The organism is Pseudomonas sp. IAC-BECa141 (assembly GCF_020544405.1).
In the GTDB taxonomy this organism is placed as follows: Bacteria; Pseudomonadota; Gammaproteobacteria; order Pseudomonadales; family Pseudomonadaceae; genus Aquipseudomonas.
The window spans coordinates 2,520,331-2,635,673 of sequence record NZ_CP065410.1; the positions used below are offsets into that span (position 1 = coordinate 2,520,331).

General features: G+C 61.2%; 84 protein-coding genes, 2 tRNA genes, 3 rRNA genes and 4 pseudogenes (1 of these 93 running past the window's edge). 52 read left to right on the forward strand and 41 right to left on the reverse strand.

Annotated elements, in window-relative coordinates:
- Positions 1–27: 27 nt before the first annotated feature.
- From I5961_RS11485 to I5961_RS11525, 9 genes are all read left to right on the forward strand, one after another.
- Positions 28–984, forward strand: a complete 957-nt coding sequence (locus I5961_RS11485; protein WP_085704335.1) for a threonine dehydratase — start codon at positions 28–30, stop codon at positions 982–984.
- 627 nt (positions 985–1,611) lie between these two features.
- A 16S ribosomal RNA gene (locus I5961_RS11490) occupies positions 1,612–3,148 on the forward strand.
- Positions 3,149–3,271: 123 nt separating this feature from the next.
- A tRNA-Ile gene (locus I5961_RS11495) sits at positions 3,272–3,348 on the forward strand.
- Between the two features lie 10 nt (positions 3,349–3,358).
- Positions 3,359–3,434, forward strand: a tRNA-Ala gene (locus tag I5961_RS11500).
- Positions 3,435–3,671: 237 nt separating this feature from the next.
- Positions 3,672–6,562, forward strand: a 23S ribosomal RNA gene (locus I5961_RS11505).
- A gap of 156 nt (positions 6,563–6,718) precedes the next feature.
- Positions 6,719–6,834, forward strand: a 5S ribosomal RNA gene (gene rrf / locus I5961_RS11510).
- Together the 16S, 23S and 5S rRNA genes with 2 tRNA genes alongside form the textbook arrangement of a ribosomal RNA operon.
- 124 nt (positions 6,835–6,958) lie before the next feature.
- Positions 6,959–7,414, forward strand: coding sequence for a VOC family protein (locus I5961_RS11515; protein WP_085700413.1), 456 nt, complete (start codon positions 6,959–6,961; stop codon positions 7,412–7,414).
- Positions 7,415–7,493: 79 nt separating this feature from the next.
- Positions 7,494–9,038, forward strand: coding sequence for a class I SAM-dependent methyltransferase (locus tag I5961_RS11520; RefSeq protein WP_227235284.1), 1,545 nt, complete (start codon positions 7,494–7,496; stop codon positions 9,036–9,038).
- A 129-nt stretch (positions 9,039–9,167) separates the two neighbouring features.
- Positions 9,168–10,301 carry a sensor domain-containing diguanylate cyclase gene (locus I5961_RS11525; RefSeq protein WP_085700411.1) on the forward strand — a complete coding sequence of 378 codons (1,134 nt, stop codon included), beginning with the start codon at positions 9,168–9,170 and terminating at the stop codon, positions 10,299–10,301.
- A gap of 22 nt (positions 10,302–10,323) precedes the next feature.
- Here the strand turns inward: I5961_RS11525 and I5961_RS11530 are convergent, their stop codons facing one another.
- The 3 genes from I5961_RS11530 to I5961_RS11540 all read right to left on the reverse strand — a co-directional run bounded on the left by I5961_RS11530 (position 10,324) and on the right by I5961_RS11540 (position 14,124).
- Entirely contained in the window at positions 10,324–11,262 is a 939-nt protein-coding gene (locus I5961_RS11530; RefSeq protein WP_227235285.1) for an AraC family transcriptional regulator, read from the reverse strand.
- Between the two features lie 21 nt (positions 11,263–11,283).
- Positions 11,284–12,117, reverse strand: coding sequence for an oxidoreductase (locus I5961_RS11535; protein ID WP_227235286.1), 834 nt, complete (start codon positions 12,115–12,117; stop codon positions 11,284–11,286).
- A gap of 147 nt (positions 12,118–12,264) precedes the next feature.
- Positions 12,265–14,124 carry an ABC transporter ATP-binding protein gene (locus I5961_RS11540; RefSeq protein WP_085700408.1) on the reverse strand — a complete coding sequence of 620 codons (1,860 nt, stop codon included), beginning with the start codon at positions 14,122–14,124 and terminating at the stop codon, positions 12,265–12,267.
- A 168-nt stretch (positions 14,125–14,292) separates the two neighbouring features.
- Between I5961_RS11540 and hchA the strand changes: the two genes are divergently transcribed.
- From hchA to I5961_RS11555, 3 genes and pseudogenes are all read left to right on the forward strand, one after another.
- Complete coding sequence (hchA, locus tag I5961_RS11545; protein WP_227235287.1) at positions 14,293–15,171, forward strand: glyoxalase III HchA; 879 nt, start codon at positions 14,293–14,295, stop codon at positions 15,169–15,171.
- On the forward strand, positions 15,168–15,887 hold the full coding sequence (locus I5961_RS11550; protein WP_227235288.1) for a PA1136 family autoinducer-binding transcriptional regulator: 720 nt from the start codon (positions 15,168–15,170) through the stop codon (positions 15,885–15,887). The genes hchA and I5961_RS11550 overlap by 4 nt, the downstream gene beginning before the upstream one ends.
- Before the next feature lie 120 nt (positions 15,888–16,007).
- Positions 16,008–18,889 (forward strand): annotated as a pseudogene (locus I5961_RS11555) (ATP-binding protein).
- On the opposite strand, the gene I5961_RS11560 reads toward I5961_RS11555, so the two are convergent.
- The 3 genes from I5961_RS11560 to I5961_RS11570 all read right to left on the reverse strand — a co-directional run bounded on the left by I5961_RS11560 (position 18,876) and on the right by I5961_RS11570 (position 21,901).
- A complete protein-coding gene (locus tag I5961_RS11560; RefSeq protein ID WP_085700404.1) occupies positions 18,876–19,490 on the reverse strand; it encodes a response regulator transcription factor in 615 nt (204 codons plus the stop codon). The pseudogene I5961_RS11555 and the gene I5961_RS11560 sit on opposite strands and share 14 nt — an antisense overlap.
- 78 nt (positions 19,491–19,568) lie before the next feature.
- Entirely contained in the window at positions 19,569–19,940 is a 372-nt protein-coding gene (locus I5961_RS11565; protein WP_085700403.1) for a response regulator transcription factor, read from the reverse strand.
- Positions 19,940–21,901, reverse strand: coding sequence for a PAS domain-containing sensor histidine kinase (locus I5961_RS11570; protein ID WP_085703675.1), 1,962 nt, complete (start codon positions 21,899–21,901; stop codon positions 19,940–19,942). Before I5961_RS11570 ends, I5961_RS11565 begins: the two co-directional genes overlap by 1 nt.
- A gap of 339 nt (positions 21,902–22,240) precedes the next feature.
- On the opposite strand from I5961_RS11570, the gene I5961_RS11575 reads away from it, so the two are divergent.
- Entirely contained in the window at positions 22,241–23,206 is a 966-nt protein-coding gene (locus tag I5961_RS11575) for a quinone oxidoreductase family protein (protein WP_176247752.1), read from the forward strand.
- Here I5961_RS11575 and I5961_RS11580 read toward each other — a convergent pair.
- Positions 23,193–24,422 (reverse strand): MFS transporter, encoded by a 1,230-nt coding sequence (locus I5961_RS11580; RefSeq protein WP_227235289.1) that lies wholly within the window; start codon positions 24,420–24,422, stop codon positions 23,193–23,195. The genes I5961_RS11575 and I5961_RS11580 overlap by 14 nt on opposite strands.
- Before the next feature lie 216 nt (positions 24,423–24,638).
- Here I5961_RS11580 and I5961_RS11585 point away from each other — a divergent pair, with 216 nt between their 5' ends.
- The 4 genes from I5961_RS11585 to I5961_RS11600 all read left to right on the forward strand — a co-directional run bounded on the left by I5961_RS11585 (position 24,639) and on the right by I5961_RS11600 (position 28,435).
- Positions 24,639–25,985: an epoxide hydrolase family protein gene (locus I5961_RS11585; RefSeq protein WP_085703678.1), complete on the forward strand. Its 1,347-nt coding sequence runs from the start codon at positions 24,639–24,641 to the stop codon at positions 25,983–25,985.
- Between the two features lie 71 nt (positions 25,986–26,056).
- Positions 26,057–27,100, forward strand: coding sequence for an alpha/beta fold hydrolase (locus I5961_RS11590; protein ID WP_085703679.1), 1,044 nt, complete (start codon positions 26,057–26,059; stop codon positions 27,098–27,100).
- Positions 27,101–27,124: 24 nt separating this feature from the next.
- Positions 27,125–27,634 carry a cytochrome P460 family protein gene (locus I5961_RS11595; protein WP_085703680.1) on the forward strand — a complete coding sequence of 170 codons (510 nt, stop codon included), beginning with the start codon at positions 27,125–27,127 and terminating at the stop codon, positions 27,632–27,634.
- Between the two features lie 24 nt (positions 27,635–27,658).
- Positions 27,659–28,435 (forward strand): alpha/beta fold hydrolase, encoded by a 777-nt coding sequence (locus tag I5961_RS11600; protein WP_227235290.1) that lies wholly within the window; start codon positions 27,659–27,661, stop codon positions 28,433–28,435.
- Between the two features lie 46 nt (positions 28,436–28,481).
- Here the strand turns inward: I5961_RS11600 and I5961_RS11605 are convergent, their stop codons facing one another.
- Complete coding sequence (locus I5961_RS11605) at positions 28,482–29,696, reverse strand: CynX/NimT family MFS transporter (protein ID WP_227235291.1); 1,215 nt, start codon at positions 29,694–29,696, stop codon at positions 28,482–28,484.
- 134 nt (positions 29,697–29,830) lie between these two features.
- Between I5961_RS11605 and I5961_RS11610 the strand changes: the two genes are divergently transcribed.
- From I5961_RS11610 to I5961_RS11620, 3 genes are all read left to right on the forward strand, one after another.
- Positions 29,831–30,646, forward strand: a complete 816-nt coding sequence (locus I5961_RS11610; protein ID WP_085700394.1) for an AraC family transcriptional regulator — start codon at positions 29,831–29,833, stop codon at positions 30,644–30,646.
- A 134-nt stretch (positions 30,647–30,780) separates the two neighbouring features.
- Positions 30,781–31,530 carry a creatininase family protein gene (locus I5961_RS11615; protein ID WP_227235292.1) on the forward strand — a complete coding sequence of 250 codons (750 nt, stop codon included), beginning with the start codon at positions 30,781–30,783 and terminating at the stop codon, positions 31,528–31,530.
- Positions 31,531–31,596: 66 nt separating this feature from the next.
- Entirely contained in the window at positions 31,597–32,058 is a 462-nt protein-coding gene (locus I5961_RS11620) for an aldehyde dehydrogenase family protein (protein WP_227235293.1), read from the forward strand.
- A 57-nt stretch (positions 32,059–32,115) separates the two neighbouring features.
- On the opposite strand, the gene I5961_RS11625 is transcribed toward I5961_RS11620, so the two are convergent.
- The 3 genes from I5961_RS11625 to I5961_RS11635 form a co-directional block, all read right to left on the reverse strand.
- Entirely contained in the window at positions 32,116–33,549 is a 1,434-nt protein-coding gene (locus I5961_RS11625; RefSeq protein ID WP_227235294.1) for a catalase, read from the reverse strand.
- Between the two features lie 136 nt (positions 33,550–33,685).
- Entirely contained in the window at positions 33,686–34,102 is a 417-nt protein-coding gene (locus I5961_RS11630) for an organic hydroperoxide resistance protein (protein ID WP_227235295.1), read from the reverse strand.
- A 40-nt stretch (positions 34,103–34,142) separates the two neighbouring features.
- Positions 34,143–34,547: a hypothetical protein gene (locus tag I5961_RS11635; protein ID WP_085703685.1), complete on the reverse strand. Its 405-nt coding sequence runs from the start codon at positions 34,545–34,547 to the stop codon at positions 34,143–34,145.
- A gap of 811 nt (positions 34,548–35,358) precedes the next feature.
- Between I5961_RS11635 and I5961_RS11640 the strand changes: the two genes are divergently transcribed.
- The 6 genes from I5961_RS11640 to I5961_RS11665 are packed head-to-tail and all read left to right on the forward strand — an operon-like array spanning position 35,359 to position 59,338.
- On the forward strand, positions 35,359–44,367 hold the full coding sequence (locus I5961_RS11640; protein ID WP_227235296.1) for a non-ribosomal peptide synthetase: 9,009 nt from the start codon (positions 35,359–35,361) through the stop codon (positions 44,365–44,367).
- The gene (locus I5961_RS11645; RefSeq protein WP_227235297.1) at positions 44,364–48,476 is read left to right on the forward strand and encodes a non-ribosomal peptide synthetase; all 4,113 of its coding nucleotides are present in this window, start codon (positions 44,364–44,366) and stop codon (positions 48,474–48,476) included. Before I5961_RS11640 ends, I5961_RS11645 begins: the two co-directional genes overlap by 4 nt.
- Complete coding sequence (locus I5961_RS11650) at positions 48,476–57,568, forward strand: amino acid adenylation domain-containing protein (protein ID WP_413541593.1); 9,093 nt, start codon at positions 48,476–48,478, stop codon at positions 57,566–57,568. Before I5961_RS11645 ends, I5961_RS11650 begins: the two co-directional genes overlap by 1 nt.
- A complete protein-coding gene (locus I5961_RS11655) occupies positions 57,565–58,254 on the forward strand; it encodes a hypothetical protein (RefSeq protein ID WP_227235299.1) in 690 nt (229 codons plus the stop codon). The genes I5961_RS11650 and I5961_RS11655 overlap by 4 nt, the downstream gene beginning before the upstream one ends.
- A complete protein-coding gene (locus I5961_RS11660; RefSeq protein WP_085700385.1) occupies positions 58,247–58,453 on the forward strand; it encodes an MbtH family protein in 207 nt (68 codons plus the stop codon). The genes I5961_RS11655 and I5961_RS11660 overlap by 8 nt, the downstream gene beginning before the upstream one ends.
- Positions 58,454–58,468: 15 nt before the next feature.
- On the forward strand, positions 58,469–59,338 hold the full coding sequence (locus tag I5961_RS11665; protein ID WP_227235300.1) for a TauD/TfdA dioxygenase family protein: 870 nt from the start codon (positions 58,469–58,471) through the stop codon (positions 59,336–59,338).
- Positions 59,339–59,383: 45 nt separating this feature from the next.
- Here the strand turns inward: I5961_RS11665 and I5961_RS11670 are convergent, their stop codons facing one another.
- From I5961_RS11670 to I5961_RS11700, 7 genes are all read right to left on the reverse strand, one after another.
- On the reverse strand, positions 59,384–60,073 hold the full coding sequence (locus tag I5961_RS11670) for a hypothetical protein (protein WP_227235301.1): 690 nt from the start codon (positions 60,071–60,073) through the stop codon (positions 59,384–59,386).
- The gene (locus I5961_RS11675; protein WP_227235302.1) at positions 60,042–61,082 is read right to left on the reverse strand and encodes a GSCFA domain-containing protein; all 1,041 of its coding nucleotides are present in this window, start codon (positions 61,080–61,082) and stop codon (positions 60,042–60,044) included. The genes I5961_RS11670 and I5961_RS11675 overlap by 32 nt, the downstream gene beginning before the upstream one ends.
- A 37-nt stretch (positions 61,083–61,119) precedes the next feature.
- Entirely contained in the window at positions 61,120–61,635 is a 516-nt protein-coding gene (locus I5961_RS11680) for a GNAT family N-acetyltransferase (protein ID WP_085700382.1), read from the reverse strand.
- A 61-nt stretch (positions 61,636–61,696) separates the two neighbouring features.
- Positions 61,697–63,250: an MFS transporter gene (locus I5961_RS11685; protein ID WP_227235303.1), complete on the reverse strand. Its 1,554-nt coding sequence runs from the start codon at positions 63,248–63,250 to the stop codon at positions 61,697–61,699.
- On the reverse strand, positions 63,247–64,338 hold the full coding sequence (locus I5961_RS11690) for an HlyD family secretion protein (protein WP_227235304.1): 1,092 nt from the start codon (positions 64,336–64,338) through the stop codon (positions 63,247–63,249). Before I5961_RS11690 ends, I5961_RS11685 begins: the two co-directional genes overlap by 4 nt.
- Positions 64,339–64,409: 71 nt before the next feature.
- A complete protein-coding gene (locus tag I5961_RS11695; protein WP_227235305.1) occupies positions 64,410–64,823 on the reverse strand; it encodes a cupin domain-containing protein in 414 nt (137 codons plus the stop codon).
- Positions 64,824–64,853: 30 nt separating this feature from the next.
- On the reverse strand, positions 64,854–65,609 hold the full coding sequence (locus I5961_RS11700; RefSeq protein ID WP_085700378.1) for an SDR family oxidoreductase: 756 nt from the start codon (positions 65,607–65,609) through the stop codon (positions 64,854–64,856).
- 250 nt (positions 65,610–65,859) lie between these two features.
- Between I5961_RS11700 and I5961_RS11705 the strand changes: the two genes are divergently transcribed.
- On the forward strand, positions 65,860–67,428 hold the full coding sequence (locus I5961_RS11705) for a winged helix-turn-helix domain-containing tetratricopeptide repeat protein (RefSeq protein WP_227235306.1): 1,569 nt from the start codon (positions 65,860–65,862) through the stop codon (positions 67,426–67,428).
- Between the two features lie 16 nt (positions 67,429–67,444).
- Here the strand turns inward: I5961_RS11705 and I5961_RS11710 are convergent, their stop codons facing one another.
- From I5961_RS11710 to I5961_RS11725, 4 genes are all read right to left on the reverse strand, one after another.
- On the reverse strand, positions 67,445–67,960 hold the full coding sequence (locus I5961_RS11710; protein WP_256574764.1) for a phage infection protein: 516 nt from the start codon (positions 67,958–67,960) through the stop codon (positions 67,445–67,447).
- 83 nt (positions 67,961–68,043) lie between these two features.
- The gene (locus I5961_RS11715) at positions 68,044–68,298 is read right to left on the reverse strand and encodes a transmembrane sensor/regulator PpyR (protein WP_227235308.1); all 255 of its coding nucleotides are present in this window, start codon (positions 68,296–68,298) and stop codon (positions 68,044–68,046) included.
- A gap of 227 nt (positions 68,299–68,525) precedes the next feature.
- Positions 68,526–69,164 carry a response regulator transcription factor gene (locus I5961_RS11720; protein ID WP_085700374.1) on the reverse strand — a complete coding sequence of 213 codons (639 nt, stop codon included), beginning with the start codon at positions 69,162–69,164 and terminating at the stop codon, positions 68,526–68,528.
- A 153-nt stretch (positions 69,165–69,317) separates the two neighbouring features.
- On the reverse strand, positions 69,318–71,285 hold the full coding sequence (locus I5961_RS11725) for an alkyl/aryl-sulfatase (protein ID WP_227235309.1): 1,968 nt from the start codon (positions 71,283–71,285) through the stop codon (positions 69,318–69,320).
- 105 nt (positions 71,286–71,390) lie between these two features.
- Here I5961_RS11725 and I5961_RS11730 point away from each other — a divergent pair, with 105 nt between their 5' ends.
- The 3 genes from I5961_RS11730 to I5961_RS11740 all read left to right on the forward strand — a co-directional run bounded on the left by I5961_RS11730 (position 71,391) and on the right by I5961_RS11740 (position 73,888).
- Positions 71,391–72,314 carry a LysR family transcriptional regulator gene (locus tag I5961_RS11730; protein ID WP_227235310.1) on the forward strand — a complete coding sequence of 308 codons (924 nt, stop codon included), beginning with the start codon at positions 71,391–71,393 and terminating at the stop codon, positions 72,312–72,314.
- A gap of 91 nt (positions 72,315–72,405) precedes the next feature.
- On the forward strand, positions 72,406–73,626 hold the full coding sequence (locus tag I5961_RS11735; RefSeq protein ID WP_227235311.1) for a colicin E3/pyocin S6 family cytotoxin: 1,221 nt from the start codon (positions 72,406–72,408) through the stop codon (positions 73,624–73,626).
- Between the two features lie 7 nt (positions 73,627–73,633).
- Positions 73,634–73,888 carry a colicin E3-like toxin immunity protein gene (locus I5961_RS11740; RefSeq protein WP_227235312.1) on the forward strand — a complete coding sequence of 85 codons (255 nt, stop codon included), beginning with the start codon at positions 73,634–73,636 and terminating at the stop codon, positions 73,886–73,888.
- A 54-nt stretch (positions 73,889–73,942) separates the two neighbouring features.
- On the opposite strand, the gene I5961_RS11745 is transcribed toward I5961_RS11740, so the two are convergent.
- On the reverse strand, positions 73,943–75,286 hold the full coding sequence (locus I5961_RS11745) for an amidohydrolase (RefSeq protein ID WP_227235313.1): 1,344 nt from the start codon (positions 75,284–75,286) through the stop codon (positions 73,943–73,945).
- 193 nt (positions 75,287–75,479) lie between these two features.
- Here I5961_RS11745 and solA point away from each other — a divergent pair, with 193 nt between their 5' ends.
- The 3 genes from solA (at position 75,480) to I5961_RS11760 (ending at position 78,731) form a co-directional block, all read left to right on the forward strand.
- Positions 75,480–76,643, forward strand: a complete 1,164-nt coding sequence (gene solA / locus I5961_RS11750; protein WP_227235314.1) for an N-methyl-L-tryptophan oxidase — start codon at positions 75,480–75,482, stop codon at positions 76,641–76,643.
- A 93-nt stretch (positions 76,644–76,736) separates the two neighbouring features.
- Positions 76,737–77,204 carry a hypothetical protein gene (locus I5961_RS11755; RefSeq protein ID WP_227235315.1) on the forward strand — a complete coding sequence of 156 codons (468 nt, stop codon included), beginning with the start codon at positions 76,737–76,739 and terminating at the stop codon, positions 77,202–77,204.
- 555 nt (positions 77,205–77,759) lie between these two features.
- Positions 77,760–78,731, forward strand: a complete 972-nt coding sequence (locus I5961_RS11760) for a LysR family transcriptional regulator (protein WP_227235581.1) — start codon at positions 77,760–77,762, stop codon at positions 78,729–78,731.
- Here I5961_RS11760 and I5961_RS11765 read toward each other — a convergent pair.
- Entirely contained in the window at positions 78,728–79,189 is a 462-nt protein-coding gene (locus tag I5961_RS11765) for a Rid family hydrolase (RefSeq protein ID WP_074690968.1), read from the reverse strand. The two genes, I5961_RS11760 and I5961_RS11765, sit on opposite strands and share 4 nt — an antisense overlap.
- A gap of 85 nt (positions 79,190–79,274) precedes the next feature.
- Here I5961_RS11765 and I5961_RS11770 point away from each other — a divergent pair, with 85 nt between their 5' ends.
- Positions 79,275–79,796, forward strand: a complete 522-nt coding sequence (locus I5961_RS11770) for an AraC family transcriptional regulator (protein WP_319633934.1) — start codon at positions 79,275–79,277, stop codon at positions 79,794–79,796.
- 237 nt (positions 79,797–80,033) lie between these two features.
- Here I5961_RS11770 and I5961_RS11775 read toward each other — a convergent pair whose 3' ends face one another.
- Entirely contained in the window at positions 80,034–80,396 is a 363-nt protein-coding gene (locus tag I5961_RS11775; protein WP_085700369.1) for a DUF6124 family protein, read from the reverse strand.
- Between the two features lie 547 nt (positions 80,397–80,943).
- On the opposite strand from I5961_RS11775, the gene I5961_RS11780 reads away from it, so the two are divergent.
- A complete protein-coding gene (locus I5961_RS11780) occupies positions 80,944–82,158 on the forward strand; it encodes an aldose 1-epimerase family protein (protein WP_227235316.1) in 1,215 nt (404 codons plus the stop codon).
- A 13-nt stretch (positions 82,159–82,171) separates the two neighbouring features.
- On the opposite strand, the gene alaE is transcribed toward I5961_RS11780, so the two are convergent.
- Together alaE and I5961_RS11790 are read right to left on the reverse strand one after the other, a co-directional pair.
- Positions 82,172–82,633: an L-alanine exporter AlaE gene (alaE, locus tag I5961_RS11785; protein ID WP_085700367.1), complete on the reverse strand. Its 462-nt coding sequence runs from the start codon at positions 82,631–82,633 to the stop codon at positions 82,172–82,174.
- A gap of 20 nt (positions 82,634–82,653) precedes the next feature.
- Positions 82,654–82,911, reverse strand: a pseudogene (locus tag I5961_RS11790) (LysR family transcriptional regulator); the annotation flags it as partial.
- 2 nt (positions 82,912–82,913) lie between these two features.
- Here I5961_RS11790 and I5961_RS11795 point away from each other — a divergent pair.
- Positions 82,914–83,084: pseudogene (locus tag I5961_RS11795) on the forward strand (GABA permease); the annotation flags it as partial.
- A gap of 171 nt (positions 83,085–83,255) precedes the next feature.
- Here I5961_RS11795 and I5961_RS11800 read toward each other — a convergent pair.
- Together I5961_RS11800 and msrA are read right to left on the reverse strand one after the other, a co-directional pair.
- A complete protein-coding gene (locus I5961_RS11800; RefSeq protein WP_227235317.1) occupies positions 83,256–84,767 on the reverse strand; it encodes a sensor domain-containing diguanylate cyclase in 1,512 nt (503 codons plus the stop codon).
- A 149-nt stretch (positions 84,768–84,916) separates the two neighbouring features.
- Positions 84,917–85,423 carry a peptide-methionine (S)-S-oxide reductase MsrA gene (gene msrA, locus I5961_RS11805; RefSeq protein ID WP_085700365.1) on the reverse strand — a complete coding sequence of 169 codons (507 nt, stop codon included), beginning with the start codon at positions 85,421–85,423 and terminating at the stop codon, positions 84,917–84,919.
- Positions 85,424–85,797: 374 nt separating this feature from the next.
- Between msrA and ycaC the strand changes: the two genes are divergently transcribed.
- Positions 85,798–86,430 carry an isochorismate family cysteine hydrolase YcaC gene (ycaC, locus tag I5961_RS11810; protein WP_007958138.1) on the forward strand — a complete coding sequence of 211 codons (633 nt, stop codon included), beginning with the start codon at positions 85,798–85,800 and terminating at the stop codon, positions 86,428–86,430.
- Positions 86,431–86,517: 87 nt separating this feature from the next.
- On the opposite strand, the gene I5961_RS11815 is transcribed toward ycaC, so the two are convergent.
- Positions 86,518–87,507 (reverse strand): zinc-dependent alcohol dehydrogenase family protein, encoded by a 990-nt coding sequence (locus I5961_RS11815; protein WP_227235318.1) that lies wholly within the window; start codon positions 87,505–87,507, stop codon positions 86,518–86,520.
- A 126-nt stretch (positions 87,508–87,633) separates the two neighbouring features.
- Between I5961_RS11815 and I5961_RS11820 the strand changes: the two genes are divergently transcribed.
- A complete protein-coding gene (locus tag I5961_RS11820; RefSeq protein WP_227235319.1) occupies positions 87,634–88,515 on the forward strand; it encodes a LysR family transcriptional regulator in 882 nt (293 codons plus the stop codon).
- 11 nt (positions 88,516–88,526) lie between these two features.
- Here I5961_RS11820 and I5961_RS11825 read toward each other — a convergent pair whose 3' ends face one another.
- The 4 genes from I5961_RS11825 to xylA form a co-directional block, all read right to left on the reverse strand.
- Positions 88,527–89,663 carry a sugar ABC transporter permease gene (locus I5961_RS11825; protein ID WP_227235320.1) on the reverse strand — a complete coding sequence of 379 codons (1,137 nt, stop codon included), beginning with the start codon at positions 89,661–89,663 and terminating at the stop codon, positions 88,527–88,529.
- Positions 89,664–91,220 carry a D-xylose ABC transporter ATP-binding protein gene (xylG, locus tag I5961_RS11830; protein ID WP_227235321.1) on the reverse strand — a complete coding sequence of 519 codons (1,557 nt, stop codon included), beginning with the start codon at positions 91,218–91,220 and terminating at the stop codon, positions 89,664–89,666.
- Between the two features lie 74 nt (positions 91,221–91,294).
- On the reverse strand, positions 91,295–92,296 hold the full coding sequence (xylF, locus tag I5961_RS11835) for a D-xylose ABC transporter substrate-binding protein (RefSeq protein ID WP_085700359.1): 1,002 nt from the start codon (positions 92,294–92,296) through the stop codon (positions 91,295–91,297).
- A gap of 142 nt (positions 92,297–92,438) precedes the next feature.
- Positions 92,439–93,755 carry a xylose isomerase gene (xylA, locus tag I5961_RS11840; RefSeq protein ID WP_227235322.1) on the reverse strand — a complete coding sequence of 439 codons (1,317 nt, stop codon included), beginning with the start codon at positions 93,753–93,755 and terminating at the stop codon, positions 92,439–92,441.
- Positions 93,756–93,958: 203 nt separating this feature from the next.
- Here xylA and I5961_RS11845 point away from each other — a divergent pair, with 203 nt between their 5' ends.
- Positions 93,959–95,134, forward strand: a complete 1,176-nt coding sequence (locus tag I5961_RS11845; RefSeq protein WP_227235323.1) for a XylR family transcriptional regulator — start codon at positions 93,959–93,961, stop codon at positions 95,132–95,134.
- Positions 95,135–95,142: 8 nt separating this feature from the next.
- Here I5961_RS11845 and I5961_RS11850 read toward each other — a convergent pair whose 3' ends face one another.
- The 5 genes from I5961_RS11850 to I5961_RS11870 form a co-directional block, all read right to left on the reverse strand.
- A complete protein-coding gene (locus tag I5961_RS11850) occupies positions 95,143–96,405 on the reverse strand; it encodes an NAD(P)/FAD-dependent oxidoreductase (protein WP_227235324.1) in 1,263 nt (420 codons plus the stop codon).
- Complete coding sequence (locus I5961_RS11855; protein ID WP_227235325.1) at positions 96,395–97,987, reverse strand: aldehyde dehydrogenase (NADP(+)); 1,593 nt, start codon at positions 97,985–97,987, stop codon at positions 96,395–96,397. Before I5961_RS11855 ends, I5961_RS11850 begins: the two co-directional genes overlap by 11 nt.
- An 80-nt stretch (positions 97,988–98,067) precedes the next feature.
- Positions 98,068–99,015 carry a dihydrodipicolinate synthase family protein gene (locus tag I5961_RS11860; RefSeq protein WP_227235326.1) on the reverse strand — a complete coding sequence of 316 codons (948 nt, stop codon included), beginning with the start codon at positions 99,013–99,015 and terminating at the stop codon, positions 98,068–98,070.
- A gap of 55 nt (positions 99,016–99,070) precedes the next feature.
- Positions 99,071–99,997: a 4-hydroxyproline epimerase gene (locus I5961_RS11865; protein ID WP_085700353.1), complete on the reverse strand. Its 927-nt coding sequence runs from the start codon at positions 99,995–99,997 to the stop codon at positions 99,071–99,073.
- Positions 99,998–100,019: 22 nt separating this feature from the next.
- Positions 100,020–101,651 carry an APC family permease gene (locus I5961_RS11870; RefSeq protein ID WP_227235327.1) on the reverse strand — a complete coding sequence of 544 codons (1,632 nt, stop codon included), beginning with the start codon at positions 101,649–101,651 and terminating at the stop codon, positions 100,020–100,022.
- A 224-nt stretch (positions 101,652–101,875) separates the two neighbouring features.
- On the opposite strand from I5961_RS11870, the gene I5961_RS11875 reads away from it, so the two are divergent.
- The 11 genes and pseudogenes from I5961_RS11875 (at position 101,876) to catA (ending at position 112,636) form a co-directional block, all read left to right on the forward strand.
- The gene (locus I5961_RS11875) at positions 101,876–102,646 is read left to right on the forward strand and encodes an AraC family transcriptional regulator (RefSeq protein WP_085700351.1); all 771 of its coding nucleotides are present in this window, start codon (positions 101,876–101,878) and stop codon (positions 102,644–102,646) included.
- 58 nt (positions 102,647–102,704) lie between these two features.
- Complete coding sequence (locus I5961_RS11880; RefSeq protein ID WP_085703715.1) at positions 102,705–102,986, forward strand: hypothetical protein; 282 nt, start codon at positions 102,705–102,707, stop codon at positions 102,984–102,986.
- 142 nt (positions 102,987–103,128) lie between these two features.
- A complete protein-coding gene (locus I5961_RS11885; RefSeq protein WP_227235328.1) occupies positions 103,129–105,255 on the forward strand; it encodes a TonB-dependent receptor family protein in 2,127 nt (708 codons plus the stop codon).
- Between the two features lie 148 nt (positions 105,256–105,403).
- On the forward strand, positions 105,404–106,360 hold the full coding sequence (locus I5961_RS11890; protein ID WP_227235329.1) for an AraC family transcriptional regulator: 957 nt from the start codon (positions 105,404–105,406) through the stop codon (positions 106,358–106,360).
- Positions 106,361–106,501: 141 nt separating this feature from the next.
- Positions 106,502–107,855, forward strand: a pseudogene (benA, locus tag I5961_RS11895) (benzoate 1,2-dioxygenase large subunit).
- Positions 107,855–108,343: a benzoate 1,2-dioxygenase small subunit gene (gene benB / locus I5961_RS11900; RefSeq protein ID WP_227235330.1), complete on the forward strand. Its 489-nt coding sequence runs from the start codon at positions 107,855–107,857 to the stop codon at positions 108,341–108,343. Before benA ends, benB begins: the two are co-directional and overlap by 1 nt.
- 45 nt (positions 108,344–108,388) lie before the next feature.
- Complete coding sequence (gene benC / locus I5961_RS11905) at positions 108,389–109,396, forward strand: benzoate 1,2-dioxygenase electron transfer component BenC (protein ID WP_227235331.1); 1,008 nt, start codon at positions 108,389–108,391, stop codon at positions 109,394–109,396.
- Between the two features lie 27 nt (positions 109,397–109,423).
- Complete coding sequence (locus I5961_RS11910; protein ID WP_085703719.1) at positions 109,424–110,185, forward strand: 1,6-dihydroxycyclohexa-2,4-diene-1-carboxylate dehydrogenase; 762 nt, start codon at positions 109,424–109,426, stop codon at positions 110,183–110,185.
- 22 nt (positions 110,186–110,207) lie between these two features.
- The gene (locus I5961_RS11915; RefSeq protein ID WP_227235332.1) at positions 110,208–111,329 is read left to right on the forward strand and encodes a muconate cycloisomerase family protein; all 1,122 of its coding nucleotides are present in this window, start codon (positions 110,208–110,210) and stop codon (positions 111,327–111,329) included.
- A gap of 18 nt (positions 111,330–111,347) precedes the next feature.
- Positions 111,348–111,638, forward strand: a complete 291-nt coding sequence (gene catC, locus I5961_RS11920) for a muconolactone Delta-isomerase (RefSeq protein ID WP_085700343.1) — start codon at positions 111,348–111,350, stop codon at positions 111,636–111,638.
- A gap of 83 nt (positions 111,639–111,721) precedes the next feature.
- The gene (gene catA, locus I5961_RS11925; RefSeq protein WP_227235333.1) at positions 111,722–112,636 is read left to right on the forward strand and encodes a catechol 1,2-dioxygenase; all 915 of its coding nucleotides are present in this window, start codon (positions 111,722–111,724) and stop codon (positions 112,634–112,636) included.
- A gap of 165 nt (positions 112,637–112,801) precedes the next feature.
- Here the strand turns inward: catA and ahr are convergent, their stop codons facing one another.
- Positions 112,802–113,833: an NADPH-dependent aldehyde reductase Ahr gene (gene ahr / locus I5961_RS11930; protein WP_085703722.1), complete on the reverse strand. Its 1,032-nt coding sequence runs from the start codon at positions 113,831–113,833 to the stop codon at positions 112,802–112,804.
- Positions 113,834–113,884: 51 nt separating this feature from the next.
- Positions 113,885–114,130 (reverse strand): hypothetical protein, encoded by a 246-nt coding sequence (locus I5961_RS11935; RefSeq protein WP_085700340.1) that lies wholly within the window; start codon positions 114,128–114,130, stop codon positions 113,885–113,887.
- Between the two features lie 164 nt (positions 114,131–114,294).
- Between I5961_RS11935 and I5961_RS11940 the strand changes: the two genes are divergently transcribed.
- Positions 114,295–114,942, forward strand: coding sequence for an ATPase (locus I5961_RS11940; protein ID WP_085700339.1), 648 nt, complete (start codon positions 114,295–114,297; stop codon positions 114,940–114,942).
- A gap of 86 nt (positions 114,943–115,028) precedes the next feature.
- On the forward strand, positions 115,029–115,343 hold the 5' portion of the coding sequence (locus I5961_RS11945) for a hypothetical protein (RefSeq protein WP_085700338.1). 27 nt of this gene lie beyond the right edge of the window; only the first 315 of its 342 coding nucleotides appear in the window; its start codon is at positions 115,029–115,031; its stop codon lies off the right edge, out of view.

Genomic DNA, 115,343 nt, shown 5'->3' on the forward strand with positions numbered 1-115,343 from the left:
TGGGCCAAAGTCCAAGGAGCCACTTATATGCACGCACTCACTCGCGACGACATCGAGAACGCTGCCCGCCAGGTTTATCAAGTGATGCCGGCTACCGCCCAATACCGTTGGCCGCTGCTGGCAGAACGGCTGGGCTGCACAGTTTGGGTCAAGCATGAAAACCACACGCCGACCGGTGCCTTTAAGGTGCGTGGCGGTATCACGTTCATGCACTGGCTGCGTCGCGAACATCCCACTGTCAAAGGCATTGTCTCTGCGACGCGTGGCAATCACGGTCAGAGCCTGGCGCTGGCAGCGCAGGCGGTGGGCCTGAAAGCATTGATCGTGGTGCCGCAGGGCAATTCGCTGGAAAAGAACAATGCCATGCGCGGCTTCGGTGGTGAAGTGGTCGAGTACGGGCGCGATTTCGACGAGGCGCGTGAAGAGGCGGCGCGTTTGGCGCAGGAACATGACCTTTTTCTGGTGCCGCCTTTTCACGTTGAACTGGTCAAGGGCGTGGCGACTTATGCGCTGGAGCTGTTTGGTGCTGCATCGGATCTGGATACGATTTACGTGCCCATTGGTTGCGGATCGGGGATCTGTGGTGTGATCGCTGCCCGTGACGCGCTGGGACTGAATACTGAAGTGGTGGGGGTTGTATCGACAGAGGCCGCGGCCGCCAAGCTGTCGTTCGACGCGAACATGATCTGCGAAACCGCTTCGGCGAATACGTTCGCGGATGGCCTGGCTGTGCGCAAGCCGATTGCCCAGGCGTTCGACATCTATAAGGAAGGAGCGGCGAGGATCGTTTCGGTCAGCGAAGGCGAGATCGCCGAGGCCATGCGCGTGTATTACACCGAGACTCACAACCTTGCAGAGGGCGCGGGTGCCTCAGCGCTGGCAGCGTTGATGCAGGAGCGTGGAAGGATGCAGGGGAAAAAGGTCGGGGTGATTCTGTCCGGGGGGAATATTGACCGATCGGTGTATGCGAGGGTTATTGGTTGAGTGCTGACTTGCCGGTGGATGCACTCATCGCGTTCGCGTCTATATAGAAGCGGCGTTTTCCTAAGGTTGATAGAAAACTCAAATTAAGTGTTGACGGCAGATTCTGAGTCTCTATAATTCGCCCCACTTCCGGCGCAGTCGAAACGGAAAACTCCTTTAAATTCAATGAGTTAGTAAGTTTCGAAGGCGGGCCGCTTCAGTTCATCGAAGCCTGGAAGGCGTTGGAAATGCCGGTTTGTTGGGCGCTTTCAGCGATTTGATCTTCTCGGTCGAAAGCGAAGAAAAAGAGGTGTTGACAGCAGCGTGTAACGCTGTAGAATTCGCCTCCCGCTAACGAGAGATCGGAAGCGCAAGTGGTTGAAGTTGTTGAAGAAATCTTCAAAAACTTCTGTAAATAATCACTTGACAGTAAATGAGGCTGCTGTAGAATGCGCGCCTCGGTTGAGACGAAAGATCTTAACCAGCCGCTCTTTAACAACTGAATCAAGCAATTCGTGTGGGTGCTTGTGGAGTCAGACTGATAGTCAACAAGATTATCAGCATCACAAGTTACTCCGCGAGAAATCAAAGATGTAACCAACGATTGCTGAGCCAAGTTTAGGGTTTCTTAAAAACCCAAAGATGTTTGAACTGAAGAGTTTGATCATGGCTCAGATTGAACGCTGGCGGCAGGCCTAACACATGCAAGTCGAGCGGATGAAGGGAGCTTGCTCCTTGATTCAGCGGCGGACGGGTGAGTAATGCCTAGGAATCTGCCTGGTAGTGGGGGACAACGTTTCGAAAGGAACGCTAATACCGCATACGTCCTACGGGAGAAAGCAGGGGACCTTCGGGCCTTGCGCTATCAGATGAGCCTAGGTCGGATTAGCTAGTTGGTGAGGTAATGGCTCACCAAGGCGACGATCCGTAACTGGTCTGAGAGGATGATCAGTCACACTGGAACTGAGACACGGTCCAGACTCCTACGGGAGGCAGCAGTGGGGAATATTGGACAATGGGCGAAAGCCTGATCCAGCCATGCCGCGTGTGTGAAGAAGGTCTTCGGATTGTAAAGCACTTTAAGTTGGGAGGAAGGGTTGTAGATTAATACTCTGCAATTTTGACGTTACCGACAGAATAAGCACCGGCTAACTCTGTGCCAGCAGCCGCGGTAATACAGAGGGTGCAAGCGTTAATCGGAATTACTGGGCGTAAAGCGCGCGTAGGTGGTTCGTTAAGTTGGATGTGAAATCCCCGGGCTCAACCTGGGAACTGCATCCAAAACTGGCGAGCTAGAGTATGGTAGAGGGTGGTGGAATTTCCTGTGTAGCGGTGAAATGCGTAGATATAGGAAGGAACACCAGTGGCGAAGGCGACCACCTGGACTGATACTGACACTGAGGTGCGAAAGCGTGGGGAGCAAACAGGATTAGATACCCTGGTAGTCCACGCCGTAAACGATGTCAACTAGCCGTTGGGAGCCTTGAGCTCTTAGTGGCGCAGCTAACGCATTAAGTTGACCGCCTGGGGAGTACGGCCGCAAGGTTAAAACTCAAATGAATTGACGGGGGCCCGCACAAGCGGTGGAGCATGTGGTTTAATTCGAAGCAACGCGAAGAACCTTACCAGGCCTTGACATCCAATGAACTTTCCAGAGATGGATTGGTGCCTTCGGGAACATTGAGACAGGTGCTGCATGGCTGTCGTCAGCTCGTGTCGTGAGATGTTGGGTTAAGTCCCGTAACGAGCGCAACCCTTGTCCTTAGTTACCAGCACGTTATGGTGGGCACTCTAAGGAGACTGCCGGTGACAAACCGGAGGAAGGTGGGGATGACGTCAAGTCATCATGGCCCTTACGGCCTGGGCTACACACGTGCTACAATGGTCGGTACAAAGGGTTGCCAAGCCGCGAGGTGGAGCTAATCCCATAAAACCGATCGTAGTCCGGATCGCAGTCTGCAACTCGACTGCGTGAAGTCGGAATCGCTAGTAATCGCGAATCAGAATGTCGCGGTGAATACGTTCCCGGGCCTTGTACACACCGCCCGTCACACCATGGGAGTGGGTTGCACCAGAAGTAGCTAGTCTAACCTTCGGGAGGACGGTTACCACGGTGTGATTCATGACTGGGGTGAAGTCGTAACAAGGTAGCCGTAGGGGAACCTGCGGCTGGATCACCTCCTTAATCGACGACATCAGCTGCTTCATAAGCTCCCACACGAATTGCTTGATTCATTGAAGAAGACGATAGAAGCAGCTTTAAGCTCCAAGCTGATAGCTCTGAGCTAACAGTTACAAGCTCGAAATTGGGTCTGTAGCTCAGTTGGTTAGAGCGCACCCCTGATAAGGGTGAGGTCGGCAGTTCGAATCTGCCCAGACCCACCAATTTTGTTATGGGGCCATAGCTCAGCTGGGAGAGCGCCTGCCTTGCACGCAGGAGGTCAGCGGTTCGATCCCGCTTGGCTCCACCATAAACTGCTTCGAAGTTTGAGAGTTTAGAAATGAATATTCGATTTGAATATTGATTTCTAGTCTTTTGATTAGATCGTTCTTTAAAAATTTGGGTATGTGATAGAAAGATAGACTGAGATCCACTTTCACTGGTGGTGATCAGGCTAAGGTAAAATTTGTGAGTTCTCTTAGTTGAGAAATTCGAATTTTCGGCGAATGTCGTCTTCACAGTATAACCAGATTGCTTGGGGTTATATGGTCAAGTGAAGAAGCGCATACGGTGGATGCCTTGGCAGTCAGAGGCGATGAAAGACGTGGTAGCCTGCGAAAAGCTTCGGGGAGTCGGCAAACAGACTTTGATCCGGAGATGTCTGAATGGGGGAACCCAGCCATCATAAGATGGTTATCTTGTACTGAATGCATAGGTGCAAGAAGCGAACCAGGGGAACTGAAACATCTAAGTACCCTGAGGAAAAGAAATCAACCGAGATTCCCTTAGTAGTGGCGAGCGAACGGGGACTAGCCCTTAAGTGGCTTTGAGATTAGCGGAACGCTCTGGAAAGTGCGGCCATAGTGGGTGATAGCCCTGTACGCGAAAGTCTCTTAGTCATGAAATCGAGTAGGACGGAGCACGAGAAACTTTGTCTGAATATGGGGGGACCATCCTCCAAGGCTAAATACTACTGACTGACCGATAGTGAACTAGTACCGTGAGGGAAAGGCGAAAAGAACCCCGGAGAGGGGAGTGAAATAGATCCTGAAACCGTATGCGTACAAGCAGTGGGAGCAGACATTGTTCTGTGACTGCGTACCTTTTGTATAATGGGTCAGCGACTTATTTTCAGTGGCGAGCTTAACCGAATAGGGGAGGCGTAGCGAAAGCGAGTCTTAATAGGGCGTCTAGTCGCTGGGAATAGACCCGAAACCGGGCGATCTATCCATGGGCAGGTTGAAGGTTAGGTAACACTGACTGGAGGACCGAACCGACTACCGTTGAAAAGTTAGCGGATGACCTGTGGATCGGAGTGAAAGGCTAATCAAGCTCGGAGATAGCTGGTTCTCCTCGAAAGCTATTTAGGTAGCGCCTCATGTATCACTGTAGGGGGTAGAGCACTGTTTCGGCTAGGGGGTCATCCCGACTTACCAAACCGATGCAAACTCCGAATACCTACAAGTGCCGAGCATGGGAGACACACGGCGGGTGCTAACGTCCGTCGTGAAAAGGGAAACAACCCAGACCGTCAGCTAAGGTCCCAAAGTTATGGTTAAGTGGGAAACGATGTGGGAAGGCTTAGACAGCTAGGAGGTTGGCTTAGAAGCAGCCACCCTTTAAAGAAAGCGTAATAGCTCACTAGTCGAGTCGGCCTGCGCGGAAGATGTAACGGGGCTCAAACCATACACCGAAGCTACGGGTATCACGCAAGTGATGCGGTAGAGGAGCGTTCTGTAAGCCTGTGAAGGTGAGTTGAGAAGCTTGCTGGAGGTATCAGAAGTGCGAATGCTGACATGAGTAACGACAATGGGTGTGAAAAACACCCACGCCGAAAGACCAAGGTTTCCTGCGCAACGTTAATCGACGCAGGGTTAGTCGGTCCCTAAGGCGAGGCTGAAAAGCGTAGTCGATGGAAAACAGGTTAATATTCCTGTACTTCTGGTTATTGCGATGGAGGGACGGAGAAGGCTAGGCCAGCTTGGCGTTGGTTGTCCAAGTTTAAGGTGGTAGGCTGAAATCTTAGGTAAATCCGGGGTTTCAAGGCCGAGAGCTGATGACGAGTTGCCTTTAGGCGACGAAGTGGTTGATGCCATGCTTCCAAGAAAAGCTTCTAAGCTTCAGATAACCAGGAACCGTACCCCAAACCGACACAGGTGGTTGGGTAGAGAATACCAAGGCGCTTGAGAGAACTCGGGTGAAGGAACTAGGCAAAATGGCACCGTAACTTCGGGAGAAGGTGCGCCGGTGAGGGTGAAGCACTTGCTGCGTAAGCCCACGCCGGTCGAAGATACCAGGCCGCTGCGACTGTTTATTAAAAACACAGCACTCTGCAAACACGAAAGTGGACGTATAGGGTGTGACGCCTGCCCGGTGCCGGAAGGTTAATTGATGGGGTTAGCTAACGCGAAGCTCTTGATCGAAGCCCCGGTAAACGGCGGCCGTAACTATAACGGTCCTAAGGTAGCGAAATTCCTTGTCGGGTAAGTTCCGACCTGCACGAATGGCGTAACGATGGCGGCGCTGTCTCCACCCGAGACTCAGTGAAATTGAAATCGCTGTGAAGATGCAGTGTATCCGCGGCTAGACGGAAAGACCCCGTGAACCTTTACTATAGCTTTGCACTGGACTTTGAATTTGCTTGTGTAGGATAGGTGGGAGGCTTTGAAGCGTGGACGCCAGTTCGCGTGGAGCCATCCTTGAAATACCACCCTGGCAACTTTGAGGTTCTAACTCAGGTCCGTTATCCGGATCGAGGACAGTGTATGGTGGGTAGTTTGACTGGGGCGGTCTCCTCCTAAAGAGTAACGGAGGAGTACGAAGGTGCGCTCAGACCGGTCGGAAATCGGTCGTAGAGTATAAAGGCAAAAGCGCGCTTGACTGCGAGACAGACACGTCGAGCAGGTACGAAAGTAGGTCTTAGTGATCCGGTGGTTCTGTATGGAAGGGCCATCGCTCAACGGATAAAAGGTACTCCGGGGATAACAGGCTGATACCGCCCAAGAGTTCATATCGACGGCGGTGTTTGGCACCTCGATGTCGGCTCATCACATCCTGGGGCTGAAGCCGGTCCCAAGGGTATGGCTGTTCGCCATTTAAAGTGGTACGCGAGCTGGGTTTAGAACGTCGTGAGACAGTTCGGTCCCTATCTGCCGTGGACGTTTGAGATTTGAGAGGGGCTGCTCCTAGTACGAGAGGACCGGAGTGGACGAACCTCTGGTGTTCCGGTTGTCACGCCAGTGGCATTGCCGGGTAGCTATGTTCGGGAAAGATAACCGCTGAAAGCATCTAAGCGGGAAACTTGCCTCAAGATGAGATCTCACTGGAACCTTGAGTTCCCTGAAGGGCCGTCGAAGACTACGACGTTGATAGGTTGGGTGTGTAAGCGCTGTGAGGCGTTGAGCTAACCAATACTAATTGCCCGTGAGGCTTGACCATATAACACCCAAGCAATCTGCAGACTCGAAAGAGACCAGATTGCGGTGTGTGAAGACGCAATGAACCGAAAGTTCGACGCTCACAAAACACCGAAAGCTGTCACATACCCAATTTGCTGAAGCGAGGCCATCTGGTCACGAGTCAGTACCCGAATTTCTTGACGACCATAGAGCGTTGGAACCACCTGATCCCATCCCGAACTCAGAAGTGAAACGATGCATCGCCGATGGTAGTGTGGGGTTTCCCCATGTGAGAGTAGGTCATCGTCAAGATTAAATTCCGAAACCCCAATTGCGAAAGCAGTTGGGGTTTTGTTTTGCCTGCAGGAAAGTTTTTGCTCGCGTCAGCGAGCACGTTGACGGTTACCATGAGCGTCCGTTTTCCAGGAGGCAGGCAATGCAACTCCAGTTCAGTCACGTCGATGTACTCGTCAATAACCTCGAAGAAGCCTGTGCGTACTACGCTCGGATATTGAAGGCGAGAATCTCCAGGACACTGGTGTGGGAGCGGGGCGGCTTGCATGTGCGATATGCGATTGCGTTGATCGGGCAGGAGCGTTTCATGCTGGTCCAGCCATTGGCCGGGAATCTGCGAAAGCTCCTGGATAGCGCGGGCGAGGGCATGATCTACCGCCACTGCTATTCGACTCCCGACATCGAAAAAGCCTACGACGAACTGGTCGCCGATGGGGTACAGCCAGAAGATGAAAACGGTAACCCGCTGGCTCGCGAACACCTGCAATCGCCGGCAGGGGCACGCATCATCTGGCTGCCCAAACGCTTTGGCCACTTCTCGATTGAAATTCTGGAGGAGGCGACGTTGGAAGCGTTTATCAAGGACGCGTTTGCCTGACGTTTTTCCTCTTGTGATACGCCACGACTACCCCGTATAAGAGCGACTTTCACTTCCGATATAAGAAAAGGGTGCACGCATGAGCAATGCCTGGAACGAAGGATATTTCACGGACGAAGGCTACACCTACGGGTATAGCCGGGAAATCAATCCGGTTTTCCAGCGTTATTGCCTGCTGTTGCGCGGTTTCGCCACGCTGGAAAGCACGGACGGTTACCACTGTGAGCTCGGCTTCGGTCAGGGCGTTTCGATCAACATCCATGCTGCGGGCAATCCGGGCTCCTATGTCGGCACCGACTTTCACCCCGGGCAGGCGTCCCATGCCATCGCTCTGGCCAGAGACTGGGGCAGCGATGCGCGACTGTATGACGATAGCTTCGAGCAATTGCTGGCCCGTCATGACTTACCTCAGTTCGACAGCATCAGCCTGCATGGCATCTGGACCTGGGTCAGTCGAGACAACCACAAGCTGATCGTGGAGTTCGTCCGCCGTCATCTCAAGCCAGGTGGAATGCTCTACGTCAGCTACAACTGTTTCCCGGGCTGGTCGCCTCAGGCACCCTTGCGCCAACTGTTCAGTTTGCACGACCGGTTCGCCAGTCCGGCCTCTGTACGTCCTGATCAACGTATCGACGCTGCGCTGCAGTTTTCCGAAGCGCTGCTGGCTGCAAACCCCAAATATGCCAACTCGGCGCCTGGGCTGGATGCCAAGCTTCAGAGCATTAAAGGCCAGGATCGCCAGTACGTCGCCCATGAGTATTTCAATCGCGACTGGAACTGCATGTATTTCACCGACGTGGTTGATGCCCTGGCGCCCGCCAAGCTCGATTACGCCACGACAGCCGTGCCGTTGGACTCCGTCGACCCGCTCAACCTGAGCGCCGAAGGCATGGACTTTCTGGAAGGTATCGAGCATCCCGTCATGCGTGAGCAGGCGCGTGACTACTTTGTGAACCAGAGTTTCCGGCGCGACCTTTATGTGCGGGGCGCCAACAGACTGTCCGCCTCCGAGCACCGCGAGCGTATGCTCAGCACGCGCTTCGTCCTGTTGCAGGTAGCCGAGAGCGTACCGGTCAACGTCACCGGTCCGGCAGGCGCAGCCACTTTGCAGGCAGAAATCTATGGTCCGGTACTCTCTGCACTGGCGGATGACGCTTATGTGCCGAAGACCCTGCGGCATTTGCTGGATCTCGTGCCCTCATTGGGCTATGGCGATGTGGAGCAGGCGCTCAACGTGTTGATCGGCATGGGAGCCGTGGCGCCCTGTCAGAGCGAGGCAGCCGAAAAACTGGTGCAGGCCCGCTGCAATACCCTCAATCTGCAGCTGTGCAAGCGTTCGTTGTATGGCAGCAAAATTCAGACTCTGGCGAGTCCAGTGACGGGGGGAGGTGTGACGGTCAGTCGCTTCCAGCAGTTGTTCCTGATATCGATCAAGCAGGGCAAAAAGCACCCGGCTGAATGGGCGCAACTGGCATGGGGCATCATTGGCGGCCAGGGCGAAGGTCTGCTGAAGGATGGCAGGGCCCTGACCACCGCCGAAGAAAATCTTGCCGAACTGACCGGTCAGGCCCAAGTGTTTGCCGACAGTACGCTGGTCATTCTCAAGGCGTTGCACATCGTTTAGGCACGAGAATTGATGGAGGACAGGCGCTAGAACGAGATTCTGGCGCCTTTGTATCAAAGGCGTCGTCACGGGCGGTGCCGAAATGGGCTTATGTCGGTTTTATGTAGCAGTCAGGCGTGGGTGGATCGAATGGAGTTATCAGATCTTCGGCGTGAGCACGGCGCTTCGATCGACGAGCAGGTCAACACTGATCGATTGCATCAGTTGTTTCGCCAATCCGTTTCAGCCGTTATCGGCAGCTACCTGGCCGCGCTCATGCTCTGTGGGCTGTGTTGGGATCGTTTTGAACAAGCCTGTATTTTCGTGTGGCTCGGCCTGCTGACGGTGTCCACGTTGTTGCGTATATCGATGTTCGTCGCCTGGTTTCGCAGCGATGAGAGCGAGCGAACACCCAAGCGCTGGGAGCGCAAATACTGGGCAACCCTGGTGCTGTCCGCCGGCATATGGGGCGCAGGTGCGTTGATCATCATGCCGGCCGACGACCTGTTGGCGCAGGCATTGGTCATGCTCTTCACGGTCGGGATGTCGGTCAGCGCGGTGTCCTGTTATTCGGCTTATCGATACATGACGCTGGTCTCCGTGGCTCTGGTGCTGCTGCCGTGTACGTTCTGGCTGCTGTTTCAACCGTCCACGCTTCAAGTGGGCATGGCGCTGGCGGTCCTTGTCTTTGCGTCGTTCGTCGCCCGTGCTACGCGCAAAATGACTGAAGCGCTGGAGGCGGCCTTTCGCCTGACCCGGGAAATGGAGCGCGCGCACAACATCTCCAGGCTCGCCGCACGAACCGACGAGCTGACTGGCCTGAACAACCGGCGGGCGTTTTTCGAACGGGCACAGCAACTGTTCGATGAGTGCCGGCGACGCCAGTCGAACCTGTGTGCCGTCATGCTGGACATGGATCATTTCAAACACATCAATGACACCTACGGCCACCAGGTCGGGGATCGTGTTTTGCAGCAGATGGGGAGCATCATCTGTACATATTTTCGGGACACCGATGTGCATGGTCGATTAGGCGGCGAAGAGTTCGCGATCCTGCTTCCGGATACCTCGATCGAGAAGGCGCTGGAGCTGCTGGAAAACCTGATTGTGACCATGCCCAGGATCATGACCGGCCCGGTTCATCGCATCACCGCCAGCCTGGGCGTTGCTTCGATGCAGAACGAAGACTCGGATCTTCACAGTTTGATGAACAACGCCGACAAAGCCTTGTATCGGGCCAAAGCCCTTGGACGTAATCAGATCGTGGTGGCTGAAACGGTTTAATCAAGCGCGCCCGAGCACGGCGTCAATGCGAAGACACATAAACAGACGGCGACGTCGGTGCAGGCAGCGCATACGTTGCCTTCATCCATTCAATCTCCGCCTGCGGCGTTCGCCCGAAAAAACGTTTGAACTCGCGGCTGAACTGCGAGGCGCTTTCATAGCCGACACTGAACGCCGCCGCTGATGCCGTCATTGCGTGGCGCAACATCAAAAGTCGCGCTTGATGCAGGCGCGTCGACTTCAGGTACTGCATGGGCGAGGCATCCGTCACGCTGCGAAAGTGCAGGTGAAAACTGGGCACGCTCATGCTTGCTTCGCGGGCCAGTTGCTCGACGTCCAGGCGCTCCTGATAGCTGCTGTGGATCTTGCGGATCGCCCGCGTCACCTTGCCGAAGTGTCCCTGTCGATTGAGTGCGGCACGCATCGAACCGCCTTGTTCACCGGTCAGGATGCGGTAATAGATCTCGCGCAACAGCGACGGTCCCAATATCTGCGCCTCACCCGGAGTGCTCATGGCTTGGAGAAAACGCAGCGTCGAAGCGCGCAGGCGGTCGTCCATCGGTGAGGCAAACATGCCCTTGGGTGGCGCGCTGCTCGGACCGTGAACGTCATCCACTTGCTGCATCAACTCGCTGGCCACCTGGAAATCGAGTTGCATATAGATCGCGAGCATTGGCTCGTCTTCAGAGGCATCGGTCTCCATGGTGAAGGGGATCGGAACCGACACCACCAGATAATGCTGAGCGTCATAGACGTAGACGTCATTGCCCAGATACCCGCGCTTCTGCCCCTGACAGAGAATCACGATGCCCGGATCGTACAGCACCGGCGTGCGAGTCAGTGGCCGGTTCGAGCGCAGGAAGCGCACGCCCTCCAGTGCACTGAGGTTGTAGCCCTCCACCGGTGCGAGCGCTTCCATCAGCTGCACCATGCGAGAAATACTTGAGTCGGCCTGTTTCATTGCGTTCTCTCTGTGGGCCGTTCAATGGTCGGTGGAGCGCGTCAGCGTTTCCCATTGATCGATCTCGCTGGCGGCGCGTTTCAGCTTGTCGCGCACCAGGCTCAATGCATCGCTGCCCAGCAACAGATGCGCTGGTGGAGCAGCACTGGCGATGATCTGCAACATCGCTTGCGCGGCTTTCTGCGGATCGCCGAGCTGCTTGCCGCTTTTGTCTTCGCGCGCCTTGCGTACGGGGTCGAAGCTGGCGTCATAGTCAGCGATGCTGCGGGGTGTACGCTGCATCGAACGACCTGCCCAGTCGGTTCGAAATGAACCCGGCGCGACGGCGGTCACGAAGATATTGAATGGCGCCAGTTCCTTGCTCAGCGTATCGGAGATGCCCTCAAGCGCAAACTTGCTGCCGCAGTAGTACGCAATGCCCGGCATGGTGATTGTGCCGCCCATCGACGTGATATTGAGAATATGGCCCGCCCGCCGCCGGCGAAAGAACGGCACAAACGCCTTGGTCACGGCAACCGCGCCGAACACGTTCACGTCGAACTGGCGGCGCATCTCCTCCAGCGGCGATTCTTCGAAAATGCCTTCGTGGCCGTAGCCGGCGTTGTTGACCAGCACATCGACCGGGCCGTGTGTCGCTTCGACGGTCGCCACGACGCTATCGATCCGGTCGAAGTCCGTGACATCCAGCAGCACGCCGTATGCCTTATCGATGGACAGCGCCTGAAAGGCTTGCAGGTCGGCTTCGCTGCGCACGCTGCCGATGACGCGGTGACCGGCAGCCAGCGCTTCCTTGGCCAGCGCCTGGCCGAAGCCGCTGCTGACGCCGGTGATGAAGAGGGTTTTGGTGTCAGGCATGACGTTCTCCGCAAATCAGGTGTGCCGTCATGGTAGCCAGCGATAAATGGTTCACCTATGCCGGTTTGTCTTCGAGCCTTGCCTAATCCTCTCAGCGGCGATCAGCCCCACAGTGGTCATCGCGGGGCTGATCAACGTGACCCGGATTTATGCCTGATCCAGCGTCTCGGCCACGCCCTGATCTTCACCCAGAAACCCGCCGCTCTGATGCTGCCACAGCCGCGCATAGGTGCCGTTTTTAGCCAGCAGTTCAGTGTGAGTGCCTTGCTCGATGATGCGCCCTTCATCCATGACAATCAGTCGATCCATCGCCGCAATCGTCGACAGACGATGGGCGATGGCGATCACGGTCTTGCCTTGCATCATTTCATCGAGACTTTCCTGAATGGCGACTTCGACTTCGGAATCCAGCGCACTGGTGGCCTCGTCAAGTAGAAGGATTGGCGCGTTCTTGAGCATCACCCGTGCAATGGCGATACGTTGGCGCTGGCCACCGGAAAGCTTGATGCCGCGCTCGCCCACCAGCGTGTCGTAGCCGGTGTGGCCCTGACGGTCGCTCAACTGGTTGATGAAACCGTCGGCCTGGGCGTTCGCCGCAGCGCGCTGGATTTGCGCGTCGGTCGCGTCCGGTCGGCCGTAGGCGATGTTGTCGCGAATGGAGCGGTGCAGCAGGGACGTGTCCTGCGTGACCATGCCGATCGCGCTGCGCAGACTGTCCTGTGTCACCTGTGCGATGTTTTGCCCGTCAATGCGAATCTCGCCGCGATCGACGTCATAGAAGCGCAGCAGCAGGTTGATCAGCGTGGACTTGCCGGCACCAGAGCGGCCCACCAGACCGATTTTCTCCCCCGGCTGAATGCTCAGGCTCAAGCCGTCGAGCACCTGGCGTTCGCCGTTGTAGTTGAAGCTCACGTTGTCGAAAGTCACTGCACCGCCGGAAGGCACCAGTACGCCGGCGTCCGGTGCATCCTGCACTTTGGGGCCTCGGGTCAGGGTGCCCATGCCGTCCTGCACGGTGCCGATGTTTTCGAACAGCGACGTCATCTGCCACATGATCCAGTGCGACATGCCATTGATGCGCAACGCCATGGCCGTGATCGCCGCCACGGCGCCGGTACCGACTTCGCCCTGATGCCACAGCCACAAGGCGTAACCGCCGGCACCCATGATCAGCCCGACCACCAGCGCCTGATTGACGATCTCGAACTGGCTGACCAGACGCATCTGGCGAAAACCGGTCTGTTTGAAGTCCTCCATCGCCGCCCGCGCAAAGTGCGCCTCACGTTTGGAATGGGAGAACAGTTTCACCGTGGTGATGTTGGTGTAGGCATCCGAAACCCGCCCCGTCATCGATGACCGCGCATGAGCCTGCTCTTGTCCAACCTGGCCCAGGCGTGGCACGAAATACAGCATCGCCAGCCCGAACAGCACGACCCAGGCAATGAACGGCAGCATGAGTTTCAGGGCGAAACCGCCGGCCAGGGCGATGATCGCGATGAAGTAAACGCCGATGCCGGGGGCGATTTCGATGACGGTGAACAACACCTCGCGCACGGCCAGTGCGGTCTGCATCACTTTGGTCGTGACCCGGCCGGAAAACTCGTCGGAAAAGAACGAAAGGCTCTGCCGCAACATCAGTCGATGGAAATCCCAGCGCAGGCGCAGCGGCAGATTGATCGCCAACACCTGATGCTGAACCATCGTGCGCAACGCCACCAGCCCGACGCTAGTCAGCAGCACGATGCCGATGCCCCACAGCACGCGGCTCTCTTGGCCGTTCACATCGCCGCCGGCCTGCCAGCTCGAGAGCAGGTCCACGACCTGGCCCAGAAAGGAAAACAACCAGGCTTCGTAGATCGACACACCGGCACTGAGCAGCGCCAGCGCGAGGATATAACCACGAGCACCGCGGGTGCAGGCCCACAGAAACCGCGCCAGACCGACCGGCGGTGGCGGCGCTTCGTCGGGCGGGAAGGGGTCGAGCCGTTGTTCAAACAGGCGAAGCATTGTGGGTCTCCGAAACGATCAATTGCGGGGATTCTGCCATCTAACGACGCTCTTGAGGGTTTGCAGGTTCCCGGACATGTCCTCGTTGAGGGAAAACCCTCATTGCCGGAATACCGTCGCGTTACTAGCATGAGGGCTCGGCAATCGACCCTTTCGATGGAGAGCACCATGGCTACCACGCAGACTGACGACAAGCGCCCAACCCCCGATCCGGCTGAGGACAACGCTTTTTTCCCCTCGCCGTATTCCCTCAGCCAGTTCACCTCGCCCAAATCCGATCTCAGTGATGCCGAGTACCCTAATCGCTACAAGGGCGGGCGCTGGAAGATCCTGATGATCGGCGCGGACGAACGCTATCTGTTGACCGACAACGGCACCATGTTCTCCACGGGCAATCATCCGGTTGAAACCTTGCTGCCGATGTATCACCTGGACAAGGCCGGTTTTGGCTTCGACGTCGCGACGCTGTCGGGCAATCCGGTCAAGTTCGAATTCTGGGCCATGCCCTCCGAAGACGCCGAAGTGAAAGGCTTCTACGAGCACTATCGCGATCAGTTCAAGCGTCCGCTCAAACTGTCCCAGGTGATCGAAGACGCGCTGGGCGAGGACTCGGATTACATCGGCGTGTTCATCCCTGGCGGGCACGGTGCGCTGATCGGCCTGCCGGAAAGCGAGGACGTGAAAAAGGTCCTGCAATGGGCCGTCGCCAAGGACAAATTCGTCATCACCCTGTGCCACGGCCCGGCGGCGCTGCTGGCGGCCGGCCTCGGTGAAACAAAAGACTCGTGCATCTTCAACGGTTACCGGATTTGCGCGTTTCCCGATGCCCTGGATGCGACAACCCCTGACATCGGTTACATGCCGGGCCACCTGACCTGGAAGTTCGGCGAGCAGTTGCAGGCGCTCGGTGTGGAAATCACTAACCAGGACATTTCCGGGGCCACGCTTCAGGATCGCAAGTTGCTGACCGGTGACAGCCCGCTGGCGGGCAACGCGCTGGGCAAACTGGCGGCCGCCGCGCTCTTGAAAGAGGTCACGTCGGGGTGAGTCCCGGACCTGCCGAAGCACTCTTGCGCGCCGCCCTCGAGATCGAGGCGGCGCCCACGCTGGTGGCAATCCAGAAGGCCGTCCGCGGTTTCGCGGGGGCCTATGGTTACGATCGATTCGTGCTGTTCTCTGCCACCTCGACGGCAGAGGACGTGGTCGAGCGCATTTACTGGGTGGAGGGCGACTGGTTCGGCGACGACATGGCTGTCGACGCCCAGACCTATGTTCAGCGCTGCCCCGTGACTCGCCATCTGCTGGACACCCGCGAATCCTTCTTCTGGAGCAAAGTGCAGGAGCCGAGCGGTGAACTCTATCGGGTGGTTCGCTTGCCAAGCGGGCCTGGCCTGCATGGCTTGCAGATTCCGGTCTTCGGCCCGCGAGGGCTTGAGGGCGCCATGAGTCTGGGTGGCGAGCAGATCGATGCTTCTGCGCGGATTCGTCTGGTGCTGGGCATGCTCGCTTCGGTGGCGTTTTATTCTGCTCGACGCTTGCTCGAAGCGCCGCTGGACGAGACGTCCGGCAAGCTCTCGACCCGCGAGCGCGAAGTGCTGGCGTGGGTCGCTGCCGGTCGCCGGCAGGCGGACATCGCCGCTACGCTCGGCCTCTCCGGACGCACGGTGGAAAATCACCTGCGTTCGGCTCGTCGGCGTCTGGGGGTGGCAACCACTGCTCAGGCCATCAAGATTGCCATTCGCAAGGGTGAAATAAAGGGGTGAGGTTCTCACTCTGCCCGTGCCGCGCTTGAACGGTCGAGCAAAACTCCTATGATGCAAAGGGCCTGCGCTGGCTGCCTGTAACCGGCGCCGCCCCTATGCTTTTTAGAGAGATCGATCCTCGTGGAGTCTTTTCCGGACGCATTGCACGAATCCCTCACGACTGAATTCATGTTCGGTCCGTTCTGCGTCGTACCAGGCAAACGGCTGCTGACCCGCAACGGGAGGGCGGTCGAGATCGGCGGACGTGCTCTGGATCTGCTGATTGCCTTGCTCGAGCAACCGGGGCGCGTGCTGTCCAAGTACGATTTGATCGACAAAGTCTGGCCCGACAGCGTGGTGGCTGAAGGCAGCCTGCGCTTTCATATGACCGGTTTGCGACGGATTCTCGGGGATGGCGAGGAGCAGGCGCGCTACATCGCGACTCAGGTGGGTGTGGGTTATGCCTTCGTCGCGCCGCTGGAAAGAAAACAGACTGCTGTTCAACCGACGCCCATCGTGTCCCGAGCCACCGAGGGCGTCTGCAGTTTGCCGCCCCGGGCCAGACTGATCGGCCGCGAGACCGACCTGCAACTGGTCATCGACCACATGCAGCAACCAAGACTGTTTACCATTGTCGGCCCCGGTGGTGTCGGCAAGACCAGCCTGGCCATCGAAGTGGCGCATCGCATTGCCGCCCAAGGCTACGAGCGCGTCTGCTTCGTCGATCTGGCGCAGGTGGAAGACTGTGCGCTGGTGCCGTCGGCGCTGGCCCGATCACTGGACATTCCGGTGCAGGCGGAAGACCCGATGTTCGTCCTGCTCGCACATTTGCGTGAGCAGCGGTTGATGCTGGTGATCGACAACTGCGAACACCTGATCGACGCGGTGTCGACGCTCCTGGAACAGATCAGCGATACCGCGCCGGATGTCGGGGTTCTGGCCACCAGCCGCGAACCGCTGCGGGTGCGTGGCGAATACGTGCACTGGCTCAATCCGCTGGAATTTCCCCGTGAGTCGCAACACCTTTCGGTTGAGGAACTGCTGGCATTCCCGGCTATCAAGCTGTTTGTCGAACGCGCGTCGTCGAGCAATGCGGCGCTGTTGCTGGAAGCGGGCGGAGGGCAAATGATTGCGGACATTTGCCAGCGGCTGGAGGGCATGGCGTTGCCGATCGAGCTGGCGGCGATGCGGGTCGCCAGCCACGGATTGAAGGCCACCCACGCGTTGCTCGGTGAGCGCTTTTCGCTGGGCTGGTCGGGGCGCAGGACGGCGGTGCCGCGCCATCAGACCCTGCGCGCCATGCTCGACTGGAGTTATGACTTGTTGTCGCCGCAAGAGCGTCTGGCGCTGGAGCGGTTTTCGGTCTTTGTCGGGCCGTTTTCCCAGGAGGCCGCCGCTCAGGTGGTGGCCGAGTCGCAACACGGGAGCGCTGCGGCGGCCGCGATCCTTGACGATCTGGTGTGCAAGGGGCTGGTCACGGTCGATCACAGCGATTCGACAGATTCTTATCGATTGCTGGAGATGACGCGCGCCTATGCCCGGGAGAAGTTGACGGCGCGGGGCGACGCCGAGGTCAATGCGCTGGCGTTCCGGCACGCAGCGTTTTACATGGATCTGCTTGGGCATCTGGGGACTTCCCCCGACGAGATCTTCCGTAATTCGACGCGCCTGGCCAGCCAGTTGGGCAATGTTCGCGGTGCGCTGGAATGGAGCTTCGGCCCCCAAGGCGATCCAGGGCTGGCGTTGCCGCTGGCGGCTGCGAGCGCGCCGTTGTTCCTGCATTTTTCATTGCTGGTCGAGTGCCGCACCTGGTGCTCCCGGGCGGTGGAGCTGCTGCAGCTGGGATACTACGGCACGCCCACCGAAATGGAACTGCAAGCCGCGCTCGGGCTTGTGCTGATGTTCACCCGAGGCAACAGTGAAGCCGCCGAAAAAGCCTTGCTTCGCGCCCAAGACATTGCAGTCGCGCTGAATGACTACGGCTCACAATTGCGGCTGCTGGGCCGCTTGCAGATCTTCTACGAGCGCATCGGTGATTTCCCTTCGTCGCTGGCGTGGGCAGAGCAGGCCGCCGTGGTCGGCAACATTCTCAACGAGCCCGCTGCCATCGCGATTGCCTCATCGCTGACCGGCATCTCCCATCATTTGCTCGGCAACCAGCGTCTGGCCCGTGAGGAGCTGGAAAGCTCGCTGCGCAACAGCTTGCCGTCTCATCCCAGCAACACGATTTACTACGGCTTCGATCATCGCAATCGCACGGGGCTGGCGCTGGCGCGTTCACTCTGGCTGCAGGGCTACCCCGATCAGGCCCGGCGCTGGGCCGAGCAGATCGAGGCCGAAGCGTCGGCGCTGCAGCATCCGGTCACTTACTGCATCGCAATGGTCTGGATTCTGTGCATCTATATCTGGACCGGTGATCTGGCGCAGGCAACTGCCAGCCTCGAACGGTTCAGTACCATCGCCGAAACCAACGCACTCGGCCCCTATATTGCCGCCTGCCACGGGTTGCGTGCGGCGATCGCCATCCGCGCCGAAGAGCCGGGGGAGGCAGTTGCCATGCTGGAAGAGAGTCTGGCGCGGTTGCGCGACATGCGATACGAACTGCTCACCACTTCATTCGAAATTGCACTGGCCGAGGGCCTGATTCTGGGGGGCAACACGCAAAGGCCCTGACGCTGGTCGAAGGCACCATCGATCACTGCCGTCGAAGCGGCGATGCTTTTGCACTGCCGGAGTTGCTGCGAATCAAGGCCGGTATTCTCAAGGCCATCCACGTCGATGATGACCAGGCCATGCTGGCGGTTCTTGAGGACTCCATAGCGCTGAGCCGCGAGCAGGGCGCGTGGGCGTGGGAGTTGCGGTCATCGATGGATCTGGCGCGGTTCTGGCTTGAGCAGGGTCGACCGGATCAGGCCCGGGAGTTGCTCGGCGCCTGCCGCGAGCAGGCTTCGGAAGGCTTTGACAGCCTCGATCTGCGGCGGCTGGAACGCTTCTGGCAGAGCCTGCCTGCTACGCCGGCGTAATCAGTGCCGCCATTTTCACCAGGTCTGCCAGCGAGCGGGCCTTCATTTTGCGCATCACCTTGCCGCGATGGGCCTTGACGGTGATTTCGCTGATGTTGAGGTCGGCGGCGATCAGTTTGTTCAGCCGTCCGCTGACCACCGAAGCCATGATCTCCTGTTCGCGCGGCGTCAGGGTCTTGTAGGCCTCGAGCAGGGAGCGCAGGTTCTTTTCGCCCTCGAGCGCCACGCGACTGCTTTGCAGCGCATCGGCCATGGCGGTGAGGATCACCTCGTCGTTGAACGGTTTGGTCAGAAACTCCACCGCACCGGCCTTCAACGCCCGCACCGTGCGCGGAATATCGCCGTAGCCGGTGATGAAGATGATCGGCATGTTGTGACGTTCATCGGCAAGGGCGGTCTGCAGGTCCAGGCCGCTCAGGTCGGGCAGGTTGATGTCCAGCACCAGACAACTGGGCACCAGCGTCCGAGGCGCGTCGAGAAACTCCTGCGCGGACTCGAACAGCCGTGGCTGCCATCCGGCGAAACGGATCATCAGCTCCAGCGACTCGCGCACGGAAATGTCGTCATCGACAACGAATACGACGGGCGTGACATCACTCATCGGTATTGCTCCACGAGAAAGGGCCATTGCGTTGTTCGCGTTCAACATGTCGATTCCTTGTTCTGTTCGGCTGCACGCTCAGTCGAGGGGCAGGGCGGCACTCAGGGCCTTGAGCAATTGAGCTTCGCTGAACGGCTTGAACAGGCACTCCACCGCGCCACTGTTCAGCAGCTTTGCCTGTTCGCTGGTGTCGCCGTGAGCCGTGATGAAAATCACCGGAATGCGATAGTCACGGCGCAGCAGTTCCCGTTGCAGATCAGGGCCCGACATGCCGGGCATGGCCACGTCGAGAATCAGGCAATGCGTCAGGTCCAGGTAGGGCGATGACAGAAACGCCTGCGCCGAGGCAAATGCCTGGACGGTAAAGCCGAATTCCTTGATCAGGTCAGGCAGTGATTCACGAACCGATTCGTCGTCATCGACCACCGATACGAGCAAATGCGTACCCATCAATCATTCTCCACGGTGCGATCGGTGAGGTCGCGGTTAGCGGTTTGCGGCAAGTCCGTCGAATTCGGGATGGCAAAGGTAAACGTCGCGCCCGGGCCATCGTTGGCGGTCGCCCAGAGTTTGCCGTCGTGGCGCTCGATGATGGAGCGACTGATGGACAGACCAACGCCCATGCCCGAGCTTTTGGTGGTGTAGAAGGCATTGAAGATGCGCTCGATGTCCTGCGGATCGACGCCGTTGCCGCTGTCCTTCACCGCCAGGTAAACGCTCTCGTCCGGCGCCAGACCGGTGCTGACGATCAATTGCCGGGCCCGCTCGTGGATCGCACTCATGGCCTCGGCGGCATTCATGATCAGGTTGAGGATCACCTGCTGAAGCTGAACCCGGTCCCCCCTGACCAGCGGCAGGGCTTCGGCAAACTCCGGATGCAGCACCACACCATTGCGTTGCAGTTCGCCCAGCAGCATGGCGATGACTTCCCGTGCCGCGTCATTCAGATTGACGTCTTCAATGGTGATGCTTTTCTTCGAGAACAGCGCCCGCAGTCGGTTGATCACATCGGCAGCACGATTGCCATCGCGAATGGTGCGGCGCGCGGTTTCCCTGGCGCCATCGACGTTCGGCGGGTCGGCACCGAGCATGCGCAGGCAGGTGCTGGCGTTGGTGATGATGCCGGCCAGCGGTTGATTGACCTCGTGGGCAATCGACGCCGTCACCGCGCCGAGGCTGGCGACTCTGGCCAGGTGCGTCAGTTCCGAGCGCGCCTTGCTCAAGACCTCTTCGGCAAGCCGGCGCTGGGTGATGTCCTGCAGCGCGGCGATGTATTCGAAACCGTCCGGTGCGTGGGGGATCGAGTGCGCCACCAGCCGCACGTATTTCACCGTACCGTCGGGCATCAGCAGCCGGTGCTCATGTTCGAAGTCACGCCCCTTGCGGCGCTGGCGCTTGATCATTTCCCGATGGCTGGAAATGTCGTCCGGGTGCACGCGGCGATAGATCGCATCGAAGCCGGGCGGGGTGTCCGGGTCCAGTTCAAGGATGCGGTAGACCTCGTCCGACCAGGTGATCTCGTCGGTGCTCACCCGCCAGGAAAACGTACCGGTGGCGCTCAGGCGCTGGGCCTTGGCCAGAAAGACTTCCGCCCGTTTGCGGTCTTCGATGTCGGTGTTCTCGCCGTACCAGCGCACGACCTGCCCGGTGTCATCGCGCTGTGGCACGGCGCGGATCAGAAACCAGCGGTAAATCCCGTCGAAGCGCTTCAGGCGGGCCTCGTACTCACCGGCGTTGCCCGATTGCAGAATCGTTTGCCAGTAAACCGCCAGCCCCGGCGCATCGTCCGGGTGGATGGACGCCGTCCAGCCATGGCCGCAAGCCTGTTCGAGGGACATGCCGGTGTAGTCGCACCAGCGTTGATTGACGAAACCGACGCTGCCTTCAGGCGAAGCGCTCCAGACAAAACCGGGAACGGCATCGATGATCCCGCGCAGACGTTCTTCCGAAGCGCTGACTTCGGCGAGGGCACTGGCGATCAAGATCTTGTCCCGCCGGCGTTCATCGATATCGACCTGCAGCACACACCAGCGCGTAATGGCACCTTCGCTGTCTCTGATCGGCAGGCCGCGCACATGGAACCAGCGATAGACACCGTCGGCGCGACGGATGCGATGCTCGTTCTCATAGGGTGTGCCGGTGCCGACTGAATGCATCCACGCGGCGATGACCGAGGGCAGGTCGTCCGGGTGCACGGTTTCGCTGGTCTGCCATTTTTTCAGTTCGTGGAGCGGGGCGCCGATGTAGTCCATGATTTGCCGGTTGACCTGTTCCAGCTCACCGGAAGGCGTCATGAAGGCGACCATGGCCGGGATGCTGTCGATGATGGCTTCGACCCCCGGCGCTGGCATGACCGCGTCATCCGCGCGGCCTGAAGCGTCCTCGATGACGCGCTCCTGCTCGTTCGTCATACCGATTCTCGTTGTGTGCAGTCACCGTTGAACAAAGATGCGCCTTCGGATGGCGCGCGCCCATCATACTTTGGTGTCGCCCGTCGCGAATATCGGCCGCCATCGCACGCTGCGACGGACATCACAGTGGCACTTTTGTAAGCCACTGTATCTACGGCCCCTCGAGCCATACAAACATGCAAATCAGCCTGTTCGAGAAACCGCGAGGATACATCCGCCGCGCAGTCTTGGCCCTGGTTTCAACGTCCTCCGACGATTGAATGAAAACGATGTGACGTCCGCACTCCTGCCACCGCAAAGGCAGCAGGACAGGCCGTCCCTTTGACAGGGCAGAACATTATGAAAGCAGTGGTAATCGAGGCCTTCGGCGGGCCTGAAGTCTTGATGGTGAAAGACATTCAACTGGCAGAACCGGGGCCCGGACAGGTCCTGGTCAAGGTCATGGCGGCGGGTATCAATTTCATGGACACCGGTGCCCGACGCGGGCTCGGCGCTGCCTGGGAACTGCCGCTGACACTGGGCGCAGAAGGCGCCGGCATCGTTCTGGCCACCGGCCCGCAGGTGACGGAGTTCAGTGTCGGTGACCGCGTGGCCTGGCATTACGTGCCGGGCAGCTACGCTGAACAGGTGATCGCCCCGGTCAGCCAGTTGGTGCCGTTGCCGGACGAGATCGACTTCACCACCGCCGCCAGCCTGATGATGCAAGGCCTGACCGCCAGCAATCTGGTGGACAAGGTGCATGCGATCCAGCCGGGCGACGTAGCCTTCGTGCATGCGGCGGCCGGGGGCGTGGGGTTGATGCTGACCCAACTGATCAAACTGCTGGGCGGCAAGGTCATAGGCCGGGTTTCTCATGCCGACAAGGTCGAGGCGGTACTCGCGGCGGGGGCGGACTATGTGGTGATCGGGCGGGCGCAAAACATTGCCGGACAGGTCCTGCGCCTGACCGACGGCCAGCGGGTGAATGTGGTGTACGACGGCACGGGCGCGGAAGGTTTCGCCGACTCGCTGGAGATGTTGGACTACTTCGGCACACTGGCCTTGTACGGACCGTTCATGAACCCGACACCGCCGATCGATATCTTCAGCATGCCGCGCAGCATCAAGCTGACGTATCCCTCGGTCATGCACTACGTGCGCAACCGCGAGGTGCTGCTGGAAAAATCCCGGCAACTGTTCGCGTGGGTCAGTGCCGGCAAACTGAAAGCCGTGATCGGCAAGCGTTATTCACTGGATGATGCGCAACAGGCCCATCGCGATATCGAGTCGCGCAACACGACGGGCAAGTTGATCATCGTTCCCTAGTGCCACGCCGGATCAGCAGGACCGCCAACACCTGGCTAGCGGCGAAAAACATGAACAGGTGTTGTGCGGTCCATCCGGCATCCAGCAGAAACCCGGCGACCACCGGCGAAATGATCGCCCCCAGACGCCCCATCGCCAGCACCACACCGACGCCGGTCGTGCGAACCGACGTGCAGAACGCTTGAGGGGCCAGGACAAACAGAGCCGCGACTGCACCATTGAGCATCAGCCCCAGCGTGACCGCCACGAGTGCCGCCAGACCGGGGACGTGCGAGGCCGGCACCATCAGCGGCAGCAGTGCTGCGTCAAGCAGCAGAAAACCCGACAACAAACGTCGGCAGCCGAAACGATTGGCTGCCAGACCCAGAAACAGGGCGCCGAGCATGCCACCCAGCGCCAACAGCATCCCGATCCGGGCGCCTTGCTGGTCGGTAAAGCCATTGTCGACCAACAGGGCCGGCGTCCAGCTCATCACGAAGTAAAAGCAGAACATCAACAGAAAGAGTGCCAGTGCCAGCGACAGAGTCTGTTGCCACTGACCGGGTGAAAACGGCTGGCTGACGTCGTCAGGCGATAGAGGAGGAATTGGCGCGCGGTGTTCAAGTGCCAGAAATGACGGCGACTCTCGCAGCCAAAAGACACCGGCCAACGCCGCCGCCAGCGTGATGCAGCCCCCGGCGAGAAAGACATACCGCCAGCCCATCAAGTCATTCAGTCCATGCGCCAGCACACCGCCCAGACTGGCGCCCATGGCGAAGGCGAGAGATTGCAACGCGACGGCCAGATTGCGCCGCTGCGGGCTGGCGTGTTCGAACGTCAGCACGTTCGCGCCGACCAGCACCGCCCCAGTGCCGATGCCGGTCAGCAGACGCAGGAACATCAGCACGTGATGATCCGGACTCCAGAACGACAGCAACATACCCAGGCCACTGAGCAGCAGGCCGGCAAGCAATAAAGGTCTGCGCCCGAAGCGGTCGGCCCTGGGCGCAGCCAGCAACGAACCGAGCGCCATCCCGACCAGGCTTGCGCTCAACAACAGGCCCAGTTGCGCGCCGTTCAACGCCCACTCCGCCGCAACCCGGCTGGCGGTGAAGGCCATGGCCATCACGTCGAGTCCGTCGATCACGTTGAACAGCATGCACAGCCCGATCACCCACCATTGCGAAGTGGTCGATGGCGTAGTGCTCAGGCGTTCGAGCGCTGTTTCCCTACGCATCCGCAATCCTTGTTCCGCTCTGTCATTCAAATGGGCCGTTTCCCCGCCGCATTCTGCCCGTTAACCGCTGCTGAATTCGAGCGCGATTTTGCGCGCCAGGCCAGCGCGTCATACCAAGGTATCGACCGACACCATCGTGTAATCGTCCCGATGCCAGCGCGGTGGTCTGATCCGATTGGCGATGCCTTTCGAATAATGACTACAAGGAGATCCATCATGGTTGCGGTTCTGTCCGGTCTCACCTGGCGCCATTGCCTGGCGTCATCCATCAGGGGCGGCGCGCTCGGCCTTGCCGTACTCGCTGGCAGCAGCGGCGCCTGGGCCACGACGCCGGCCGCGGATTCATCGCAAGCCATTCGCCCGTACACCGTGCATGTCGACGAAGCGAAGTTGAGCGACTTGCGCAAACGCATTGCCGACACCCGCTGGCCGGACAAGGAAACGGTCAACGACGTGTCCCAGGGTGTGCAACTGGCGCAGGTCCAGGCACTGGTCAAGTACTGGGGCAATGGCTATGACTGGCGCAAGGCCGAAGCGAAGCTCAACGCCTTGCCGGAGTTCGTGACCACCATCGACGGCGTCGATATCCAGTTCATCCATGTGCGCTCGCGCAATCCCAATGCGATGCCGCTGATCCTCACCCACGGCTGGCCGGGTTCGCAGTTCGAGTTCCTCAAGACCATCGGTCCGCTGACCGATCCCGTGGCCTACGGTGGCAAGGTCGAGGACTCGTTCGATGTGGTGATCCCGTCGATTCCCGGCCATGGTTTTTCCGGCAAGCCGACCGAACTCGGCTGGGGGCCTGACCGGGTGGCGAAGGCCTGGGATGTGTTGATGCAACGTCTGGGCTACAGCCATTACGTGTCCCAGGGTGGCGATCATGGTTCGGTGATTTCCGATGCGCTGGGCCGCCTGGCGCCGCCCGGCTTGCTGGGCATCCACCTGAACATGCCGGCCACCGTGCCGCCGGAACTGGTCAAACCGATCAACAGCGGTGATCCGGCTCCAGCGGGACTGACCGCACCGGAGGTCACGGCCTTCAATTCGCTCAGCCAGTTCTTCGGCCGCAACGCCGCTTACGGCGCAATGATGGTGACCCGGCCGCAGACCATCGGCTATCTGCTGGCCGACTCGCCCGCCGGCACGGCAGCGTGGATGTATGAAAAATTCGCCGCGTGGACCGACAGCGACGGTCAGCCCGAGAAGGTCCTGAGCCGCGATGAAATGCTCGATGACATCAGCCTGTACTGGCTGACCGACAGCGGGGCGTCGTCCTCCCGTTTCTACTGGGAGAACAACAACAATAACTTCAGCGCCGCCGCGCAGAAGACCGCGGACATCAAGGTGCCGGTGGCGATCACCGTATTCCCCCACGAAATCTACCGTGCGCCGAAAGTCTGGTCGCAGCGCGCCTATCCCTCGCTGGCCTACTTCAGCGAAGTCAGCAAGGGCGGGCACTTCGCGGCATGGGAACAACCGCAACTGTTCAGCGAAGAACTGCGCGAAGCCTTCCGGCCACTGCGTGCGGCTGCGCAGAAAACCGCTGCGCAGGCAGCGCGCTAACCCTTCAATCCGCAAGCCCTTCAAACCAAAGAACGGAACCGCCGCCCGGCGGTTCACGAGGGAGACTCGGCATGACTGACTCTAATGCTCTAACCCCATCCCGGCGCTTGCTCACCGTTTCGATGCTGGCGCTTGCGCTGGGCATTGCCTCGGCATACGCCAGCGCCACCGAAGTGCCCGCCGGCAAGATCGACGCCATTACCGCCGGCACCAACGTATCCTTCGGCGCGCTGAAACACGTCAAGGCCGGATTGCTGGACGTGTCCTACGCCGAAGTCGGGCCCGCCGACGGTCCGGTGGTCATCCTGCTGCACGGCTGGCCATACGATATTCACAGCTACACCGACGTGGCACCGGCACTGGCGCAGAAGGGTTATCGGGTGCTGATTCCTTACGCGCGCGGCTATGGAGACACACGTTTCCTGTCTGCCAAAACCGTGCGCAACGGTCAGCCGGCGGCGCTGGCGAAGGATCTGATCGACTTCATGGACGCACTGAAGATCAAGCAGGCCGTGCTCGGCGGTTATGACTGGGGCGCGCGCACCGCCGACATCGTCGCCGCGCTCTGGCCCGAACGGGTGAAAGCGCTGGTGGCGGTGAGCGGTTACCTGATCGGCAGCCAGGACGCCGGCAAGACGCCGCTGCCGCCGGCGGCGGAGTTGCAGTGGTGGTATCAGTTCTACTTTGCGACCGAGCGCGGCCGCCTGGGCTACGAAAAAAACACCCATGACTTCGCCAGACTGATCTGGCAGCTGGCCTCGCCGAAATGGAACTTCGACGACGCCACCTACGACCGCAGTGCCGCCGCGTTGCAGAATCCGGATCACGTCGCCGTGTCGATCTTCAACTATCGCTGGCGCCTGGGGCTGATCAAAGGGGAGGCGCAATACGATCCGCTGGAGAAAAAACTGGCGGCATTCCCCTCGATCGGCGTGCCGACCATCACCCTCGAAGGCGACGCCAATGGCGCGCCGCACCCACCGGCCGAGGCCTACGCCAAACGCTTCACTGGCAAGTACGAATACCGGCTGATCAGCGGCGGCATCGGCCACAACCTGCCACAAGAAGCGCCGCAGGCGTTCGCTCAGGCGGTGATCGATGCCGATCATCTCTGATCGCTGGCTAAAGGGGATCCGACGATGAAACTCAACCATTGGGCCGTGCTGCCAGCGGCCATTGCGCTCGCGGCACTGGCGGCTGCCGGTGTCGCTTTGGGCCAGGCCGATGACGGCGAAGCGTCGCCGATCTACGGCGTGAAGCTGCCGAAAAACTACCGCCAGTGGGCACTGATTGCTCCGGCACAGGAAGCCGCGCCGCTGAATGAACTGCGCGCGGTACTGGGCAATGACCGGGCGATCAAGGCTTACCAGGGCAAGACGCTGCCGTTTCCCGAGGGCACGGTGCTGGTGAAGCTGGCGTGGAAGCACGTGCAGTCGCCGGAATTCGAGCCAGCCTCGATTCCGGGGGCGGCCACCACCGTTCAGGTGATGGTCAAGGACTCGCGCCAATACGCCTCGACCGGTGGCTGGGGATTCGGCCGGTTCATCAACGGCAAACCCGCCGATGAAGCCCAGCACCAGACCTGCTTTGCCTGCCATCAGGCGCGGGTGCAGAACCACGATTTTGTCTTCACCCGATACGCCCCCTGAATCTGTCATACGAGGAACATCCACATGAAAAAAACACTGACTGCACTCAGCATCGCTGCCGGCCTGTGCCTGGGCGCCAATGCCTTCGCCCAAACCGCCAAACCCACGGTCGTGCTGGTGCACGGTGCGTTTGCCGACGCGTCGAGCTGGAATGGCGTGGCGAAAATTCTCGAGAAGGACGGCTACACGGTGATCGCCGCCGCCAATCCGTTGCGCGGCGTCAAGAGCGATGGCGCAGCGGTATCGGCATTGCTGAGCAGCATCCAGTCGCCGGTGGTGCTGGTTGGTCACTCCTATGGCGGCAACGTCATCAGTGAGGCAGCCAACGATCATGCCAATGTCAAAGCACTGGTGTACGTCAGCGCCTTCGCCCCCGAAACGGGTGAGACCGTCGCAGGACTCGCCGGCAAGTTTCCCGGCAGCACCCTCGGGCCAACGCTGGCGCCACCCGTTGCGCTGGCCGATGGCGGCAAGGACTTGTACATCCAGCAGAGCAAATTCCACGACCAGTTCGCCGCCGACGTGCCGGCTGCACAAGCGGCCCTGATGGCCGCGACCCAACGCCCGGTGACCGAAGCGGCGCTGAACGAACAGGCCGGAACGCCGGCCTGGAAGCATATTCCGTCGTGGTACATCTACGGCGACAAGGACAAGAACATCCCGCCCCAGGCGATGGCGTTCATGGCCAAGCGTGCAGATGCCAAGGCGGTCGAGGTGGTGAAGGGCGGCTCTCACGTGGTGATGGTGTCGAACCCGGCGCCAGTGGCCCGATTGATTGAAAAAGCCGCGGCGGCCAACTGAAACCCTGCGACGTGCCGAGGCGCGTCGCAGGTCTGTCACTTCGCGCTCAGGCAGCGGACACCTGCGGCGATCTTGCCGGTGCCAGTCTGAGCAGCGGGGTGATGCCGAGCATCAACAGCAGTACCGCGAACAGCAAGGTGTACGCCGGGCCATAGTGCCCGGCGTATCCGCGCAGGGCACCGAACAACAGCGGCCCGAGCGCGGCAATCAGGTAACCGATGAACAACATGAACACCGTCCACAATCCGGCCTGTTCGCTGGTGCTGGCGTGATCCAGCGGCAAGGTCATGGCCACGGTGAAACCCATGCCCAACCCGATGGCCGCGAGCACCACGTACAGCATCGGCCAGTACGCCGGCAGGAACGCCATGCCGCCCACCCCGAGCAGGGCCAGCAACGCCGACAACCCGAGCAAACCGCGCCGGTCGTGGGCCTTGCCCGGAATCAGTCCCGCACCCACGCTGGCGACGGCGAACACCGCCGTAAAAATGCCCAGCAGGATGCCAGGGGAAATACTCGACGTGGCCGCTTCCACCGAGGCAGGCGCCATCCAGGCGAAGAGGGCGTAGACCACGAATTGACCGGCACCGAAGTTCAACGCGATCAGCCACGCCTGCAGCTTGCCCCATGGCAGGCGTTTGCTCGGGTTCGACGGCGATTTCACCGCTGGCGCCGGTGTCGCAAAACGCCGTGCCATCCACACCCAACTGACGATGGCAGTGAGGCACAGCACGCTCCAGACTCCGGCGCTGACCCGCCAGTCTTGCGCCAGCTCGGCAATCGGCGCACTGAGCACCGCCGCGAGGGTCGCGCCCAGACTCAGGCCGCCGGCATAAATGCCCATGAACAGCGCCGGCCGTTGCGCAAAGTGGGTCTTGATCCACGCACCGGTCATTGCGCCGGCGACGGCAATGCCGATGCTGGCGAAGAACGTACTGCCGAGCAGGAACAATGCGTTTGGCGAGATCGCCCGCAGCAAGGTGGACGCGCCCAACAGTGTCAGCGCGACGACGACACTGCGATCAATCCCGAAACGTCGGGCCAGGCTCGGAACCAGCAATGCAAACACGCCCATGCACACGTCGGGAATCGAGGTCAGCAGCGCGGCCTGGGTGTAGCTCAACTGGAAGTGCTGCTGGATCAACAGCAGAATCGGGCCCACCGAGATGATCGGCGGACGCAGGGCGATGGACAGGATCAGCAGGCCGATCACCGCCGTGACGCTCTGCTGGTGGCCGAAGAGATTGCGGGTGATTGCCATGGTCAAGGCCTCATTGATGAACAATGAGCGCAAGGCTAACAATGGGCCGGCCATGGCAAATGCCAGGATTTGTCGCCAAAGTGACAATCGCCGCTTTACCACGATCAACGTCTGTTTTCAGGAGGCAACACTCGATGAAACAAGAGGTGCGCAAGGTCGTCGCAAAGCGAGGATCCGCGCCGCGCAGCGAACGTTATCCCGACTATCAGGATGTGCCGCGCGTAATGACCGTGCTGGTGCGCGATCAGGCCACCGGCGAGTACAACGAACCGCATGTACATCGACACGGGCAGTTGCTGTATGCCTCGAACGGCGTGATGCGGGTAGCCACCGAACGAGGGTTGTGGATCCTGCCGCCGAAGCGGGCGCTGTGGATTCCGCCCGGAATGATCCACGATCAGTTGATGCTGAGCGCCGTCAAAATGCGCTCGATCTACATCGACCCGCAGGTCTGCGCCGGGCTGGGCCCTCACTGCAAAGTGCTGGAGATCCCCGGACTGCTGCGCGAGTTGATTCTGGCCCTGGCCGAGCAGCCGATCGAGTATCCGCAGGAGGGGCGCAACGCGCACATCGTGGCGCTGATAATCAATGAGTTGCAGGCGGCGCGGACGTTGCCGATCGAAGTGCCGTGGCCGCTCGACCGGCGACTGGTCACGGTCTGCGAGGCGATTCTGCAGGACCCCGGACAAGACCATTCGATCGGCTATTGGGCAGACCGGGTCGGCGCCAGTTCGCGCACGCTGATTCGCTTGTTCGTCAATGAGACCGGCCTGAATTTTCGCCACTGGCTGCAGCAGGTGCGGCTGGCGACCGCCATCGACCGGCTCGACAAGGGGCAGTCCGTCGGGCTGATTGCCCGGGATCTGGGCTACGCCAGCCAGAGTGCATTCAGCGCAATGTTCAGACGGGTGATGGGCGAATCGCCCCGCGAATTTCTCGTCCGCGATTAGGGTGTTTTTACGATTCCGATACCTTCGTATTCTGTCGTTGAAGGGAGGCGGGTGGTATCAATGACGCTGCTGTTGCAGGTGCATTGAACACCCAGCCTCGTTCCGCGAGGAACCTTCGAAGAGTGAGAATCCTGATGCTTTTATACCTATCGACCTGGTCCGAAATAGCGCAATTTCTCGAACGCAGCCGCACCATCGTCATCCCGATCGGTTCCAACGAACAGCACGGGCCGACCGGCCTGCTGGGCACCGACTGGATGTGCCCGGAAATCATCGCCCATGAGGCGCAGAAGAACGCCGACCTCCTGATCGCCCCGACTTTCAACATCGGCATGGCGCAGCATCACCTCGGTTTCCCCGGCACCATTTCGCTCAGGCCTTCGACCTTCATCGCTGCTATCGCCGACTGGACTCGTTCGCTGGCCGCCCACGGCTTTGAAAAGATCTTTTTCCTCAATGGCCACGGCGGCAACATCGCGTCAATCGAAGCCGCGTTTTCGGAGCTGTACGCTGAAGCGAGTTTCGCCCGCCGCAAAGCCGGGTTCGCCCTGAAGCTGTGCAACTGGTGGGACCTGGAAGGAGTTAACGAGCTGGCCCGTGAGCAGTTCCCGACCGGCCACGGCATTCATGCCACGCCTTCGGAAATCGCCGTGACCCAGTGGGCATACCCCGATTCCATCAAGTCGGCGGACTATTCGCCGCAGATCGCCAATTGGGGACCGATCCGTGAGGCGGCGGATTTTCGCGCCCGTCACCCGGACGGCCGAATGGGCTCGGACCCGGCGCAGGCTTCGCCGGAAAAGGGCCGGCAACTGGTGGAAATGGCCGCTCGCAGCCTGGTGCAGGAGGTGCAAGCCTTCAGCCGTGAATCATTACCCGACTGAGCCGTCGCCCTGACCAGCGCCCGGATTTTCCGGGCGTTGCTGTTTCAACCCTTTGGGAATATCGACATGTGGACTATCAAGCACAGCTACATCGATGGCGTGTTAGTGCACGTTCAGGGCCGCGAAACGATCGAATGCATCAATCCGGCAACGGAATCTGTCATCGGCACCGTCACCCTGGCCAACCGAGACGACGCCAGGCAAGCCATCGCCGCCGCCCAGCGTGCGCAAAACACGATGGGGCGTACCTCCAAAGCCGAGCGTATCGACATGCTCAAGCGCCTTCAGGCGGCGGTACTGGAGAGCACCGACGAAATACGCGACACCGCCATCGAGAAATACGGCGCACCGTTGGCCCGTGCGCAATGGGTCAGCCAGTACGCGTCGCAGTCCTTCGCCAACGCAGCGCAGGTGCTGGAGAACTACGAGCTGGTCCGGTCTGTGGGGCATGCAAGGGTGATCATGGAGCCGGTCGGGGTGTCGGGGCTGGAAGCGTTTCTTGAAGCGAAAAGCATCGTAGAGGACTGACAACGGCAGCAGGGCCGGCAGGACCAATCCTGCCGGCCCTGCTTGCATCATTGCGGATCAGCCCAGCGCTTCGATGGCCTGCGCAACGCCTGCACCGTACGCCGGATCGGCGCGGGTGCAGTTATCGATGTGGCGTTGTCGGGTCTGGGCGCTGGCGCCATGGATCGAGCGCGCCGTGTTCTCAAACAAGACCTGTTGCCGGGCGGGCGACATGGCCCGGAACAGCGCACCCGGTTGCGAGAAGTAATCGTCGTCCTCGCGATGATTCCAGTGTCCGGCGCTGCCTTTGAGGGCCAGCGGTGGCTCACTGAAATCCGGTTGCTCGGCCCACTGGCCGTAGCTGTTGGGCTCGTAGCCGATTGTGCTGCCCGCGTTCGCATCGGTGCGCATCTGGCCGTCCCGGTGATAGCTGTTGACCGGGCAGCGCGGCGCATTCACCGGGATCTGATGATGATTGACGCCGACGCGATAGCGCTGTGCATCGCCGTAGGAGAACAGTCGCGCCTGAAGCATTTTGTCCGGCGAGAAGCTGATGCCGGGCACCACGTTGGCCGGGTTGAAGGCTGCCTGTTCGACGTCGGCAAAGTAGTTGTCGGGGTTGCGGTTGAGTTCGAGCACACCGACTTCGATCAGCGGGTAATCCGCGTGGGGCCAGACTTTGGTCAGGTCGAACGGGTTGATCGGATAAGTCTCGGCATCCAGCTCCGGCATCACTTGCACGTAGAGCTTCCATTGCGGGAAGTGACCTTCCTCGATCGCGTTGTACAGGTCGCGCTGGGCGCTTTCGCGGTCATCGCCGATCAGGGTTGCGGCTTGTTGGTCGGTGAGGTTTTCAATGCCTTGCTGGGTCTTCCAGGTGAATTTCACCCAGAAACGCTTGTTCGCCGGGCTGATGAAACTGAAGGTATGGCTGCCGAAACCGTGCATATGGCGATAGGTGCGCGGCAGTCCGCGGTCGCTCATGACGATCGTGACCTGATGCAGCGCCTCGGGCAGCAGTGTCCAGAAATCCCAGTTGTTGCGGGCGCTGCGCAGGTTGGTGCGCGGGTCGCGTTTGACCGCATGGTTGAGGTCGGGGAATTTCAACGGATCGCGCAGAAAGAACACCGGCGTGTTGTTGCCCACCAGGTCCCAGTTGCCTTGCTCGGTATAGAACTTGATGGCGAATCCACGGATGTCGCGCTCGGCATCCGCCGCGCCACGTTCGCCGGCCACGGTCGAGAAGCGCACGAACACATCGGTGGTCTTGCCCACGCAGGAAAACACTTTGGCCTTGGTGAAACGGGTGATGTCGTGGGTGACGGTGAAAGTGCCAAACGCACCCGAACCCTTGGCGTGCATGCGCCGCTCGGGAATGACTTCGCGATCGAAGTGCGCAAGTTTTTCCAGCAACCAAACGTCCTGCAACAGCATCGGGCCTCTCGGGCCGGCGGTCTGTACGTTGTTGTTATCAACCACGGGCGCGCCCGCGGCAGTCGTCAGCTTGTTCATGCGCAACTCCTGGCTTTTGTCGGTTTCCCGCCATCACATCAAAAGCCCCGGGCGCGATCTATTGCACCATGGTGTCGCCGGATAGTACGAAGGTGTGGTTGGAAGATTGGGCGTTTTGCTGTGGGCAAAAGGCGGATCAGGCGAGGGTGATGCTGACCTTGATGTTGTTGCGCGTGGCCTTGGAGTAAGGGCAATTCTGGTGCGCCGCGTCGATCAGTTGTTGCGCCACCTCAGGCTCGATCTCCGGCAGTGAAACCGCCAGTCTCGCCTGCAGGAGAAAACCCTGCTCCCCATGGACCAGATCGATTTGAGCATCGACTCCGGCCGTTGCCGGAAAACCGATCTTGCGCGCGTTGCAGGCATGGCGCAGTGAGCCCAGAAAACAGGCCGACCAGCACACGGCAAACAATTGCTCGGGGTTGGTTCCGCTGCCGGGTGCGCCCGGTGGAGAAAGCTTGAGATCCAGTCGGCCATCCTGACTGCGCCCTGTGCCCTCGCGACCTCCTGTGGTGTGGGTATGCGCGGAGTAGAGGGTTTTTTCGATATCAATCATGGGCATTCCCTGAAGAGCATTGCACAGCGAGAAGGGCGGTTCACGTTGCCCGTGTGGCTTCATGGCATTCGCGTATGGGCGCACCCGCTAAAGCGTCGGCCGTGGCCACGGCGTCAGTGCCGCGATGGCCCGGATTGTTGAGCAGAGTCGAGCGCGCGATCTCGATCAGCCAGGCGCGAAACGGAAAGCTCGGGTCATGGGCGGCCTGTTCCTGATAGAGCATCCTGAAAGCTTGCTGGACGAGATTGCCGGTGTCTTCACGACGGATCCGCCCGGCCTGCGCCTGTCCCTCGTAAAAGGCGATGAGTAACGGCGTCACCGTCGCGAACAGTTGTTGCGCCTCCCCCCGGCCATGGCTGACGGCACCCGCGACCAAGGCATACAGTTCGTCATTGCCGAGCCGGTCAGCCTCGCGCAGGCAATTGTTGCGATAACCTTCAGCCATGGTCGAATCCCTCGCAAAACCATCGTTCGACTGAGCGAGGCGACCGAAAAGGTTCGCAGGTGGCCTGGCGTTCAGCGGTGAGATTCAAGCCTGCCTTCACGGCAGAATGACTGCCAGTTATGCGTTGTTAGCGTTTGTTAGCGCTGGGTGATTGCAACACGTCGCGCGGTGGTTTTTTCACTGGCCGGTCAAGACTCTGCGCGGGTTTCGAGGCCCGTTGCCTGGACGAAACGGTGGGGCGGTGTTCGAGCATTTTTGACATTCCTGTCTCTTTGCCACCGTCACAGGGGTGTAGGAAACAGCTGATATTTATTTCGTCGAATTCCTACATTTTGTTTGCCTCACCAGCAAAAAACGTGGTTATTATCCGCCGGCGCTTCGGGTCATAAACCCGGCGCCAGAAGATTGCCGTGCGTCTACAGACCCGGCAGTCGCAGCCGATCGGGACCACCCTGGCGCTGTCATCCCCGCGCAGGTTGTTCCTCGTCGTTGACCCTCAAATGGAAGTCGAGGTTTCAATTGGTCACGCGGTTTGCAATTGTCGATGCAATGAACGGGGCGACATCTGTCGCCAATGATTCGGCCCACTTTCCAGTTGCCTGCGCCGACCGCGCGGCGGCGTTCTTCTCCAGCCTGTCTCCCCCCGATTTTCTGCGTGTGCCCGCGTTCAACGCGAGTCTGCACGCGCGCGCCGCGCCATCCTCCTGAATTCGAATGACCGTGCCGGCACCTGATGCCGGGGCCTGACCGGCAGGGCGCGTGCTGTCCCTGCCTGATCACAAAAATAATGTAGTCACGGACGGTATCTCCGATGCTCGACAACACTTCCTTGCGTGGGACGAATCCCGCGCAGCCCGACTTTTCCTCGTTGAAACCGTTCGATGCAGACCTGTGCGTGCACGGTCTGTTTGAGACGCAGGTGCTGCGCAACCCCGAGGCCATCGCTGCACGCTGGCAGGAGCAAGCGCTCAGTTACCGTGAACTGAACACCCGCGCCAATCGGCTGGCCCATCACTTGCGCAACCTTGGGGTCGGACCGGACGTGCGAGTCGGGCTGTGTCTGGAGCGTTCGCTGGAGATGTTGGTCGGCGTACTCGCCGTGCTCAAGGCCGGCGGCGCCTATGTGCCGCTGGACCCGGCGTATCCGCAGGCGCGGCTGGCGCACATGCTGGTCGACAGCGCACCGCCGGTGGTGCTGACCCATGGCTTGGCGCGTGAGGCATTGCGGGCGGCGCTCGAACAGTCGGCGACTGCCCCCGCGATATTGGATCTGGCCGACGACTCTGATTGGTCTTCGCTCCCGGCAGACAACCTCGATCCTCACGCTATCGGCCTGACACCCCGACACCTGGCTTACGTGATCTACACCTCCGGCTCCACCGGCACCCCGAAAGGCGTGATGGTCGAGCATCGCGGGCTGGTCGCCGTGAGCGCCGACTGGGCGCAGCTCTATGGCTTGGCCGGCCCGATCAACCACCTGCAAATGGCCGGTTTTTCCTTCGACGTGTTCAGCGCGGACCTGATCCGTTCGCTGGGTTTTGGCGGCACGCTGGTGCTCTGCCCACGGGACACTCTGATGGACCCTCCGGCCCTGTATCGCCTGATGCGCGAGGCTCAGATCGGCTTTGCCGACTTCGTGCCGGCACTGCTCAATCCGCTGCTGGCGTGGGTCGAAGAGACCGGCCATGACTTGTCGTTCCTGCGCACCGTGATCTGCGGCTCCGACATCTGGACCGCCCACAGCGCGCGGCAATTGCGCAGGCTTTGCGGTGATCGGGTGCAGATCGTCCAGGCCTATGGCGTGACCGAAGCGAGCATCGACAGCACCTGCTTTGAATTCACCGAAAACAGCCAGATCGACGCGGTGCTGCCCATCGGCCGGGCACTGCCCAACACCCGGATTTATCTGCTCGACGCTGACGGCACACCGGTTGCCGAGGGCGTCGCGGGCGAGTTGTACATCGGTGGCGTCGGTGTGGCGCGCGGTTATCTGAACCGGCCGCAACTGACTGCCGAACGCTTCATCGACAGTCCATTCGTGGCGGGCGAACGCCTTTACCGCACCGGGGATATGGCGCGGTATCGGGCCGACGGGCATCTGGAATTCCTCGGCCGCAACGATTCCCAGGCCAAGTTGCGTGGCCTACGTCTGGAGCTGGGGGAAATCGAAACGCGACTGGCGGATATTCCGGGCGTGCGCGACAGCGTAGTGCTGCTGCGCCAGGACAGTCCCGGTGAACCACGGCTGGTTGCCTATTACTGCGAAAAGCCAGACACAGCGCTGAGCCCGCGTTCACTGCGTGAACAGCTGCACAAAAGCCTGCCGGACTACATGGTGCCGACCGCGTTCGTGCGGCTCGACAAGCTGCCGCTGACCGCCAACGGCAAGGTTGATCGGCCCGGTCTGCCGGCGCCGGACGTCGAGGCGTTTGATCAGCAGGAATACCAGGCGCCCCAAGGATCGCTGGAAACTGCGCTCGCCGCGATCTGGGCCGACGTGCTCGGCGTCGAGCGGGTCGGGCGACAGGATCAGTTCTTCGCCCTCGGCGGTCACTCGCTGCTGGTGATGCGCGTGCTGGCGCAGGTTCGTCATTCGCTGGGGCTGGAAGTCGCGCCTTCGACGTTGTTTGCTGCACCGGTTCTGGCGCAGTTCGCCGAACGGCTGCAAGCCAGTCAGGCTGCGGCTCGTCCAGCGATCACAAGCCTTGAACGCGTGAGCGCGCAAACGTTGTCGTCTGCCCAGCAACGCCTGTGGTTTCTGGCACAAATGGAGGGAGGCAACGCGGCGTATCACATGCCGCTGAACCTGCGTCTGCGCGGTGCGCTGGACGTGGCGGCACTCGAACGCAGCTTCAATCAGTTGGTGGCGCGCCATGCTGCGCTGCGCACGACGTTCATCGCCGTTGAGGGGGAAGGGCGTCAACGGGTATCGCCGCCAGCGCACAGCATCCGGCTGACGGTGACTGACGTGCAGGGCCTCGATGCGCAAGAGCGTCTGACCCGCTTGATCGACGAGGAGGGCAGTCGACCGTTCGACCTGAGCCATGGCCCGTTGATGCGGGTCAGCCTGCTGCGATTGGCGGCGGATGACCATGTGTTGCTGCTGACCCAACATCACATCATCTCGGATGGCTGGTCGATGGGCGTGCTCACCCGAGAGCTGGGCCAGCTGTACGCAGCGGCGCTGCTGGATCGCGACGATCCGCTGCCGCCATTGCCGGTGCAGTACGTGGATTACGCGGTGTGGCAAAAGCAGTGGCTGTCCGGCGAGGTGCTGGAGCAGCAGAGTCGTTACTGGCGCGAAACCCTCACCGGCGCGCCGGTGCTGCTGGAGCTGCCGACCGATCACAAGCGTCCGCCCGTGCAGGATTATCTCGGCGGCTTCGTTCCACTGGTCTTCGACGAAGCGTTGACCGGGCGATTGAAAGCCCTGGGCATGCAGCAAGGCACCACGCTGTTCATGAATTTGCTGGCTGGTTTTTCGCTGCTGTTGTCGCGCCTGTCGGGACAAAACGATGTGGTGATCGGCGTGCCATCGGCCAACCGTCCGCAGCAGGAGCTGGAAGGGCTGATCGGTTTCTTCGTCAACACCCTCGCGTTGCGCATGACGCAGTCAGGTACGCCGTCGGTGGCGCAATGGCTGCAACAGGCGCGGCGAGTGGCGCTGGACGCTCAGGAGCATCAGGACCTGCCGTTCGAGCAAGTGGTGGAATTGCTCAACCCGCCGCGCAGTCTGGCCCACAGTCCGCTGTTTCAGGTGCTGTTCGCCTGGGAGCAGGATCAGGATTCCGACCTGTTGCTGAGCGGGCTGGACGTTACACCGATCGAGAGCAGCCATCAGGTGGCCAAGTTCGATCTGCAACTGGCGCTCAGTGAGCGCGACGGGCAGATCGTCGGTGGTCTGGAATATGCCTCGGGCCTGTTCGAGCGCCGCACCGTCGAGCAGTTCGGCGAGTACCTGCGTCGGGTGCTGACGCAAATGGTCGAGAACAGCCAACAGTCGCTGGCGGGGATCAAGCTGCTGAGCGCCGAGCAACACCAGCAAATCGTTCATGACTGGAACTGCACCGCGCGCAATACCGCGTCGTTGCCCGGTTGCGTTGAGCGCTTTGAAGCCCTGGCCCGGCAAACGCCCGACGCCGTGGCGCTGCTCGCCGACCGCGAACAACTGAGCTATGGCGAACTGAATCGCGCCGCCAATCGCCTCGCGCATTACCTGATCGAACAAGGCGTCGGCCCCGAGCATCGCGTCGGTTTGTGTCTGGAGCGCTCGCCGCACATGGTCATCGGCCTGTTGGCGATCCTCAAGGCCGGCGCGGCGTACGTGCCGTTCGACCCGGCTTACCCGAGCGAGCGTCTGGCGTTCATGTTCCGCGATGCCGCGCCGACCCTGTTGCTGACGCAATCAAGCCTGATGGCCGGGCTGCCGGCTAACGAGGCGAAAATCTGCTGCATGGACACTGACGCCTCGCAATGGGCGCAACTCCCAACGGATGATCCGCAAGTCACGGTAAGCCCGGAACACCTCGGCTACGTGCTCTACACCTCCGGCTCCACCGGACGCCCGAAAGGCGTGGCCCACAGCCGTCGCGCGCTGGACAACCTGATTGCCTGGCAACTCGATCAGGCCACGGCACCGCAGCGTGTGCTGCAATTCGCCTCGCTGAACTTCGACGTCTCGTTCCAGGAAATCTGCAGCACGCTCTGCCAGGGAGGCAGCCTGTTGCTGATGACTGAAGCCAGCCGCAAGGACCTTGCCGCGCTGCGTCCGACGCTGGTGGCCGAAGGCGTGCAGCGCGCGTTCCTGCCGTTCGCCGTGTTGCAGCAACTCGCCGGTCTGACAGAGCCCGATGCGCCGACGCCCGCTGGCGGTTGCGAGATCATCACCGCCGGTGAAGCCTTGCAAATCAATGACGAGCTGCGCGGGTTTGTCCGTGGACTGGGCGGTGCTCGGTTGCACAACCAGTACGGGCCGACCGAAACTCATGTGGTCAGCCAGTTCAGCCTCGAGTGCAACGAGGCCGATTCCTGGCCGGACGCGCCGCCCATCGGACGGCCCATCGCCAACGCGCGGCTGTACGTGCTGGACGAGCACTTGAATCCGGTCCCGGTCGGCGTCGCGGGCGAGTTGTACATCGCCGGCGCCTGTCTGGCCCGTGGCTACCTGAACCGCCCGGACCTGACCGCCGAACGCTTCCTGCCGGACCCGTTCAGCGCCGAGCCGGGCGCGCGGATGTACCGCAGCGGCGACCTTGCGAAACTCCAGGCCGACGGCAACGTGCAATACCTGGGACGCATCGACCAACAGGTGAAACTGCGCGGCTTTCGCATCGAACTCGGCGAGATCGACAGCCTGTTGCACCAGCAGCCCGGCGTGCAGGAAGCCGCCGTGTTGCTGCGTGAAGACGTCGCCGGGGACAAGCGTCTGGTGGCCTACGTGGTCGGCACCGCAACCAGTGAATTCTTGCGTGCCGAACTGCAACGCCAGTTGCCCGAACACATGATCCCGAGCGCCTGGGTGCGGCTCTCGCAACTGCCGCTGACCCGTAACGGCAAGCTCGACCGCCAAGCGCTGCCGGCGCCGGAACGCAGTGCCGGGGCGACTTACGAAGCGCCGCGCAACGACACTGAAAGGCAAATGGCCGAGATCTGGGCCGAGGTGCTCAAGTGCGAGCGAGTGGGCATCCACGACAACTTCTTCGACCTCGGTGGCCACTCGCTGCTGGCGACGCGGATGATCTACGCGATCAACCAGCGGATGGGCGCGCAACTGTCCCTGAGCAGTCTGTTCCAGACGCCCGTATTGATGGATCTGGCGGCGCAGGTCTCGCGTGATGATCAGAGCATCGAGCCAGCGTTCATCCAGATCGGGCCGGATCGTGCTAATCGACATGAACCGTTCCCCCTGACCGATATCCAGCAAGCGTACTGGTTCGGTCGCGAGACCACGGTCAGCCTTGGCGGTGTCAGCGCTCACGGCTACGAAGAGCTGCGCATTCCCGGGTTCGACGCCGAACGTTTCGAGCTGGCGCTGAACCGCATGATCCAGCGCCACGACATGCTGCGCGTGATCTTCCTCAGCGACGGTACGCAACAAGTGCTGGCGCAGGTGCCGACCTATCGCATGCCTCGCAGCGATCTGCGCGGTTTACCCGCCGATGTGGCGCAGCGCACGCTGGAAGCGACCCGCGAACGCCAGTCCCATCAGGTGCTGGATGCCAGTCGCTGGCCGCTGTTCGAGTTCAGCCTGTCGTTGCTGGATGACGGCATCACCCATTTGCACATCAGCCTCGACGCGCTGATCGTCGACGCCGCGAGTACGCAGATTCTCGCCCGCGAACTGATGGCGTTCTACGTCGATCCGGCGCTGGAACTGGCCGAACCGGGCCTGACTTTCCGCGACTACGTGCTGGCCGAACAACAGCTGCGCAACGGTCGCCGCTACGAGCAGGCGCTGGGCTACTGGCGTGAACGGGTAACCACTCTGGCCCCGGCGCCGGACCTGCCGCTGGTGCGCCAGCCCGAAAGCATCGCCAACCCGCACTTTACCCGCCGCGACCGCGACATGTCGGCGGCGCAGTGGGCGCAACTCAAAGCCGTGGCCAAACAGTTTGCGGTGACGCCGTCGGTGATGCTCCTGACTGCGTTCAGCGAAGTGCTGGCGCTGTGGAGCCGCACACCGCGCTTCACCCTGAGCCTGCCATTGTTCAACCGCATGCCGTTGCACCCGGATGTCGATGAAATCATCGGCGACTTCACTTCGCTGGTGCTGCTGGAAGTCGGTATCGACGGGGCGCTCAGTTTCACCGACAAGGCCCGCGCCGTGCAGGCGCAGCTGTGGCGCGACATCGACCATTCGGTGGTCAGCGGCGTGCGGGTGCTGCGCGAATTGTCCCAGGCACGGGGTGTGCAGCAGACGGCGATGCCGATCGTGTTCAACAGCACGCTGTCCGAGGCGGCGCCGGAACTGGCCGAATTCAACCTGGCTGACGCGTTGAATGCCAAACACATGCACAGCATCACCCAGACCCCACAGGTTTGGCTCGACCACACCTTGCTGGAGCTGGAAGGACGCCTGTTGTTCAACTGGGACAGCATCGACGAGCTGTTCCCGCAAGGCATGATCGAGCAGATGTTCGTCGCCTATAACGCGCTGCTCGACAGCCTTTGCGAGCCGGCAGCCTGGGGCGCAAACACGCCTCGACTGTTGCCGCAGGCGCAGTTGCCGGCGCCGGTCGACAATCAGCAAACGCTGCCACTGATGCACGAATTGTTCGAACGTCAGGCCCTCGCCACACCGGATGCACTGGCGGTGATCGGCGCACGACAGCTGACCTACGCACAGTTGCGCAACGAGGCCCGGCAACTCGGCGCCCGCCTGCAAGCGCAGGGCGTGGTGCCGAACCGGTTGGTCGCGGTGGTGATGGAGCGCGGCTGGGAGCAAGTGGTTGCGACCCTGGCGATTCTGTATGCCGGCGGTGCCTACCTGCCGATCGAACCGACCCAGCCAGCGGAACGATTGCGGCATATTCTGGAGCGGGCCGAGGCGAGTCTGGCCCTGACCCAACCGGCGCTGCTCGACCAAATCGAATGGCCGGCGCAGATCACGGCCATTGCCGTGACGGATGCAGTCTCAAACGATGTGCTGGCGCTGCAACCGGTGCAGGTGAGCGAAAGCGACCTCGCCTACGTGATCTACACCTCCGGCTCCACCGGTCAGCCGAAAGGTGTGGTGATCGATCATCGCGGTGCGGTCAACACGCTGCTCGACATCAACCGGCGCTTTGCCGTCGGCCCGAACGACCGCGTATTGGCGATCTCGTCGTTGAGTTTCGATCTTTCGGTCTATGACTTCTTCGGTACGCTGGCCGTGGGTGCTGCGGTGGTCATCCTCGACCCGCAACTGACTCTCGATCCGGCGCACTGGCTGCAATTGATCAAGCGTCATCAAGTCAGCCTGTGGAACTCGGTGCCGGCGTTGCTTGGCATGCTGGTCGAGTACGCAGAGGGCGAGGGTGGCGCGTTGCCCGTCAGCCTGCGCGTGGCGATGCTGTCCGGCGACTGGATTCCATTGACCCTGCCCGAGCGGGCCTGGGCCTTGCAGCCGGACTTGCAGTTGATCAGCCTGGGCGGCGCCACCGAAGCGTCGATCTGGTCGATCTGCTATCCGGTGCAGCATGTCGACCCGGCCTGGCGCAGCATCCCCTACGGCAAGGCCCTCGATCATCAGCGCTTCTACGTGCTGGATGACGCGCTGCAAGTGCGCCCGACCTGGGTCGCCGGGCAGCTGTACATCGGTGGTATCGGTCTGGCGAAAGGTTACTGGCGCGATGAAAAACTCAGCGCGGGCAGTTTCTTCGCCCATCCACTGACTGGCGAGCGGCTGTACCGCACCGGCGACCTGGGGCGCTTGCTGCCGGACGGCAACATCGAATTCCTCGGCCGCGAAGACAACCAGGTCAAGGTGCAGGGCTATCGCATCGAACTGGGCGAGATCGAAGCCGCGCTCAATCGCCATCCCGGCGTGCAGAGCGCGGTGGTGCGGATTCTCGGCAGCACGCTGGGCGAGAAGCGCCTGGCGGGTTATGTACTCAAGGCCGATCCGGCGTTGCAGGCCAGCGATTTCAGCACGTACCTGAGCGACAAACTGCCGGCCTACATGATTCCGGCGTCGTTCACCTTCGTCGAGGCCTGGCCGTTGTCGTCCAACGGCAAGGTCGACAAGAAACGCCTGCCCGAACCTGAGCAGATCGAGCAGCAGGGGCCGGCGCTGGAAGTCGAGGGCCCGCAGGAACAGCGGCTGGTGGAAATCGTGCAGGGCGTACTCAAGCGCGAATCCATCGCCGCCAACGCCAACCTGCTGAACCTCGGCGCAACGTCGATCGATATCGTCCGGATCAGCAACGCCTTGTCCGGTGCCTTGCAGTTCCGCCCGCATGTGGCGCAACTGCTGGCCCAGCCGACGTTGCTGCATTTGCTCGGCATGTATCGCCAGAACCGCGCGCGTCAGGAACTGCTCGGCAACGTGCAGCAGACGCCGGAGCCCGTGCAGGACATCATCGAAGATCCCCAGCAGCGTGCGCAGTTCAAGGCTGAGCAGCGCGGCCGCCGTGAGTTTGTTCGAACCCTGCCGGCGCTGGCGCTGGACCTGCCGCAAGACCCGGCTTTCGCCCGGCGTCTGAGCGATTACCGCTCGGTGCGTCAATACGACCTGCAACCGATCGCCACCCAGGCCTTCGCGCACGTACTGGCGGCGCTGGCCCAGGGGCAACTCGACGGCGAGGTGAAATACCAGTTCCCGTCGGCGGGCGGCCTGTATCCGATTCAGGCCTACCTCTACGTCAAGCCGGATCGCGTGCTCGGCGTTCCCGGCGGCGCTTATTACTACGATCCGCGCCAGCATCGTTTGCTGGCGCTCGAGAGTGGATTGCTCGACCCGGACACCTACGACTATTTCGTCAACCGTCCGGTGTACGAGAACGCCGCGTTCTCGCTGTTCTTCATCGCCGACATGGCCGCGATCCGGCCGCTGTATGGCGAGCGCAGCCGCGACTTCTGCCACATCGAAAGCGGCGCCATGGCCCAGTTGCTGAGCATGACCGCCGTCGAACACGGTCTGGGTCTGTGCGGCATCGGCTCGGTCGAGGAGCAGCAACTGACGGCGCTGTTCGACCTCGGGCCGAGTCATGAATTGATCTACTCGATGATCGGCGGGCTGCGCACGGCCGATGAACAGCACCGCGCGCCGGTCGAGGCGTTTGCCATCGAGCCTGTGAGCGCCAGCCTGGACGACGAAGACATGGAGGAGTTCGAAGTATGAATGCCGATCAATTGCTGGCGTTGTTCGCTCGCCATGGCGTGGCGCTCGAAGTGGACGGTGACAGGCTGCGCTGCAAGGCGCCGCGCGGGTTTCTCACCGAAGAGCTGACCCAGGCGCTCAAGCGCCACAAACAGGAACTGATCGCCTTGCTCGGCGGGCACGCTGACGCGGCGATTCCCCGTCGCACTGGCGAACACGCGTCCTGGCCGCTGTCGTTTTCGCAGCGGCAACTGTGGTTTCTCGATCAACTGGAACCTGGCAACCCGTTCTACAACGTGCCCACGGCGGTGACGCTCAAAGGCCAGTTGGACGTCGCCCGGCTGGAACGAGCGTTGAATGAACTGGTTGCCCGCCACGAAGTCCTGCGCACGACGTTTTGCAAGGTCGACGGTGAACCGCGTCAGGTGGTGCATCCGTCGATGCCGCTGTCGTTGTCGGTGACGGATCTGCGCCAGTTGCCTGGCAAGGAGCGTGAGCAGCAAGTGCGATTCGCCGTCGAACAGGACGCCCGGGCGCCGTTCGATCTGGCAACCGGACCCTTGCTGCGGGCGTCGCTACTGCGCGTGGCCGACGACGAGCATCTGTGGCTGTACAGCGTGCATCACATCATCGCCGACGGCTGGTCGATGGGCGTGATCCTGCAGGAGGTGGCCACGTTGTACGGCGATTATGTGCGGGGCGAAACCCCGTCACTTGCGCCGCTGCCGGTGCAGTACGCCGACTATGCCTGCTGGCAGCAACAACGTGTGGGCGGTGCGGTGCTGGACGCTCAGCTCGATTACTGGCGGCGCAACCTGGACGACGCGCCGCTGTTGTCGACCTTGCCCGCCGACCGGCCGCGGCCGTTGGTGCAGCGTTATGTCGGCGCCACTTTCAGCTCCTCGGTCGATGGCGGCACCTTGCGCGAACTCACGGCGCTGGCCCGGCAGACCCAGGGCACGCTGTTCAACGTGCTGCTCGGCGCTTTGGCGGTGTTGCTGTGGCGCCACAGCGGTCAGCAGGATCTGTGCATCGGCACGCCGTTCGCCAACCGCAATCGCCCGGAAGTCGAGCCGCTGATCGGTCACTTCGTCAACACGCTGGTGCTGCGTCAGCGCCTGAATCCGCAGCAGACCTTCGCCGAACTGCTGCGCGAAGTGCGTGGCCAGATGCTCGACGTCCATGCCCATCAAGACGTGCCGTTCGACCGCGTGGTCGAAGCGGTCAACCCGCAGCGCGACCCCGGTCATTCACCGTTGTTCCAGGTGATGCTGGTGCTGCAGAACACGCCGGGCAACGCGGTGTCGATGCCCGAGCTGGAACTGGCGCCGTTCGGCACCAGCAGCGCCACGGCCAAGTTCGATCTGGCATTCGAATGGGTCGAGCGGGCAGGGCGGCTGGACTTGCTGGTGGAATACAACACCGACCTCTACGACGTTGCGACCATCGAGCGGCTGAGCGGCCACTACCGTCATCTGCTCGAACAGATCGCCGCCGACGCCAAGCAACCGATCAATGCTTTGCCGTTGATGAACGAGGCGGAGCGCCAGCAAGTGCTGGTCGACTTCAACCGCGCCGCGCCACTGACGCAAGTGGCGCCCTGCGTGCATCAACTGGTCGAGGCGCAGGCCGCGAGCAACCCTCAGGCTTGCGCGGTGGTATTCGAGGGAGAAGCCCTGAGCTACGCCGAACTCAATGCCAGGGCCAACCGACTGGCGCGGCATTTGCGCACGTTGGGCGTCGGCCCGGATGTGCGCGTGGCGGTGTGCATCGAGCGTTCGCTTGAATTGCCGGTGGCGCTGCTGGCGGTGCTCAAGGCCGGTGGCGCCTACGTGCCGCTGGATCCGGATTATCCGCTGGGACGCCTGAGCCATATGCTCGGCGACAGCACCCCGGCGGTGCTGCTGACGTTCGGTTCGGCGCAGGGGATTTTGCGTCAGGCCGTGCAAGGCTCGACCTGGGAAGCGCCGATCCTCGACCTCGAACAAGATGCCGCGAGCTGGGCGTCGTTGCCGGCGGACAATCTCGACCCACGTAATGTCGGCGTCACCCCTGACCATCTCGCCTACGTGATCTACACCTCCGGCACCACCGGTTTGCCCAAGGGCGCGATGGTCGCCCACCGTGGCTTGAGCAACCTGCTGCTTTGGTGTTTGCAGGTGTGCGGCGAAGCGGGGGCGATGCTGCACAAGATCCCGTTCGGTTTCGACGCCTCGGCGTGGGAGACCTTCTGGCCGTTGGCAACTGGCGGACGGCTGGTGATCGCGCGGCCCGGCGGGCATTACGAGCCGGCGTATCTGGCGCGCGAGGTGCGCGAGCAGCAGGTCACGGCGCTGGTGTTCGTGCCGGCGATGTTGCAACTGTTTCTGGAGGTCGACGAGGTCAGTCAGTGTGCGTCGCTGACCGATGTGTTCAGTGGCGGCGGTGAACTGCCGCCGGCTCTGGCCCGGCGCTTCCAGGAGCGTCTGCCCCATGCGCGGTTGCACAATGTCTACGGCCCGACCGAAACCACGGTGATCAACAGCATCTGGACCCTTGAGCCCGGCGCCGACGTGCCGGCCCGGCAACTGCCGATCGGTCGGCCAATTTCCAACAATCGCTTTTACGTGCTCGATGATCGCGACGAGCCGGTGCCGGTGGGCGTGACCGGGCATCTGCATATTGGCGGCGTGGGCGTGGCCCGGGGTTATCTGGGGCTGGCGCAACTGAGTGCCGAGCGCTTTATCGACAACCCGTTTGTATCAGGTGATCGGCTCTATCGCAGCGGCGATCTGGCGCGTTATCGCCCGGACGGCCAGCTGGAGTTTCTCGGTCGCAACGATTTTCAGGTCAAGTTGCGCGGCGTGCGCCTGGAACTGGGCGAGATCGAAGCCCGGCTCGAAGCGTTTCCCGGCATTCGCAGCGCGGTGGTGTTGATGGTCGGTGAAGCGGCGCAGGACCAGCGGCTGGTGGCTTGTTGCGTGGTGGCCGAGCCCGTTGACGAAGCGGCGGTGCACGCCCATCTGGCAACAACCCTGCCCAGAGCGGTGATCCCCGGCAGCTATCTGTGGCTGGACGCGCTACCGCTGACCGCCAACGGCAAGGTTGATCGCCCTGCGCTGACAGCGTTGGCGGATGAAGAAATGGTCAACCGTCAGGTCAACCTGAGCAGCCCGCGCGACCACATCGAGCTGGCGCTGTACCAGATCTGGAAAAGCCTGTTGCTGGCGCCGCAGATCGGCATTCGCGACAACTTCTTCAATGTCGGCGGCACCTCGATCGCCGCGATCAAAATGGCCCATGAAATCAGCCGGCAGTTCGCGGTCGAAGTGCCGGTGCGCGTGGTGCTCAGCTACCCGACCATCGAGGCGCTGGGTGGCTGGTTGCGGGTTGGCGCCAATCCGGCGCTGGCCCAGAGCAACCTGATCGAATTCCGGCGCGGCAGCGGCCAGCACAACGTGGTGTGCATTCACCCGGCGGGCGGTACGGCGTTCTGTTATCTGTCGCTGGCCAAGGTGCTGCCGGATGAAACCGGCGTGTACGGGGTGCAATCGCCGGGGCTGAATCCGGGGGAGAGTACCGAACCGACGGTCGAGGCGATGGCCGAGGCCTACTTGCGCCAGATCGAACCGCTGACGCAGCAACCGCTGATCCTCACCGGGCTGTCGTTCGGTGGTCTGGTGGCCTATGAAATGGCGCGGCGGTTGACGGCGGCGGGGCATCGGCAGGTGACCGTGGTGCTGCTCGACACCCAGGGTAGCGACGACCCTGGTTTCCGCGAACAGATCGGCACCGTGGACATGGCCGAGTTCCGCGACAAACTGGTGCGCTTCAACGGCATGTACCCCGGCATCGAAGACGCCCAGGTCGAACGCTATTTCAACATCTACAACCACAACCGTTTGGCCATGGCCGCCTATGAGTGCGCGCCGCGCGCCGGTCGCGTGGTGCTGATTCAGGCGCGGGAAGATTTCAGCCGCCATCAGTTGCACGAACTGCGCGGGTTCTGGCGCCGCCGCTCGGGCAGCGGCTATCTGGCGAAGCTGGTCAGCGGCGGGCACTGGGACATGCTCGAAAGCGCGGAAATCCACCGGGTCTCGCAAATCATCCGTCGGGAGCTGCAACGCTTCGACGCGCAGGAGACGAAATGATGAGTGCGCCCAAAGACATGCCGTTGCTCGCGCGTTTTGCCGAGCACGTGCGAAATAATCCGCAAGCCCCGGCAGTGATCGACCAGTCGCTCACGCTGACCTATGCCGAACTGGCCAGCACCAGCGAACGCATTGCCCGAGGATTGCTGGCACGGGGTGTCGAACCCGGCCAGTCGCTAGCGTTGTGCATGCCACGCTGCTGGCAGTGGCTGGCGGCAATTCTCGGCGCGTTGAAAGTCGGCGCGGTGGTGGTGCCGCTGGATCGGGCGAGCCCGCGCAAACGTCGGGAGTTGATGCTGGCGGATGCGGCGTGTGTCGGCCTGATTACCCTGGAAGAAGAACCGCTTTGGTCGCCTTCTTTGTGGCAAACCGGCATCGAGACCTTGCTCGATCAACCTGACGCTCCGCCGCAAACACTGGCCGAAGACTTTGCCGAGGTAATGTTCCTGTTCTACACCTCGGGCACCACCGGCACGCCGAAAGCGGTCGAGGTGGGCGAGCGCGGTCTGCTGCGGCTGGCGCACACCGACGGCTATATCGAGATTTACCCGACGGACCGGTTTGCCTGCCTGTCCAACCCGGCATTCGATGCGTGCAGTTTCGAACTGTGGGCGCCGCTGCTCAACGGTGGTTGCTGCGTGATGATCGCCGACGAGGACGTGCTGGATGGGCGTCGACTGGCCGAGGTGCTGGAGCGCACGCAAGTCGACAACCTGTTCATGACGGTGTCGCTGTTCAACACGTTGATTGCCGAATGGCCGTCGTGTTTTTCCAGTGTGCGTCAGGTGCTGATCGGCGGTGAGCAGATCAGCCCCGCTGCTGTTCGTGGGTGGTATCGCACCAATCCCGAGAGCCGCTGCCGGATTTTCAACGTCTATGGCCCCACCGAGTGCACCACGTTTGCCTTGTGCTGGCCGATCAGCCGCGACTTTGCCGGTGACTCGGCGCCCATAGGCCGACCGTTGCCGGACACCGGTGTGTGGGTGCTGGATGAGCAACAACGGCCGGTGCCGGCGGGCGAGGTGGGCGAGCTGTATTTGAGTGGCAGCGGCGTCGCTCGAGGCTACCGCAACCGGCCCGAAGAAACGGCTCGCCAGTTCGTCCGTTTACCCGACCTCGACGGGGGGGCGCAGGTGCATTACCGCTCCGGCGATCTGGTGCGGTGCAATGCCGAAGGCTTGATCGAGTACCTGGGACGGGTCGACCGACAGGTGAAGATTCGCGGTTTCCGCATCGAACCGGGGGAGGTGGAGCAACGGATGCTGGAGCATCCGGGCGTGGCTCAGGTGTATGTCTGCACCCGGCGTCTGGCGGCGGAAGATCATCAGCTGCTGGCGTTTGTCGTGCCGCGCGGGAATCTGGACTATCACGCGTTCGAAACTCACCTGCGGGCACAACTGGCGCCATATATGCGGCCGCATCAGTTGTTCCTGCTGGAGCGCCTGCCGCTGACGGCCAATGGCAAGATCGACCGCGACGGCTTGCTGGCCCAAGGGTTGAGTCCTTGGCATCCAGTCTTGACGGCAACGGATAACGAGAGCGCTTCACCGGCGCTGGACTGGTTATTGAGTCAGGCCCGTTCGCTGCTCGGCCAACCCGCTCTGAGTGCGCAGGACGACTGGCTGGCCAGCGGCGGCGATTCGCTCAAGGCCATGCGCCTGCGTTCGGCAATCCGTGTTCGTTGGCAGCGCGAGATTGCTATCGACACGTTGCTCAACGAGCCTTTCTCGTCATTGGCCGAACGACTGACCGGTCAAATCACCTGCGATTCGATCTACCCGCCGGCGCCTCCGATCAGTAGCGCCAAACGCCTGCCGGCCACCGCCGAACAGCGCCGCTTGTGGCTGTTGCAACAACGCTCGCCGACCTCGACCGCCTACAGCGTGCCGCTGATTCTGCATCTGGCGGCGGGCGTTGATGTCGCGGCGCTGGCCGAGGCCGTGGGGCGTCTGGTGCTGCGCCATCCGGGATTGCGCACGGCTTTTGCGCCCGGTACCGATGGACTTGATCAGGTCATCGCCGAGCAGGGGCCGACCTGTCGCACCTTCGCGGTCGGGCATTTCACCGAGGATAACTGGCAGGCCTTCGCTGAATGGGTGTTCGCCGCGCCATTCGAGCTGACCACCCCGAACCTGTTTCAGTCCTGGTTGTTGCCGTTCGCCGATGGCAGCTGTCGGCTGTTGCTGAACCTGCACCACATCATCGTCGATGGCTGGTCGGTGAACCTGTTGTTCGACGACCTGGTGCAGCTCTATGCCGACATCCTGCAAGGCCACGACAGCCCGATGCCAGCTGCCCGATTGACGACGCTAGAGTTTGGTCAGTGGCAACGCCAGTGGAGCGTCCATCCGCATTATCGCGACCAGCGCCGCGCACTCGCCGAGTTGCATCGCCGTCAGGAAGAACCGTCGCCGGCCCTGATGCCAATGCGCAAAATCAGCCCGGACGCCCGTTTGCACCGGGAACCCTTGGGCGCCATCCGAAGCGCAGCCCTCGAACGCTTTTGCACCCAACAACGACTGACCCGTTTCGAAGTGCTGTTCAGTGTCTTCGCCTGGAGCCTGTACGCCCTGACCGGGTGCGAGCGACCACGGATCGCCAGCCCGGTGTCCAACCGACCGCTGGTGGAGTTCGAAGATACCGTCGGCATGTTTGCCAACACCGTGTTGATTCCCACCACCGTTGAACACGGATTCACGCTGAACGAGCAGTTGCGCAAACAGACCGCCACCGTGCGCGAAGTGCTGGCGTTGCAGGACGTGGCGCTGGCGGATCTGGTGGAAGACCTGCGGCTGTCGTCGAACCCTTCTTTGTTCGATTTCATGTTCGTGCTGGAAAACACCGATTACGCCGCGTTGGCTGACTCGAACCTGCGCGCCACGCTGGAATTCAACGAGCAGTTGCACGCCAAGTGCCCGCTGACCTTGTTGATGGTCGGCAGCGGGTCGCAACTGCAATGCTGGTGGGAATATCAGTGCGGCTACTTCGATGCCGAACAGATGCGGGCTGTGAGTGCGCTGTTCCGTCGAGGGCTGGATCTGTTGCTGGAAAGCCCGGCGGCCAGGCTCGATGATTTGCTCGGTCCGTATCGACGCAGCCTGCCACCGGCCAGCGAAGGTCTGAAGATTGCACTGCCGTTCAACACACTGGCGGACGGGTTCGAGCATCAAGTGCATTGCACGCCGCAGGCGGTCGCGCTGGTTCAAGGCCCGCAGCACCTCAGCTACAGCGAATTGAATACGCTGGCCGATGCTCTGGCAGCAACGCTGGTCGAGCGTCATCCATTGCCGACCGGGAACGCGCCGCTGCACGTCGTACTGTTCCTCGATGCCTCTGTGGAGCACATCGTCGCCTTGCTGGCGCTGGCCAAACTCAACCTGACCGCCGTGCCGCTGGACCCTGCCTATCCGGTGGCGATCCAGCGGCAGGTGCTGGAGCAGGCGCAGCCGCATTGTGTGCTGTTCAGCGACACGACGGCGGCCGCGCTGGATGACCTGAACGCCGGACGATTTGTCACGCATCGGGTCGATCTGAACGCCAATGCCGGATCGTTCGAGCGTCCGCGCCACGCCGGTGAACGGCCGCTGTACACGCTGTTCACCTCCGGATCGACCGGCACGCCCAAAGGTGTGCAGGTGTCGGAGCGCACCCTGTGCAACCTGCTGCAATGGCAGCGCAGCGAAGGGCAGTTGCCGGCGAAAGCGGTAACCCTGCAGTTCTCGATGCTGTCGTTCGATGTGTCGTTTCAGGAGATTTTCAGCACTCTGTGCGGTGGCGGTTGTTATCACCTGATCACACCGCGCTGGCGTCAGGATGCCGAGGCGTTGCTGGATTACATGGTCGAGGCGCGGATCGAGCGTCTGTTCCTGCCGTACGTGGCCCTGCAGCATCTGGCGCAAACCGCGGTGGCCCGTGGCATTTATCCGTCGGCGTTGCGTGAGGTGATCACGGCCGGTGAGCAATTGCTCTGCACGGAGGCTTTGCGCGACTGGTTTGGTGGCATGCCGCAGGCCTCGCTGTTCAACCACTACGGTCCGACCGAAACCCACGTGGTCAGCGCCTTGCGCCTGCCGCCCGTGGCGCGGGACTGGCCGTTGCGCGCGCCGATCGGCCATGCCGTCGGTAATGCGCGGCTGTTGCTGGTCGATGAGCATGACCGCCCGGTGCCGATGGGCAGTCGCGGCTATCTGCTGGTGGCCGGGCCGATGGTTGCCCGCTGCTATCTGGCAGATCCTGCGCTGAACGCTGCGCGGTTTGTCGAACTGGCGGATGGCTGTTTGTACTACCGCACCGGCGATCTGGCGTGGGCCGATGCCCAGGGCTGCCTGCATTACCTGGGACGTGACGATCAGCAGATCAAACTCAGCGGCCATCGTCTGGAACTGGGGCAGATCGAGGCGGCGCTGATGCAGGTGCCGGAAGTGGTCAACGCGGTGGTCGCGGTGCAGGTCGATCCGCCGAGGCTGATCGCCTGGCTGCAACTCGATGGCGAACCTGCAACCTCGCAATTGCTGGATCGTCAGGTCGCGCGTCTGCTGCCGGCCCATGTGCGGATCGATGAATACCGACGGATCGACCTCTGGCCACGCACCCCCAGCGGCAAGATCGACCGCAAGGCCTTGGCGAATGTTGGCGAGGCGCTGGAGCGGCGCAGCACGCCACAACCGGTTGTTCAATTGACCGCGCTGGAACGACAACTGATCGAGTTGTTCCAGGCTGTGATCGGCCGTGACATCGAGCCGGAGCAGACCTTCTTCGAGGCCGGCGCCACCAGTCTCGGTCTGATGCGTTTGCATGGGCGTTACGCCGCAGAGTTGCCGCACAAGGTGACGATGGCCGATCTGTTCGAACACGTCACGGTGCGGCGTCTGGCGGCGCATCTGTCGACCGCACCGGTGGAGGTGGCGGAGCGTGTAAGGCTTTCCGATGCAGGCCATCAGCCGATGGCGATCATCGGCATGTCGGTGAATGTGGCCGGGGCGCAGAACCTGTCCGAGTTCTGGGCGATGGTGCAAGGCAATGAGTTGGGCATCGAGCACTTTGCTGCCGAAGAAGGCTTGATCGGCGCCCGCAGTCAGCTGGCCGGCATGCTCGATTTCGATCCCGAGTACTTCGGTATCAGCCGCCAGGAAGCGCGCCTGATGGACCCACAACAGCGGCATCTGCTGATGGCGTGCGTGCAGGCCCTGCAACACGCGGCCATCGTCCCGTCGGCCGATGGCCCGCGCATCGGCCTGATCGCCAGTTGCGGCGAAACCACCTACTTCCAGCAGATGCTGCGCGAAACCGCCGAAGACGATCTGCCGGACGGTTTTCAGCTGGCGCTGCATCACGACAAGGACTTTCTGGCGACCAAAGCTGCGTATCACCTGGACCTCAACGGCCCGGCCCTGAGCGTGCAGGCCGCTTGCGGCAGTTCGCTGATCGCCGTGCACCTGGCCAGTTCGATGCTGCGTCAGGGCGACAGTGACGTGATGCTCGCGGCCGGGGTGCTGATCGATCCGACCCTGACCGAGGGCTACCGGCATCGCTCGCAGCACATCTTTTCCGCCGATGGTCTGTGTCGTCCGTTCAGCGACGACGCCAGCGGCACCCTTGGCGCCAGTGGTTACGGGGTGGTGGTACTCAAACCGCTGGCCAGGGCGCGAGCCGATGGCGACCGGATCTACGCGCTGCTCGAAGGCTCGGCGTTGAACAACGATGGCCGGGCCAAGATGAGTTACACCGCACCGTCGGTGGCCGGGCAGAGTGCGGTTATCCGCGATGCCTTGAACCGCGCCGGGTTGAGCGGTGCCGACATCGGCTACATCGAAGCCCACGGCACCGGCACCTTGCTGGGCGATCCGATCGAAGTTGCGGCGTTGACCAAGGCTTTCGGCGATGCGCCGGCCGGCAGTTGCGCGTTGGCCTCGGTGAAGAGCCAGATCGGTCATCTGGGCGCGGCGGCGGGGGTGGTCGGGCTGATTCGTGCCAGTCTGTCGGTGTTCCATGGCGTGCTGCCGCCGAACCTCGGTTTTGGCCGGATCAACCCGCAGATCGATCTGGAGCATTCGCCGTTCTATGTGCCGACCACGTCCCGGCCATGGCCGCAAGGGCGGCGTCGGCTGGCCGGTGTCAGTAGTTTCGGGATTGGCGGGACCAATGCGCATGTCATCGTCGGCGCTGCGCCCAAGGCGCAGGAAGAGGGCGAGGAAACACTGCCGCTGCTGATGATCTCGGCCCATGGCCGAACGGAACTGCTGCGCGATATCGCGGCGATTCACGAATATCTGCAAACGAACCCGGGCCAGCACACCGCGTTGTTGCGGCACTTGCAGTCAGGTCGTCGGCAACTGCGTTGGCGCTTCGCGATGGTCTGCCGGGCAGGTGATGAGATTCCGTTGCAGCCAACTTCGATCAAGGAAATCACCGCTTCCGGCGCGCAGTTGATCGCCCGTGATCAAGCGCCGCAGGAACTGCTCGACGCCTGGTACGAAGGCGCGAATATCCAGTGGCCGCAGCGCTCGGCACCGCCACCCTGGGACTTGCCGCCGTCGTCGTTCGATCTTCAGCCGTATCGCTTCCAGACGCCTGTAGCTGCTCAACCTGATGCACCAGCCCTGGAGCGACAATCGCTGGCGGACTGGTTCCACCAACGTCAGTGGGTGCGCACCCGGCGACTGAGCGGGATAACTACGGCCGGATCCCGTGAAGTGCTGATCCTGTGCAGCCACGAAGCGCCCGAATCGACCTTGCTCGCGAGCCTGAGCGCCGTGTACCGACGCGTGATTCAGGTCCGCGCGGGCAACGGCTTCAAACGCTTGAGTCCGGACCGTTTCGAGTTGGATCCTCTGGACACTGATGCCCTGAACCGGTTGCTCGCCGAAGTTGCTGAACCTGATCTCGGTGAACTCGACTGGCTGCATGCCTTGCCGCTGGCGGTGTCGGGCGCGGTCACCGAGCAATCGCTGGATCTGGCGCAGTGGGCCTGCCTGGATACGGTCAGCGCGCTGATGCAGGCCTGGGGGCAGACCGCGCGCACGACCCGTCTGCGCTTATGGTTGATGTCATGGCAGGCCTGCCCGGTGGACGGCGAAGTGCAACGTCCCGAGTTGGCAGCACTGGCCGGCATCACCGAAGTGGTGCCGCAGGAATACCCGGTGCGTTGCCACTGGCTGGACTGGCCGTCGTCGCGCCTCGAAACCCAAGGCGCAGTGCTGGCGGCATTGCTGGCCGATCCTTCATCGTTGCCTCGGCGAATGGCGGTGCGCGAAGGTTACCTCTGGCAGCCACGCCTGATGCCTCAGCCATTGACCGGCCCGGCAACCACGCCGCTTTTACCGGAAGATGGAACGTTCCTTGTGCTGGGCGGCAGCGGTGGCATCGGTCGGACCTTGTGCGAACACCTGCTCCAGGCACCAGCGCGCCGTGTGGTGCTGATCTCGCGCCAAGGGCAATTGCCTGAGTCACTGGCGGCTTACAACTCGCGGATCGATTGCATCAAAGCGGATATCGCCGACCTCGCGCACTGGCCGCAGGTCCTCGATCAACTGGCGGTTCGTTACGGTCGTCTGAGCGGGGTGATCCATGCGGCGGGTGTGGGGGCGGGCAGTCTGATCCGTCATCGCGATGCCGGGCAAATGGCCGAGGCGATGGCCGCCAAGACCCGCGGCATGCTGGCGGTCGAGGCTTTGATCGAGCACCTGAAACCGGGTTTTGTTCTGTACTGTTCGTCAATGTCGGCACTGTTCGGCGGCGCGGGGCATCTGGACTACGCAGCGGCCAGCGGGGTGCTCGACGGCTTCACTCACTATCGCCCGAATCCGGCCGACACCTGCCTGCGCCTGGGGATCAACTGGGACATCTGGCGCGACATCGGCATGGCCACCACCAGCAACGGCGGAGACGCCGCACATCTGGAGCATCTGACGGTCGGTCTCTCGGCGCAAGAGGGCTGCCGGGTGTTCGATCTGGCGATGGCGACGCAGTTGCCGCAACTGCTGATTTCCACCACCGGCATCGACACGGCGCGGCGGTTTTATCCGGTTCGCCATGGTGCCGTGGCCGCGGAGGTCGAGGCGCCGAAGGGCGTGGATCTGTCGGCGCGCTTGCGTGAGTGTCTGTGCAAGTGGCTCGGCGTGGCCGAGCTGGAAGATGACGATTCGCTGTACGACCTGGGCGCGGATTCGTTGACGCTACTCGATCTGATCGACGAACTGCAGGCAGCCACCGGCGAGGTGTTCCAGTTGTCGCAATTCAGCCACAAGGTCAGCCTGAACGAGGTGCTGGGGCTGGTGTCGACCGCCACGGGTGAAGAGGCCGCGGCCGTGACACTGCACGGCTGGCACGACGCGGTGCGGATCGATCAGTGGCATGCCGGTGCCGGCCGCGATTGGCTGTACCTGATCCACCCGGTGGGTGGTGATGTTCAGGCTTATCGGGAACTGGTCTCGGCGCTGCCGGCGGAACTGGGCGTGTGCGTGATCGCCGACCCGGCGCTGCGCCTGCCGCAGTTGCCGAACATCAGCGTGGAGGAACGTGGACTCTGGTATCTGGAGGCGATCAAGGCCCATCTTCCGCACGGCAGCACTTGGCGTCTGGCCGGCTGGTCGTTCGGTGCATGGGTGGCGCAGGCGCTGTGTCATCAGGCCCAGGCTGAGGGCTTCAGGCAGCCGTTGTTGTACCTGATCGACCCGCCCGCGCCGGATGCCGGGGTGGAGCTGGCCGGCATCGACGAACAGACCATCGAGCAAGTGTTCCAGCGCGAGTTCGCCCAGCGCTGGCCGGCGGTCGAAGGGCAGGGCTTGGCCGAGGAACGTCAGGCGTATCTGCAACGGTTGACGGTGTGCTGCCGCAACAACATGACCAGCATGATCGACTTCCAGCCGCCGGCGCTGGCAACAACAGCAGTGCGACTGTTCATCGCCGGGCACGCCAATCCTTACGGGCTGGGCAATGCCTGGAATCCGGATGACCTGCAACGCAGCTGGCAGGCCTTGCTGCCGCAGTTGCGCAGCAGGCAAACCCTGGACACCGATCACTACGGCATCGTGGCGGGCCGCTGGGCGCGGTTGTTGGCCGAAGTTATCGGTACGGATGAGCCAGCGCCATGAACGAACCGACCTTGATGCCGCAATGGTGGCTGGCCCTGACCAAGGTGCTGTGTGAAGTCGAACCGGACGAGGCCTTGCGTCTGCGCTTGAGCCGAGTCCGGGGACAGGTGCCGTTTCAGCTGTTTCATCTCTGGCAGGCTCACGTCGTCATGCCGATGCTCGGCGACGCCTTGCCGGAACATCAGCAGGCGCTGCTCGCGTTGCAAAGCCTGCACCAGCGAGCGGCGCTCGGCGTGATCGGGCGACAGGGCGAATGGCGGGCAACGCTCAAACCGGTGTTGCTGGCGCTGTATCGCAAGGCCTATGCCTACGACGCGGCTTACGCCAAGGCCCACGCCAGTGCGCTGAGCTACGGCCTCGCGCCGGCTAACACTGCCATGATTGCCGAGCACTTCGGCGATGCCGAGGCGTTCGCCGAGTACTACGCCCAACTGAATACCGAGGCCGCTGCCACGGCGTTTGCCCAGGCCCATGCCAGCGCCAACGCCGAGGTCTCGGCCCGGGCTTTTGCGGCCGACGACGCAGCAACCTGCGCGCAGGTCTGTGGGTCGACCGTGCGGGTCTACGTCGGGGCATGTGCTTCGAGCGACGAACAGCGGCATGCCGCACTCAACCATCTCGCCGCCGGGCTCGAGCGAAGCCTGGCCACGCTGCAATCCCGTTCAACAGGAGAACGACATGAATGACGCACAACTGCAATTCGATGTGGTGATCAACGCCCAGGGCCAGTATTCCCTGTGGCCGGCGGGCAAGCCGATGGCCAGCGGCTGGAGCGAGGCGGGGATGCGCGGTGAGCGCCAGGACTGCCTGGATTACATCAATGAACACTGGATCGACATGCGCCCGCGTTCGCTGCGCGAGCAGTCATCGCTGTCGTTCCAATAAAAAAGGTGAGGGAACATGGATCAGTTGGCACTCAAGGCAATCGAGCGCATCGCCGCAGAACAGCGTGCGCCTTATCGGCACATCACGGTCGAGCGGATCACGCCGATCATCGGCGCCGAGATTGGCGGCGTCGATCTTTCGCAACCGCTGAGCAACGAGCAACTCGCGGAAATCCGCCGGGCCTTTCTGGAGAACCACGTGGTGGTGTTTCGCGACCAGCACCTGACGGTGGACGAGCACAAGGCGTTTGGTCGGCTGTTCGGTGAGCTGCGGGCGCTGCCGGTGGAAGACATCGACGGCGATGACCCGGAGCTGGTGGTGATCCGCGCCAATGCTCAATCGCGCTACGTGGCCGGTGAAACCTGGCACACCGACGGCACCGCCGACCTGGCGCCGTCCATGGGCTCGATGCTGTACGTCAAGGAAACCCCGGCCATCGGCACGGGCGGCGATACGCTGTTCGCCAACATGCACCTGGCGCTGGAAATGCTGTCGCCGACGATGCAGCAGTTTCTCGGCGAATTGACCGCGATCCACGACGGCGCAATTCCTTGGAAGGGTTATGAAGCGCCGGCCAACCTGCCGAAAAACGAACACCCGGTGGTGGTTCGCCACCCGGAAACCGGGCGCAAAACGCTGTTCGTCAATTCCGGGTTCACGTCGCACATCGTCCAGTTATCCGGCGGCGAAAGTCAGATGCTGTTGAACATGCTTTTCGATCTGGTGGCCCGAGAGCCGGTTTTGAGTTGTCGTGTGCGTTGGACGCCGAACAGCTTGGTGTTCTGGGATAACCGCTGCACCCAGCACCATGCGGTCTGGGATTATTTCCCGCATTCGCGGTATGGCGAGCGGGTGACGATTCTGGGGACGCAGCCCAAGGCGTGATGACCCCCTGTGGGAGCGAGCAAGCTCGCTCCCACAGGTCCGGGCCTAAATTCCTCGATTGAGCAGTTGCTCGACGATCAGCTCGCCAAACGCCAGATTCCCGTGCAGCGGGTCATCCACTTCGCAGTACGCCGGAAGCTGAAAACCCTGTTCATCATTCGCTGCGGCGCGCACGTCGATCAGCTCGATGCCGAGCCCTTGCAGACGCTCGATCAGTAGCGCCTGCGCGGCCATGAACACCCGCGAGTCGGACAACTCCGGCACCCGCTGCGGTGGCAGCACGGCGAACACTTTGAGGTTCATCGCCCGGGCCTGCTCATAGAACGCCAGCGCAGGCCGGGACAGGGTATCGACGATGGATTCGAACAACGGCCCGGCGAGAAAACCTTCATCGAATTCGCAGTCCGGCGTCTGGTAGCACGTCCAGTTCGGCGCGGTGGCGAGGTAGTGCAGGCTCAGGCCGATGGTGCTGACCAGCGGCACCCCGACCTTCGCCAGTTGCGGCACTTCGAACGGTTCAAGGGCCTGGCGATACAGGCGCTCCATCTCGGCCTCGCGAAACACCACGTCATGGCGGGTCAAGCTGAAAAAGTCCACCGCGAAATCCCGGCCGGTGCCCAGCGGGCCGCCGCTGAAAGGCAACTCACGGGCCTGTGCCGCCTTGCCGATGACCCCAGCATGGGAATCGCCCAGCAGCAGAAACCTAGGCGTAGTAATCGAGCACGGCGTCTTCACAGACAAGCTCCTCGCTGGGCATGCAGGTGGAGGGCACGATGACCGGCGTCGGCACCGGTTGAACGGCATCGAGTCCGGCGAAAAACTGCTGCATGACGAATGCCACGCCTTCGGGTGTGACCTCACGCTGGTTGGGCTGGTAGAACGCGCCCTTGAACGGTGTGCCGGTGATGATTTCGTAGGAGGGGAAATAGTCGACGTCGCACAGGTCTTCACATAGCTGCCCGGCGACGGCGCGCAGGACCGATTTGGAATAGGTGGTGGCGCTCAGCACATGCTCACCCGTGGCGGTCGCTGTCAGGGGCACCGGTGACACGGTGAGCAGCACGCGCAGTTGCGGGTTGATCGAACGCATCAACTCCAGTGCCCTGACCATCTCGCCGTAGGTGTCCATGAAGCCGAAGTTGCAGAAGCGATGCAGCTGCGGATCGAAGGTCCCCCGCACGGTGCCGGGGCACACGGGGTACACCAGACCGGTCTGACGGTTTTGCCAGGCTTCGGTCAGGCCGAGGGTAAACACGAACACTTTGGCCCGGCGCAGGGCTGTGCGGATCGCGTCGAGGGTGGCTTGGCGCGATGCGAACAGCGCGTCCTCGCTGGCAAAACCGTCGGGCTCCACGGCGGGGCGGAACGGGTCGAAGAAACGCCCGTCATGGGCCCAGGTTTCGTCGGGCGGCAGGCTCACGCCCAGCGCCCATTCGAGCCATTGGCAGAGCATCGCCGGGGTGTACAGATTGCCGGTGCGAAACGAGAAAACCCCGTAGTTGTGGGCCTTCCAGTCGGTTTCGGCCAGTCCGGCCGGGGCCGGCTCTGCATCCAGCCAGTTCATGCCGCGTTCCACCAGCGCCCGGCCGATGTGCTGAGCGAAACACGAGCCGGCGGTGACGATGGCGTCCTTGTTGCCAATCTCGAATTGCGGCGTCCACAGTTGATCGATGTTCAGCGCGGGCTTGTCCGCCACGGCGGTGCGCCAGAACGCGCGGGGTGGCAGGCATTGATAAGGATTCACGACGAGGGCCTCCTTGGCGGTCGCTGATAAAACGGGGTCAGCTGATTTGATAGCGGTAGATCAGGTCGTCAAACCAGCGATCCCCAATCTGATAGGCCTGCGGCACGCGGCGCTCGAATACAAAACCGCATTTCTCCAGAACCTTGCAGGACGCGATATTACCGTCGGTCACGGTCGACTCCAGCGAGTCCAGGCCGATGGCGGCGGCGTAGTCGATGATCGCCTTCCGCGACTCGGTGCCGAAGCCTTTGCCCTGATGTTCGGGCAACAGCAGACAACCCACCTCGGCATGCCCCGGCGACAGGATGCGAAACCCGGTCACGCCCAGTTCCTGCCCGCTGGCCCTCTCGGTCACCACCAGACACAACCAGTGATCCGACTGCGGCCCCCAGGCCGGAAGCCGATGCTCGAAGCCTTTGCGAACCTGGTCCTCGGCGATTTCACCGAACACGTACTGCATGGTTTGCGGCTCGGAATGCAGCCTGAGGAACAGCGGCCAGTCGGCTTCGACCATCGTGCGCAGGTCCAGGCGTTGCGTGGTGAGCTCAAGCATCCGCTGCTCCTTGCAAGTGCGAAAAGGGAAGACGGTTTTTTACTGGGTGTGGGGGGAAAGATCAATGTTTTGATCCGGCGTGTTTCGCAAAGCCTATTTTTATTGCCACCAATAGCGGTGCCGCCACCGCAAACAGCAACGTCACCGCCATGAACGCACTGTCAAAGGCAATCACCAGCGACTGCTCCGACACTGTCCGTCCCAGCAGATTCGTCGCCGCACGGGCCGCCGCAGCAGGCTCCATGCCTTTCCCGGCCAGCCAGGCGCCAGTGCTTGTCAGCCGTTCGATGAGTGCCGGGCTGCCCGGCGTGACGCCGCTGCCCAATATCACGGCGTTGGCCGCATGCCCGTGCTCGATCAACGTTTGCAGCCCGGCCACGCCAATCAGGCCGCCCAACTGCCGGCCGGTATTGAACAGACCGATGCCGGCCGCCAGGTTGCGGCTGTTGAGGTGAGTAAACGCGATCAGGGTGATCGACAGAAACAGAAAGCCCAGCCCGAGCCCTCGCAACAGGATGGCGCCCATCATGTCGGCGCTGCCGCTGTCGCGGGCCGAGCCTGAAAGCAGCCACATCGCAATCATGATCATCAGAATGCCGAATGGCACCGTGGCAAACGGCGCCACCCCGCGCGCCTGCATCAGCCACGCCGCGATCAGCAGCGCACCGACAAACAATGCGCCGCTGGGCAACAGCAGCAGGCCGGCCTCGGTCAGGGTGAAACCGAGCACCGACACGGCGAATGCCGGAATCAGGTAGGCACTGCCGAACAGTGCTGCACCTGCGACGAAGCTGACGATGAACGCGAACGAGAAATCGCTCGACCTGAACACGCTGAAGTCGAGTACGCCTTTGCCGTTCATTAACAGTTGCTGGCCCAGAAACCCCAGCAGGGACGCGCTGCCGACCAGCGTCAGCCAGACGATGCGCGGCGCCTCGAACCAGTCCCAGCGCTCGCCCTGGCTGAGCACGTAGGTAAAGCAGAGCAGGGCGGTGGTGCTCAGCAATACCCCCAGGCCATCGAAGACACGCGGGCTGACTCGCGCGGGTGTCGGGGTGACCGTGATAAGTAACAGTCCGCTGGACACCAAGGCCAGCGGCACGACGCTGAAAAAAATCCAGGTCCAGGATTGACTGTCGACCAGCCAACCTTGCAGGGCGGGCGTCAACGTGGCGGAAGCGACGACCGCGCCGATGGCGAACAGCGCTTGCAGTGCCGGTTGCAGATGGCGCCGGTAGCTGCGAAAGATCAGCACCTGACCCGCCACCAGCAACGTGCCGCCGGCAAAACCCTGAAGGATGCGCAGTGCTGTCAACAGGTCGAGCCGCGTGCTGCAGGCAGCGATGGCGCAGGCCAGCCCCATGACAACGGTTGCAGCGACGATCACGTTGCGCGGGGCGAAGCGTGCCAGCAGCCACGACGCCGTAATGAAACCGATCAATTTGAACCCGGTGTAGCCGATGTCCAGCCAGGCAAACTCATCGGGGGTGGCAGCGGTGTCACCGATGATGTCGTTGCGGCCCAGCACCAGTGCGGTGCCCGCAATCGCTTCGGTGAGGCTGGCGAGCAAAATGCCGATCATCAGCAACACGCCGGGCCGGGCAGGCCGGTTCATGATCCGTCTCCACGCTCCACATCGACCCGCGCCGACAGCCCCGGCACGATGCGCCCCGGCATGGGGTTGCTGGCCAGACGGATTTTCACTGGCACCCGCTGCACCACACGGACGAAATTGCCTGTGGCGTTGTCGGTCGGCAACAGGCTGAAGGCCGAGCCACTGCCGGGGGCAAAGCTGTCGACCACGCCCTCCAGTGCATCGTCGGGGTAGCCGTCGACGGTGATCCGCACCGGCTGACCTGGCTGGATATGCTCCAGCTGAGTTTCCTTGAAGTTGGCCACGACCCACACGTCCTGCACCGGAACGATGTCGAGCAACGCAACCCCCGGCGTGACGTAACGGCCGACCCGCACTTGGCGGTTGCCAATTACCCCGGTCACGGGTGCACGCACCACGGTGCTGTCCAGGTCGATCCGGGCCAGATCGCGTGATGCGTCGGCTTGAGCCATCGCCGCGAGGGCGGCGCTACGCTGGGCCAGGAGCACGGCGAGGCGTTGGCGCTGTGCCTCGACCGACGCCGAAGCAGCGTCCACTGCCGCAGAGGCGCGCGTCTGGGCCGCCGCCGTCTCATCGACCAGCGCCATGCTTACGGCGTTGCTGGCGATGAGTTTGCGGTTGCGTTCGTGAGTCTTGCCGGCGAGGTTCATCTGCGCGGCAGCGGAGCGGCGCTCGGCCTCTGCCTGGCGAATCTGCGCATGTTGCAGTTGCGTCTGGGCATCGACATCGCGGAGGCGTGCCTGTGCCGATTTGAGGTTGGCTTCGGCCTGGGCGAGGCGGGCGCGATAGTCCTGATCGTCGATGCGAAACAGCACGTCGCCGCTCTGCACCGACTGGTTGTCCCGCACCTCGATGCTGGTGACGTAACCGGCAACCTTGGCCGCCAAAGATGTGACATCGCCACGCACATAGGCGTTGTCGGTCGAGATGCTTTTTCCGCCGTACAGCACGACATAACCGCCCGCCACAATCGTCAGGGCGGCGGCGCACATGAGCAGTCCTGCGGCCTTGCGCTTGCCTTGGCGCGGCGGCGCGGGCGTCGATTCGGATTGCGCCATGCTGGCGGTGGTGGGCTGGGGCGCGTTCATGATCGGGGTCCTGCGCAAGGCCGACACCTCCGGCGGCCGGACTGCCGGAGGTGCATCGGCAAATGGATCGGCTACGGCTTGACCGGTTTGACCAGGTCGGTCTCGCTGCTGTCGAGCACGAACACCGCCAGCAGACGGGACGGTTCGGTGGTGCTGGCATTGGCACTCACCGCGTGGAAATCACCCGGTTGTTCGACGAAGTTTTCCCCGGCCTTGTAGACCTTCTCCGGCCCGTCGCCGACCTTGCTGCGCACCGCACCCTCAAGCACCGTGGCGTAAATGAACGCGGACTTCGGATGAAAGTGTGCCGGCGAAGAACCACCGGGTGCGTATTCCACCAGCACGCCCTTCATGGATTTACCCGGAACGTTCGGCAGGGCGCGGTCGAACACCACGGTGACCTTGCCTGCCTGCGGCTCGGCGGCCGAGGCGGAGGAAATCGAAACGGCCGCAAACGTGGCGGCCAGCAGGATTCGGCTGAACATGGCGATACTCCTTCAAATGGGTGGGGTGTTTCAGCGCTGGATCGATTTCGCCAGCCAGTCTTCGAAGCGCGTCGGGCCCAGTCGCGGGTTGCTGCTGCCGGGGGTGAGCGACTGGTCGTCGAGCACATCGCCGAAGTAGCGGGCGTGAACGTCCGGGATCACTTTGCGGGTGTCGTGGGTGGCGCGGAAAAAGCGCCGGACCAACTCGTCGAGCGGCATGGCTTCGGGGCCGGCAATCTCCTGCGTGCCGTTGATCGGCGCGGCCAGTGCCACGTCGGTGAGCGCTGCCGCGACATCGTCAGAAGCCATGGGCTGGATCAACGCCGGCGACAGGCGCACTTCCTCGCCGACGGTGGCGGCCTGAGCGATGCCGCCGACAAATTCGAAGAACTGCGTGGCCCGTAACAGGCTGTACGGAATGCCGGACGCCTTGATCAGATTCTCCTGCGCGACCTTGGCGCGGAAGTAACCGTTGGCGGGCAGGCGCTCACTGCCGACGATCGACAGCGCCACGTGATGGCGAACCCCGGCGGCGTCTTCGGCAGCGAGCAGATTACGGGTGGAGGTTTCGAAGAAATCGAGCACGGCCTGGTCTTCCCACGACGGCGCGTTGGACACATCGACCACAACCTGGGCACCGTCCATCGCTTCGGCCAGGCCTTCGCGGGTGATGCTGTTGATGCCGGTGTTGGGGGAGGCGGCGAGGGCATCGTGGCCGCGTTCGCGCAGATTGTTCACAAGTTTCGATCCGATGAGGCCGGTGCCTCCGATAACGACGATCTTCATGGCAACTCTCCACTTGACGACGGCAACCATTGCTGTCGATGTGCGTTGAGCATGCTTGTGGCGCCCGGGCAAATCCTTGTGGTGACCTTGGATTTGCCTTGGTTTTTTGTCCAGACAGGCCAATCCGTCGGCAGATGCGTAGACCAATGTGCACACCGGTGCGGCGGTTCAAGGTCTGCCGTATCATTGAGCGCACGACAATCGCCCGCTCGGATACGGAGTCGGGGGCCCAGACCAGAGAACAGCCACCGTGCAATTCGTGTTTGAAGACTACGTGCTCGACCAGCAGCGCCGGGAACTGACCTTGCGCGGGGAGGTAGTGACTGTCGGGCCGCAGGTCTTCGACTTGTTGCTGGTACTGGTTGGCAACCGCGAGCGGGTGGTGAGCAAGGACGAACTGTTGAGTGCCGTGTGGAGTGGCCGGATCGTTTCCGAATCGACCATCACCAGCCACATCAACGCCGTGCGCAAGGCTATCGGCGACAGTGGTGAACAGCAGCGCCTGGTGCGCACGGTGCCGCGCAAGGGCTATCGCTTTGTCGGTGAAATCATCCCGTGCGACAGTCCTGTCGACGCACCAGAAGCACCTGCGAAACCCGAGGTGGCCGCGACACTTGTCCTGCCGGAAAAACCTTCGATCACCGTCCTTCCATTCCAGAACCTCAGCGGCGATCCCGAACAGGACTACTTCGCCGACGGCATCGTCGAAGACATCATCACCGCGTTGTCACGCCTGCGCTGGTTGTTCGTCATCGCTCGCAACTCCAGCTTCACCTATAAGGGCAGGGCGGTGGATGCACGAGGCGTCGGTCAGGAACTGGGTGTGCGTTATGTGCTGGAAGGCAGCGTGCGCAAGTGCGGCAACAAGATCCGCATCACCGGCCAGCTGATTGACACCTGCAGCGGAACGCACCTGTGGGCCGAACGCTTCGAAGGTCTGCTCGACGATATTTTCGAGCTCCAGGATCAAGTGGCCGAAAGCGTTGTGGGCGCCATTGCGCCACAGCTCGAACGCGCGGAAATCGAGCGGGCCAAGCGCAAGCCCACCGACAGCCTCGATGCCTACGATTACTACCTGCGAGGGACTGCCAAGCTGCACATCGGCACCCGAGCGGCGATCGAGCAGTCATTGGCGCTGTTCTACCGGGCGATTGAGCTGGATCCGGAATTTGCCTCGGCCTACGGCATGGCCGCGTGGTGCCACTTTTGGCGCAAGCTCAACGGCTGGATGACCGATCGGTCTCGGGAAATCGCCGAAGGTGCGCGGCTGGCGCGAATGGGTGTGGAGCTGGGGCGCGATGACGCCGTGGCGCTGACCCGTTGCGGTCATGCTCTCGCCCATCTGACCGGGGATGTCGATTGTGGCATCGCCTTGCTCGATCGGGCTCGACTGCTCAACCCCAACCTGGCGCCGGCCTGGTATCTGGGTGGCATCCTGCGTGCCTTGCGGGGCGAAACCGAGGCCGCCATTGCCAACCTCGAGCACGCCGTGCGCCTGAGCCCGCTGGATCCGGAGATGTTCCGCATGCAGGTCGGGATGGCACTGGCGCACTTCTTCGCCGGTCGCTTCGAGCTCTCGGCTTCCTGGGCCGAGAAAGCGCAGGGAAACCTGCCCAGTCTGCTGGCAGCGGCGGCCTTGATCGCCGCAAGCCACGCGCTCAGTGGGCGAACCGACAAAGCCGGGCAAACCATGGAACGTGTGCGCCAGCTGGACCCGACCTTGCGGGTGTCCAGCCTGAGTGCGTGGCTGCCCATTCAACGGCCTGAAGACGTGGCCCGGTTCGCCGAAGGTTTGCGGTTGGCGGGGTTGCCGGAGTGACGACGCAGTCGGCCAATCAATCCATCGAAAAATGCATTCGCATGTCCATCGCGGCATCGTACTGATTGCTGGCTACCCGGCGTTCGATCAGGCGGTCGGAGCCGCCCTCGGCGACGCGGCGTTCGATCAGGCGGTCGGAGCCGCCCTCGGCAACACGGCGTTCGATCAGGCGATCGGAGCCGCCTTCGGCAACACGGCGTTCGATCAGCCGGTCGGAGCCGCCTTCGGCGACGCGGCGTTCGATCAGGCGGTCGGAGCCGCCCTCGGCGACGCGGCGTTCGATCAGGCGGTCGGAGCCGCCTTCGGCAACTCGACGTTCCATCAGCCGATCCGAACCCCCTTCGGCAATCTGGGTCGGCGCCTTTCTGGCCCGGTACTGTTGCACCGATGAAGGCTCTGAATCCGGAGTGCTGGTTTCCTGTCTGTTGGCCACCGGCATGTCGGGCAGGCAACTTGCGCCGAATGCATGAGTGGCAACTATCCAGGTGGCTGAAACAATGGCAACGGGCAATACCAATCCAATAGTTTTCATCGTGATCATCCTGAGTCGTAGTGGGATTTCGTTATTGAACTTCCGGGTTGCAACCAGACAGGTTCTAAATCAATCGAATACTTTTAATGAGGAACTCCATGTTCCTGCGCGGACAGGCGAATTCGGTTATGCGCAATCAGGCGCATGACGTAGCCCAACTTGATCGCGGTCGGCCCGAGGATCGTCATCCCGTGGGCACCGACCAGCGTGGGCAAGGCCAGGTGAGCGTCAAACACATACGCCAGGAAGACTCCCGCCATCAACATGCCCAGACCCCCGATCAGCAATACGTGGGACAACTTCAGCACGCGGTACGAGTCTTCAAAAAAGTCATACATGTTGATCAGCCATCCCTGGGTTCGTGAATGAGTGGGTAAATGTCGACGCGCACGGAAACCGCGAAGTCAATGACTTTGCCGGCCGTTGCATCTGATGGAGGGATTTTACTGTTGGGCGTAGGGATCAACCATGTTGCATAAGTTTGGTTTTATCCTGCCCGTGTATGGAGAAGTCATACCAACGTATATAAACAACTATCAATGTGCGCTGAATAAGGGCGCTGCATCTAATGGTTGATACCCAGGCTTTCGGCCATTCGAACCAGATCGGCGAACGATTGCGCGCGCATCTTGCGCATGGCCTGGCTCCGGTGAATTTTCACGGTGATCTCGCTCAAGCCGATGGCACTGGCGATCTGTTTGTTCATCAAGCCCGAAACGGCCAATCCCATTACCGACTGCTCTCTGACCGTTAGTGCCCCATAGCGGGTGCGCAATTCATGATGGCGGCGTTCGCACTCGCGGTGTGACCTGTCCCGCGTATGCGCGGCGACCACGGCATCGATCATTGCCTGCTCGCGAAACGGTTTTTCCAGGAAGTCGACGGCACCGGCTTTCATGGCGCGCACCGTCATGGCGATGTCGCCGTACCCGGTCATGAATATGATCGGCAGGTGGATTTTGGCGTCGGCGAGCGCCTGCTGAAAGACCAGCCCGCTGGTGCCTTGCAATCGAACATCGAGCACCAGGCAACTGGGCAGGTCAGGTCGCTCGTATTTCATGAAGTCGGCGACCGATCCGAACAGCTCGACCTGCAGGCCGATGGAGCGAAGCAGGCTGCCAAGGGCCTCGCGCAGGGGGGCGTCATCATCAATGATGAAAACGATGGATTCAGGGTTTCGCTCGGGTGAAAGTTCTACGTCCATACGCGGGATGGCTTCGCGGCGATCGGGCTGCGCAGGATGCTGAACAACTCAATGGAAAGCTTTGCCCGAGCCTCCGGTTTTCATTGGATTTTGCTTGGCTAACCGTCCAGAGGCCATCGACCTGGTACTTCTTCTATCGATGGCCTTGATGGGTCAGTTTCCTGTCCGGGCGACAATCGCAAAATTCCCCGGTGCCTTTTCCAGCAACCCCAGAAATCTCACGAGATCGACCTTGCTGCCATCCACCTTCAGATCATCGGAGGTGAGCGTTTCTTTCAGCCCGGCGGTGCCGCCCAGCAACTGGACGAACAGGTCCTTGGTGACGGTCAGGGTTGCGTTGGCGTTCGCCGCGGTCGGGCCTTTTCGATAGTGCAGCACGGCGTTCTCGATCCACAGCACGAACGATTCATTCGTATCGGTCAGCACCAGATTGAACGTCCAGTGCTTGCCATCTGCCGCCGGGCCGTCGAGGCTTGCGGCCATGGCTTCGAGGAAGCGTTCGGTGGGCGTCTGCTTCATCAGTTCGATCAGGTCGGAGCGTTTGACGCCCTTGGTCGGCGGGCCGTTGCGCAGTTCCATGGCAGCGGTCAGGTAGCTGTTGCGCCAGGTCGCCGATTCCGCCTGATAGCCCATCTGTTCATACGCGCGGGCCATCAGTTCCTTGGCGGCGGTGTCGTCCGGTTTGGCGAGCACAGCCTGGTCCAGCAGTTCGGCGACCCAGCGATATTCGCCCTTGTCATAGGCCACGCGCGCGGCTTCGACCACTTTGGCGTTGCCTCCCATCAATTCGACGTAGCGCTTTGCCGACTCCTTGGGCACCAGCGGATTCAAGTGCGCGGGGTTGCCATCGTAGGCGCCCAGGTACAGCTGGTAGATCGCCTTGACGTTGTGGCGCAGGTCGCCGTAATAGCCACGGGTGCCGAAGTACGACGCCAGCGAATCCGGCAGCTGGATCTTGTCGGCGATCTCGTTGGGGGTGTAGCCGGCGTTCATCAGGCGCACGGTCTGGTCGTGCAGGTACTTGTAGACATCGCGGTGCTTGGTGATGAATTCGCGGATCCGTTCGTTGCCCCAGATCGGCCAGTTGTGCTGACCGAAATAGACCTCGGTGTCGCCCAGTTCGTCGAGGGCGATTTGCGTGTATTCGGACCAGCGCAGCGCATCGCGCACCTTGGCGCCACGGATCGGCAAGAGGTTGTGCATGGTCTGCGCCAGCAGCTCCGCACCGCCATACGCCTTGAGCGCGGGGATCGAAAAAGTCAGCTCGGCCGGGGCTTCCGCGCCGGGCATGTTGTGGAACACGAAGCTGACGCCGTCGAGCACCAGCGGCTGGATCGGCTGGTCGATGATCTGCGTCGGCGGCAGGATGCCCATGCTGCCGTAGGCGACGTTCTTGCCCAGCCCCGTGTCGACGATGCCGGTCACGCCCGGGGTCAGGTTCTTGCCGAACTGATACATCGAACGCCGCGCCATCGCCGGGCCCGCCAGGATGTTTTCGCTGGTGGCTTCCTCCATGAACCCGGCGGGCGCGACGATGGGAATGTTGCGCTGGGCCACTTCACTGCTTGAGGTGATGCCCAGCACACCGCCGAAATGGTCGGCATGGTCGTGGGTGAAAATGATCGCGCTGACGGGCTTGTTGCCCAGATGCTCGCGGGCGAAGGCCAGCGCTGCGGCGGCGGATTCCCGGGAGGTCAGCGGGTCGACCACGATCCAGCCGGTTTGCCCGTCGATCAGCGTCATGTTGGCGATGTCGAAGCCGCGCAACTGGTAAATCCCATCGCGGACCTTGAACAGACCTATCTGCGCATTGAGCATCGCGTGCCGCCACAGGCTCGGATTGACGGTAGCTGGTGCCGGGCCTTCGACGAAACGGTACGCATCGAAATCGATCAGGGCATTGCCGTCAGCGCCGAGGATCTTGCCGGTCGGGCGGGCGATAAAGCCGCGCTGGGCATCTTCCATGTCCCGGTTGTCGCTGAGGTCCAGGCCCTTGATCGACGCCTGGATCACCGCTGCCGTGGCGGGCGTGGCGTCGCCGGCTGCGACGCCGGGTTTGTTATCGCAGCCGGCGAGGGACAGCAGCGCCAAGGCGATGATCGTGTAGAAGGTCGGTTTCATTCTTGTTGTTCTCCGAGGGTCGAATGCGCTCCAGCCTAGGGGCAGGGCGGCGATGTATCCAATGCATTGTTTACATCCGGATAATGCGTCGCTAGCATCGCGCGAATGGACCTCAAACGACTCTCACACCTTCTCGCACTGGCCGATGAACGCCATTTCGGCCGCGCGGCCGAACGCGTTCATCTCAGCCAGCCAGCCCTGAGCCGCAGCATTCAGGCGCTTGAGAGCGAAACCGGGCAACGGCTGTTCGATCGCGATAGCGGCGACGTTCGCCCGACACCGGCGGGAGAGTTTCTGATCGAGCGGGCGCGGCGGCTGCTGTTCGATGCCCGCTCGCTGGAGCGGGACATGGCGCTCTACAGCGATCGCCAACTGGGCAGCCTCGCCTTTGGCGTCGGGCCTTTCCCGGCTGCGATGTTGATGCATCAAGTGGTGCCGCGACTGCGTCAGGATCACCCGGCGGTTACGCTGCGGGTGGAAGTGAACAACTGGCAGATTCTCGAAGCGCGGTTGCGTGCTGAAGCGATCGAATTCTTCGTTGCCGACATTCGCAACTTCACGGCGGACTCCGACCTGCTGATCCGTTCGCTGGGCCAGGTCTCGGCAGGTTTCTTCGTACGACCGGAGCACCCACTGGCCGGGCGTAAAGTGGCGATGGGAGACCTGGAAGGCTATGGCATCGCCACGACGCGCCTGCCGGAAGTGGTGAAACTCGAGACCGCCCGAACCCTCGGCATCCCCACCCGCCAGGCGCTGCCCATTGTGCTGGAGTGTGATGAAGTGGCGTTGCTCAAGACCGTCGCTGGCTCAACCGACACCATCCTCGGCGTCATTCATGGTGCTGTGGCTGAAGATATTCGGGCGGGGCGTTTGATCGAGCTTCATGTTGTCGACAGGCCGGGGTTTCACTCCGAAATCGGCGTGGTGAGTTTGCAGGGCAGAAGCTTGTCGCCAACCGCGCTGTGTGTGATTGAGGCGGTCGTTGCCGAGATGCAATCCGTTCACGTCGAACAATCCCCACGTCTTTAAAGACGCGTCCTACAGCCACGATTTTCCTGGTTCGTTAACGTCATGCGGCCCCTTGCGAGGGGCTGCCGATGCATGAACGAAAGGACAATCAGTGGCTGGTCAAAAGGACATTCCCCGGGTTCCCAACCCACCGGCGGGCGACGGGCATCACGTCACTTACCGCTACATGACGGCCACCAAACTGGCTGATCAGAACGACCGACAAAACAAGTACGACGCCATGCTGGCGCGGCAAGACGCCTTCGAACGTAGCCGTGAGATGGCGGCGAACAAGCCAGAGCCAGCGCGCGCCGGCTGCGTGTTTGCCAAGTCGTGCAAGCTGCCGGACGCGATTATCGATTACTCGAATCCTTCGGGAATGGTGCCGACTGACAGCCTGAAGGATTACGGCGAGCTGGTTTTGCTCGGTGGGCGTGAGGCCGATGACAGCGGTGGAGTTGAACTCAAGAAAATCAGCGGCACGGCAATTTCAGCGGGGCTGGGCGCTTTTGCCCTTACCGGTGAGGCGTTCAAGGCATTGCCCGCGATGGCCTCTGCTGCCATCAGCCCGTTGCTCGGTCTGGTGGCGATGTTCATGCCGTCAAACCTGGGCGACAGCGCGCTCTATACCGAAGATCAGTTGCTCGCCCTCAAACAGGCCCGAATCCGCGTGCGCCTGCGCGTTGAACAGCAGGCCGATGGCAGTCTAAAGGGTTACGGCTTCTATACCGGCAAGAATCGCGACTGGGAGATGGTTGATGTCGTGCGGTTCGCTGCACGCGGTAACCGGTTTATTGCAGACCTTGGTGAAGGTGTTGAGCTGATCTGGACGCCGGCTGTGGACGGTTCCGACATCCTCGGTATTCCGGCACTGGAGGCTGCTCCGCAAGCGCCGCATATCTGGGTGTATCCGCCGACGAAAGCGGCGGAGGGGATTCTGGTTAATCCGGTTTATCCGCCGGAGTATTGGGATTTCATATTGGTGTTTCCGGCGAGTTCCGGGGTTCGGCCGCTGTACATTGTCTTGAATGTTTCCAGCAGGAAGCTTCCCAGCCCCGACCACGATTACCATTCGGCACCTGAAACGGAAGAAATTGTCGGATTCCCGGGTTTGAAGGAAGCGAAGAAGAAAACACCAAAGCAGGGCGGTGGCGGTCTTCGAGAACGCTGGACGGATGCTAAAGGCAGAAACATCTATGAATGGGACTCACAGCACGGAGAACTCGAAGCCTATCGTGCAAGTGATGGCAGCCATCTAGGGGCTTTTGATCATTTAACAGGTGAGCAGATTGCCCCTCCCAAGAAAAACCGCAGCATTAAAAAGTATTTATGAGGCTGGAATGGGACTGAAAGTCAGATTGAATTGGTATGACAAAAAAACAGAGCTCGCTGAGGGAAAGGAGTACTCGGTCGATCTCGGTGATGACGGTTCAATCATCGAGTCGTTGGGTCTGCTGGAGGAAAATGATATTTATGACGGCGGGTTTGATGTACGGAATGACTGGATAGCAAAATTACAGCCATTGTTTACCCACAAAATCGAACCAGCGGTATTCGACTACCAAGTGTCCTTTCGATACAGAACAACGTGGTGAGCAACCACTAGCAAAGGGGGCGGATGTATTTACGAAAATACATCCGCCCCCTTTTCACATAAGCCAATCAGCCCCGCTGACCCCGCCCGGATAATTCAGCACAAACTGCACATGCGCCTTCACCCCGGTGGCCAGTGTTGCGTCATCGGCGGTGAAGTAGGGGCTGTGGTTGTTCGGCGCCTTGCTCATGTCCTGGCCTTCCGGCGTGGCGCCGAGGAACACGAACAACCCCGGCACCCTGCGCGCGTAGTAGGAGAAGTCCTCGCTCGGTGACAGGGAGGCGGGCAGGCGCTCGACCTTGCCCGGTGCTGCCAGTTCGAGGGCCGGGATCATGGCTTCGGTCAGGGCCGGATCGTTGGTGGTCACGGGCGCATTGTTCACCAGCAGCAGATTGGCCTGGGTTTCGTAGGCGCTTGCGATGCTGTTCACCAGCGGCGGCATCTTTTTCAGGATCGTGTCGCGGATGTCGGCGTTGTTGGTGCGAATGGTCCCGGTCATTTCCACGGTCTCGGGAATGATGTTGGCCGCCGAACCGCCGTTGATCGTGCCGACACTGATCACGCCCATGCCCTGCGTGAGATCGACACGCCGACTGACCAGCGTCTGCAATCCACTGATGATGCCTTGACTGGCGACAATCGGATCGACACCGCTCCAGGGCGCCGAGCCGTGAGTCTGCTGGCCCTTGACCGTGATGCGGAACGAGTCACTGCTGTTGAGCACGGTCCCGGATTTGTAGAACAGATGCCCGGTCGGATAACCCGCCATCACATGCACCCCGAACACCGCTTCGACCTTGGGCGAATCGAGCGCGCCATCGCGGATCATCGCCTGTGCGCCGATCAGGGTGTCGGTCTGGAATTCATCGACATCGGCCGCACCTTCCTCGGCCGGCTGAAACAGAAACACCACCGTCCCGCGCACCTGATCGCGATGCTCGGCCAGCACTTTCGCGGCGCCCAGCAACATGGCGGTGTGGGTGTCGTGCCCGCAGGCGTGCATCACCGGCACACTCTTGCCCAGCCGCGTGCTGGTGGCCTGGCTGGCGAACGGCAGGTTCGTCATCTCCTTGACCGGCAAGGCGTCCATGTCGGCGCGCAACGCCACGACCGGCCCCGGCAATCCACCTTTCAGCACACCCACAACACCCGTCTTGCCGACCCCGGTGCGTACTTCAATGTTCGACGCCTTCAACCGCTCGGCCACCAGCGCGGCGGTCTTGAACTCAAGATTGCCCAACTCTGGATGCTGATGAATCGTGTGGCGCAGACCGACAACTTCCTGATTGACCGCGCTCACGGCGCTATCGACCCAGGGCGCCTCGGCGGCATGGCTGGCAGTGGCAACAAACGAAGACAGAACGGCGAGGCACAGCGAGGTTTTGCAGAAACGGATCAAGGCGGGACTCTCTCTTATGGTTTTTATTGGCGTCAGAGGGTATGCCGCGATGCAAGGCGGGACAAACGAGTCTGGCCGGTGATCGCACGGCTTTTGGTTTTTCGCGTTTTTGCCAGAGCGCGGCTTTCTGCGGATTGTTTTCCATCGTCTGATCCGCTTCACTGTGGCTCTTTTGCCTGAGCGGAAATCAATCATGGAACGATGCGAAGCACTGGTCATCGGCCTCGGCGCCATGGGCACGGCCACGGTGTATCAACTGGCGAAAGCCAGGGTCAACGTGGTCGGCATCGACCGCCACCATCCGCCGCACACATTCGGCTCCAGCCATGGCGACACCCGCATCACCCGACTGTCCGTGGGCGAGGGCGCGCAATACGTGCCCATCGTGCGCAACTCCCACCGCATCTGGCGCGAACTGGAAGCGCTGTCGGGCGAGGCCCTGTTCGAACAGACCGGCCTGCTGGTGCTGACCTCAAGCCCCGACTTCGATCCCGCGGACGAAACCGACTTCACCCTGCGCACCATCGCCCTGGCACAGACCTACGGCATCGAACACGAAGTCCTCGACGCCGGCCAGATACGCCAGCGCTTCCCGCAGTTTGCCCAGGTGCGAGACGACGCCATTGGCTACTTCGAGCCCGAGGGTGGTTTTGTACGGCCCGAACGCTGCATCGACGTACAACTGAGATTGGCCGAACAACACGGCGCCACGCTGTACAAGGGCGAGACCGTGACCCACATCAGCTCGGACGAACAAGGCGTCACCGTCACCACCGACCAGCGCACCGTGCGGGCGAACAAACTGGTGGTCACCGCCGGCAACTGGGCGGGCGGCTTGCTCGGCGCGCCGTTCGACAGACTGCTCAGCGTCTATCGGCAAAAACTGTTCTGGTTCGAAACCGAGCCCGACGCAGGACTGGTCGGCAACTCACCCACGTTCATCTTCACTCACGGCCCGGACGACGATTTCTATGGCTTTCCCGCATTGCCGGGGGAGGGCAGTTTGAAAGTGGCTACCGCGCAGTATCACAGCACATCCACGCCCGAGACTCTGGACCGCACAGTCTCGGCCGAGGAAGAACGCGAGATGTACGAGCAACAGGTGCAGGGGCGGATTGCCGGGCTGACGGATCGCGTGGTGAAGTCAGCGGTTTGCGCCTACACCGTCACGCCGGATCGGCATTTCATCATTGATGAGCATCCACGGTTGCAGCATACGTTGGTGGTATCGGCGTGCTCCGGGCATGGGTTCAAACACTCGGCGGCGCTGGGGGAGGCATTTGCGCAGTGGTGTTTACGGGGGGAGAGTGAGCTGGATCTTTCGTTGTTTTCGGTGGGGCGGTTTGAGTGGGAGTGATGGTACTTGCGAGTGACAGCTTTCGGCTAGAAGCAGACATCTACATTTGGAAAAATGTAGGCTCTACGAATTTCCAGAGAATCAAGGAATGGAATGAGCAACCTACTATCAATTGCAAGCCATAAATCGAAGTACAGCATCGGCTTCTATCCAAGCTTTGCCGTTGACGGAGTACCTTTGGAGATTTGGCTGCCTAGGCAAAATCCAGATGCTGAGCTTCACCTTGTAGCGGCCCATTCAGGTTTATACAGCGATGAAGATACCTGGTTGATATGGGATCGGATTTATTCCACTGCGCCGGGATGGAAGACCTTGGTTCCATTGCTTGTCTGCTCTGATGACTTGGACCTGACCTGTACCGTTATCGTCGCTGAGCAGTCCGCTGATGAGCATCAAGTCCAGTGGTGCCGATTTGGCTTGTTAAGGGATTTGATCACGCTGAAATCCCCTAGTGTTGACTGGTACGACGCGATACCGAGCTTGATTTTTGAAAGGCTCCATTATCAGAGCGTACTGGATGAGTTCCGCAAACAAGAAAACATCAAAATGGACTGGGATTAGCTCCATCAGCTGTCTACCTGCGATTAAACCGTTCGTTACGACAGCCTCAGGATAAAAGAAGAGACGTGCGAGCGACTGCTATCGACTTATTCTGTTGAAAAGGTCGGCCATGGTTTCCTCGGCAGAAAAGTAAGCGCATGAGATTGAAATCTTTGCTTTGGGCAGAGGCGTCCGGATTACGATTTCACGTAAGAGCGTGCAAAAAAGGCGTTTTCACCGATCAAGGATGAGACCGTTTCGGCAAAGCGACTTTTTCAACAGAATCGGCTAAGAGCTAGCCCTCGCAAAAGGCAGCAACCGGCCAAAAGCGGACATTCGACTGATTAGAATGAAGTGCTTAAAGCTGCACGACGAAGTTGGTCAGGGGAAGATGGTAAAGGCCTAATACTCGCCCGAACGACTGACGCCACCCGATCTAACCGGAACATCCGGGCCGGTTGCTCGAGCCGAGTCCGCTTGTGCACTTGACTCCTTGGTTCGCCTCCAGCCATTTCGTATGATGAGCAACCTTAGTTTGGGGTGCTTGGCGTGAAACCAACATCAAAAAAAGCTTCAATCCATCCGCCCTTACCAACCGGCGTCACCCAGAGTTTAAGCGAGGCTGTAAGTCGGCTTTCTTGGGACGATTTGCGAATCATCAAAACGCTAAGCGAATGCGGCAACAGAGCCACGACTGCAAAAAGCTTGGGAATCAATGTATCCACCGTATCGCGTCGTGTGGCTCAAGTGGAAAAGACACTTGGGGTCGTTTTATTTGACCACCGCCGTTCTGGGTACATGCTGACGCCCGAGGGCATTGAGTTAAGGGCGCTCGCCGAACGCGTCGAGCTTGATATCGTCAGCGTTACACGTCGGATTTCTCGCGCAGGTCAAGGGCCACAGGGAAAGCTTCGGATCACTACCAGCGACTCCCTGCTTCTGTATTTCCTCACGCCGATCATCGCCGACTTCAAAGCGCTTAATGAAGGCATTGCCATCGAGGTTCTGGTTGGCAACGAGACGTTAAGTCTCGCTCGCGATGAATCTGACGTGGCGGTGAGAGCGACGAAAAAACCTGCCGAAAGTCTCGTCGGGCGCAAGCTCGCTTCGATCGCATGGGCGCCTTATGGCAGCATAAAACAAGCGGCTGCTATCCCGTTCGCAGAAGGCCAACCGTGGGTGTCCTATTCCGCAGGATTATGTGGACTGAAGGCTAAGAGCTACGTCGAGAACAGAGTCAGCGCCGACTGTATTTCTTATCGTACCGACTCAGTCGCGGCGGCGAGCGTCGCCATTGCGGCAGGCCTTGGTTATGGGTTTCTTCCGTGCATGCTGGGAGACATTACGCCTGGGTTAAGACGCGTCGGGCCTGTTGTGCGCGAACTACAGGATGAGCTCTGGCTGCTTACGCATCAGGACATTCGAAAGTCATGGAGAGTAAAAGCATTCATGACTTTTTGTGCAGCAGCCGTAGCGCATCAAAAGCCTTTGATCGAAGGGCAGCTGGATCTCCCGGTTGCGCAGGGCGAAACCGGGAGCGTCTCTTAGTCGGCGCTAGATCCGATGACAGCCTTGCAGACAATTTCAATCAGCTGTGAACGTTGAGCCAACCTGGATACACCGATTATATTGCTCGCGCACTGGGGCCGCTCAGTGCGATATGCGGCTTTGCGCACATCACCTACCACGGCGAAGGCCGCGTCCATATCCAATACGTAGAGCGTTTCTTCGACGACATCATTAAGGGTCGCTCCATAGAGCGCGAGCAACTTGGCGATGTTGTCGTAAGAGGCGCGCATCTGCTCTCCTATCGACGAGAAATCGCTGGGCTTCCCCTCGCTATTCAAAGGCGCGGGAGCAACCAGGTTACCCTCCTCATCGTGGTTGAACTGACCCGAGATATAGATCTCGTTTCCAACTTTTCTGGCCTGGGGATAGCCGTAGCCCTCCTCCCATGAGACTCCCCAGTAAGCGGTGTTTTTGCCGTGCGGTTGTGAAGCAGCCATTGCTTTCTCCTTGAAGATGACGAGTCGAATGATGTCGATTCGAGTTGTCGGGAGGCAAAGGCTAGCACCGGAAACACTATTGAAAATGCGCATTTTTGCGCCTCCAGCAGCGCAAAAATGCGCCCCTATTACGACACGCATTCCGTTAAATTTTTTCCATCGACTGACCGCTGGATTGAGCTTATCAACCGGCTACTGGGAAAAAGGAATCAGGATGAAAAACGAAACATGCGCGTCCTCACTTAATGATTTGACTAAACAGACTGGGCAATTGAAACCTTGGCAGATTCAACGCGCGGAGCAGTTAATGCTCGATAACCTGGACTCAGATATTTCAGTAGCAGCTATCGCACAGGCCTGTGCGCTATCGCGCAGCCATTTCACCCGTCAGTTTAAAAGAAGCACTCTCGTCTCACCCAAAGAATGGATGCGAGAGCAGCGGATTCTGAGGGGCAAGCAGTTACTTCAGACGTCGAGATTGCTAATTGCGGACATTGCACTGGAGTGTGGCTTCTCTGACCAGTCTCACTTCTGTCGCACATTCGTGCGAACCGAAGGTGTAACTCCGCGGGCTTGGAAACAGAACAATCAATCGCCTGCGCTGTGATTTGATGAGCTGGATAGCGGAGTTAAGACTTACCTGGAGGTTTAACCCTAGGATGCGACGCATGTGAATTGCGCCTCGGCCGCATTACGGTAAACAACACGATCATCGCGCGCTAATGGCCGTTAACGGTCGAGTGCGAACGTCTGCTTGGCCGATAGCTGCCATTTATTGCGGCAGCTTCGGCTGACATCGTTTTCTCAAGCCCTCTGCTACTCAGTCATGACAGAGGGTTGGCTTTCAGGTCTTCACCTCAACATGATCCAACGCCTGATTCACCGCCAACTCACTCAACATCACCAACTGCGCAATCCCGATCGCAGTCTTGCGATGGGCTGGCTCCAGTGTGGCAGCGAAGTTGTTGAGCATTTCGCTGGCCGAGCCCAGTGATTCACTGGCGTTGGCTAAGAGAGATTCAGTGTTGTAGGCCGGGTTGGCCAGGTACATCGGGTCATGCCTGGTGTGGCTACCCATGATCCGTTGCTGCGGGGTGAGGTAGTGATCGAGCGCGCGTTCTGCCGCTTCGTTGAGAGTTCGAGAATCGGGAAATTTATAGGGCGATACCGGATCGGTTTCCGGTGGGTTCGGTGTGGGTTTGAACATAGATGTAACTCCAGGGTGAGAAAGTGGAGCCATCAGCCTCGCTACCAAACGAGGGTGGTGGCCATACGGAGGTTGGTAGACCGGTCACCTGGATACCCGGCGCGTCCGAAGACGCCCTACGCATGGCCACCATAAAACAGAGGACGAAAGAGTCCCTGCAATCTGGTGTTGCGATGCGACAGGTAATCCGGGCTACCAAACCCGATCACTGTTTTTCAGTGACCCGGAAACGATAAAACCCGCACCCCAGACGCACAAGCCGGCGGATTCTGGCGTAGTCGTAGGCAATGACGCAAGACGCTGTAGCCGTGGGGAAGTAATGCCGGGCGTTTCTAAACACCCTTCGGAAAACGCTTAAACACGCCGCCCTCGCCATGTCGAAATCAGACGCTCCATGCAGGTCCTGAATAATCCGATCACATCGATTTCAATTTTCCTGTCCGCACCATTCGTTCTTGGCACCTACCGACGCGCGTCACTTTTTAAGCTTGATGAAACGTTTCAGCAGGTTTATAAAAACGGCACAACTCCAAGAAAGGCTGCTCCCATGACCCCGCTCAAACTCGTTGTTGCCCTCAGCGCACTGTCCGCTGCTTCCCACGCCATGGCCTGGGATTACGTTCTGCTCGACACCGACAAAGCCGCTCAGAACTGGCAGATCACCAGCCAGCAACTCGGCGTGAAAACCGGCAAACCTTTCAGCGTCAGCCTGCGCACCTTGCATGGTGGTCGGCAGGAGGGCGTCAGCATTGTCGACATTGATAACGGCACGATGAAGCTCTCGGTGGTGCCGACGCGGGGCATGAACGTCTTGCAGGCTTCGGTCGGCAATGTACGCATGGGCTGGGATTCGCCGGTCAAGGAAGTGGTCAATCCGTCCTTCATCGAACTCAATGGCCGCGGCGGTCTGGGCTGGCTGGAGGGTTTCAATGAGTTGGTGACCCGCTGCGGGTACGAATGGGTCGGTCACCCCGGCGTCGACAACGGCGAACTGCTGACCCTGCACGGCCGGGCCGCCAACATTCCTGCGAACAAAGTCACTCTGCACATCGATGAAACGCCACCGTACGCCATCACCCTGCGCGGTGAACTGAAAGAGCAGGCGTTCAAGAAAGTCGACTTCTCCGTCGCTACCGAACTGGTCACCGAACCCGGCAGCGTCGTGTTCGCCCTCAACGACACGCTGACCAACAACGGCGACTATCCGAAGGAGTACCAGGCGCTGTACCACAGCAACTTCAGCACCCCGTTCCTGGAGCAGGGCGCTCGTTTCGCCGCGCCGGTGAAACAGGTGTCGCCGTTCAACGACAAAGCCAAGGGCGATTTGGCTGAATGGCAAACCTACCGCGCACCGACCAAGGACTACGACGAAACGGTTTACAACGTGGTGCCGTATGCCGATGCCAAGGGCGATACGTTGACCGTGTTGCATAACAAGGCTGGCAGTCTGGGCGTTTCGGTTGGCTTCAATACGCAGACATTGCCGGTGTTTTCCCTGTGGAAGAACACCGATACCCAAGGTCAGGGTTATGTCACCGGTCTGGAGCCGGGGACGAGTTTTTCCTACAACCGTCGTTATCAGCGGCCACTGAACCTGGTGCCCACAATCGGGCCGAAGGAACACAAAGAGTTCCGCATCAGCTACAGCTTGTTGGCGGATAAGGCAGCGGTGGATAAGGCCTTGAAGCAGGTGAGCGAGATTCAGGGCGGGCGGGAGACTGAGGTGCGGCAGGCACCGTTGGTGGATCTGAGCAAGGGGTGAAGCCGGCGGTCGTTCAACTGTTCAGCGACATCGGCTTGTCGCCACCCGGAGGCAAGCCGAACACCTTGCGTATCCTGTTGAGAAATGCCCCGTAGGGTCGCCCCAGCGCCAGCATCATCAAGGCCGCACCGAGCGTGCCGCGCACCAGCTCACCCCCCGATGCACCACTGGAGGCAATGATCGCTGCATAGAGGGGGACCTGGAAACTGACGAGGGCGAAGCTGTCCCACAGCAGTCTGGAAACTCGACGCGGGCTGGCTCGCTTCATCACCCAGTCCCGCCACAGACCGTAAGGTCTTGCGACGGGCACCATCAATACGGCGCCTACAAGGCGCGCATGAAGAACCTGATCCCACGTCATGCCGGCAATGAATCGTTCATTGATGATGCCGGTGGTTGTGAAAAACAGGATCAGCGCCGTTGTGTCTGCGATGAATGCAGTACGGCGCATTGACTGTTGCGGGCGTTGAAGCAAATCACATCTCCTGTCCTGGTTCAGGTAGGTGCCAGCGCATCCTCCAGATGTGACAGCGGCTGCACCGCCAGGTGCGGAAATTCGCCGAAGAACTCGATCAACAGCTCGGTGAGCACGCGTATTTTCCGGGCGGGATGCGGCCCCGGCGGGCGGAGGTAGGCACCTGCTGGCGGTGGGGGATGGTTTGTCATGATCTGCAACAGTGCTCCCGTTGCCAGGTGCTCATGGGTGAGGCAGTCAGGCAGGTAGGCGACGCCCAGGCCAGCAACTGCGGCAGCGGCTGGTGATCGCGTTCATCTGCGCCGCGCTCGCGGTGATGATGGAGACCCCCGAGCATCGTCTGGAAGTGACGTCGACCATTGGCCTGGCGCTGGCGATTTCCTTTATCGGGCTGGTGACCACGCGCCAGCATGGGCAGGTGAGGGCAGTGGTTTCGGCGGGCGAAGCTTAGGTTTTTTCTGGCGCTTGAACGATGGGGCTTTTGCCCGCAACCATCGGCCCCTTGGTGTACGACCCTTTGATTTTGCGTGCCCCATACACAGGCATTCCATCTACGGCTTGTCAGCGCGAGTGGCTCGGGGAGGGGGCATGGTGGTTTTCTCCCGCGTGGTTTCACTTGAGGCTAGATCAAGCCGGGCAGTTTCACCCACCTGTTTCGCCCCAGGGCCTTGGCACTGTAAAGCGCTTCATCGGCGGCTTCGATCAAACCTTGCACGGGGGTTAGCCGGGAGCCGGTGGCAGTGGCAATCCCGATGCTGACACTCACTCGTCCCAACGGGCTGGATTCGTGGGAAATGTTCGCTTGCTTCAATCGGTCGAGGATCAGTTGCGCCACGATCTGCGCACCTTCGCCGTCGGTATTGGGCATGATGACGCCCATCTCTTCACCGCCATACCGCGCCACAAGATCCGAGGGACGGCGCACGCACGCCTCCACCACGTTAGCAACGCGTTGCAGACAATCGTCGCCGGCAACATGCCCGTGGGAATCGTTGAACAGTTTGAAGTAGTCGATATCAATCATCAGCAATGCCAAGGATGTGCCGTCGCGCTGCGCTCGTCGCGCCTCTACGTCCAGTGTCACATCGAAGCAGCGTCGATTGGCCAGACCGGTCAGGGCGTCCTTCATCGCCAACAGCTCGAGTTGCCTGTTTGACGAAAGCAACTGCTGCTGAGTGCCCATCAACTCCGCTTCTACCTGGGTTCTGCGTCGAATATCCAGTATCAAAAACCAGCCGATGAGACCCGTAAGCGCCAGCAGGCCCGTCACCACCACGGCCGATAGCAGCGCCTCCGTTCGCCACGCGGCGAGGGCTTCGCGTTTCCCGAGTGCGACGGTTGTGATCAGCGGCAGCCGGTCACTTTTGCGAAAGGCGTAGAGCCTTTCCACACCGTCCAGGCTGGAGGTAAACGAGGCGGTGCCGACAGAGTGATCCACCAGGTACTTGGCGTAGATCGGTGACTTTGAAAAATTGCGCCCCATATCCTGCTCGCGGAAGGGATAGCGAACCAGCAACGTACCGTCGGTATAGGACAACCCGATGGCACCTTCCTGGCCGACATCGATCTTTCCAAACAGCCGCAGAAAGTTTTCGATGCCCAAGGTCACCGCGACCACTCCGGCAAACTCACCGCGAGCATCATTGAAACGTCGACTGACAGTAATTACCCATTCCTGATTGGTGCGGCTTTGAATGGGCGGACCGATAAAGGTTTCGGGGGAGGGATCATCGCGGTGATGAATGAAATAGGTGCGATCACTGCTATTGGCCCCGGCCGGAATCGGCCGGTTGGAGGACATCAGCCAGCGTCCCTGATTGTCGTAGATGGTGATGCCGCTGAGCTGTGGCATCAGCGACTCCTGCCGGTCGATCAGCGAACTGATCCGCTGGATCTGAACGGGGCCACTGCCTTCGGTTTCCAGGCGTTCGACGAGCCCGAGCAAAAGCGCCGAACTCTGGCGGACGATGCCTTCGGAATAGGTGACAAGCGCCTGGGTCAGGTTCAACCCGTGAATGTCCACTTCCTCCAGCGCTCGCTCTCGAGAGGCCAGCACCTTCCAGACAGTCAGTGAGGCCAGGGAGCAGCCGATAACCAACAGCAAAAGCACAACCAGGTGGGTATCTCGCTTCACGTCACTACCTTATGGAAAGTCCGTTCCAGAGGCTATTGGATCAAGGCAATGACGGCAGTCGCTTGTCCTCATCGCGTGCAAGGATACAAGCAGTCAGGTGTCGCTGCAGCAATAGATGAATGGGTTACAGCACCGAACCGCGCTGGACCTCAACCGCGTTTGGGCAGTTTCCAGTTCGGGCGAATGAAGTGGCAGGTGTAGCCATTCGGTATGCGCTCGAGGTAATCCTGATGCTCCGGTTCCGCCTCCCAGAACGGTCCCGCCGGTTCGATTTCGGTGACCACACGACCTGGCCAAAGGCCTGACGCATCGACATCGGCTGCGGTGTCTTCGGCGATATCGCGTTGTTGCTCGTTCAGGTAATAGATCGCCGAACGATAGCTTGGACCGAGGTCGTTGCCCTGACGGTTGGGCGTGCTCGGATCGTGGATCTGGAAGAAGAATTCGAGGATCTGCCGATAGCTGATCACAGCCGGATCGAAGAGGATCTCGATGGCTTCGGCATGATTGCCATGGTTGCGGTAAGTGGCGTTCGGCACATCGCCGCCGGTGTAGCCGACCCGCGTCTTCAGCACGCCGGGGTAGCGCCGCAACAGGTCCTGCATGCCCCAGAAGCAGCCGCCGGCGAGAATGGCGGTTTCGGTTTGAGTGGTCATGGCTTGTCCTTCCTCTCGAATGGGTCGCAGATGTTCCTTCATATGAGGGAGTGTGGACCGATTCCAAGGTTGAGCCGGTAAATAAATCGTGAAGCGTCGGCTTACGGCGTTTTCCCACTATCGGCAAGCCAACCATCAGGCTCCAGTTCTTGGCCACACGTGGCAGTTCCTTTCAAAGAATACCGCTGACTGGCGGAAACGCTGATCGGCAAACCGGGTTCTCCGGCACTCAGTCTGGAAGCAAACATTGTGGATTGTCCGCTTTGGGTTGACGGTGAAACGCTTTTCAGACGATTTATCGCTTTCAGGCGAGTCAGTAATCTGTGCCCATCTTGAACGCAAACGCACTTCCACAACTAAAAAGGGATTCAAACATGAGCACTCCAACCTACAACCGCCTGAACAAAGACGACGCCGTGGTTCTGCTGGTCGACCACCAGACCGGTCTGATTTCTCTGGTTCAGGACTTTTCGCCAAACGAGTTCAAGAACAACGTGCTGGCGCTGGCCGATCTGGCCAAATTCTTCGAATTGCCGACCATCCTCACCACCAGTTTCGAACAAGGCCCGAACGGCCCGCTGGTGCCGGAACTCAAGGAAATGTTCCCGGACGCGCCGTACATCGCCCGCCCAGGCCAGATCAACGCCTGGGACAACGAAGACTTCGTCAAGGCAATCAAGGCCACCGGCCGCAAGCAGATCATCATCGCCGGTGTCGTGACCGACGTCTGCGTAGCGTTCCCGACCCTGTCGGCATTGGCGGAAGGGTTTGACGTGTTCGTGGTGACCGACGCCTCCGGCACCTTCAACACCACCGTGCAACAGGCCGCATGGAACCGCATGACCCAGGCCGGCGCGCAAATGATGAACTGGTTCTCGGTCGCCTGTGAGCTGCACCGCGACTGGCGCAACGACATCGAAGGCCTGGGCAACCTGCTGTCCCAGCGCATCCCGAACTACCGCAACTTGATGAATGGTTATGCAGCGCTGACCGCGCATCAGAAATAACCGGATGCCGGATAGACGAAAGCCTGCTTTGAAAAAAGCAGGCTTTCGTCGTTTCTAGCGCAAGCAGGAGAGCAGGGGACTGTCACCTCAAACCGTGACGACAATCTTCCCGACCTGCTGATTGGCTTCAAGAAAGCGATGCGCCTCCTGAATTTCATCCAGGGCGAATGTCCTGGCAATGATCGGTTGCAGTGCGCCGGACGCCAGCCCATCGCCGATGAAGGTCTTTGCGCGTGCCAGGGTGGCCGGATCGGAGACGATCTCCGCGTAGAGGTAACCCTTGAGGGTCAGGCATTTGCCGAGCACGGTGAACAGCGGGAACGGCGTCGGCTCCGGGCTCAGGGCGCCATACTCCAGCAGGATGCCGCCGCGCGCCATGCTTTGGGTCAGCGGTTCGAACGACGGGCCGCCCACCGGATCGAACACCACTCGCGCGCCTTTGCCGTCGGTCAAGGCCATGACTGCTGCAACCATGTCTTCCTCGTCGCTGACGATCACGTGCGCCGCACCGGCGTCGAGCAAGGCCTGTTTCTTGGCACGGGTTCGAGTGATGGCAATCGAAGTGGCACCGACCATTTTGGCAATCTGAAAGGCTGCCAGGCCGACGCTGCTGGAGGCGGCGGTGACGATCACGAAGTCGTCCTTTTGCAGTTTGGCCTGTTCGACCAGCGCACCCCACGCGGTGACGTATTGCATCCAGGACGCCGCCGCTTGTTCAAATGACAGGTTCTGCGGGTGCTTGACCGTGAGGTGGGCGGGCACATTGGCCAGCTCGCCGTAAGTGCCCCAGCGCGCGATGTCCAGCGGCGGAATCAGGCTGACGGCATCACCGATCTTGAATTCGCTGGCGTTGGCGCCGACCGCGACCACCACGCCGGCGGCTTCGTAGCCGAGACGGCTGGGAAACTCGGCTTCCTGCAGATAAGCGTGATTGCGGAACATCACTTCGGCGCGATTCAGGCCAAAGGCTTTGACCTCGATCTGCACTTCGTCCGCCGCCGGTGCCGGGACGTCGACGTTTTCCAGTTTCAGGACGCTCGCGTCACCGTATTCATGAATCCTGACAATGCGTGCCATCTGTACTTCCTCGGTTATCGATGAAATTGCACCGGCGTAAACCGGTGCCATGGGCGCCAATTTAGGCTTTGGCCTGTTCCGGATAAAGGCCTAGGATGGCGCAACACTAGAAACAACGAGTTTCCAATGGATCGCCTAACACTCATGGCCACCTTCGTCAAAGCGGTGGAGCTGGGCTCCTTCAGCGCGGTGGCGGACGAACTCAACCAGTCCCCGCAAATGGTCGGCAAGCAGGTGAAAATGCTCGAGCAACACCTGGGCGTTTCGCTGCTCAACCGCACCACCCGCAAGCAAAGCCTCACGGATTTCGGCCATACGTTCTATCAGCGGGCGAAACTGATTCTGGCCGACATGGACGCCGCCGAAGAAATGGCCGCCGTGACTCGAGGCGTGCCCAGCGGCCGGTTGCGGATCAATGCACCCGTCACGTTTGGTGTCAGCACGCTGTCGCCGAAGCTGCTGGAGTACATGGTTCGTTATCCGCAAGTGTCGGTGGATCTGACGCTGTCGAACGAACTGGTCGACCTGGTGGACGGCGGTTATGACGCAGTGTTTCGCATCGGCGAACTCGCCGACAGCGGGCTGAAGGCATTGCCGCTGATGCCCTATCACATGGTGCTGTGCGCAGCACCGTCCTACCTCGCACGCCGCCCACCCATCACCACGCCCTGGGATCTTCAGGAACATGAATGCCTGGCGTTCGCCTATTCGGCCGGCCGCTCACATCTGCGATTCGAAGGCCCGGAAGGCTGCATCGACGTGCCGATTAAAAGCCGATTGACGATTAATCAGGGCGACCCGTTGCTGTCCGGAGCAGTGGCAGGGCTGGGGGTGGTGATGCTGCCGCTGGAACTGGTCAAGGATTCGCTGAGGAGCGGCACACTGGTGAGTCTGCTGCCGCAGTACAGGGTGCCGGTTTCGCCGATGAATCTGTTGTATGCACCGGATCCGAGGCTGACACCCAAACTGCGGAGCTTCATTGATTTTGTGCGGGGGGCGTTCGGGTAGTTAAAACCCGCTCACCGCCGACCGGTCCGCGTACTCACATCCACCCAGACAGCCAACACCAGAATGCTGCCCTTGACGATCATCTGCCAGTAACTGTCGACGTCGAGCATGGACATGCCGTTGTCCAGGCTGGTGATGACCAGCGCGCCGAGAAGGGCGCCGTAGACTGTGCCGGAACCGCCGCGCATCGAGGTGCCACCGATGAAGCAGGCGGCGATGGCGTCGAGTTCGCCCATGCTGCCGGCCGAGGGTGAGCCGGCGGCCAGGCGCGCAGTGTTGACCACGCCGGCGAGGGCGCACATTACGCCCATGATCCCGAAAATCCACAGCTTCACGGCCTGCACATTGATACCGGACAGGCGCGTCGCTTCCATGTTGCTGCCCACCGAATAGACGCGTCGGCCGAACACGGTCTGGCTGGTCACGTAGCTGAATCCGCCCAGCAGAATCAGCAAAAGCAGGACCGGCACGGGAATGCCGTCGTAGCTGTTGAGGGTCTGGACGAAACCGGCCAGCACCGCGCCGATCAACAACACGCGTGCCACGTCACGCACTAATGAGTGTGCCCCGAGGCCGTGAAGGGCGCGATTGCGCCGTTGTTTCCAGGTCAGGAACAATGTCAGTGCGAACAGCAGGACACCCAGACCGGCGCCGATCGTATGTGGCAGATAACCCTGGCCAATGTAGACGAGTTCCGGCGACACCGGCGCAATGGTCGTGCCCCCGGTGATCCCCAGCAAGATGCCCCGGAAAGCCAGCATGCCCCCCAGCCCGACGATGAACGACGGAATGCGCAGGTACGCCGCCATGTAGCCGTTGGCGAGGCCGATCAGCAGCCCGCACACCACCACAAGGCTCAGGTTCGCCAGCAGCGGTATGTGATAGACAACATCAAGAATGGCTGCCACGCCGCCGAGCAGGCCCAGCAATGAGCCGACCGACAGATCGATCTCGCCGCTGATGATGACCAGTACCATGCCGCAGGCGAGAATCCCGGTAATCGACATCTGGCGCAGCAGGTTGGAGAGGTTGCGGGGTGTCAGGAATCCGCCCTCGGTCTGCCAGCTGAAGAACAGCCAGATCAACGCCACGGCAAACACCAGTGCGAGCATCTTGTAGCGGGTGAAGAGTTGTTTGACCTGATTCATTTACGCGGATTTCCGATCTTTATTGTTATGGCTGTCGGGCTGGCTGAGCGCCGCGGCGAGCACCTGTTCCTGAGTGAGTTCATGGTTGATGAAATCGCCCTGCAACCGGCCTTCGCCGATCACCAGTACGCGGTCGGAAACACCGAGCACTTCGGCCAGCTCCGAAGACACCATGATGATCGACACGCCTTCGGCGGCCAGCATCCCCATCAACTTGTAGATCTCGTACTTGGCGCCGACATCCACCCCTCGGGTCGGCTCATCGAGGATCAGAACCCTGGGCCGGGTCAGCAGCATCTTCGCCAACACGGCTTTTTGTTGATTGCCCCCGGACAGGCTGGTGATCGGCAGGAACGGGCTCGCGGTCTTGAGGTGCAGGCGCGAAATTTCCCGATCAATGCTGCCCAGTTCGGCTTCGGCGTCGATGCGGGTCAGTTTCGAAAAACTGTCCAGCACGGCCAGGGTGATGTTCTGGCCAACCCCCAGGTCGGGAATGATCCCCTGACGCTTGCGGTCTTCGGGCACCAGGCACACGCCGGCGCGGATTGATTTGAGCGGTGTGCGGGTGTCTATGGGTTGACCGTCCAGCCAGACCTCGCCTTCGTGGCGGCCGGGGTAGGCGCCGAACAGCGCGGTCACAAGCTCCGTGCGACCGGCGCCGACCAGCCCGGCGATGCCGAGGATTTCCCCGCGTTTGAGGCTGAACGAAATGTCGTCGACCCGTTTGCGTTTGGGGTTGTCGACGTCGTAGCAGGTGATGTGGCGCGCCTCGAAAATCACCTCGCCGATGTCGTGTGGTTCAGTGGGGTAGAGGTTGCTCATTTCCCGGCCGACCATCTGGGTGATGATCTGGGGAATATCCATGTCTTCCATGGCGGTCGTGGCGATGTGTTTACCGTCGCGGATCACCGAAATGGTGTCACACACAGCGGCCACCTCATCGAGCTTGTGGGAGATGTAGACGCAGGCGACGCCCTTGGCCTTGAGGTCGCGGATGATGTCCAGCAATACCTCGATTTCCGAACGGGTCAGGGCCGAAGAAGGCTCGTCGAGGATCAGCAGCCGTGCCTGCTTGTTCAGGGCCTTGGCGATTTCCACCAGTTGCTGATAACCGCCACCGTACTGCGAAACCGGCAGCGACACGTTCATGTCCGGCACTTTCAGTTCACGCATCAGGGCTTCGGCGCGGTGGATCATCGCCGGGTAATTCATCCGCCCACCCGGCAGCGTCAGCTCATGGCCCATGAAAATGTTTTCGGCCACCGAGAGGTCGGGAACCAGCGTCAGTTCCTGGTGAATGATGACGATGCCGGCGGCTTCCGTTTCGCTGATCGATTGCGCCTTGAGCGGCTGACCGTCCCACAGGATTTCACCGTCCCAGGTGCCATGGGGATAGACCGCCGACAGGATTTTCATCAGCGTGGACTTGCCGGCACCGTTCTCGCCGCACAGCCCGACGCATTCACCCGGTCTGACTTTGAGGTCGATGCCGTTGAGCGCTTTGACACCGCCGAAGGTTTTGACGATGCCGTTCATTTGCAACAGAAAGTCGGACATGGCAGAGACTCACAAGCGGCAGATACAGGACTGAACCCGCAGGCGCAGAACGCCTGCGGGGCATTACTCAAATGTCACTGTCCGGCGATCTGCGCCTTGGTGTAGAAGCCGTCCTGTTCCAGCAGATCGATGTTGTCCTTGGTCAACGGAGTCGGGGTGAGCAGGATGGTGTCGACTTTTTTGCTGCCGTTGTCGTATTGCGAGCTGTAGGCGGGTTTCTCGTTGCGCGCCAGTTGCACCGAGAGTTTGGCGGCTTCGGAGGCAATCAGTTTCAGCGGTTTGTAAACCGTCATGGTTTGGGTGCCGGAGATCACTCGCTTGACCGCTGCCAGGTCCGCGTCCTGCCCGGAGATCGGCACCTTGCCGGCCAGTTGTTGAGCGGCCAGGGCCTGAATGGCGCCGCCGGCCGTGGCGTCGTTGGAGGCGACGATACCGTCGATTTTGTTGTCGTTGCGGGTCAGGGCGTTTTCAACAATGCTCAGCGCCTCGGTAGGGTTCCATTCCTTGACCCATTGCTGGCCGACGATTTTGATGTCGCCCTTGTCGATGGCCGGTTGCAGCACTTTCATCTGACCTTCACGCAGGACTTTCGCGTTGTTGTCGGTGGGCGCACCGCCCAGCAGGAAGTAATTGCCCTTGGGCGCCGCGTGCAGCACACCGCTGGCCTGCATTTCGCCGACCTTTTCGTTATCGAAGGAGATGTAGGCGTCGATATCGGCGTTGAGTATCAGGCGGTCATAGGACACGACCTTGATCCCGGCCTTCTTCGCTTCGGCTACCGCATTGGTCAGCACGGTGGCGTTGAACGGCACGATGACGATGACATCGACGCCACGGGAAATGAGGTTTTCGATTTGCGAAATCTGCTTTTGCTCGTTGGCATCGGCTGACTGCACGAAGACCTTGGCGTCCATTTTCTCCGCTGCCGCAACGAAGTAGTCCCGGTCACGGGACCAGCGTTCCAGCCGCAGGTCATCGATGGAGAAGCCGATTTTCGGGTGGGCAGCGTCGGCCATAACCGGCAGCGAAAGCAACGCCAGGGCGCCGGCAAACAGCGTGCGTTTTACGTTCTTCATGGTGGTGCGTCCTTTTATTTTTGTTTGAAAGACACGGCCTGACGATGAATATCGGGCTGGTGGAACTGTAGAGAATCAGCAGACACAACGGACTACAGATTTGTCGCGCAAATGTCACAGCGCCCGTAGTCCTCGTGGGCGATCAGCGATAGATGAAACGATTGACGACGTTTTCAAGCATTTCCTGCCGACCGCTGACGGCCTGCGGGTTCAGTTCGTTGGCGAAGGCGTGCTCGGCCAGTGACTGGAGATTGAACTCACCCGCCAGCACCGACTGGCCGAATGGCTGCTGCCAGCCGGCATAGCGTTGGTCCTTGAGCCGCTGAAGCTGATCGTTCTGGACCATGGCGGCGGCTCGCTCGAGCGACTGGGCGAGGACGTCCATGGCGCCGACGTGACCGTGAAACAGATCGACTTCGTCGAGGCTCTGGCGGCGCACCTTGGAGTCGAAGTTGAACCCGCCATTGCCGAACCCGCCGGCCTTGAGGATTTCATAGGTGACCAGGGTCATTTCCTCGACGCTGTTGGGGAATTGATCGGTGTCCCAGCCGTTTTGCGGATCGCCCCGGTTGGCGTCGATGCTGCCGAAAATCCCCAGCGAGACGGCCGTCGCCACCTCGTGATGAAAACTGTGGCCGGCCAGGGTCGCGTGGTTGGCCTCGATGTTGACCTTGATTTCCTTTTCCAGACCGAACTGCTGGAGAAAACCGAACACCGTGGCGCTGTCGTAATCGTACTGGTGCTTGGTCGGCTCCTGCGGTTTGGGTTCGATCAGCAGGTCGCCTTTGAAGCCGATCTTGTACTTGTGCTCGACCACCATGCGCATGAAGCGACCCAGTTGTTCGCGCTCGCGCTTCAAGTCGGTGTTTAGCAGGGTTTCATAGCCTTCGCGACCGCCCCACAACACATAGTTGGAGCCCTTGAGGCGTTGAGTCGCGTTCATGGCGCTGAAGACCTGGGCAGCGGCGCAAGCGAACACTTCAGGATCCGGGTTGCTGGCGGCGCCGGCGGCAAAGCGCGGGTTGCTGAAGCAGTTGGCGGTGCCCCACAGCAGCTTGATTCCGCTTTCTTCCTGATGGCGTTCCAGGTGATCGACCATTTGGGCGAAGTGGTTGCGGTACTCCTTCAGCGAATTGCCTTCGGGGGCGACATCCGTGTCGTGAAAGCAGTAGTAATCGATACCCAGCTTGGTGAAAAACTCGAACGCGGCCTCAGCCTTGCCAATGGCCATTTCCATCGGGTCACCGGCGTGTTGCCACGGGCGCTTGAATGTCCCGGCACCGAACACGTCGGAGCCCGGCCAGACAAAGGTGTGCCAATAACAGGCAGCCATGCGCAGGTGTTCGCGCATGGGCTTGCCGAGGATGATCTTGTCGGCGTCGTAGTGACGGAAGGCCAGGGGAGAATCGCTGGCAGGACCTTCGTAGCGAATCCGGTCGACATCGGGGAAGTACGGCATTGGCAATGTCCTGTTGTTCTTGGTTGTTGTTCTTGGTTGTTGTTGTGGGGGGGCGTGTCCCGATACTAGCAACGGCCCTGTGCCTGCCGATTACGAAAATCACCAACACCGAGTGCGATTTTGCGTATTGAGATTCACCTTCGGCGCGCCTAGTCTGTGCAGACCGCCTCAACGGCAAGAGGCCCGGCACAAGCATAAAAACAATGAAAACCGTACCGCCCGTTCACCGCATCGCCCTGTTGTTCAACGGAAGCAAGATCTATGACCGCGGCATCATCAGCGGCATCGGCAACTACCTGAGCAGCACGCGCGCGTCCTGGGATCTGTTCCTGGAAGAGGACTTTCTCTGCCGCTTGAAAGGCATTGAGCGCTGGCAGGGTGACGGGATCATTGCCGACTTCGACGACCCGCTGATTGGCGAGGCGCTGGCCGACATCAAGTTGCCCGTGGTGGCGGTGGGCGGTTCTTATCAGGATGAGCGGGCCTATCCCAAAGGGATTCCGTATGTCGCGACCGACAACAACGCGCTGATCACGCTGGCTTATGAACACCTGATCGAGGCCGGGCTGCAGCGATTCGCTTGCTTCAGCCTGCCTGAGGCGCAGGCCAATCGATGGGCCCAGGAGCGCGAAAAGGCTTTTCTACGATTGATGCAGCGGGACGGCTTGCACGCCGAGGTCTATCGCGGCATGGGCACCAGCGCGCCGCTGTGGGACAGCGCCGTCGAACAGCTGATCGCCTGGCTGCAAAGCCTGCCCAAACCCATTGGCATCATCGCGGTCAGTGACGCTCGCGCCCGGCAGTTGTTGCAAGCCTGCCTGACCGCCGGCATCGCCGTTCCGGAGCAGGTGGCGTTGATCGGCATCGACAACGACCCGCTGACCCGCAGCCTGACCCGGGTTCCCCTGAGTTCGGTGATCCAGGGCACCGAAACCATGGGCCGCACCGCCGCGCAACTGCTGCACCAGATGCTGCACGGCAAGCCGTCAACGGGCGCACATTTCCTGATCCCGCCTGAAGCGATCAACGTGCAGGTGTCGAGCCTGCATCAACCTTTGGGTAACCCCTACGTGATGCAGGCGCTGCTGTTTATCCGTCAATATGCCTGCCAGGGCATCAAGACCGCGCAAGTGGCGGCGTATGTCGGCGTGTCGCGTTCCTCGCTGGAGTCGCACTTTCGCGCGGTGCGCGGTTGCAGCGTGCATGACGAGATTCTGCGTTTCAAACTGGCGGCGGCCACTCGCGGGCTGGAAAAGTCCGACACGGCAATTGCGGACGTCGCCCGCACGTGCGGTTTCAAATCCGCGCAGTACCTGCATACGGTGTTTCGCCGAGAGTTCGGTTGTACGCCCCGTGAATATCAGCAGGGCGCCCGATAGACGGCCACTCAAAAGCGATCCAGCCGATAGGGCTCGCTCGACGCAAGAATAGGAGCCGTGTTCTGCGCCGACGGCAAAACCATCCTCCCAACCATTTCCGCCGTCACCGCCGCCTGCGTCAGCCCCAGATGCTGATGCCCGAACGCAAGCAACACCCTCCCGTCACACACCCGATCAATTACCGGCAACGAATCAGGCAGCGACGGCCGGAACCCCATCCACGGCGTAGCCGCCTCGATACTCAATTCCTCACGAAACAAGCCCTTGCTCAACCGATGCAACTGCCAGGCGCGGGCCATGGTCGGCGGGGCTTCGAGGCCGGCAAATTCAACGGTGCCGGCCAGGCGCAGCCCGTCGGACATCGGGGTCATGATGAACTTGCGTTCGAGCGAGGTGACGGGGAAGGGCAGCCGGTTGTGTTCGTGAGGCAGCATCAGGTGATAGCCGCGCTCGGTGTCCAACGGGACTTTTTTGCCGGTCAGTGCGGCGGTGAGTCCGGCCGAGTGGGCGCCGCAGGCGATCAGTACCTGGCGAGCGGACAGCGCGCCGCTTCCGGTCATCAAGTTGACGCCATGCTCGTGCAGTTGCCCGCCCTGAACCGCCTGTTTCACAAACTGCACGCCGAGGGCTTTCGCCGCCTCGACCAACTCATGAACGACGCGGTAAGGATCGATGAAGTGCCCGGTGTTCGAAAAAAACAGCCCGCCCTGAATCTGTTCGCTGAGTTGCGGCGCGATCTCGCGTACCGCACCGGCCTGCCACCAATCGACCGGCACCTGTTGCTGTTGCATGCGGCGCTGCAATGCTTCGAGGGCCGGACGTGAGTCGGGGCGTTCGAACACCAGCAGCGAACCTTCCATCTTCAACAGCCCGGGACGCTGGATGTCATTGAGCAAGCGCTGCCAGGCGTCGAGCGAACTTTCATTGAGCGCGCGCAACCCCGCAACGGTGCGCTGGAACGGCGCCGAGCGCAGGTTCAGCAGCAGCCGCGCAAACCAGGGCAGGGCGCGGGGCAGGTATTTCCAGTCCAGGCGCAGTGGCCCCATCGGGTCCATGAGCATGGCCGGCAGGCGTTTGAGAATCGAACTGTCGGCAATCGGAAACACTTGCTCGGTCGCCAGGTGCCCGGCGTTGCCGAACGAGGCGCCGTGGCCGGGATCCTGCGGGTCGATCACCACCACCCGCAAGCCCTGACGAGCCAGGCGCAGGGCGCTGGCGACGCCGATGATGCCGGCGCCGACCACGGCGATGTCGTGCGGGTTATTCGGCATTTTTCGCGGTTTCCCTTTGGCCATCGAGCAAACGGCGCAGCGACAGTGGATTGGCGTGTTTGAGCGCGGTCGGCAGCAGGCTGTCGGGGAAATCCTGATAACAGACCGGGCGCAGGAAACGCAGGATCGCGGCGGTGCCCACCGATGTGGTACGCGAATCGGAGGTCGCCGGGAATGGCCCGCCATGCACCATCGCATCGCAGACTTCGACCCCGGTCGGCCAGCCGTTGACCAGCAGCCGTCCGGCCTTGCGCTCCAGGATTGGCAGCAATGTGCGGGCCTGTTCAAGATCTTCGTGATCCAGGTGCAGCGTGGCGGTTAGCTGACCTTCGAGCTGTTCGAGTAACTGACGGATTTCAGCGTCGCTGGCGCATTGCACGATCAACGAAGCGGCGCCAAAGGCTTCGGCCTGCAACGAATGATCGGCGAGGAAGTCGGCGGCATCGGTGACGAACACATGGGCCTGGCCCTGATTCGGATCGGTGGCTCGCTGGCCGACCGCGGCAATGCGCGCCCGGGCATTTTCCGCGAAGGCATTCACACTGGATTCGTAGGCATTGAAGATCCCCGGCGTCAGCATGGTCTGCGCGGGGCTGCGCTGGATCAGTTCGGCGGTGGCGCCAATGAAGGCGTCCAGCGCCGGCCCCTGGCGGGCGATGACCAGACCGGGATTGGTGCAGAACTGACCGGCACCCAAGGTCAGCGATGCAACAAAACCCTGGGCCAAGGCTGCGGCGCGATTCTGCAGCGCTGCCGGAAACAGCAACACCGGATTGATCGAACTCATTTCCGCATACACCGGAATCGGCTCGGGCCGGGCTTGAGCCGCTTTGATCAGCGCGAGGCCGCCACTGCGCGAACCGGTGAAGCCGACCGCCTTGATCCGTGGATCGCTGACCAGTGCAATCCCGACTTCACGGCCCGAGCCGTACAGCAACGAGAACACACCTTCCGGCAAACCACAGGCCTTGACTGCCCGTGCTACGGCGCGGCCGACCAGTTCGCTGGTGCCGGGATGGGCGCCGTGGGCCTTGACGATCACCGGGCAGCCAGCAGCCAGCGCCGAAGCGGTATCGCCACCGGCCACGGAAAACGCCAGTGGAAAGTTGCTCGCGCCAAACACCGCCACCGGGCCCAAGGGAATCTGCCGCTGACGCAGATCCGAACGCGGCATCGGCTGGCGCTCCGGTTGCGCGTTGTCGACTCGCACATCCAGCCATTCACCGGCCCGCACGGTGCGGGCAAACAGCCGCAGTTGCTGGCAGGTGCGGCCCCGTTCGCCCAGCAGGCGCGGTCGCGGCAGGCCGGTTTCGGCCATGGCGCGGTCGATCAGTTCGTCGCCCAGGGCTTCGATTTCGCTCGCGATGGATTCAATGAATTCGGCCCGTGCCTCGAGCGTTGTCTCGCGATAACGGTCGAGCGCCGCCCAGGCCAGTGCGCAGGCCTGCTCGACATGTTCGGCAGAGCCGCCGGCGTAGGCCGGCTCCAAAGGCGAGTTGGTGGCGGGGTTTATCCCGTGGATGACGTCGCGGTCGCCGGTGAGGGTTTGCTGACCGATCAGTAGTTGGCCCGTCAGGGTCATGGCGCATTCCTTATCAATAGAGCAGGTCACGAATAAGGCCCGCCGCCGTGGTTGGCGGCGGGCTTGAGCGCAGCGGCAGGTCAGGCGAAGTTCTGTTCCGCCGACCAGTTTTCGTACCAGTGACGGAACAGCGTGTACTGGGCTTCTGCGTAACGACGCTGCGAATCGCTGAGCGCATCGGTTTCATTGAAATGCAGGGTGTATTCCTTGTCGCCGTTGAGCACCATCAGGTGTTTGTAATACAGCACCAGATCCGTGCCTTCGTCGAAGGACGACAGCACCGCCAGCGCCGATTCCAGCTCGCGCGCCTGGCGTCGGGCCTTGGCTTCACCCTTGGCCGCCTGCTTGCTCAGGGCCACCAGTTGCAGCACTTCGCGGGGCAGGGCATTGCCGATGCCGGTGATGGCGCCGGTGGCGTTGCAGTTGACGAAACCGTGCACGACCTGAGTATCGACACCGACCATCAGGGTCACGTCATCGTCCTTGGAAGTGATGTTTTCAGCGGCGTAGCGCAGGTCGGCGCCACCGCCGAATTCCTTGAAGCCAATCAGGTTCGGGTATTCACGGCGCAGTTCGAAGAACAGATCGGCGCGGGTGGCGAAACCGTAGTAAGGGCTGTTGTAGATCACTGCCGGCAGGTTCGGTGCGGCTTGCAGAATCGCCGCGAAGTGGGCTTTTTGCGCTGCCGCCGAAGCGCCGCGGGACAGCACTCGAGGAATCACCATCAAACCCTGTGCGCCGACTTTCGCCGCATGGGCGGCGTGGGACACCGCTTCACGGGTGTTGACCGCGCCGGTGCCGACGATGGTCGGAATGCCGGCGGCCACCAGTCGCGCTACGCCTTCCTGACGCTCGGCTTCGGTGAGCAGCGGCCAGTCGCCCATGGAGCCGCAATACACGACCGCGCTCATACCGATGTCGATCAGCTCGCGACCCTTGGCCACCAAGGCATCGAAGTCCGGTTTGCGCGCGGCGGTGCACGGGGTCATCAGGGCGGGCATGCAGCCGGTGAAGATGTTGTCGCTCATTATTGTTCTCCTTGGAACGGTCATTCGGATGGGTTTGAAACAACAGCGCAGCGGCTCAGATGCCCCACGCAAACGGATCGGTTTCGTCGATCAGCAATGTGCTGTCGGCGGTCATGTGGGCGCGGCCGGTGATGTAGGGGCGGATGCGCTCGCCTTCCCATTCAAAGCGGCCTTCGAACTGGCTGCCGGTGATGCTCGCTTGCACCCAGCGCTCTCCCGGCGCGAGTTTTTCGTCGGCGGCCAGACACGCCAGTTTGGCGCTGGTGCCGGTGCCGCAAGGAGAGCGGTCGTAGGCTTTGCCGGGGCACATGACGAAGTTGCGGCTGTCGGCCTCGGCGTCATCGGCGAACAGTTCGATGTGATCGATGAGCGCGCCGTCCTCGCCATGGATGCCTTGGTCTTCCAGGGCCTTGAGCATTTTCCAGGTGAGGTCGGTGAGGGTTTCGACGTTGTCCATCGTCAGCGTCTGGCCGTGTTCGGAGACCAGGAAAAACCAGTTGCCGCCGTAGGCCACATCACCGAGGAAGCGGCCGTATCCCGGCACTTCCACCGCCACCTGTTTTTGCGAGCGATAGGCGGGCACGTTGCCGAGCGTCACTGCGCCGTCTTCATGCAACGTGGCACTGACCGGGCCGACCGGGGTGTCGATCTTGTGCACGCCCGGCGCGATCAGCCCCAGATGTTGCAGCGATGCAACGAGGCCGATGGTGCCGTGGCCGCACATGCCGAGGTAACCGGCGTTGTTGAAGAAGATCACCCCGCAGGTGGCGTCCGGCGACACCGGCTCGCAATACAGCGCGCCCACCAGCACATCGTTGCCGCGCGGTTCCAGCAGGCAGGCGCGGCGCCACTGGTCATGCTGGTTGCGCAGGGCGTCGCGCTTCTCGGCCATGGTGCGGCCGGACAGCTCGGGAAAACCCTTCATCACCAGGCGCGTGGGTTCGCCGCCGGTGTGGGAATCAATGACATGTACTCGTTTCATGGGCAGGTCCCGTTGAGTGATTTCAGTAAGCGCCGGCAGTGCGCGGGTTGGTGGCGGAGGCTGAGGACGTCGAAGCGACTTCGCTCTCATCCTCTTCGGACTCCAGACGCAGCAGGTGTGCCGGTACGCCGGTGGCGGCGCCCCAGTAATAGATGCCCATCGCACAGGCCGCGACGACCAGGGTGTCGAACGGATGGGTGAGGATGCCCAGGCCGCCGAAGGTGCCGAGTTTCGACAGGACGATGGTCACGGCGTAGAAGGCGATCAGCCACGCGGACGAGCGCACTTGTCGGGACAGGCTGAGGTGAGCGGTCGGTACGAAGCGGCCGCAGAGCAGGTAGACGACGAACATCAGAATTTGCAGGCCAAGCAGCCAGGACACAGTGTTCCAGCCCGACCAGTAAACGATCAGCGCAGCGATGATGAACGACACCGGCCCCAGCAAGCCCATGCTCTTGACCCGGAACGGGCGCGGCATATCAGGCGCATTGCGACGCAACGCAGCCACGGACACCGGCGCCACGGCGTAGCTGAGCACCAGCGCGGCGGACACCACGTTGATCAGCGCTTCCCAGGACGGGAACGGCAGGGTCCAGAACACCGACAGGGCGAAGGTCAGCCACAGCGCCGGACGCGGGATGCCGGACTTCGCGTCGATGTGGGTGAACACCTTGAAGAACGTGCCGGTCTGCGCCCAGCCGTAGATCACCCGAGGCGTGGCGTTCATGTAAATGTTGCCGCAGCCGCTGGGGGAGATCACTGCGTCGGCGACCACCAGATACGCCAGCCAGCCCACGCCCAGCGCCAGGGCGATGTCGCGGTACGGCAGGGCAAATTCCTTGGAAACCCCGGCCCAGCCATTGGCGAGCAGCTCGGTCGGGATGCCGCCGAGAAAGGCGGTTTGCAGCAACACGTAGATCGCGGTGGAGAGCAGCACCGACAGGATCAGCGCAATCGGAATGGTGCGCTGGGGATTCTTCACTTCGCTGGCCACCGAGATGATCGGGGTCAGGCCGAGGTAGGCGAAGATCACGCCGCCAGCGGAGACGGCCATCTCGATGCCCGAGAGCCCGAAAGGGGCGAAACCTTGAACCTGAAAATTCTCCGGTTTGAAGAAGGTGAACAGCACGCCGATCACCAGCAGCGGCACGATGAACTTGAACACGCTGACCAGATTGTTGGCCTTGGCAAAGGTTTTTACGCTGCGGTAGTTGAGCAGGAAGAACACGCAGAGCAGGCCGAACTGCACCAGCCAGCCGGGCAGGGTCGGATCACCGCTGCCGGCCTTGGTCAGGCCGGGAAACCACGCCGCCGCATATTGGCGCGAAGCAACCACCTCGATCGCCACCAGACTGGAAAACGCGATCAGCGTAATAAAACCCATCAGGTAACCGAGCAACGGCCCGTGGCTGTAAACCGGGTAACGCACCACACCGCCGGCCCGGGGCAGCGCAGCGCCCAGTTCGCAGTAGACGATGCCCAGCAGCAACACGGCAAACCCGCCCAGCAACCAGGAAAAAATCCCCGCCGGCCCGGCAATCGCCGACACGTGACTGGCCGCGAACAACCAGCCGGAACCGAAGATCGCCCCCAGCCCGATAAAGGTGAGGTCGATCAATGAAAGTTGTTTTTTGAACTTGCCTTGGCCTGACATGGCATCGCCTTCTTGTGAGTTATTGGATAGGCAGGTGTGAAGTCACTGGAACGGCTAAACAGTGAACTCATCAGGCGTCGGGCGATTGATGTTTTGCGCAGCTGCGGATGACGAAATCGGCACAGTTGCGAAGAAAGTCCGCGGCGCTCGACACGCCTGAAACGTTGCTGCAATCTGCACGCGAACACCTCAGCCCGATCCACTCACCGGGGAAAACCGTCACCATGCAGAACGCATTTGCGATCCTGTGCCAGGGCGATGAACACAATCGTCCGCACACCCTCGAGGCACTGCTGGCGGGGGTGGCACCGCTGTTGCCGATGCTCGACGTGATCCCCAACGCGGCGATCTTCATCAAGGATGTGCAGGCGCGTTACGTCCTGGCCAACCGCACACTGGTGCAGCGCTGCGGGCTGAAAGACCTGAAACCCTTGCTCGGCAAAACCAGCGCGCAGGTATTTCCGGCGCAATTGGGGCCGGGTTACACCGAGCAGGATCGGCGGGTGCTGGAGGAGGGATTCGTGCTGGAGGATCAGCTGGAACTGCACCTGTACGGCAGTCGCGAACCGGGCTGGTGCCTGACGCACAAGCGTCCGCTGTACAACCGTGACGGCGAGATCATCGGTCTGGCGGGGATTTCGGTGGATCTGCAATCGGCCAGCGAAACCCACCCGGCGTTTCAGCGTCTGGCGGCGGTCGACGAACACATCCGCGCGCATTTCAATCGGCGTGTCACTTTGGGCGAACTGACCCGGATCGCCGGTATTTCGGTGGCGCAACTGGAGCGTTACTGCAAACGGGTGTTCCACCTGACGCCTCGGCAGATGATCCAGAAAGTGCGGCTGGAACAGGCCCATCGGTTGTTGCACACCGACCTGCCGATCACCGAGGTGGCGCTGCAATGCGGTTACACCGATCACAGCGCCTTCACTCGCCAATTCAAGGCTTCGACCGGGTTCACACCGCGTCAGTATCGACAGGCGACCGCCCAGTGAATACGGACGCAGCGACTAGACTCAACGGATCGCGGTCGTCTTTCGAGGGGGAAACGGGATGAGCAGAACATTCGCGCTTCACTGCTCGTCGTGGCTCTTGATCGCCTTCAGCGTGATGCTGGCTTCGGGATGCTCGAACAGAACGCACTATCCGCCATCAGGTGTTGGCGACAGCTGTTACGCCAAGGCGTTGCCGACGGTCGGGGAGGGTGGTCTAGCCTGGGGCTCCAGCCTGAACATGGCCCGGCAAAAATCCATGGCCAACTGCATGCGTTACGCCGGACGTTCCGGGGGAACGCCGGACACCTGTCAGGTGGTGTTGGCCAAGTGCAGGAATTGACGGGGGGCGGGTTTCACGAAGCTCCAATGGGCAGTTCAGCGGCCTGAGCACCTGACAAAAAACCAAATCGCCATGTGTTTCCTTCGTTCTTTCATACGTCGCAGTTGTCACTGTCCGTTCCCGCCTGTCTGGAGTTCACCCGATGCCTTCGCTCAAAACCCTGCCCGCTGCCTTGCTGGGGCTGGCCCTTGTCTGTCCGGTCAAGGCGCAATCCCAGGGACTGGAGCTGGGGCAAGTGCTGATCGGGGCCGAGGATCAGAGCGGTGAGGATGCGTCGGTGGAGGAGGCGAAGGCTCGTCTGGCCCAGGTGCCGGGTGGCAGCAACGTGGTCGATATGCGCCAGCCATTGCAGGGCCGGGTTGCCAGCAATCAGGACGTGCTGGCGTACCAGCCGGGTGTCTATGCCCAGTCGGCGGGCAACGAAGGGACGAAGATTTCGATCCGTGGTTCGGGCATCAACCGCGCTCCCGGTGCTCACGCTTCAGGGCTGTACACGATGCTCGACGGCCTGCCGCTTACCGGTCCCGGCGGCACGCCTTACGAATTGCTGGAGCCGCTGTGGCTCGACCATGTAGAAGTGCTGCGCGGCGCCAACGGCTTTGATCGCGGTGCGCTGGCGCTCGGCGGCGCCGTCGATTACGTCAGCCACACCGGCTATAACGCGCCGCTGCTGAATGTGCGCTACGTCATGGGCAGCCACGGTTATGCCCAGCGACAAGTCAGCTCCGGTCAGGTGCTGGGCGATTTCGATTACTACCTGTCGATGACCGACGCGCATTCCGACGGTTATCAGGATCACACCGCGAGCAAGAGCCAGGGCGTGATCGCCAACTTCGGTTATCGCTTCAATCCGAATCTGGAAACCCGCTTCTACATCCGTCACCGCGAGACCGACAACGACCTCGCCGGCCGGGTGACCAAACATTCCATCGAACATGATCCGCGTGCGGCCAACCCGGCCTACGTGACGCGCAACGACAGCCGCGATCAGCCCGGAAGCACCTTCATCGGCAACAAGACCACGTACTACATCGATGACGATTCGAGTATCCAGACCGGTCTGGTTTATCACGATTACCCGATGGACCTGCGCGAAGGCCCGAACCGCTTGAAGGTCGCGTACACCGATGTCAGCGGCACGTTCGACTACAAGCGCCGCGACACGCTCTGGGGCATGGAGAGCAACAGCACCGTGGGCCTGCGGGTGACCAAACACCTGCCCAACGACGGTGCCAGCGAACGGGTGCGAATTCCCACCGGCAACACCGCCAGCTATGCGCCGGGCACTCACATGCGCAACTTCACTTATCAGGGTTCGGATTCTGTCCTGCACGTGGGCAACGACCTGGAAATCGCCGACGACCTTTGGCTGACCACCGGCCTCGCCGCGATCTACACCTGCCGCGAAAGCGCCGTGACCTATCCCGAAGGTGGCGGCAAGACCAGCCTCGGTGACTGGGACTACGCGCCCCGTCTGGGCCTGCGCTATCAGGTGACGCCGGATCTGCAACTGTTCGGCAACCTCAGCCGCTCGGTCGAAGCGCCGCATCCGTGGTCGCTGATCTACAGCTCCAACGTGCGGTTCCCGGCCGGCAGCGGTGCCGCCACCGGCACCCAACGCGACCCCATCAAACTGCAGAACCAGACCGCGACCACTCTGGAACTCGGCGGCCGTGGCGACAGCGCGCTCGGCGAATGGAGCCTGGCGTGGTACTACGCCCAGGTGCGCCACGAATTGCTTTCGGTGTTGCCGGACGCCAACGCCACCACGCCTTACGAACTCAACGCCACCCCGACCGTGCACCAAGGTATTGAAGCCAGCCTCAACAGCAATCTGTGGACATCGAACGATGGCGGCAAGTTGAGCCTGCGCCAGGCCTACACCTTCAGCGACTTCCACTACCGCGACGACGATCGCTTCGGTGACAACCGCCTGCCGGGCCTGCCGATGCATTACTACCAGGGCGAACTGCGCTACGACTTCCCGCAGGGCTTCTTCGCGGCGGTCAACACGCAACTGGTCTCGAAAACCGCAGTGGATTACGCCAACAGTTACTACGCCGATCCTTACGCCACCTTCGGCGCGACGCTCGGCTACAACGCACCCAAAGGCGACTGGCAGACCTGGATGGACATGCGCAACCTGACCGACAAGCACTACGCCGCAACCGTTACGCCGGGCTATGACGATAAAGGACTGGACGCCGCACGCTCCACGCCGGGCGAGGGCATGGCGATGTATGTCGGGGTGTCGTGGAGTCTGCTTTGATCCGACGAAAGCACGGTGATTGAAACCGTTCGATCACCGGACAGCCAAACCTTCGTCCAATTGCCCGATCCGGCACGCCGGCGTACTGTGACCGGTGATGGCGCAAACCGTGACCATCACCATAACGACAAGATCGAGTGCCTTGCCCATGGACAGCCGCCTGCTGAGCGACCGCAGCAGCGTGTTTCGCCACGCTGACCCGTATGCCGTCTCCGACTATGTGAACCAGCACGTCGGCCAGCATTTCATCGGCCTGTCCAAAACCACCCACCCGCAAGCCAGCCTCAACCACCGCAAACTCGCCGACCTCGATCTGTGCCGCATCAGCTATGGCGGCAGTGTTCGCGTCACGTCGCTCGCACTGGAAACGGTCTATCACCTGCAAGTCCTGCTGCAAGGCAACTGCCTGTGGCGCGGGCACCAGCGTGAGCATCATCTGGTGCCGGGCGAATTGCTGTTGATCAACCCGGACGATCCGGTCGACCTGACTTATTCCGACGATTGCGAGAAATTCATCCTCAAGGTGCCGGTCAGCGTGCTGGAGTCGGTGTGCGACGAGCAGCGCTGGCTGCATCCTGCCGGCGGCATCCGGTTTCTGCGCAATCATTACCGGCTCGACGAGCTGGAAGGGTTTACCCACCTGTTGGGCATGATCTGCCAGGAAGCCGAAGCCAGCGACCCGTTGCTGCGGGTGCAGGAGCATTACGCGCAGATCGTCGGCAGCAAACTGATTTCGCTGATGAACACCAACGTCAGCCGTGAATGCCTGAGTTCGCCGAGCGTCAGTTTCGAGCGGATCCTCGACTACATCGAACGCAACCTGAAGCGGGATCTGCCCGCTGAACACCTGGCGGCCCAGGCGAACATGAGCCCGCGTTCCCTGTACGCGCTGTTCGAACGCCAGCTCGGCGTGACCCCGATGCAATACATCCGCCAGCGCAAGCTGGAACGCATTCATGCCTGCCTCAGCGACCCGAGCTGTCCGGTGCGCAACCTCACCGAACTGGCGCTGGACTATGGCTTCCTGCACCTCGGCCGGTTCTCCGAAAGCTATCGCCAACAGTTCGGCGAATTGCCGTCCGTAACCTTCAAACGCCGTCACTGAATCCACGCCCCGAAACAATCTGAAGCACCTGGCGCGCCGTCCTGCACAAAACGGATAGCACTCTGCAGGATTCGGATATTGCCGCCCGCGTTGCCTCCCTAATCTGGCCTGGCCTGAACAATAACAATGGAGGCCCCGGCCATGTCCCTGGGAATCGACTACCTCAATGCCATGCTTGAAGAGGACCCCGAGAAGGGCCTACCGCTGCAAGCGGGAAATGTTCACCGACCCGCGGCTGTTTGAACTGGAGATGGCGCACATCTTCGAAGGCAACTGGATCTACCTCGCCCACGAAAGCCAGATCCCCAACGCCAACGATTTTCTGACCACCACCATGGGTCGCCAACCCGTGTTCATCGCCCGCAACAAGGCCGGTGAGCTGAATGCCTTTCTCAATGCGTGCAGCCATCGCGGCGCTATGTTGTGCCGGCACAAGTCCGGCAACCGTTCCAGCTATACCTGCCCGTTCCACGGCTGGACGTTCAACAACAGCGGCAAACTGCTCAAGGTCAAGGACCCAAGCGAAGCCGGCTATCCCGAAGGCTTCAACTGCGAAGGCTCTCACGACCTGACCAAAGTCGCGCGTTTCGAATCCTATCGCGGCTTTCTGTTCGGCAGCCTGAATGCCAATGTGAAGTCGCTTGCCGAGCATCTGGGCGAGTCGGCCAAGATCATCGACATGATCGTCGATCAGTCCCCCGAGGGCCTGGAAGTGCTGCGCGGTTCCAGTTCCTACATCTACGAAGGCAACTGGAAACTCACCGCCGAAAATGGTGCCGATGGCTATCACGTCAGCTCCGTGCACTGGAACTACGCCGCTACTCAGAATCAGCGTCAGCAGCGCGACGCCGGAGAAGAAATCAAGACCATGAGCGCCGGCAGCTGGGCGAAAAAGGGCGGTGGTTTCTACTCGTTCGACCACGGCCATCTGCTGCTCTGGACCCGCTGGGCCAACCCCGAAGACCGTCCGGCCTACGAGCGCCGTGATGAGCTGGCGCGGGACTTCGGCCAGGCCCGTGCCGACTGGATGATCGAGAACTCGCGCAACCTGTGCCTGTACCCCAACGTGTACCTGATGGATCAGTTCAGCTCGCAGATCCGCATCGCCCGGCCGATCTCTGTCGACAAGACCGAGATCACCATCTACTGCATCGCCCCCAAAGGCGAAAGCGCGGAGGCCCGGGCCAAACGCATTCGCCAGTACGAAGACTTCTTCAACGTCAGCGGCATGGCCACCCCGGATGACCTCGAAGAGTTCCGCTCGTGTCAGACCGGCTACGGCGCCGGGCGCGGCTGGAACGATATGTCCCGTGGCGCGACGCATTGGGTCGAAGGCGCGGACGCGGCGGCCGAGGAAATCGACCTCAAGCCCTTGCTGTCCGGCATGCGCACCGAGGACGAAGGCCTGTTCGTGCTGCAACACAAGTACTGGCAGGAAACCATGCTCAAGGCTGCTTCCACCGAGCCGGATCTGATTCCCGTGGAGGCTGTGTGATGAGCAATCTCTACGACACCGTGCGCAATTTCCTCTACCGCGAGGCGCGCTATCTGGACGACGGCCAGTGGGACCAGTGGCTGGAACTCTACGCCGCCGACGCCAGTTTCTGGATGCCGGCCTGGGACGACCACGACACCCTGACCGAAGACCCGCAAAGCGAAATCTCGCTGATCTGGTACGGCAACCGTGGCGGCCTCGAAGACCGGGTATTCCGGATCAAGACCGAGCGCTCCAGCGCAACGATTCCCGACACCCGCACCTCGCACAACCTCAGCAACATCGAGATCGTCGAGCAGGGCGAAGGCCAATGTCAGGTGCGCTTCAACTGGCACACCCTGAGCTTTCGTTATCAGGTCACCGACAGTTACTTCGGCACCAGCTTCTACACCCTCGATCTGCGCGGCGAACAGCCGTTGATCAAGGCCAAGAAAGTCGTGCTGAAGAACGATTACGTCCGTCAGGTCATCGACATCTATCACATCTGATCGAGCGGCGGCGAGCCGGGCTCGACGCTGTGAGCGAGGTGCACCATGAGTTTCCAGATCGCACTGAATTTCGAAGACGGGGTCACCCGTTTCATCGAGGCCTCGGGCCACGAAACCGTTGCCGACGCGGCCTACCGCCAGGGCATCAACATTCCGCTGGATTGCCGCGACGGCGCCTGCGGTACCTGCAAGTGTTTCGCCGAGGCCGGGCGATACGACATGGGCGACAACTTCATCGAAGACGCCTTGAGTGAAGACGAACTGGCCCAGGGTTACGTCCTGACTTGCCAGATGCGCGCCGAAAGCGATTGCGTGGTACGGGTGCCGGTGGGCTCGCAGGTCTGCAAGACCGGGCAGGCGAGTTATCAGGCGGCGATCAGCGATGTTCGTCAGCTCTCCGAAAGCACCATCGCGCTGTCGCTCAAGGGTGAGTCCCTGAGCAAACTGGCATTCCTGCCGGGGCAATACGTCAACCTGCAAGTGCCGGGCAGCGAGCAATCGCGCGCCTATTCCTTCAGCTCGTTGCAGAAGAACGGCGAGGTCAGTTTCCTGATCCGCAATGTCCCCGGCGGCTTGATGAGCAGTTTCCTGACCGGGCTGGCCAAGGCTGGCGACAGCCTGAATCTGGCCGGGCCGCTGGGCAGTTTCTACTTGCGCGAGATCAAGCGGCCGCTGTTGCTGTTGGCCGGCGGTACCGGGCTGGCGCCATTCACGGCGATGTTGGAGAAGATCGCCGAGCAAGGCAGCGAGCACCCGGTTCACCTGATCTACGGCGTGACCAACGATTTCGATCTGGTGGAACTCGACCGCCTCGAAGCCTTCGCCGCGCGGATTCCGAATTTCAGCTTCAGCGCCTGCGTGGCCAATCCGCAGAGCCAGCACCCGCTCAAGGGCTACGTCACCCAGCACATCGAGCCGCGCCACCTCAACGAAGGCGACGTCGACGTGTACCTGTGCGGCCCGCCGCCGATGGTCGAGGCGGTCAGCCAGTACATCCGCGAACAGGGCATCACGCCGGCGAACTTCTACTACGAGAAATTCGCGGCGGCCTGAGTCTTCTTTCTGAATTGCGAGGTTGTCATGAACAACAGATTCGCCAACAAGGTCGCGCTGGTCACCGGCGCGGCGCAGGGCATCGGTCGCCGGGTGTGCGAGCGCTTGCTGAAGGAGGGCGCGCAGGTCATCGCCGTCGACCGCTCCGGGCTGGTTCACGAACTGCAGGGCGAGAGCGTGCTGTCGCTGACCGCCGACCTTGAGCAATACGCCGATTGCGCCCGGGTGATGAACGCCGCCATCGATGCGTTCGGGCGTCTGGATGTGCTGGTCAATAACGTCGGCGGCACCATTTGGGCCAAGCCGTTCGAGCATTACGAAGTCGAGCAGATCGAGGCCGAAGTGCGCCGCTCGTTGTTCCCGACGCTGTGGTGCTGCCACGCCGCGTTGCCATACATGCTCAAGCAGGGATGCGGCGCGATCGTCAATGTGTCGTCGATCGCGACCCGCAGCCTGAACCGCGTCCCCTACGGCGCGGCGAAGGGCGGAATCAATGCGCTCACAGCCTGCCTGGCCTTCGAGAATGCCGAGCGCGGGATCCGGGTCAACGCCACCGCGCCCGGCGGCACCGAAGCGCCGCCCCGGCGCATCCCGCGCAACACCGCCGAACAGTCCGCGCAGGAACAGGCCTGGTACCAGGAAATCGTCGCGCAAACCCTCGATAGCAGCCTGATGAAACGCTACGGAACCATTGATGAACAGGTCGGCGCGATCCTGTTTCTCGCCTCGGACGACGCCTCCTACATCACCGGCGTGACCCTGCCGGTCGGCGGCGGTGACCTTGGTTGATCACGCTTGAATGGACACTGAAATGAACCGGATCCTGATTGAAAACCTGTCGGCGATCATTGTCGACCTGCCGACCATCCGCCCGCACAAACTGGCGATGCACACGATGCAGAACCAGACGCTGGTGATCCTGCGCCTGCGTTGCAGCGACGGTATCGAAGGCATCGGCGAAGCCACCACCATCGGCGGCCTGGCCTACGGCTACGAAAGCCCGGAAAGCATCAAGGCCAACATCGACGCGCACCTGGCGCCGGCGCTGATCGGCATGGACGCAGACAACATCAACGCCGCGATGCAGAAACTCGACAAGATCGCCAAGGGCAACACCTTCGCCAAGTCCGGCATCGAGAGCGCTTTGCTCGACGCCCAAGGCAAACGCCTCGGCCTGCCCGTAAGCGAACTGCTCGGTGGCCGGGTCCGCGACAGCCTCGAAGTGGCCTGGACCCTGGCCAGCGGCGACACCGTCCGCGATATCGCCGAAGCCGAACAAATGCTGGAAGCGCGGCGGCACCGGATCTTCAAGTTGAAGATCGGCGCCAACCCGCTGGAGCAGGATCTCAAACACGTCGTGGCGATCAAAAAAGCCCTGGGCGAACGCGCCAGTGTGCGGGTCGACGTCAACCAGTACTGGGACGAGTCGCAGGCGATTCGTGGCTGTCAGATGCTCGGCGACAACGGCATCGACCTGATCGAACAGCCGATCTCGCGGGTCAACCGCTCCGGGCAGATTCGCCTGAACCAGCGCAGCCCGGCGCCGATCATGGCCGACGAATCGATTGAAAGCGTCGAGGACGCGTTCAGCCTCGCCGCCGACGGCGCCGCCAGCGTATTCGCCCTGAAAATTGCCAAGAACGGTGACCCGCGCGCCGTGTTGCGCACCGCGCAAATCGCCGAAGCCGCCGGCATCGCTTTGTACGGCGGCACGATGCTTGAGGGTTCCGTCGGCACTTTGGCCTCGGCCCACGCTTTCCTCACCCTCAGGCAACTGACCTGGGACACCGAGCTGTTCGGCCCGCTGTTGCTGACCGAAGACATCGTCACCGAGCGCCCGCAATACCGCGACTTCCACCTGCACATTCCACGCACCCCGGGCCTGGGCCTCGCGCTGGATGAAGAGCGTCTGGCGCGTTTTCGCCGGCATTGATTCCCCAAGGAGAACGCCATGCTGTTCCACGTAAAAATGACCGTGAAGTTGCCCGCCGACATGGACCCGGCCGTTGCCACCCGGCTCAAGGCCGACGAGAAGGAACTCGCCCAGCGCCTGCAACGCGAAGGCCAGTGGCGCCACCTCTGGCGCATCGCCGGGCACTACGCCAATTACAGCGTGTTCGACGTTCCGAGCGTCGAAGCCTTGCACAACACCCTGATGCTGCTGCCGCTGTTTCCCTACATGGAAATCGAAATCGACGGCCTCTGCCGCCATCCCTCGTCGATCCACGCCGACGACCGCTGAGCCCAAAAAATGAATCCACCGCTGAAACCTGTGGTTGATCCGAGAGAGCTGAGTAAACACAACAACAAGATGAGGTGAACACCATGACCGTGAAGATTGCCCACACTGCCGAACTGCAAAAGTTCTTCGAACAAGCCGCCGGTTTTGCCAACGATGGCGGCAGCTCACGCTTGAAAACCATCGTCCTGCGGGTGTTGCAGGACACCGCCCGGATCATCGAAGACCTCGAGATCAACGAAGACGAATTCTGGAAAGCCGTCGACTACCTCAACCGTCTGGGTGGCCGCTCGGAGGCCGGGCTGCTGGTGGCCGGCCTCGGTCTGGAGCATTTCCTCGACCTGCTGCAGGACGCCAAGGATGCGCAGATCGGCTTGACCGGCGGCACGCCGCGCACCATCGAAGGCCCGTTGTACGTGGCCGGCGCGCCACTCTACGAAGGTGAATGCCGGATGGACGACGGCCGCGAAGAGGGCGTCGCCACGCTGATGTTGCTCGAAGGCCAGGTGTTCAACCCGCAGGGTCAGCCGCTCGTCGGCGCCACGGTCGACCTGTGGCACGCCAACACCAGGGGCACCTATTCGTTCTTCGATCAGAGCCAGTCCGAGTACAACCTGCGTCGGCGGATCATCACCGACGCCGAAGGCCGCTATCGCGCCCGCAGCATCGTGCCATCCGGTTACGGCTGCGACCCGCAAGGCCCGACCCAGGAATGCCTGAACCTGCTCGGCCGCCACGGCCAGCGCCCGGCTCACATTCACTTCTTCATTTCTGCACCGGGGCATCGACACCTGACGACGCAGATCAATCTGTCGGGGGACAAATACCTGTGGGATGACTTCGCGTACGCGACCCGGGAAGGGTTGGTCGGGGAGGTCGAGTTTCTGGAGGATGCAGCGGGACGCCGAGCCGAACTGAAATTCGACTTCCAGTTGCAGCAGGCGCCTGATGCGCTGGCTGAACAGCGCAGCCAGCGCCCGAGGGCATTGCAGGACGTCTGAAGGCAGGAAAGGGAGCCCATGGCTCCCTCTCTTCTGAAAAACGTAATGCTAAATCGGCAGGTGCTGCGCTTATGGAATAAGTTCGAAAGCTCAGATCTGCACGGGCTTGAAGGTGTTTCTCAGGCAAAAAAGGCGCGTGAGTTTTTGGCTCACGCGCCTTTGGGTTCATTTGCTGGCGTTCAACACAATCCGGTATCGCGCCTTGCCGCTGCGCAGATGGTCAACAGCTTCATTGACCTTGCTCATCGGAAATTCCTCGACCTGCGGCAGGATCTGATGCCGCGCGCAGAACTCAAGCATGGTCGCTGCGGTGGCGGGCGAACCGACCGGGGAGGCTGACAGGGATTTCTGTTGAGGGATGAGGTTGAACACATGCACAGGAATCGCGTCGGGCACGATGCCGACGAAGTGCAGCCGCCCCTTGCCGCGCAGGGTGGCGAGCATGGCCGTCCAGTCAAGGTTGGCGTTGGCGGTGATCAGCAGAAAGTCCAGGGTGCCGGCAATCGCTTTCAGCGCCTCGCTGTCGGTGGAAGCGACGACCTTGTGGGCGCCGAGGCGTTTGGCTTCGTCCTGTTTGCTCAGGGAAGAGGTGAACGCGGTGACATCGCAACCCCAGGCATTGAGAAATCGCAGTGCCAGATGGCCGAGGCCGCCGATGCCCACCACGCCGACCCGGTCGGTCGGCTTGATGTCGAATTCCACCAGCGGATTGAAGACCGTGGAGCCGGCGCAGAACAGCGGACCGGCGAGTGCCGGGTCGAGGTTGTCCGGCAGTTTCAGCGCCCAGGCCCAATGCGTGCGCAGCCGATCGGCGAAACCGCCGTGGCTGCCGATAATCGTCGGTTTTGCGGTGGCGCACAGGTGATGGGAACCACCGATGCAGGACGAGCAATGCATGCAGCTGCCCTTGTACCAGCCGATTCCCACGCGCTGACCGATTTCCAGACCGCGCACCTGCGGGCCGGTGCGCACGATGCGGCCGACCACTTCATGGCCGGGAATGAAGGGGTATTGGCTGATGCCCCAGTCGTTGTCGATCAGCGACTGGTCGGAATGGCAGACGCCGCAATATTCCACGGCGACTTCGACTTCTTCGTCCCCCAGCGGGCCGGGGTCGTAACTGAAGCGCTCCAGCGGCGCGCCGGCCGAGGTGGCGGCCCAGCCGGTGAATGTCGTGGGTTCGGTGTTATTGCTCATGGGACACCTCCAGGTCTGGCGCTGCGGGCGCAGCCTGAAGAGTCTAGCGTGTCATCGAGCGGGCGCTAGCCAGGTGTTCAGCACGCGCCGGTCCAGCTCTTCCCAGTCCGCCATGCCCAGCACTCGGGTGGTATTGAGGCCGCGCAGATAACCGCGCAACTGATTGGCCACGGCTTGTACCGACTCTGAATTGTCCGCTGACTGGCTCAGTACGGTTTCGTATTCGACCAGGTATTCGGCAACCCGGTCGCGGAACTCGGGCAGGACGGCATCGCGGATCAGGTCAAAGGTTCGCACGGGTAATCCTCATCTGTTTTCGTTGTGATTGAGTGTGGCGCAGTCTGCATGGGGTTCAACTATTGCTTCAAGTAATAGTGACCATCAAGAAACGCAAGTTCTGCTTTGGCGCCGATGGGCGGAAAATCGCCTCCATCGAACACGCCGCTGAAGGAATTTGCGCGATGAAGACTTTGACCCGACTGGCTGTAGTCGCCCTGCTGATGGGCGGGGTGGCCGCTACCGTAGCCCCGGCTTATGCAGATGATGCCCAGTCGTGCCATTTTCTGCCCGTCGCCGCCAGCAGCGCCGCGCTGCAGCACTCGCAAACCGTCGGTGTGCTGTACAGCGAAAACACTCTGGACAACCTGCAATACCTCGAGCGTTACCACGATGTGGCGGTGAACGGCGCCAAGGATGCGCTCGATGCGCGGATTCGTGACGCCTTCGTCGACAGCTCCGATCCGGAGCTGGCCATCGACTGGCTGATGAGTTCGCTGCAACAGCAATTTCTCTCGGTAACCGTCTATGACAGCCTCGATGCGCTGGTGCAGGCCCATCCGGACGTTGTGGTGATGCTCGACACTCACAACCGTTTGCTGACCCAACGCAACAGTCAGGTCGAAGCGCGGTTCGCCGCACGCTTCTATGACGCCAACCTGCAATACATCGGCAAGGCTGAAGGCGCGGTGGAGAAGCAACTGCCGTCGGTGTGGGTACACAACAAGGCAGCGCCTGAAATCGCTGCCGGGATCGAACAGCAGCGCGACCTGCAACTGAGTGCCCTGAAACAGTTCGATGACTCGCTCAAGGCCCTGGTGAGTGCAGGCTGAGCCCCTTGATCAAAAACGGCAACGGCAGTGCCCGTGACACTGAACGTTGCCGAAGAACCGAACCTTTTATTTTCAGGATTTTTTCCATGCGTACCTTTGTTATCCCTGTCATGGCCTGCGCCACTTTGTTGCTGACCGCTTGCGCCTCCGCGCCGAACGACCCGACGTTGACCCTGCAGACGCACAAGACGCCTGCCCAGTACGCCGAATGCGTGGTGCCGAAACTGCAGGGCAGCGCGCTGAACCCGACGGTTTCGCAGACCCAGCGCAGCTACCGGATCGTGGTGCCGAGCAAGGTGGCGGCGGACAACGTGCTGGAAGCCTACAAGGCACAGGACGGCGGCAAAGTGTTTTTGTATGAGCGCCACTTGCTGGCGTCGAGTTTCCTGCCGTCGAGTTTT

What these genes read in the sequence shown, in the direction of transcription:
- I5961_RS11620 (WP_227235293.1), top strand. Translation starts at nt 31,597, where the DNA reads ATGTGGACTATCAAGCACAGCTACATCGATGGCGTGTTAGTGCACGTT.
- I5961_RS11880 (WP_085703715.1), top strand. Translation starts at nt 102,705, where the DNA reads ATGAGCAGAACATTCGCGCTTCACTGCTCGTCGTGGCTCTTGATCGCC.
- I5961_RS11645 (WP_227235297.1), top strand. Translation starts at nt 44,364, where the DNA reads ATGAATGCCGATCAATTGCTGGCGTTGTTCGCTCGCCATGGCGTGGCG.
- I5961_RS11595 (WP_085703680.1), top strand. Translation starts at nt 27,125, where the DNA reads ATGAAACTCAACCATTGGGCCGTGCTGCCAGCGGCCATTGCGCTCGCG.
- I5961_RS11710 (WP_256574764.1), bottom strand. Translation starts at nt 67,960, where the DNA reads ATGAAAACTATTGGATTGGTATTGCCCGTTGCCATTGTTTCAGCCACC.
- solA (WP_227235314.1), top strand. Translation starts at nt 75,480, where the DNA reads ATGGAACGATGCGAAGCACTGGTCATCGGCCTCGGCGCCATGGGCACG.
- I5961_RS11730 (WP_227235310.1), top strand. Translation starts at nt 71,391, where the DNA reads ATGGACCTCAAACGACTCTCACACCTTCTCGCACTGGCCGATGAACGC.
- I5961_RS11740 (WP_227235312.1), top strand. Translation starts at nt 73,634, where the DNA reads ATGGGACTGAAAGTCAGATTGAATTGGTATGACAAAAAAACAGAGCTC.
- I5961_RS11940 (WP_085700339.1), top strand. Translation starts at nt 114,295, where the DNA reads ATGAAGACTTTGACCCGACTGGCTGTAGTCGCCCTGCTGATGGGCGGG.
- I5961_RS11870 (WP_227235327.1), bottom strand. Translation starts at nt 101,651, where the DNA reads ATGTCAGGCCAAGGCAAGTTCAAAAAACAACTTTCATTGATCGACCTC.
- I5961_RS11845 (WP_227235323.1), top strand. Translation starts at nt 93,959, where the DNA reads ATGAAAACCGTACCGCCCGTTCACCGCATCGCCCTGTTGTTCAACGGA.
- hchA (WP_227235287.1), top strand. Translation starts at nt 14,293, where the DNA reads ATGGCTACCACGCAGACTGACGACAAGCGCCCAACCCCCGATCCGGCT.
- I5961_RS11780 (WP_227235316.1), top strand. Translation starts at nt 80,944, where the DNA reads ATGACCCCGCTCAAACTCGTTGTTGCCCTCAGCGCACTGTCCGCTGCT.
- I5961_RS11560 (WP_085700404.1), bottom strand. Translation starts at nt 19,490, where the DNA reads ATGAGTGATGTCACGCCCGTCGTATTCGTTGTCGATGACGACATTTCC.
- I5961_RS11585 (WP_085703678.1), top strand. Translation starts at nt 24,639, where the DNA reads ATGGTTGCGGTTCTGTCCGGTCTCACCTGGCGCCATTGCCTGGCGTCA.
- I5961_RS11725 (WP_227235309.1), bottom strand. Translation starts at nt 71,285, where the DNA reads ATGAAACCGACCTTCTACACGATCATCGCCTTGGCGCTGCTGTCCCTC.
- I5961_RS11615 (WP_227235292.1), top strand. Translation starts at nt 30,781, where the DNA reads ATGCTTTTATACCTATCGACCTGGTCCGAAATAGCGCAATTTCTCGAA.
- I5961_RS11875 (WP_085700351.1), top strand. Translation starts at nt 101,876, where the DNA reads ATGCAGAACGCATTTGCGATCCTGTGCCAGGGCGATGAACACAATCGT.
- I5961_RS11625 (WP_227235294.1), bottom strand. Translation starts at nt 33,549, where the DNA reads ATGAACAAGCTGACGACTGCCGCGGGCGCGCCCGTGGTTGATAACAAC.
- I5961_RS11520 (WP_227235284.1), top strand. Translation starts at nt 7,494, where the DNA reads ATGAGCAATGCCTGGAACGAAGGATATTTCACGGACGAAGGCTACACC.
- ycaC (WP_007958138.1), top strand. Translation starts at nt 85,798, where the DNA reads ATGAGCACTCCAACCTACAACCGCCTGAACAAAGACGACGCCGTGGTT.
- I5961_RS11910 (WP_085703719.1), top strand. Translation starts at nt 109,424, where the DNA reads ATGAACAACAGATTCGCCAACAAGGTCGCGCTGGTCACCGGCGCGGCG.
- xylG (WP_227235321.1), bottom strand. Translation starts at nt 91,220, where the DNA reads ATGTCCGACTTTCTGTTGCAAATGAACGGCATCGTCAAAACCTTCGGC.
- I5961_RS11850 (WP_227235324.1), bottom strand. Translation starts at nt 96,405, where the DNA reads ATGCCGAATAACCCGCACGACATCGCCGTGGTCGGCGCCGGCATCATC.
- I5961_RS11815 (WP_227235318.1), bottom strand. Translation starts at nt 87,507, where the DNA reads ATGGCACGCATTGTCAGGATTCATGAATACGGTGACGCGAGCGTCCTG.
- I5961_RS11865 (WP_085700353.1), bottom strand. Translation starts at nt 99,997, where the DNA reads ATGAAACGAGTACATGTCATTGATTCCCACACCGGCGGCGAACCCACG.
- I5961_RS11485 (WP_085704335.1), top strand. Translation starts at nt 28, where the DNA reads ATGCACGCACTCACTCGCGACGACATCGAGAACGCTGCCCGCCAGGTT.
- benC (WP_227235331.1), top strand. Translation starts at nt 108,389, where the DNA reads ATGAGTTTCCAGATCGCACTGAATTTCGAAGACGGGGTCACCCGTTTC.
- I5961_RS11860 (WP_227235326.1), bottom strand. Translation starts at nt 99,015, where the DNA reads ATGAGCGACAACATCTTCACCGGCTGCATGCCCGCCCTGATGACCCCG.
- I5961_RS11570 (WP_085703675.1), bottom strand. Translation starts at nt 21,901, where the DNA reads ATGACGAACGAGCAGGAGCGCGTCATCGAGGACGCTTCAGGCCGCGCG.
- I5961_RS11655 (WP_227235299.1), top strand. Translation starts at nt 57,565, where the DNA reads ATGAACGAACCGACCTTGATGCCGCAATGGTGGCTGGCCCTGACCAAG.
- I5961_RS11890 (WP_227235329.1), top strand. Translation starts at nt 105,404, where the DNA reads ATGGACAGCCGCCTGCTGAGCGACCGCAGCAGCGTGTTTCGCCACGCT.
- I5961_RS11540 (WP_085700408.1), bottom strand. Translation starts at nt 14,124, where the DNA reads ATGCTTCGCCTGTTTGAACAACGGCTCGACCCCTTCCCGCCCGACGAA.
- I5961_RS11660 (WP_085700385.1), top strand. Translation starts at nt 58,247, where the DNA reads ATGAATGACGCACAACTGCAATTCGATGTGGTGATCAACGCCCAGGGC.
- I5961_RS11825 (WP_227235320.1), bottom strand. Translation starts at nt 89,663, where the DNA reads ATGAATCAGGTCAAACAACTCTTCACCCGCTACAAGATGCTCGCACTG.
- I5961_RS11720 (WP_085700374.1), bottom strand. Translation starts at nt 69,164, where the DNA reads ATGGACGTAGAACTTTCACCCGAGCGAAACCCTGAATCCATCGTTTTC.
- xylA (WP_227235322.1), bottom strand. Translation starts at nt 93,755, where the DNA reads ATGCCGTACTTCCCCGATGTCGACCGGATTCGCTACGAAGGTCCTGCC.
- I5961_RS11605 (WP_227235291.1), bottom strand. Translation starts at nt 29,696, where the DNA reads ATGGCAATCACCCGCAATCTCTTCGGCCACCAGCAGAGCGTCACGGCG.
- I5961_RS11770 (WP_319633934.1), top strand. Translation starts at nt 79,275, where the DNA reads ATGCGCATTTTTGCGCCTCCAGCAGCGCAAAAATGCGCCCCTATTACG.
- I5961_RS11525 (WP_085700411.1), top strand. Translation starts at nt 9,168, where the DNA reads ATGGAGTTATCAGATCTTCGGCGTGAGCACGGCGCTTCGATCGACGAG.
- I5961_RS11915 (WP_227235332.1), top strand. Translation starts at nt 110,208, where the DNA reads ATGAACCGGATCCTGATTGAAAACCTGTCGGCGATCATTGTCGACCTG.
- xylF (WP_085700359.1), bottom strand. Translation starts at nt 92,296, where the DNA reads ATGAAGAACGTAAAACGCACGCTGTTTGCCGGCGCCCTGGCGTTGCTT.
- I5961_RS11765 (WP_074690968.1), bottom strand. Translation starts at nt 79,189, where the DNA reads ATGGCTGCTTCACAACCGCACGGCAAAAACACCGCTTACTGGGGAGTC.
- I5961_RS11695 (WP_227235305.1), bottom strand. Translation starts at nt 64,823, where the DNA reads ATGTTCAGCCGAATCCTGCTGGCCGCCACGTTTGCGGCCGTTTCGATT.
- I5961_RS11575 (WP_176247752.1), top strand. Translation starts at nt 22,241, where the DNA reads ATGAAAGCAGTGGTAATCGAGGCCTTCGGCGGGCCTGAAGTCTTGATG.
- benB (WP_227235330.1), top strand. Translation starts at nt 107,855, where the DNA reads ATGAGCAATCTCTACGACACCGTGCGCAATTTCCTCTACCGCGAGGCG.
- I5961_RS11530 (WP_227235285.1), bottom strand. Translation starts at nt 11,262, where the DNA reads ATGAAACAGGCCGACTCAAGTATTTCTCGCATGGTGCAGCTGATGGAA.
- catA (WP_227235333.1), top strand. Translation starts at nt 111,722, where the DNA reads ATGACCGTGAAGATTGCCCACACTGCCGAACTGCAAAAGTTCTTCGAA.
- I5961_RS11690 (WP_227235304.1), bottom strand. Translation starts at nt 64,338, where the DNA reads ATGAACGCGCCCCAGCCCACCACCGCCAGCATGGCGCAATCCGAATCG.
- I5961_RS11535 (WP_227235286.1), bottom strand. Translation starts at nt 12,117, where the DNA reads ATGCCTGACACCAAAACCCTCTTCATCACCGGCGTCAGCAGCGGCTTC.
- I5961_RS11755 (WP_227235315.1), top strand. Translation starts at nt 76,737, where the DNA reads ATGAGCAACCTACTATCAATTGCAAGCCATAAATCGAAGTACAGCATC.
- I5961_RS11775 (WP_085700369.1), bottom strand. Translation starts at nt 80,396, where the DNA reads ATGTTCAAACCCACACCGAACCCACCGGAAACCGATCCGGTATCGCCC.
- ahr (WP_085703722.1), bottom strand. Translation starts at nt 113,833, where the DNA reads ATGAGCAATAACACCGAACCCACGACATTCACCGGCTGGGCCGCCACC.
- I5961_RS11685 (WP_227235303.1), bottom strand. Translation starts at nt 63,250, where the DNA reads ATGAACCGGCCTGCCCGGCCCGGCGTGTTGCTGATGATCGGCATTTTG.
- msrA (WP_085700365.1), bottom strand. Translation starts at nt 85,423, where the DNA reads ATGACCACTCAAACCGAAACCGCCATTCTCGCCGGCGGCTGCTTCTGG.
- I5961_RS11650 (WP_413541593.1), top strand. Translation starts at nt 48,476, where the DNA reads ATGAGTGCGCCCAAAGACATGCCGTTGCTCGCGCGTTTTGCCGAGCAC.
- I5961_RS11680 (WP_085700382.1), bottom strand. Translation starts at nt 61,635, where the DNA reads ATGCTTGAGCTCACCACGCAACGCCTGGACCTGCGCACGATGGTCGAA.
- I5961_RS11640 (WP_227235296.1), top strand. Translation starts at nt 35,359, where the DNA reads ATGCTCGACAACACTTCCTTGCGTGGGACGAATCCCGCGCAGCCCGAC.
- I5961_RS11600 (WP_227235290.1), top strand. Translation starts at nt 27,659, where the DNA reads ATGAAAAAAACACTGACTGCACTCAGCATCGCTGCCGGCCTGTGCCTG.
- I5961_RS11715 (WP_227235308.1), bottom strand. Translation starts at nt 68,298, where the DNA reads ATGTATGACTTTTTTGAAGACTCGTACCGCGTGCTGAAGTTGTCCCAC.
- I5961_RS11565 (WP_085700403.1), bottom strand. Translation starts at nt 19,940, where the DNA reads ATGGGTACGCATTTGCTCGTATCGGTGGTCGATGACGACGAATCGGTT.
- I5961_RS11855 (WP_227235325.1), bottom strand. Translation starts at nt 97,987, where the DNA reads ATGACCCTGACGGGCCAACTACTGATCGGTCAGCAAACCCTCACCGGC.
- I5961_RS11665 (WP_227235300.1), top strand. Translation starts at nt 58,469, where the DNA reads ATGGATCAGTTGGCACTCAAGGCAATCGAGCGCATCGCCGCAGAACAG.
- I5961_RS11820 (WP_227235319.1), top strand. Translation starts at nt 87,634, where the DNA reads ATGGATCGCCTAACACTCATGGCCACCTTCGTCAAAGCGGTGGAGCTG.
- I5961_RS11635 (WP_085703685.1), bottom strand. Translation starts at nt 34,547, where the DNA reads ATGGCTGAAGGTTATCGCAACAATTGCCTGCGCGAGGCTGACCGGCTC.
- I5961_RS11610 (WP_085700394.1), top strand. Translation starts at nt 29,831, where the DNA reads ATGAAACAAGAGGTGCGCAAGGTCGTCGCAAAGCGAGGATCCGCGCCG.
- catC (WP_085700343.1), top strand. Translation starts at nt 111,348, where the DNA reads ATGCTGTTCCACGTAAAAATGACCGTGAAGTTGCCCGCCGACATGGAC.
- I5961_RS11630 (WP_227235295.1), bottom strand. Translation starts at nt 34,102, where the DNA reads ATGATTGATATCGAAAAAACCCTCTACTCCGCGCATACCCACACCACA.
- I5961_RS11885 (WP_227235328.1), top strand. Translation starts at nt 103,129, where the DNA reads ATGCCTTCGCTCAAAACCCTGCCCGCTGCCTTGCTGGGGCTGGCCCTT.
- I5961_RS11515 (WP_085700413.1), top strand. Translation starts at nt 6,959, where the DNA reads ATGCAACTCCAGTTCAGTCACGTCGATGTACTCGTCAATAACCTCGAA.
- I5961_RS11580 (WP_227235289.1), bottom strand. Translation starts at nt 24,422, where the DNA reads ATGCGTAGGGAAACAGCGCTCGAACGCCTGAGCACTACGCCATCGACC.
- I5961_RS11590 (WP_085703679.1), top strand. Translation starts at nt 26,057, where the DNA reads ATGACTGACTCTAATGCTCTAACCCCATCCCGGCGCTTGCTCACCGTT.
- I5961_RS11700 (WP_085700378.1), bottom strand. Translation starts at nt 65,609, where the DNA reads ATGAAGATCGTCGTTATCGGAGGCACCGGCCTCATCGGATCGAAACTT.